Here is a 115,343-nt window from a genome sequence, read left to right as displayed (position 1 = left end):
GGTTAATTTAAATCCCGTCCCTCGCAACGTGAATTCAGTTGAGTTACGTCATTGGTTGCTTGACGAAGGTTCGCTCACTAAGCGTCTCAAAAGCTTGGGGCGCTTTAGCGTTGAGATTATCAATACTGGCTATGGCCGCCCTTTTTTGAGCGAGGCTCGAGTTTTAGGCATTTCGACTCGACAACAGGTTTATATCCGAGAAGTGCGCTTGTGCGTGAACGGAGAGGCCTTAGTGAAGGCTAGAAGCATTATCCCAAGAAGTACCTTAACTGGCCCCGAGCGGCAATTACTAAAACTTAATAGTAAACCTCTGGGCGAATATCTATTCAACCACAGGTGCATGCATTTAGGCCCGATAGAAGTAAAACAAGGCCAAGTCGATAGCAGCTCTCTGTGGGGCCGTCGACGGGTTTTTTCTATTAATCGGAAGCCTGTTTTGGTGAGTGAGTTCTTTTTGCCTGCAATTCAAAACCATTGCGAATAGTCTTTGATGCTAGAGCAAACCAAATGGACAGGTTACACTTATGCTTCATTTCTGATGCACTGAATTAGAGCATGTCTTGGTTAATTGATCGATTCCCCAAATTACCTCTGTATTGGCAACTTACTCGCCTTAATCGCCCTATCGGTATTTATCTGCTCCTATGGCCAACTATGTGGGCATTATGGATTGCCGGTGAAGGTCAGCCCAGTGTTGCCAATGTCACCATTTTTATCCTTGGTGTTGTGCTCATGCGCAGCGCTGGCTGTGTAATCAACGATTATGCTGATCGACATGTTGATGGCCATGTTAAACGAACCAAGGAGCGTCCACTGGCACAGAAACTGATTAGTGAAAAAGAAGCATTGGGGCTATTTGCCGTCCTATGCTTAGCGGCTTTCATTTTGGTGCTGTTTACCAATGCATTTACTATTTATTTGTCGATAGGAGGTGTCGTTCTTGCAAGCCTCTATCCATTCATGAAACGTCACACTCATTTACCGCAAGTAGTACTCGGCGCCGCCTTCTCTTGGGCCATCCCCATGGCGTTTGCCGCGCAAACAGAATCCTTGCCCGACATTGTATGGCTGCTTTATTGTGCCAATGTTATTTGGACCATCGTGTACGATACCCAATACGCCATGGTAGATCGTGATGACGATTTGAAGGTTGGCATCAAAAGCACAGCTGTTCTCTTTGGCGACGGAGATAAAGTGATCATTGGCGTATTGCAAGCCATGACCATAGTCACTTGGATATTGATCGCAAACCAAATGCTCGCCACGTGGCCAATTTATCTTGCCATTGCCCTATCTGCTGGCTTGTTCGTCTATCATCAGTATCTCATTCGTGAACGCGACCGCGAGAGTTGCTTTAAAGCGTTTTTACACAATCATTGGGTTGGAGCCGTATTATTTGTTGGCCTAGTGGGTCACTATTTGTTGGCTTAGCAGGAAATATTGCCTGATATGGCGCCGTGTCACATATCTGTAATACTAAGCATGTGTAATGGCTCTGTAATGTAAGTAACCAGAATAGAGCACATCTATGAAACAGCAGGGAAAAAAGATCTTAATCGTAGATGATGAAGCATCCATCCGCGAGATGATCGCCGTTGCCTTAGAAATGGCCGGGTATGAGTGCATAGAAGCCAGTAATACCCAAGATGCATATAGCCTCATCATCGATGAACATCCGGAAATGATCCTTCTTGATTGGATGCTTCCTGGCACCAGCGGATTGGAATTCGCTCGCCGCTTAAAACGTGATGATCGTACTAACGAAGTCCCCATTATCATGCTGACCGCGAAAGGCGAAGAAGATAACAAGGTTTTGGGGTTAGAGGCCGGAGCAGACGATTACATCACCAAGCCATTTTCACCACGAGAGCTTGTCGCGCGATTAAAAGCCGTATTGCGTCGCACTACTCCTCAAGGAATTGAAGATCCCATTGAGGTGAACGGTCTAATATTGGATCCAGTTTGTCATCGCGTCAGTGCAAATGATGAAGCGCTAGATATTGGCCCTACAGAATATCGTTTATTGCAGTTTTTCATGACACACCAAGAGCGTGCTTATAGTCGAACTCAATTGTTAGATCAGGTCTGGGGTGGTAATGTTTACGTGGAAGAACGAACGGTTGATGTACACATCCGTCGTTTACGTAAAGCCCTTGGGTCAAATTATGAACATCTTATTCAAACCGTTCGTGGCACAGGGTATCGCTTCTCAACTAAAGCGTCTTAAGTAGTAGCCTATGACACATGATTGGCGCAGCGCCATCCGACAACTAATTTTTATATTGGGATGTGCTTATTTGTTCGGATGGCTCATCGGTCACACTGCATGGGTTATTAGCGCCTGTTTATTTGTTTATTTAGTTTGGCATTTAAAACAACTTCACAAACTCCATCTGTGGTTACAAGACCAAGAAGAAGAGCCACCTACAAGTCATGGGTTATGGGGTAGTACTTTTGATGATGTATATCGGCTACAACGCCGTAATCGAAAAGCTCGAGCACGCCTGAAAGCTGTTTTAAAGCGAGTACAAGACAGTACAGCTGCCTTAAAAGACGGCGTATTGATGGTCGACAGCAATGGTAACCTAGAGTGGTGGAATAAAGCCGCCTCACGCCTATTGGGTTTGCGCGAAGGCAGCGACATCAATCATCCCATAACAAACCTTGTACGTGACCCTAGCTTCAAAAGCTACTTCGATCGTATCGAATATGATACCCCCTTAGAGATTAACTCTCCTATTAATCACGACGTTCGTTTAGAATTTCACATCACATTATTCGGCCGACAAGACCGACTTATCTTATGTCGGGACGTAACACAGCTGCGTCACCTTGAAGCTATGCGCGAAGACTTTGTCGCGAATGCGAGCCATGAATTACGCACACCTCTAACAGTCATTTCGGGCTACTTAGAAACCTTTCTAGACTATCAAGATACTTTACCATCTCGATGGGGCCGCGCGATTAAGCAAATGCACGAACAAAGCCAGCGTATGCAGAACTTGATAAACGACTTACTACTGCTTAGCCGCCTAGAAACCACTCACAGTCCAGACCATAGCCCTGTCGCTGTCGTTTCAATGTTGAAGCGACTACAAGGGGACGCTATCACGATCAGCCAAAACAAAAAGCATAGCATTGAGCTCGAAGCTGAGGATGTGGATATTTTAGGTATGGATACAGAACTGAGTAGCGCCTTTGGTAACTTGGTCTTCAATGCAGTGAAATACACACCAGAGAATGGGAAGATCAAAATTCACTGGTACCGTGATGAGCAAGGGGTGCATTTAAGTGTCAAGGATAACGGTTTAGGTATAGATGAACGCCACATTCCTAGACTGACTGAGCGTTTTTATCGCGCCGATGCAAGCCGGCATAGCAACACCGGGGGAACTGGGTTAGGTCTAGCTATTGTGAAGCATGTTTTGCTGCGCCACGGTGGGCGATTAGAAATTAAAAGCAAGCTTGGGGCGGGCAGCGAATTTCTTTGTCACTTCCCCAGCTCACGCATAGTGAATAACCTGAAGCGAACAGGATAGTTATCCGCGCACCTTAGCAACAAACTTCGATAAAGCCGCAAGTTTTTCAGGGTCTTCATCTTCGTATTTCACCTGCATATTGAACAGCTCGCCGGAAATGCGTTTGTCAGGACTAATCACGGCACAAACAAAACAATTTACCCGTGCCACAATATCCTCCTCTTTAGAAACGATATCCACAACCACTTGATCAAACAATGTAGGAATTCCTTGCTCGCGTTTTACCACCAACACCATTTCACTGAGATTCAAGTCCTTCACAATACAGCGTAATTCGTTACCATCCGCTAAGCGCACATGAGCTAACGCAACGTTGCGAGCCGCTGCTTTGCTGACTTTTTTGGCTGGGGCGGGTGACGCAGAGCCACCCGTTAATAAGCTTGCACTGTTAGAGGCTTGAGATTTGGCTTTCGCCGCCGGTGCAGCAGTAGCTGCACCTCCCGTTAAAAGGCTTGCAGTATCACTGGATTGCTGAGCTTGACGCGCGGTTTTTTGAGGACTTGTTTTATAGAACTTGTAAATTAAACGTGCCAGCTTAGTTCCTAACTGCTCGTTGTTAAACGGTTTGCCAATATAGTCGCTAACACCCGCCTCTACTGCTTTTACAATGTGACTTTTCTCACTCCGGCTAGTGATCATCATGAAAGGAACGGTTTTGTAGTGATCGTCTTGGCGCATCCACTCGAGCAACTCTAGACCGCTCACATTAGGCATTTCCCAATCACATAACACGACATGAAAGTGCTTTCCGCGCATTAATTGCTGAGCTTGGGCGCCGTCTGCTGCTTCCTCTACTTTTGAATCTGGGTACTGGGCTTTTACCGCTCGCTTTACCAAGTCACGGATAAAGCTAGCATCATCTACTACTAATATTTTTAATGCCGCCATCGCTGTTTGTGCCTCACCCTAAACTCGTACCCATCTCCTTTGAGGTTAGCACAGGAATTGGACGACATTTGGCCCGTTGTTTAAAATGCTCGCCTCAAAGGAGGAGCGGTCCATGACCCCAGAACGCGTGCAACGCATGCACGATATTTTGCGCAAACGTCAGCCAGACCTAACCCTGATTACTGACGCAGTATTCAAACCCCACAATTTAAGTGCCATCATCCGCTCTTGCGATGCGTTTGCAGTTAATGAACTAAATGTTGTTTGGCCCTATGACGATTATCAGACTTTTCGTGGTCGTGCTATGGGCTCACAGCAGTACGTCAACGTGAAAACGCACAAGGATGTGAGTCAAGCTATTCAAGGCTTCAAACAACAAGGCTACCAGATCGTTGCCGCGCACTTTTGCGACCAAGCCGTACCCCACTATGATATTGATTACACTAAGCCCACGGCTATCGTCATGGGTGCAGAGAAAAATGGCGTCAGTGCCAAAGCGATGGACCTAGTGGATCACAGCATCATTGTTCCGATGGAAGGCATGGTGCAATCTTTGAACGTGAGCGTCGCAGCAGCTCTAATCCTCAGTGAAGCCATGCATCAGCGCAAAAACAAGGGCATGTTAGGTGAGAATCAATTGGACTCTGAAACATACCAGATTCAATTTTTCGAATGGTGCTATCCTGATTTAGCCAAGCGCTGTAAAAAGCTAGGTATGGCTTATCCTAAACTCAAAGAAAACGGGGATTTTGTGGAACCCGCAGCGTTTAGCAAAGAATACAATCGTCGCGCGAATAGGTGAGTGTCTAATAGTCCGATGAAATGGATAAAGGAACAGCAACCAGCCGCAAATATCGATCACTGGGCTGCATACGGAAAAGCTTTAGATGTCGAAATTGCAAATCATATTGCAATAATTTAAGCATGCTCTCTTCTACCGATTTAGCGGCTTGTAGACCTAAATAAACAGCCATGACGGCATCTTTGGGCACTTTATAATAATGCTTATGGTGATCTTTTTTGGGCGCCGTTCGTTTTGGGCGAATGAGACGAGCTTCTTGTTGCCAAGCCCAATGCTCTGGGCGACGCAGTAAAGCCGGGAATGGGTTTTCTTTACTTGGAAACTCAGGTCGGGCATCCTCATATTCAACATTCGCAAAGAGCTGAGGACCACCTTCAGCTTTCGCACTTTGAAAAAAAGCGTGCTGCACATCCCACTGAATCGCAATACCCTTATGTGCATAGCCTTGATATTGCCAAAGTGCATCCCAGTAAATTGATCCAAATACTCTCAACATGCAAGCCTGACGGTAATACTCATTATGCTTTGCCGCCGGGGTTTGTTGCTTAGCCTGCTGCTGACGCAACTGCTTTTCAATATTGCCACGATTTTTTTGTGCTTGCTGTAAATAATACTCTTCGCTAACGATGGCTTTCATATGGTCATCCAATGCCATGTACATCGCGCGCACAGCAGCTTCAAATTGTTGCTGCGACATAGGCTCTTGCTTAGCTTCCACTACATGCTCATGGAACAAATACGGATCTTGCAAATCAGACGTATCCGGAAAGTAAATCCAACGACTTTTAAAGAGCGGCAAGTCCTTTTCCAATAAAAAACTGTACATAAAGCATCCTAGTCATCTTACTTTTAGCCTAGATGAATTTTCCCTGTTTGGATGTGCCTAGGAAATTGCCCTATGGCCATGTAAGCATTTTCCTACACGCGCTGTCAGAGATAAAACCTAATCATATTAAGGATTTATCTATTAGTACAAAGTTACCAGCGCTAACCCCCATGAAACCTCAACAACTCCAAAATATGACCAAACAGTTAAAGTAAATAACTTAAAACAGGGGGTTTGCCATTATCAATTATTGGGTAAAGTAGACCGTGTTCAAGGATGAACGCAAGGACAGCTGATTAGGATGATCGGCAACACGGATGTGTTCGATGGATTGTTAGACCGCTATTGGATGGTGGAACCTAGGGTGCTTTGACAGGTTTTTGCAGGATGCTGAAACCTGTCACTTTAGTTCCACCCTTTTTCATTTCTGAACTCTACATATCTTCTACTGATTCTCACCAAAGCTGATTCAACCACATTGCAAGTCGCCATGACGCTAACTGCAATTGACGATGCGTTACATCATCAGCCATTTCTAAATACGCTTCAGACACTAGCCTGTTCTCTTGTGTTTCGTACACCGAACGCTCAACTAACGCATGACTGATTTCTGCCCATTTCTCGGGACTATATAACGTCGCTTTAGGCATATCCTTTAAAAGCTCGGTACTGCCTTGCTGCCAGTTTTCATGGAAGCGTTCTACCAGTTGATGATCCCATAGTTTGTGTAAGCTCAAAGTATAATCTTGGTATTTCACTTCAAACCAATTCCCTCCACGATCTTCTTTGTACCCTGCATGCAAAGGTTGATGAATATCAGCGATAAGATGGATTAGCATACGTACTGCCATCGCTTGCTCTCGTTCTGAACCTGAACGAGCATATTCACTAAAGTCATAAATTGCTTGCACAATGCATTGGCCTTCTGGACAGTCGCGCTGTTGTTTATACTGCGTAGAACCCTTCGGCAAATTCACATAATGCAGAGGTTTAAGATGATTAAAGCGCTGATCACTTTTAATGTGATCCGCCCAAACTGAAGCATTTACAAACTTTTCTCGGCCAAAACCAAGGATGCTTTCGATTTGGTGTTTGGCATAAGGCGTTAGTTGCGGCCAGGCTGCGGCTGCCACCATTTTGTGGCCCAAATCGCCGTAGCTCCAAACTGTAGACGAAATAGAAAGTAGCCACAGCAGGCTACAAAGTTTGATTCTTCTTATCATTATGTCCAACTTTGTTTTTATTATTTTTGATAACGCTCCGCCAAGATTCCCAAAATAATGAACGATAACACAACGACGAGAGCAAAATAAACATCAGGTATTTTATACATAAGCTGCGCTACCTGCCCAGAGCCCCACACTGTAATGGCACCATAGCCAAGCGTACACAATAAAATGAATGCGCCAACTCTTAACGCCATGGGGTAAGGCTTAACAATGACACGAAGTGTACGATTAATGGTATCGCCGTATATCACCAAAAGTGTTGCAACAAAGGCTACGGCCATATTTGAACTATAAGGCCGCAACCATTGGCTGGCATCGATTAGTAAACTGTCCATATTCATTCTCAAGTCTATTTAAGGTTAGAAAGGTTAAGCGTCGGCTCTGGTAACATGTTTCAACGCATGATGTTTATGTTAGAACATTCGCAATGTGAGCCCGTTCTCGGCTGTAATGTGAAGTAGGCTTTTTGTAAAAGGAACTATTGACGCTGCACCCAAGCAAAAATTTTAGCGCTCGTAACTTAATGTTTTTTATAGACTTTTAATCAGCTCGCCTAATGTTACAAAACATTAAGAATAACCTTAGGGCATATAGCAATCACCACAAAGTCTGTTTTGATCTAGCCAGCATCTGCCAATTTGCATTTCCTGTGTCACACTTCACATTACCTGATTTTAGAACGGATTGTCTCACATGCAGCAGCCAGTACGTCTCGGACATATATTAATAAAACGCCGCGTGATTTCTGAGCAACAGCTTGATGCGGCTTTAACTTATCAACTTCGCCATGGTATGGCTTTAGGGGAAGCCCTAGTCGAGCTTGGTATGGCCAGCAATTATCAAGTTGCACGTGCCCTAAGGAAGCAAAGCCGCTTACGCTTCGTAGCGGCACTGACAGCCCTTTTCGTTGGACCTTTCACTATGTGCCAAGCCCAACAAAAGGTCGAGCACTTGCCTGAATACGAGCTGACAAAAGTAGCTGATACATTTTATCCAAACCCTACAGATTTTGATGGCTACAGTAACAGCGGAGATAGCGTGGATTTGCTTAAAGTCGCCAGCGCCACAACGTCTTTTCTAGCTCAAGGCGGCATTAATCAAGATTTTGAAATAAAAGAAGTCCCCATGTCGATGAACTTATCGACCGATAGCAATAATAGCTACAAGGTCAACGTCAGTATTAAATTCTAGCTTTCACTTTGTTCGCCTGTAAAAAAGCCAGCGTCACGCTGGCTTTTTTATGCGGTTGACGTTTTTGTAAGGGCATAAAAAAAACCCGTTTATGTTTCCATAAGCGGGTTTTTCAAATAAGTGGTGCCGACACCAAGAGTCGAACTCGGGACCTACTGATTACAAGTCAGTTGCTCTACCAACTGAGCTATGTCGGCACGAAGTGGGGCGCATTTTATGGACTTCCGCCCCTTCGGTCAAGGGTTTTTTCAAAGTTTTCTTAGAAATTTTAGCAAGTGAATCAATAGCTTAGCTTTACCTTGCTTCATTTGCCGATTTTTCTGCTTCAGTCATACTGGAGTTAGTCGTCTTGAACCTGGCGCTGCATCTCATCAATACTGATATGGCGAACATCTGTACCCTTCACTAGGTAAATCACATTTTCCGCGATATTGCGGGCATGGTCGCCAATACGCTCTAGTGAACGCAAAGACCAAATGATGTTCATTACGCGCTTAATTGAGCGCGGGTCTTCCATCATGTAGGTCACCAGCTCTCGCATGGCGCTCTCATACTCTCGGTCCACGTCTTTATCTTCGCGGGCAACGTTCAGTGCGGTATCCACATCAAGACGCGCAAACGCGGTTAATGCCTCTTGTGTCATACGACGTACACGATCACCAATGTGACGAATTTCCACATAGCCTCGCGGAGCTTCACCTTCTTCACATAGTTTCATAGCCAAGCGGCCGATTTTAGCGCTCTCGTCGCCAATGCGTTCTAAGTCACTCACCGCTTTGCTGGTAGCAATTACAAGACGAAGATCCGACGCAGCCGGCTGACGACGCGCAATGATGCGAGTACATTCTTCGTCAATTTCAATTTCCATGCGGTTAACTTGATCGTCTTTTTTCTGTACACGATCACCGAGTTCACTGTCCGCATCAATTAGGGCTTTGATCGCATCACCTACTTGGCGCTCCACCAATCCACCCATTTCTAATAAATGGTTCTTTGCTTGCTCTAATTCATCATTAAATTGCTGACTGATATGATGCGTATAAGCATCCTGGTCTAAGTCCATTTGTTTCCCCCTGCCGAATTCTTTTTAATCACTGTTATTGGTCAGTACATGACCACCGACGTTTCTTTCAAGCCTTCAGACTAGCCGTAACGACCCGTAATATAGTCTTCCGTTTGTTTCTCGGTCGGGTTAGTGAACAACTGATCGGTATCGCCAAATTCGATCATGTCGCCCATGTACATAAATGCAGTATAGTCGCTCACACGAGCAGCCTGTTGCATATTGTGGGTTACGATAGCGATGGTGAAATCGTTTTTCAGTTCGTGAATCAATTCTTCGATCTTAAGTGTCGAAATTGGGTCAAGAGCAGAAGCCGGTTCATCCAATAGCAATACTTCTGGTTTCACGGCGATAGTACGGGCGATAACCAAACGCTGCTGCTGACCACCGGACATACCCAAGGCACTTTCGTGTAGGCGATCTTTTACTTCATCCCAAAGTGCCGCACTGCGCAGTGCCCACTCGACGGTCTCATCGATTTGACGCTTTTTCTTAATACCTTGAATACGTAAGCCATATGCTACGTTTTCATAAATGCTTTTTGGGAAAGGGTTCGGCTTTTGGAATACCATACCCACTCGACGACGGAGTTCAGCAACATCCACCCCTTTTTCGTAGATGTTTTGATCGTCCAAAAGAATTTCACCCGTGATTGAACAGGTGTCGACCAAATCGTTCATACGGTTGAAGCAACGCAATAGCGTCGATTTACCACAACCCGATGGACCGATGAAGGCGGTAACGCGCTTCTTCGGGATAATCATGTCGATACCGTGAAGCGCTTCTTTCTCGCCATAGCTCAGACGCAAGTTATTCACTTTTAGCGCTGGCTCCTCTTTGCTGAGGTCAAGATGGCGGCTCTCACGCCCCATGGAAGACATGTCGATGCTATGGCCTTTTTGTTCAGTTGCGTCTGTCATAACTCTAATCTTCTATAAAAATAAATTCTGTTTTGAAGTCCAGTTCAATCTGAACTCCGATATGCCTTATGGTCCTGTACATTCACCGCTCCTGTGCATCCATGCACCCGCAGTGTTAGTACGTCCTGTACGTTACATCTCTAAGGCTTTATATTTTTCACGTAAATGGTTTCGGATGGCGATGGCTGATAAGTTCAGCAAGGCAATCACTAATACCAACAGCAATGCTGTGGCGTATACCAACGGACGCGCCGCTTCTACGTTTGGACTTTGGAAACCAACGTCATATATATGGAAGCCCAAGTGCATGAACTTCTGATCCAAATGCAGATACGGGTAATTAGTATTTAACGGTAATGTCGGTGCAAGTTTAACCACACCTACCAACATCAATGGCGCTACTTCACCGGCAGCACGTGCAACCGCCAAGATCACGCCTGTCATCATGGCTGGGCTCGACATTGGCAAAATAATTTTCACCAGTGTTTCCCACTTGGTTGCGCCTAACGCCAACGAACCTTCACGAATAGTGCGCGGAATACGTGCTAGACCTTCTTCAGTTGCCACAATAACAACTGGAAGCGTTAACAAAGCTAAGGTAATGGAAGCCCAGAGCAAACCTGAAGTACCAAACGTCGGTGAGGGCAAAGCTTCAGGGAAGAACAGCTCATCAATGGTGCCACCCAAGAAGTAAACAAAGAAACCTAAACCAAATACACCGTAAACAATGGAAGGCACACCGGCTAAGTTATTTACCGCGATACGAATGACGCGGGTTAGCGCGCCTTGCTTGGCGTATTCACGCAAATAGACCGCAGCGATCACACCAAGTGGTGTCACCATAATGGCCATCAGAATAACCATAAGCACGGTACCAAAGATGGCAGGGAAAACACCGCCCTCGGTGTTTGCTTCGCGAGGATCGTCGCCTAAGAATTCACCCATCTTTGCAAAGTAATGTCCAACTTTGGCAACGATTCCAATTTGATTGGGTTTGAAAGCACGTACGACTTCGGATACATGCAGTTCAACTACTTGCCCGTTCACTTCAGTTACAATGAAGTGGTCACGTTTTAGTGCTTTATTTAAATCCATGAGTTTTTTCTGCAGTACATCATACTCTGCATTTAACTCATCACGACGAGCGTTGAGTTCGTCCAAACGCTCTTGAGTCAACTCACCTTCTAATTCATAGCCTCGTTCTTTCAAACGTAAGCGATCGATTTCATAGTTGATGGCACCAATGTCGCCTTTTTGGATATCCATGATTTCATCATGCAAATCCAACGCACGCTGAATTAAAGCTTGAAACTCATCCCAAGCTTTTTGCGGGTCTTGCTGGGTATCCCCAACGAGTTCATCACCCTTATAAACTTTTTGCAAAAATCCATAAAAGTTGCCCCATTCGCGACGCTCAATCACCATTGCATCATCAGGGAAACGTTCTTCAGATAAATGGTGCGCTAGCACCCAACGAAAGTCGCCACCATAGACATCGCGGTTACCAACTTTCAACAGAATTCGCTCTGCCTCGTCGGCACCATCTACGGTATTCAAACCAATGGCTTGTAGTTGGTTTTGCCCGACCATTTCCCGATCAGAAATCTGACCCATAATTTGTGTCGGCGCATTTCCAGGCAGGGTGTAAGTTGCCTGCATTACTTGGCCTGGCCAAAAGTGCGCCAAACCCTTAACTGCAATAAAACCAATGAGGCCCAGTACCATGATCATGCTGATGGCAACGGCACCTGCATTTAACCAGATAAAAGGGGAGCCAGACTGTACCCATTCTTTAAACGAAACTCGCATCTTGGCCTCCCTTACAGCTGACCGTATTTAGAACGCAAACGATGACGAACCGTTTCCGCAATGGTATTGAAAATAAATGTGAATAAGAACAACACAAAACCTGTTAGGAATAGAATACGATAGTGAGTACTGCCCACCGCCGACTCTGGAATTTCAACGGCAATGTTGGCTGCCAAAGTACGCATACCTTCGAAAATATTTATATCCGTGATCGGAGTATTACCAGTGGCCATGAGTACGATCATGGTTTCACCTACTGCGCGTCCTAGGCCAATCATTAACGCAGAAAAAATACCTGGGCTTGCTGTGGGTAATACAACTTTCACCATGGTTTGCCAAGGTGTTGCACCCAACGCCAACGAGCCATAACTCAGTGACTTTGGCACACTGAATATGGCGTCTTCTGCAATCGAGAAAATGGTTGGAATAACGGCAAAACCCATGGCTAAACCAACAATCAATGCGTTACGTTGACTGAAGTCCACACCCAAATCATTGTTTAACCATTGCGTCATGGAACCACCAAAGAACCACATTTCAAACGTGGGGCTTACTTCAATGGCAAACCAAACGCTAAGAATGATGACAGGAATGAGCGGTAAGGCATCCCAGCCATCAGGTAAGCTGTGGCGAATCTTTGCTGGTAGATTCACCCACATAAAACCAAACGCCAGCATGGCCATGGGCATAATTACCAACATAGCAAATATGCCGAGCAAGTTATTTTCGATAAACGGTGCTAACGCTAAACCCGCTAAGAAACCCAAGATTACCGTAGGCAATGCTTCCATTAGTTCGATGATAGGCTTAACTTTTCTACGCATGGCTGGGGCCATGAAGTAAGCGGTATAGACTGCACCGGCAATGGCGAGCGGCGCGGCCAAAAGCATGGCATAAAAAGCACCTTTTAATGTACCAAACGCAAGCGGTACTAAAGAATATTTTGGTTCAAAGTCACTGGATGAAGAAGAGCTCTGCCAAGTGTATTCTGGCTCTTCGTAACCTTCATACCAGACTTCATCCCACATGGATTTCCAAGAAATTTCTGGATGCGGGTTGTCTACTTTGAAATGAACGATTCGACCGTCTTTGGTTTCTACCAATAAGTCTTTCGCTCGTGGACTAATGGTCAGTGTATTCACCTCGCCATCAACTAGATCTTCATCTAATAAATTGCGATGGGCTGTGCTGTGGAAAATAGCAATGCGGCCATCATTACCTGCAACAAAAAATCCTTTGCGGCGTTGTTCTGTAGACATGGCTACAACAGTTTGTGCTTCGGTATCGAATGTACGAATACGCTGTAGACGTTTTTGGTTATCTTCACCACGCACCATAAACCATTGGCTAACATCACCTTTATTCGTGCCTACCAATAGAGAGTTCTCACCCAGTAACATAGACAACTGTGTAATCTCACCGTGATCACTTAAGTTAACGGTTTGCTCGAGCGTTTCGCTACGCAAATTAATCACGTGCAATAAGCGATTGTCAGCCAATACAAACATCCAGTTCATGGCTTGATCCACTTCGATCTGATTAATGGTGCCAGACATCATGGGTAAATTAACGGACTCGCGCTCTAAAACAATGTCGCCACTCAAAAAGTCTTCTTCTTTTGTATAGCGAACGACTTTCGGCGCACCACTTTCATCTAACGCGCTAATAAGAATGGCGCTATCACTATCGCGAATGGAAATATATTTAATAGCACGGCCATCATCAAAAACCGTTAACGGTTCCTGGCCATAAGGATAATCAATGCGAGGGATGATAGTACGATTGGTATTTTCATCATACTTTAATCGGTAATTGTGTTTGGCCAACAATACTTGGCCTTGATCATTGGCAAACGCCATTTTGCGCGACGCTGGCGTATTCAAATCGAAACTAGTAACGTTGCCAGAAAGCGGGACATGTTCGCTTTTGATCAACCTGCCATCTTCTACTCGGAAGAAGGTCAAATCACCGCCTTTTTGGACACGCAGTGCTACTTCTGCCTGCTCTTCCATTGCAAGCATCACAGTTTCTTGTGCTTGAGATCCTGGCAAACTGTATTCATTAAGCTTTTTCACATCCGCAGGTACGAACATGGGAGCCACTTCATAAAGCAAATAAAAGAAAATCAGCAGGACTGCACCAATGATGCTGACGCCACCTAAGCCGATACTCCAGCTGGCGAGCTTATCTTTGACTGCTCGTCTAAGCCGGTAACGCTTAAGCGCCGGCGTATCAAAATTCAATTCAGGTGTAGAAGGTCTACTCATGGCTCCATCACACTTTTTTGGTTCGCGTTAATAAATGCAAACGCATTGTACCTATTTGATTGAGACAAACACGGACTAAACTCTTGTTGGCACATTAAGAGTTTGTGACTGCGGTCTATCTCATATTGTTTGCACACAAACGGGGAGCCAAGGCTCCCCGCTCTGCTTCATCCTGTTGATTACAGGTCAAGCTGCTTCATTGTGCGCTCTACTACTTTCGCTGGTAGTGGAATGTAGCCATCTTTAGCAACAATTTTCTGACCTTGTTGAGAAAGAACAAGCTTCAAGAACTCACGTTCTAGCGGCTGTAATTTTTCGTTTGGTTTCTTGTTTACATAAGTGTAAAGGAAACGAGACAATGGATAAGCACCTGTCACTGCATTCTCAGGCGTTGCTTCGATGAACTGACCACCTTTCTTAGAAAGCGGCACAGCACGTACACTTGAAGTGGTGTAACCCATACCAGAATAACCTACACCGTTCAGTGAAGAAGAAACCGCTTGTACAACAGATGCAGAACCCGGCTGCTCTTTCACAGTGTTTTTGAAGTCACCTTTACATAGCGCTTTCTTCTTGAAGTAGCCATAAGTACCGGAAACCGAGTTACGACCGTAAAGTTCGATTTTCTTACTGCTCCATACACCAGTCAGGCCAGCATCACCCCAAGTATCGAAGCCTTTGGCTAGGCCACACTTGCGGGTAGAAGAGAAGATGGCATCGACTTCTGCCATGGTTAGACCCTTAACTGGGTTGTCTTTGTTTACGAAAACCGCGAGGGCATCAATGGCAACAGGAACTGCTGTTGGCTTGTAACCAAATTTGTTTTCGAAAGCTTCAATTTCTTTGTCTTTCATCTTACGGCTCATAGGACCAACGTGTGCCGTACCTTCGGTTAGCGCTGGTGGCGCAGTAGAAGAACCCGCTGCTTGAATCTGGATGTTAACGTTCGGGTACTGACGCTTAAATTCTTCAGCCCATAGCGTCATCATGTTAGCTAGGGTATCGGAACCCACACTTGAGAAGTTACCGCTAACACCGCTTGATTTGGTGTATTCAGGGATGTCTTTATCCACTTCGATAGCGGCTGCGTTGAGGCTTAGTGCGCTAGCAACTAGGCCCATTGCTGCGAACAATTTGTTCAATTTCATAGTCTCTCTCCTAAGGGAGTAAAATGTATTTATCAACGCTAGCCAATATATTTCACTAATGTGACATTAATGTTACAGCCTGTCATATAATTCAAATTTATCCAGTTTTTCGCGCAAAGCCTTATGATTGTTGGGCTTGCGTCCTTTTGCTCAGCACCAATAGCTGGGTATAATCGCGCCAAAATTACAAAAAGATGAAATAATTCATGTCTTCCCTACTGACGCTATGTCGTGAAATAACCGAGCGCACCGGTCTCATCACCCGCTACTTAGGTGGTATTTTGGTGTTAATTACTTTTTTAGTCGTTCTTTTGCGCTATGGCTTCAACTACGCACCTATTGCTTTACAAGAAACCATGACTTATCTTCACGCTGCGCTATTTATGCTGGGTGCAGCCTATACGCTTAAGCACAATGGTCATGTACGCGTTGACGTCTTCTACCAAAACATGTCGGTTCGCAAACAAGCTTGGGTGAATATATTCGGGACCCTGTTTTTATTATTCCCTACCTGTTTATTTGTGCTCATCATTTGTTGGCCATATGTTGCCGATAGCTGGTCCATACAAGAACGCAGTATCGAAGGCAGCGGCCTGCCGTTTCTTTATCTGTTGAAAACACTGCTAATCCTGCAACCCCTACTACTCATGATTCAAGGCGTGGCCATCATCATTGAAAATGGGGTCAAACTTACGCAAACAAAACCAGTTCAGAATGAGGGAGGCCAATAATGGAATTCATGCCTCTGATTATGTTCGCTGTGGTTTGCCTAGTATTGATGCTGGGCTATCCGGTGGCATTTACTCTCTCAGGTGTTGCTTTAATCTTCGCTTTCATCGGGACTAGCACTGGGCAATTTGACTCTGCGTTTTTAGAAGCTGTGCCGAATCGCCTCTTCGGCATTATGAGTAATCAGATACTCATTGCAGTACCTTTATTTGTATTTATGGGCGTCATGCTAGAAAAAAGCCGTATTGCAGAAAACTTATTGCGCACCATGGGCGGTTTATTTGGCAATGTCCGCGGTGGCTTGGCAATTTCAGTCATCATAGTGGGCATGTTGTTGGCTGCCAGTACCGGCATCATAGGTGCCACTGTCGTGACCATGGGACTCATCACTTTGCCTACCATGTTGCAAAGCCGCTATAACCCAGCTCTCGCCACGGGTACTATTTGCGCCACTGGCACACTAGGTCAAATTATTCCGCCTTCAATGGCATTAATTCTTTTAGCTGACGTACTTTCTAGCAGCTACCAAGAAGCGCAATTGCAAATGGGAATATTCAACCCTGAATCCATTAGTGTGGCTGACCTGTTTATGGGTGCTTTAATACCCGGGTTAGTGCTGGTCGGGTGCTACATGGCTTATGTATTAGTGGTCGCTTGGTGGAAACCCGAAATGGCTCCCGCCATGGAGCAATCGGATCAAAAAATTCGTGCATTCGACGTCATCAAACAAATCGCGCCTCCTATTATTCTGATCATTACTGTTTTAGGCAGTATTCTGACTGGAATAGCAACGCCGACAGAAGCGGCCGGCGTTGGTGCAATGGGCTCTTTGATACTCGCTTGGCTGAATCAGTCTCTTAATTGGCAACAAATTAAAGAAACACTAGATAGCACATTAAACGTGACCAGTATGGTGTTCTTAATTTTCTTTGGTGCCGCCATATTCTCATTGGTATTCCGCGGCTATGGCGGCGACGATTTGATCGAAGAGATGTTCACCAATATGCCTGGTGGTGTCTTTGGAGCAACGTTAGTTGTCATGCTGGTGATCTTCTTATTGGGCTTCATTCTAGACTTTATAGAAATCACCTTTGTTGTGGTGCCCATTATTGCTCCCGTATTGTTGGCCATGGGAGTAGATCCTATTTGGTTAGGTATCATGATCGCGGTTAATTTACAGACCAGTTTCTTAACTCCGCCATTCGGCTTCGCTCTGTTTTATTTAAGAGGTGTGGCCGGTGATAGCGTCAGAAGCCAAGACATCTATAAAGGCATATTGCCCTTTATTGCATTACAGCTTCTATTACTGGTCCTGCTCGCGATTTGGCCTGAGTTAGCCACTTGGTTACCTGATCAAGTTTATGGCTAGTTTTTGCGTTGGTTCATGGGTCAATGCAGAGCTATGTCGTAAAACAGAGTTTTTGACTGACAGATGCTTGTATTCATTGACCATTGCGGGTACAAAGCCCGCACATGATCACCTATAAAAACAAAACACATGACTGATTTTACAGAAGATACACCCTTGCCAAACGGGCGCTTAACCTTGCGACTAGTGCCCACGCCTGCCGATACCAATGCCAGTGGCGACGTAAGCGGTGGCTGGGTTCTAAATAAAATGGATATGGCCGCGGAAGATACCGCACGTATGATCGCGAAAGGTCGTGTCACCATGGTAGCGACAGAAAGTACAACTTTTTTATCACCAGTTAAAGCAGGCCATGCCATTTGCTGTTACACCAAAGTCACTGAAATTGGTCGCAGCTCCATTCGAATTCAAGTAGAAGTGTGGAGTCAAAATACGTTTTATGACGAGCTGACAAAAGTCAGTGAATCCACGTTTGTTTATGTCGCCATGGACGAGAATGGGCGCATTCGCCCTGTACCGGATGCCTAAACAATAAAACTGACAACATCAGCATTGATTGGGTGATACTAGTCCCAACTGCAATCTTTGCTGATGAAAATCCTGCTTAGCGAGCGTAATCTGCGCTTGCAGATGCTGTTCCGAATCTTTCAGTAATTCAAGCATTGAATGATTTTCTAACGCTTGTCCTGCTTGCTCATGCCATAATTGCGTATACGTGAAATAATTAACCAGCCACTGAGCTTTGGGTTTATCACTTTGCATTAGTTTTGAAAGATATACCCGGGCTAATAAGTTAAGGCCATAAATTTTGCCATGGAATGCCGCTTGCTCGGCCCAATGAACACCAAGCGCAAATACTTGCTGCTGATCATATGAATGGAAATAGCGATCAACGCTTTTTTCGATACGAGTAAAGTACGTCGCATCCTGTTCTTGATAAGTCTTATCTCGCACAAACCCTTGATTTGGTAATACACGATCAAACGCCAACTGTGCCACTCGAAGCATGGCAATAGCGTCACCATGTTCTGCTAGGCTTAGCAATTCAGACAAATTCAGTGTATTTTTTTCTCGCCAACTATTTGCAAGGCCACTTTGATACTGCTCATCGTATGGTGCACCCCATTGGGATGAATCCATTTCGTTAGCGACAAGACTGCAGCTAGCAATGATATTGGATTCCGTTTGTGGATTATGTTCTTTGGAATGCGCATTGAGTGACGAGAATACTTTCTCATGACGTATTTCATCGGACGAGTTTTCGATCAACTGTGGCTTTTGCATGGCAAACCATGCAAAAGCCGAGCTGATCAGCAATATTAAAGCAACGAGCTTCATATTAGTTTGAACTTAGTCGACAAGCCTGACCAAAAGTAAAATCGTCTGCAGCCTGACGCCATTCATCACCACAGTCACGATCGAATGCACCGCCAAACTCAACATCGTAAAACGCGCACATGTCATGATCTAAACAGTCTTTAGTATAAAAGCCAGCTCCATTATCACTGCCGCAACCTTCACCGCAGCGACCTAAACAGCCAGTATCAAAGCTCGGATTTGCCGGAGTCCCAGGAATACTTTTTGTCGCTTGTACCCACTGAGATTGATTTGCATTGGATCGATCGCCCCATTCAGCCTTCACCCATTGATCGTCACTCAAGCAAGTTATTCCTTCGTTTCGACCATCTGCTATAGATAGACTGGAAAACACAAGTGTCATTGCTAGTAAAATAATCGATTTCATATTTTGAGCCTCTTATTCTTATTGTATCCGTATGGCGCTATTCATAATGAATCACGCCATAACATTCAGAGACTAGGCCTCGAAGGCTTTAAAGTAGAGGTCAAAATAGGGAAAAGAAGGTTAAAACAACCGTCAAATTAACTGAAGGTGAATCTTTTCTGCCAGAGCGCATTGAACCCTAAAGGTGGATTAGAATGACTGTGCTCCAAATCAGCACAATAATTGCCAACGTTGTACGGTAGCTCCTTAAAGTGAGCCAATTGTAAATTTGCAGAGATAGCACAAGAAAATAAGTCACTTAAAGTGTATTGAAACCAATAATTAGGTCTGGCTTGGTATTTCTTGTTTGTAAAGTAATCCAATCCATTTTCGTCCTTAACCGGCTCTTTATCGAAATACGAATACGCAAGATAAGAGGGTTCTGCCTGCTCAAACATGTTTAACACAGGATGAATTTCTTCCATGACCACATGACCATTATCTACTAGAAGACGCTGACAAATATCGAAAAATATAGATAAATCCGGCATCCAATTTATGACCCCTACGGTTACGAGCACGATATCAAACCGACCAAAGAGATCTTCTGGTAATTCATAAATGTCAGATTGAATAAACTCAATTTGAGCGTGCTCGGTACTGCAGCACAATTCTCGAGCTTGCTTTATAAACTCAAAGCTGCCATCTACACCCAAGCAATAACCAGAACCTTTATTTTTAAGCGACAAAAGATCAATACCATTATTACAACAAATCTGAATGATAGATTTACCCGCAACATCTAGAGTATCTAATAGTTTATTGAAATCAGAATTGAGGTTATTGAAATCTGGCCGGCAGACTCTATCGGCTAAGTCTTTATTAATTGAATGATGGATTGATGCAGCCTCATCCCAAGAGGCCAAATTTTGCCGCGTATAAAATTGAATAGACTTACGATTCAAGGCACATTCCTTTGTACGTAGAGACTTGTTCTTAAACAAAAATTGAATAACTATGGCAAAGTAATCCATGAAACTTTGCCGTAGTTATAGCGTCATCAAATTAATTGCGCGCGTTTAAGTAAGCTTGCTCAGTTATCGTATGATATTCCTGAACATTGTCTTTAAACGTTTTAAACGACTCATAAGCCTTTTTCGCTAATGGATCTTTAGCCGCTACTTCTTTCAGTACTTCGTCGGAAATCACTTTGAGTTTATTAAGAACCTCATCGGGATAGGCACGTAGTTGTACGCCATGGGTTTCGACCAGTTCTTTAAGTGCTTGATTATTGCGAGCGGTATACTCATCTAGCATGTCTTGGTTGGTCGCACGACTGGCGACACGCACAATGGCTTGTAAATCTTTTGGAAGTGCTTCAAATGCATCTTTATTGACCATGAATTCCAACATAGAACCGGGCTCATGCCAGCCAGGATAGTAATAATATTTAGCCGCTTTATGTAAACCAAATGCTAAATCATTGTATGGACCCACCCACTCGGTGGCATCAATGGCGCCGGTCTGTAATGCGGTAAATAATTCTGCGCCAGGCAAGGTGACAGGCGTACCGCCAGCCCGTTCTAAAACTTCACCTCCAAGGCCAGGCATACGCATTTTCAAACCGTCTAAGTCTTCAATGCTGTTGATCTCTTTATTAAACCAGCCACCCATTTGTACGCCAGTATTGCCGCCAGCCAGGGGAATCAAATTAAATGGCTCGTAAACCTCTTTCCAAATCTCCATGCCGCCACCATAGTGAATCCAAGCATGCATTTCTTGCGCATTTAAGCCAAACGGAACACTTGTAAAAAACTGAGCAGCCGGGCTTTTACCTTTCCAATAATAAGCACCACTATGACCCATCTCAGCCGTACCACGACTGACCGCATCAAACACTTCAAGAGCAGGCACCAGTTGACCCGCACCATAGACTTTGATTTTTAATCGACCGGCGGAAAGCTCTTCCACACGATCAGCAAAGCGCTCAGGACCCGTTCCTAAACCGGGAAAATTTTTTGGCCAACTGGTCACCAGCTTCCATTCAAAGGTTTGCTGTGGTGCACTGGCTTGACCTTGCTGCGTCGCTTGCTCGGCATTATTACCGCAAGCGCTAAGCAAGCTCGTTAGTAACAACGATGCAAATATTTTTATTTTCATGGCCACCTCTATTTTAAGTTAATTCATCTAATTTTTTCATTGCATCCATCGCACCTAAGGGATGTTCAGCAGTTGAATCTGCAGCAGATTCTGAATTATTTCGTGTTTTTACTGGTAAAGAAACGATACGAGCCATGGCTTGATAAGGAAAGCCTGCATTGAAACCCACGCCACCAACCGGCTTCCAACCTTTATTGAGATACTCTGTAACTCTTTTTTCCAACTGAGGTAAACCTTCTGGACCACTAACTACCTTGTATTCAGCTTTTTTCATCGTACTACCTTAAATCTACATCCACTGTTTTAAAATCTATCGTCCCGTATTCTGTATACTAAACAGATCCAAAGGGTTAAAGAAGCGTTATTGAGGAAGCCTAGGCGCGGCAAAAACCAAACTGAGCGAGGCGCGTAGCAGCGCTACGTAACGAGTTCAGTTTGGTTTTTAACAAAGCATAGGCGACGCAAATAGCTTCTTAAAGATCCATGGGGCGAAGGTTTGCGTAAGCCGCCACCAACCACTTAGTCCCATCAAAGTCGAAGGATACTTGCACTCGAGCCTGCGCACCTTGGCCTTCCATATCTAACACAGTGCCTTCACCAAACTTCGCATGCCACACTTGCTGACCTATTTTCAGTCCAGTGGCTTCTTGTGCGCTCTCCACACTAAATTGTTGGCTGACTGGCTTACTCACTGTGGCTTTTAGACGCACTTCTTCGATGGTGTCGTGAGGTATCTCTCGAATGAATCGTGACGGTGAGGCGAAGTTTTCCTGACCATACATGCGGCGACTTTCGGCATAGCAAATGTAGAGTTTTTCCATGGCGCGGGTGATACCCACATAGCATAGTCGTCGCTCTTCTTCTAATCGATTGGGATCGTCCGCCGACATTTTATGGGGAAATAATCCCTCTTCTAAACCGGCCATAAACACCACAGGAAATTCCAAACCTTTGGCGCTGTGCAGCGTCATCATTTGAACACTGTCTTCAAATTCATCCGCTTGTGCATCGCCTGCATCTAGCGCCGCTTGATCTAAAAATGCGGCAAGCGGCGACGCGTATTCCACATCCACTGGCTCGCCGTTTTCATCCACCGCTTCTATATCATCGGGATCGAAGGTTTTAGCCGCATTAACTAGTTCTTCTAAGTTTTCAATACGAGCTTGAGCTTTTTCACCCTTTTCTTTCATATGATGTTCAATCAAACCGGATGTTTGAATCACATGATCCACTTGTTCATGGAGTTCGATGCTTTGACAAGTGACTTCCATTTCATCAATCAAGCTTTCAAACTTTTGCAATGCCGTGGTCGCTCGCGCTGCCAATAGGTCTTTTCGGATGGCTTGTTCCAGTGCCTGCCATAAAGAGGTGCCGTGTTCACGGGCATATTGACGTAACGTCTCTACTGTTTTCTCACCAATGGCACGGGCGGGAACGTTGATCACTCGCTCTAAAGACGCATCGTCGTGTCGGTTTTGCAGTAAGCGCAAATACGCCATGGCATTCTTAATTTCTAAACGTTCATAGAATCGCTGCCCACCATAAATACGATAGGGTAAACCGGCACGAATAAACGCTTCTTCCAAAACCCGAGATTGCGCGTTGGAACGATAAAGCACGGCCATATCTTGGTATGTGCGATCATTATTTTTAAAGTGGCTTTCCACCTGGTCAACAATAAAGCGGGCTTCATCTTGTTCATTGAACGCGGCATACAAGGCGATTGGCTCACCCTGATCCCCTTCGGTCCAAAGGTTTTTGCCTAGGCGCGTTGGGTTGTTATCAATCACGGAATTGGCGGCTTTCAGAATGTTGCCTGTGGAGCGATAGTTTTGCTCTAGCTTAATCTCTTGTGCGCCGGCAAAGTCTTTGCTGAATTGCTGAATATTTTCAATGCGAGCGCCGCGCCATCCATAAATACTTTGGTCATCATCACCCACGGCCATAACCGGAATTGCATTGCCTGCCAATACTCGTAACCAAGCATATTGAATGGTATTGGTATCCTGAAACTCGTCCACCAAAATATAGCGGAAGCGTTGTTGATATTGAGTGAGTAAGCTTGGGTTGTTGAGCCACAATTCATGAGCCCGAAATAACAACTCAGCAAAATCTACCAGACCAGCACGTTGGCAAGCTTCTTCGTAGGCACTATAAATGGTGACCATAGTTTGTGCCCATTGATCCCCGAAAGGCTGAATATGTTGTGGTCTCAGGCCTTCATCTTTTTGTGCGTTGATATACCATTGAGCCTGCTTGGGTTGGTACACCTCTTCATCAATATTTAAACCACGCACGATACGCTTGATCAAACGCAATTGATCGTCGCTATCCATGACTTGGAAATTCTCAGATAGATTTGCTTGCTTCCAATGAGTTCTCAATAAGCGGTGAGCCAAGGAGTGAAAAGTCCCAATCCATAAATGCTTTGGACTAATTCCCGTGAGTTCTTCTACTCGACTGCGCATTTCTTTGGCGGCTTTATTGGTAAAGGTCACCGCCATAATCGAACTAGGGCTTATGTGTTCAATCTGCATCAGCCAAGCAATGCGATGGACTAGCACTCGAGTTTTACCCGAGCCAGCACCAGCCAGAACCAATTGGTGATTTAAAGGAGAAGCAACGGCTTCGCGCTGTGGCGGGTTTAACCCGTCTAACAATTCAGTAACATCCATGGCGCGCATTTTAGCAAAGCCGAGTTCACAATACCGCCTATTTTTACCTTAAGGCGTACGGTGCTTTGGGCTATACTGCCTGTAAATAAGTAATAACAGACTAATTCTTGTGCCCCACCGCAATTCGCTAATCGATCGCATTCAAAAAGCCATGTCGCAGATGCGTAAATCTGAGGTCAAAGTAGCTCAATACGTGTTGCAAAATATGGATGCCGTTTTGGACATGCGCATTGTGGATTTAGCCCAAGAAGCGCAAGTGAGCGAACCAACGATTGTGCGTTTCTGTCGAGCATTAGACTTGAACGGGTTCCAAGCGTTTAAGCTGCGTTTGGCACAAAGCCTGACCCAGCATCATAGTCTTGGCCAATTTGCTATTGCCCCTGACGATACCAGCGCGGAAATCATCAATAAGGTATTTGATACCAGTATGAATCAAATGATTCGTGCCAAACAGCAATTGGATGCAGATCAGATGACCCATGCTGTTTCTGCATTAATGCGGTCTCGCCGAGTCGAGTTTTATGGGTTTGGTGCCTCTGGTGCAGTGGCGATGGATGCGATGCATAAGTTTTTTCGTTTGGAATTTAGCGCAGTGGCCTACAGTGATCCGCACATGCAAAGCATGTCTGCTGTTACCTTAGAAGAAGACGATGTTGTCGTTGCGATTAGTCAAAGCGGCCGCACCAAGGATCTATTGCACGCTATGGAATTAGCTAAACAACAAGGGGCACACGTGATAAGCCTAAGCCCACCTAACTCTCCGGTAGCCCAGTTAGCCGATCTGCCTATCGACGTGCATATCAATGAGGATACCGATGTGTTTACTCCGATGACGTCAAGAATTGTCCACTTAATGGTGATTGACTGCCTAGCAGTAGGTGTTGCTCAGCGCAAAGGGCCTGAGTTTGAAGAACACCTTAGCCGGATAAAAGGCAGCATTGCTGATCTCAGACTAAATGAGCAAGACAGCTAAACCCTCCCGTTATTCGGTTGTTTCAATCGAATAAAATTTGCCCTCGGCTAACAAAACCTAATGCAATGCACCCGTTTTAATTGTTGCCAATTTGTAGGTTTCTTGTCATTCTAATGTCACCTTTGACAATAACAATAAAAGCTGAGAGCAAACTCAGTGGATCAAAAGGGGATGACCATGGAAACAGCAGAAGCTTTAGACGCAGGTACGCAGAATGATGAGCTAGTCAACTTCGACAGTGAAGGAAATCTAGTGGTATCAAAACATAACGAAGCCTCAGCAAAACTCGTAGCACGACGCGCCATCGAAGCCCATCTAGAACGCAAAAAACTGCATCTCGACGACTATTGGGACGATTTAGAAGACTAATCGACCAATAAAAAGGCCACTGAAACGAGTGGCCTTTTGTATTTTTGAACCTGCTAAATCACTTAGCTGGCTTGTAGCTGTCGCCTCAGACTTGCCAATACCGTTTTGCTATCGGGAGCAACGCCGCGCCACAATTCAAAGCTAACCGCAGCCTGCTCTACCAACATACCCAATCCATCAATGAGTGTTTTAGCCCCTTGCTCGCTGGCCCACACTAAAAAGGCGGTAGGCTCTTTACCATACATCATGTCGTAAACTACTGTTTCTTCACTAATGATACTGCCTGGCACCGGTGGTAAATCACCATTTAAGCTGGCACTGGTTCCGTTAACAATGACATCAAAAGGCGCTTCATCTGCAAGCTGAGTAAACTCTTTCGCTGCGATCGGACCCAAGTCTTTAAACTCATCCGCTAACTGCTGAGCCTTACCGAAAGTTCGATTAACAATCACCAATTCTGACGGTTGTTCCTGTAAAAAAGGCTGAAGAATACCGCGGACTGCGCCGCCTGCTCCAATCACTAATACTCTTTTATTAGTCAGGGGCGTTGATTGGTTTCGGGTTAAATCCTTTACTAAACCGGCACCATCAGTGTTGTCACCCAAAATGCTGCCTTCAGATGTGAGTATCAAAGTATTTACCGCTTGCGCCTTTTGCGCGCGCGCGGTCAGTTCATCGGCTAACTGAAATGCTTCCTCCTTGAACGGCACTGTGACATTTAAACCTTTACCACTGCCTTTACCTTTAAAGAAATCTTTCACCGCCGCAGGAAATCCATCTGTGGGTACAAGTATGGCGCTGTAGACCAGTGGCTGATCTGTTTGCTCTGCGAAAGCACTATGTATCTGAGGGCTTTTACTGTGGTTAATGGGGTTTCCCATCACCGCATAGAGATCTGTCATGGTTTATAGCCAGTCCTTTTTTATCAAAAAGTCAGTGTATAGTTTTGATTCTGGGCTACCGTCTTTTGGCTGCCAGTTGTAATCCCAATGCACCACTGGTGGCAATGACATCAATATCGATTCTGTGCGACCGCCCGTTTGCAAGCCGAATATGGTGCCGCGGTCCTGTACCAGATTGAATTCAACGTAGCGACCTCTACGGTAGCATTGGAACTTGCGCTCTTGCTCGTCAAAGTCAGTATTTTTCCGTTTAGCTATAATGGGGCGATAAGCCTTAATATAGTGATCCCCCACGCTGCGCATAAAGGCAAAGCTATTCTCGAAGTCTCCGTCATTTAAATCATCAAAGAACAAGCCACCCACACCACGAGGCTCTTGGCGGTGCTTAATATAAAAATAGTCATCGCACCAATTTTTGTACTTCTCATACAAATCATTTCCAAAAGGATCACACGCTTGCTTGGCGGTTTGGTGCCAATACCGAACATCCTCTTCAAATCCGTAATAAGGTGTCAGATCGAAACCACCACCAAACCACCATACCGGTTCTTCGCCTTCTTTCTCGGCAATAAAAAAGCGTACGTTGGCATGACTAGTTGGAACATAAGGGTTATGCGGATGGATTACCAAACTGACACCCATGGCCTGAAAACTGCGACCGGCTAACTCAGGGCGATTGGCCGTGGCACTGGCAGGCAAGGTTTTGCCATGAACATGACTAAAGTTAACCCCGCCTTTTTCAATGACATTGCCATTTTCAATAACACGACTTCGGCCACCGCCGCCCTCTTCCCGTGTCCAACTTTCTTCGCGAAACTCAGTTCCGCCGTCTTCTTCGGATAACTGCCGGCAAATGTCATCCTGAAGAGCTAATAAGTATTGCTTAACTGCTTCTATATTCACGAATATTCCTATTAACGTAGTTGCCTGCCTGAGGCCAAATCAATGATATGACTCGGCCCGGGAAACAAGCCCACCGGACCATCAAGAATAAAATCTAGCTCATGACCTAAAACACGGCGCGCTTGAACCGCTGAGCGCACCGTTGGCTGACCTGAATAATTTGCTGAAGTAGACACAATAGGCCCACCAAAATATTTACACAAGGCTTGCACCCTAGGGTGTGGACTAACTCGAATGGCCACCGTAGAGAATCGCCCATGCACTAATGGCTGAACTCTGTTCTTATGCGGCACCAAGAAAGTATAAGGGCCGGGCCAAAGTGATTCTAACTTGGCCCGTTGCTGTTCATTTATTTCATTTAAAAGAAAATCAAACTGCCCAATATTCCCAGCCACTAATATCAATCCTTTGTGTTGATCTCTTTTTTTAATGCTGACAATGCGCTGCAAGGCTGCGGGGTCCCAAGGATCACACCCCAATCCCCAAACGGTCTCGGTTGGATAGGCGATGACACCAGAGTGCTGCAGTACTTTGCTTGCTTGATAGGTAGGCCAGTGCATGAATATTCTTTAGCAATTGGAAGCGCGCAAGGTACAACTTGCCGCGCTGGGTTTCAAGCCCAGCTTAAAGAGAGTCATATTCCGGTTGACGGAAAAACAAGCCCTGCTCATTGGTTACCCACATGTTCAATTCCATGTCCAATAATAGTTCGTTGAGTTTAGACACAGATAAGCCTGTATGCTGTATCAATTGCTCCATACCCACGCCACCCTGATCTAAGAATCGATACACTTGGTAATGCTCTGGCTGCATACCCTCTGGAATTTCTCTACTGACTTTCGGCTTAGAATTATGGCTATCATTTGCTAGCATCAAGGTAATATTTTGCGTTTGACGTATTTGCCCTTGTAGATCCAACAGTATTTGATCTGGACTTTCAACCAAGGTTGCACCCTGCCGGATCAAATAGTGACAGCCTGATTTTTGTACATTGCTTAGATTACCAGGTATGGCAAATACTTCCCGATTTTGTTCTAAGGCTTGGCGAGCAGTGATAAGTGAACCGCTCATCAAGTGGGCTTCAATCACAAGCACACCCAAACTTAACCCGCTCACAATACGATTGCGCTTTGGAAAATGGCCTGCTGATGGTCGCGTGTGCAAAGCAAATTCACTAACCAATGCCCCTTTCTGACATATCTGCTCTGCCAGCTCAGCATTCTCCTTTGGGTAAATGTGATTAAGCCCAGATCCAAGCACAGCAATTGTCGCAGCGTCCGCGTCCAGTGCACCTTGATGAGCTTGAGTATCAATGCCTCTTGCCAGCCCACTGGTAACCACCACACCTGAGTTAGCAAGACCGACTGCAAACTCATAGGCCTCATGACGCCCTTGGAAGCTTGGGTGTCGACTCCCCACTATCGCTACTTGAGCAGCAAGCAAGCTATCCAATTGTCCTTTAACCATCAACATAGTCGGTGGTGTTGCAATGTGGCCTAAACGATCTGGATAGGCTTCACTCACTGGCGTAACAATGTGATGATTATCCGCGCTCTGTTGCCAATCCAAAGTCTGTTCTAACGTTTTACTGAAAGGATTCCTCAGACCGTCCATTAAAAGCTGTGTACGTTTTAAGCTAATACCCAATTGTCGGAACGCTTGCTCATCCCATTGATGGACATAATCTAATCCGTCGGCACAATGAATCAAACTTAACGTTTGAATACCGATGCCTTTGATACAGCTTAGGGCTAAATAGTTTTGCTCACTTCGCTTCAAGTTGGAAAAATAATCAGACATAAAAAAACCGCCTCGTAGGGCGGTTTAGTTTAAACAGACCAATAGCAGATGTTATCAGTCAAAGGTTGGAATTGTTGATTATGGCGTACGGACGCTATCACCGATTTCTAGCGGGCGCTTAGCTCGCAAGATCAAACCGTAACTCACTTTATCGAATACACGGAATAGCATCATTAAACCAGCACGCTCAGACGGCAACTGTACTTTTTGACGTGTTACTCGATCTACGATCTGCTCGCCTTCTTTGTAAACTGCTAAAACATTACCTTCTTTTAAACCGTCGCGATCACCTTGATTTACAACAACCACATTGTACTGACCGATCTGTGTTACCCCGCCCAATACCGCAATCATACGGCCAAAAATGCCATCAGGCGGAGAGCTCGGAATAAAGTTGGCAACGACTTGTCGGTCGTCTGTGGACAATAATCGGTCTCCGATCATGACTTCTTCTCGAGTAGACGCCAAATCAACCGTCGCAACATCACCGTTAAAACTTTGCACAGATCCAGCACCAATTTCTCTAGCTTCACGACCTAAAACCTCAGACGTATCAGGATCAACAAATACTTGTCCTTTGCGGTAAATACCATATCCCACTTCCGGTTCTTCACCCTCAAAACCGCGTGCATACACTTTACCGCCGCCGCCAGCGATAATTCGGTTATCATCTCCAGCAACTACATAGGGAGCCTCTTCCAATTGCTTACTGGTGACAATACGACTATTGGTCATAAAGCTTGAGATCGCTGTCATTGGAATCGGAGGAATAGCCGATGCCAGTTCGGTGACCCGAGTGGTAGGAGATAAACGTACTACCTCTCGTGCAGCCGGAGAACGCTCTTTCACTGTTACTTTGATATCTTGTACTTCGCCGTTTGCACCCTGACCAAGGTAAACAAGACCAATCACATCACCAGGATAAATTAGATGAGGATTTTCAATTTGCTCATTCACTTGCCAAATTTCTGGCCATAGCCATGGATCATCCAAGAATTTGTTGGATATGCCCCAGAGGGTGTCCCCTTCTTGCACAACGTATTCTTCAGGGTGTCCGTTCTTTAATTGCACGGCATGAGCCACTCCAGCCAATGCCAATAACAGCATTAGCAAAGAAAGTGGTCTAAAAAAGGGTTTGAGCATGGGTTAATCCCTTATTTTTATTAAACTGAGGGCGGTAACTCGCCGCATCATTCGATATAATAGATTTATACAATATTAGCAGGGCCAATGCCCTGATGACTACTAAGGCATCACAAGTTTATGGCGATATTAGAAATTTTAGAATTCCCAGATACACGCTTGCGGACCATTGCCAAGCCAGTGGAAGAGGTCACGGATGCCCATCGCAAGCTTATCGATGATATGTTTGAAACCATGTACGACTGCCCAGGAATCGGTCTGGCGGCAACGCAAGTGAACGTTCATGAACAAATCATTGTTATGGATATTTCTGAAGATCGGAGTGAACCACATGTCTTCATCAATCCGAAGGTCACTGTTCTTGATGGAGAACCGGAAAAAATGCAAGAGGGTTGCCTAAGCGTTCCTGGTTTTTACGAAGACGTAGAGCGTATCGAGCATTGTAAAATCGAAGCGCTAGACCGCAACGGTCAACCATACGAGCTCGAAGCCCGCGGTTTACTGGCGGTGTGCATTCAGCACGAAATGGATCACCTTAACGGTAAGCTGTTCGTGGATTATTTATCCACCACAAAACGTGATCGAATCCGCAAGAAACTTGAAAAGCAGCATCGCTTAGCAGCTAAGCACGCTTAATCAGACCCAAAGCCCGGACGTCCGGGCTTATTTCATTTACAAGGATCTACCTTTGAAAGTCGTTTTTGCAGGCACCCCTGACTTTGCAGCGAGTCACCTTCAGGCGTTGCTCAATAACCACGTGGATGTCGTTGCGGTTTACACCCAGCCAGACCGCCCAGCTGGTCGTGGTAAGAAACTGACCCCAAGTCCGGTGAAACGTTTGGCTCTAGAGAACCAAATCCCTGTTTACCAACCTGAAAATTTCAAGCAGCAAGAAGACCGTGATGCGCTTTCGGCATTGCAACCAGATTTAATGGTTGTAGTAGCCTACGGCTTGCTGCTCCCACAGGCAGTATTGGACATCCCAAAACACGGATGCATCAATAGTCACGCATCCCTTCTTCCGCGCTGGCGTGGCGCAGCACCCATTCAACGAGCCATAGAAGCTGGCGATTCAGTTAGTGGCGTAACAGTTATGCAAATGGAGGCTGGTTTAGATACAGGTCCCATGATCAAGAAGGTAGAAACCCCGATTATGCCAAGCGACACAGGCGGTAGTTTGCATGATCGTTTAATGGAAATGGGAAGCCAAGCAGTCGTCGATGTGGTCGCGCAATTTGCCAACGGGCAAGTGGTAGCTGAAGTTCAAGATGACAGTCTAAGCTGCTATGCAAAAAAACTTACGAAGGATGAAGCACTCGTTGATTGGCGATCTTCTGCAGAAGAAGTTGCACGAAAAATACGGGCGTTCAATCCGTTCCCGTGCTGCTATACCTTACTAGGGGATCATCGAATTCGTTTGTTGCAGGCCCAAATTTTCCCACAAAATCACAACGCCTTGCCGGGTACCATCATGAGCATTAATAAGCAGGGCATCATGGTGGCTTGTGGGGAATTCGCCGTCGTGCTCGAAAAAATTCAGTTACCCAGTAAAAAACCCATGAATGTCGCAGATGTATTGAATGGTAAACACCCTTTCGAAGAACAATATGTCCTTGCGAGCGAGCAATAAATGAAGCCCTTGCACAACGTTCGTAGCATCGCTGCGGTTATCTTGTTAGGCGTCATTGACGAAAAGAAGAGTTTGAATACTCTACTGCCTTATCACTCTCGCGACTTATTGCCTGAGGATAAAGCCCAGTTGCAGAGCATCTGTTTTGGTGCCTGCCGACATTTTTTTAGCATTAATGCGCTAAGCAAAATGCTGTTGGATAAACCTCTTCCAGAAAAAGCTCGATTGACTCAGAGCTTACTGTGGATAGGTTTATACCAACTCGCTCACAGCCATATGCCAGAGCATGCAGCCATTCACCAGACAGTAGCCGCATGTGACAACTTAAAACAGACTCCCTTTAAAAAATTAATAAACGCTATTTTACGTCGCTTTCAGCGCGAAAAAGATCAGCTTCTTAACGATCTCAAAAGCAGTGACGTTCCCCATTACGAACACCCTAAATGGTTACTCAAGAAGCTAAAAAAAGATTGGCCTGAGCATTGGCAAAGTATTGCGCTAAATGCCAACCAGCAAGCCCCTATGACATTGAGAGTAAACACTCACAAACACAAATCAAGTGAGTACTTGCAAACTTTAGAGAATACAAAAATAGAAGCCCATAAAGGTAAGTTAGCAACCACTAGCCTATATTTAAAGCAACCTATTAACGTCTCTGAACTTCCAGGATTCTCACTTGGAAGTTGTAGTGTTCAGGATGAAGCGGCTCAGTTGGCAGCTCAGATAATGAAACCAAAAGAAGGTGAATTGATTCTGGACGCATGCTGTGCTCCCGGTGGAAAAACAGGCCACTTATTGGAAGCCAGCCAAGGACTAGCCAAGATCACTGCTTTAGACAGCGATGCCAAAAGGTTACAACGCGTACACGAAAATTTAGAGCGCTTGGGTTATACGGCAAAAGTATTGCAAGGAGAAGCTCAAGCGCCTGAAAATTGGTGGGATGGACAAGCATTCGACGGCATATTGCTTGACGTACCCTGTAGCGCAACAGGCGTCATTAGGCGACACCCTGACATCAAATTACTGCGTCAACGGGAAGATATTGATAACCTTGCGCAATTACAACAAGCGATACTAAGCAAAGCTTGGACTTTACTGAAACCCGGTGGTCGACTTCTTTATGCCACCTGCTCGGTCACCCAAGCCGAAAATCAAAACAATATAGAAGCATTTTTGCAAACCCATCCTGATAGCGAGCTAGTCCAGTTACACTTCAACACTGGTCTAGACACAAAATACGGATGGCAATTCTTTCCAGATAAAAATGCACAAGATGGTTTTTTCTATGCGCTCTTGCGCAAAGAAGCATAATTGCAGACAACGCTAAGTGAGAGATTAGGATGAAAATCATAATCCTGGGGGCTGGCCAAGTGGGGGGAACCTTGGCCGAGCATCTTGCCACAGAGGGCAATGACATTACTGTGGTGGATACTGATGCTGCGCGATTAAAAGAGCTGCAAAATCGTCTGGACATCCGCACTGTACGAGGAAAAGCCTCGTTCCCACATGTCTTGGAACAAGCCGGTGGTGACGATGCTGATATGTTAGTAGCGGTAACCAATAGCGACGAAGTCAATATGGTCGCTTGCCAAGTAGCCCACAGTGTTTTTCAAACCCCAACAAAAATCAGTCGTATCCGCGCCCAAGAATATACCCACTACGATCAGCTGTTTGGCAACCACGCCGTACCAATCGATGTATTCATCAGTCCAGAGTTAGTGGTAACCAACTACATCAAACGCCTGATAGAATTCCCTGGCACACTGCAAGTACTTGATTTTGCCAACAACAAAGCAAAACTCGTAGGTGTTAGAGCGTATTACGGCGGCCCACTAGTGGGTCAAGAATTACGTTATTTACGCGAGCATTTGAAAAGCGATGTGGATACTCGAGTCGCTGCGATTTATCGTCGCGGTCGTGCGATTTTGCCGCAGGCGGACACCATCATCGAAGTGGATGACGAAGTATTCTTTATCGCAGACAAACGCAATATTCGAACAGTAATGGCTGAGCTACGCCGAAGTGAAAAACCATATAAGAAAATCATCATTGCTGGCGGCGGGAACATTGGTGCGCGCTTAGCCCAGACATTAGAGCCGTTTTACAACGTTAAACTCATTGACCATAACCGAAATCGTTGTGAGCGTTTAAGTGAGAAGGTCAAAAGCAAAACGATTATCATAAATGGCAGCGCCACCGATAAAGAGCTTTTACTTGAAACCAACATAGAAAATGCTGATGTTTTCTGTGCATTAACCAATGACGATGAAGTAAATGTGATGTCTTCCATGCTGGCCAAACAATTAGGCGCGCGTAAAGTCATGACACTTATCAATAAAGCCCAGTACGTTGATCTGGTCCAAGGTCAAGGTATCGATATCGCAATCAGCCCAAGCCAAACCACAATTGGTAGCTTACTAACTCATGTTCGCCGTGGTGATGTAGCAAATGTACACAGCCTACGTCGCGGTGCAGCAGAGGCCATTGAAGCCATCGCCCATGGTGATCGCAATACCAGTAAAGTAGTCGGCCGTCGTTTAGATGAAATTGACTTGCCCGAAGGTACGACCATTGGTGCTATTGTGCGCCAAGACGAAGTATTGATCGCTCATGGTTACGTGGTCATCGAAAGCGACGATCATGTGATTCTTTTTGTGCTTGATAAAAAACGTATCCCAGAGGTGGAACGCTTATTCCAAGTGGAGTTAGGGTTCTTCTAATGCATCCAGCTATCATCTTTCGTGTTTTAGGTATTTTATTAATGGTATTTAGCATCGCGCTATTACCACCGATCATTACCAGTATCATCTATCAGGATGGCGCACTGGTTGCCTTTTTAGATGCCTTTGCCATTACCTTCGCTGCGGGCGCGCTTTGCTGGTATCCAGTGAGAAAACGCCAACAAGACCTGCGTACACGCGACGGCTTTATCGTTACTGTTATGTTCTGGTTAGTACTGGCCTTATCAGGCTCATTACCGCTCATGCTAGCGGAGCAACCAGGGCTAAACTTTACAGATGCCTTTTTTGAATCCATGTCTGGATGGACGACCACAGGTGCGACGTTAATCACTGGTATAGACCATCTGCCAGAATCCATTTTGCTTTACCGGCAGTTATTACAATGGCTTGGTGGTATGGGGATTATCGTCTTAGCTGTGGCTATTCTGCCTATGCTTGGTATTGGTGGCATGCAGCTATACCGAACCGAAACACCTGGCCCAATGAAAGACAGTAAGCTTACGCCACGTATTACCGAAACCGCTAAAACCCTATGGTACATCTATGCGTTCTTAACCGTATGTTGTGCCATCGGTTTTTGGTTTGGCGGAATGAGTTTATTCGATGCCATATGCCATGCATTCAGCACGGTCGCCATCGGTGGCTTTAGTACCCATGACGCAAGCATTGGTTACTTCGATAGTATTGCCATAGAAACCATTGCAGTCATCTTCATGTTAATCAGTTCGGTAAACTTTGCCCTTCACTTTTATGCGTGGCGTTTTCGATCTTTCAAACAATATTTAGCCGATGCGGAAGTACGAACTATTTTAACAGTGCTAACCATCGCGGGTGTCGTTACTTTCGCGGTGCTGACTGCTAGCAACACGTATGAAGCCAACGATGCACTTAGGTATGGTTTGTTTGAACTAGTGAGTATTGCCACTACCACAGGGTATGCCACGGCCGATTTCACCGCTTGGCCCATATTTTTGCCGTTTATGTTATTTTTCTTAGCATTTATGGGTGGATGTGCAGGCTCCACCGGCGGCGGTTTGAAGGTCATTCGGGTTCTTCTGATATACAAACAAGGCAGCCGCGAGGTCAAGCGATTAATACACCCTAACGCCATTATCCCAATTCGAATTGGCGGTCGTCCCGTCGACGACCGCGTTGTCGAGGCCGTTTGGGGCTTCTTTAGCGTTTATCTCATGTTGTATTTGATAATGACGCTCATTCTATTGGCCACAGGTTTAGATTTTGTCACCGCATTTTCAGCTGTGGGTGCCTGTATTAATAACCTTGGACCCGGCCTGGGAGGTGTAGCAGCCCACTATGGCGATATCAGCGATGTTGCGAAATGGACTCTGAGCTTTGCTATGATTTTGGGTCGTCTTGAGATCTTCACGTTATTAGTGTTGTTTACCTCGACCTTTTGGCGACAATAAAAAGGCTCCACAAGGAGCCTTTTCACTAGACTATAGGCCTTTATAAAACCCTTCTTTATTGCGCTTAAAACGCTTGTATTCCCATTGATACTGACTTGGTTCGTCTGCAATACACTCCTCAATCCCCTTATTCATAGCGGTCGCACTGACGCTTGCATCTTCGCTGTAAATATCTTCACTAGCTTTCCTAAAAACCAACCGAAAGTTGTTGTTTGTACGCAGTACGTAGGCAAAAATGACCACCCCACTTGGATTCCTTTGAATAACTGAGTGAATAAGTTTCGGCGTCAATACTTCAATACCATAAAAACGAGCTTTAACACCTGAGCGTTCTGAAGGTTCTTGATCTGGTAAAATCAACGCAGCTTCTTTATTTTCGAAGTGAGTGATTAGTCGTTTAATACCGGCTTGTGTTCCAGCCACCATTTTTACACCACTTGATTCTCGCGCTTCTAGCATGGCTCTTTCTAGGCCAGGCATTTTAGCCATCTTGTAAAGCGCCATTAAATTACATCGTTGGGGAAGCCAAGACGACAGAATCTCCCAGTTCCCAATATGAGGAGTCAAAATGAGTACGCCACGCTTAGCTGATACTGCATCCTCAAATATCTCTATCCCTTCAATGTCCTCTATCATCGCAGCATTACGGGCGAACTTTTGTTCAGTCCCACCCCAGGCAATGCCTGTTTCCGCTATGGTTTGACCCGTTTGCATTAAACTTTCAAAAGCTAACCGCTCACGCTCTTGTGACGTCATCTCGGGAAAACAAATCTGTAGGTTTTTACGCGTTACTTTAAGCGCACGGCTATTGGTCTTGATCAATAGCCATCCGATGAATCGCCCAAACCGTCGCGCTCCAGACAGGCTTAAAAGCCCTAAGCTTCGAATGATAAAGAGTGCAATAAATGATTTAACGTCCATAGCGACCACTGCTGACATATGAAAATGGGAAACTTTGCCCTATTTACGATTTTTTCTCTACTTTCCCTGCGATTTCAACCAGCCTTGCTATGCTTTTTATAGTAAAGAAAGGACTTCTGCCTGTATGACCGCAACAACTCTCGAAGGCATGCTTGCCCCTATGCGTATTTTGGCCATTGATGATTTGGTTGAATCACGCAGTGCCATGAAAAAAATGCTACGCATCCTTGGCGCCAACCATGTCGATATTGCCATGGATGGTGATGAAGCTACCGCATTCATTAATCACAATAGCTATGATTTGGTGATTAGTGATTACAACCTAGGCCGTGGCCGCGATGGGCAGCAGATACTAGAAGAAGCTCGCTTTACCCACAAACTGAAGGCGACCGCTACTTTCGTCATGCTAACGGGTGAAAATGCCATGGATATGGTGATGGGCGCCATCGAATACGAGCCCGACGATTATATAACCAAACCTTTCACTATTGATGTCATGCGTAAACGCTTGAACCGCATTCTTAAAGTAAAACAAGAACTGCACATTATTAATCAAGCGGTAGACACAGATTCCAAAGATGCCGTACTTAAACTGTGTGACGAGCAACTGGTGCAAAAGCCTCGTTTGGCATTAAGAATCAAGCGGATTAAAGGGCGTACTCTGATCAGTATGAATCGCTACCAAGATGCTCTGGATTTGTTTCAAGAAGTGGCAGACGAACGCCCGGTGAACTGGGCCATGTTAGGCATTGCTACCTGTCAATTTCATCTCAATCAATTAGATGAGTCCGAGACAACATTACATAAAACCATTCACGAACATCCCAAATATGTGCAGTGTTTTGACTTGCTTTCTAAAATACATCTGAAACGCAAGCAAACCAAAAAGGCCCAATTTGACTTGATGCAAGCAGCACAAATCTCCCCTAAACAAGTCTTGCGTCAGATGGAGTTAGGACGTCTGGCCTATGCTAATCAAGATCATGAAGTCGCCGAGAAAGCTTTTCGACAAAGCGTCAAACTGGCGCGCTATAGTTGTTATCGTTCAGTGAAAAACTATCTTTTTTACGCTAAAAGCTTGCAACATAAGCTGAGTGAATCCAATGGACGTGACAGCCGCAAAGCCAGTACCGAAATATTCAAAACACTAGACGAAGCAAGAGCACTATACCGCGAAAGCGATGATAGTCATTTTGAGACCTATGTAATCGAAAGCACCACATACAATTTGATGGGCAGAGATGCTGATGCAGCCGCTGCCGCTAACAAAGCAGCTGGGCTCTTAGAGCATATGCCAACACCTACTAGCGGACAGCAAATTTCGATGGCACAAGCCTATTTAGCGACTAAACAGCATGCCAAAGCACAAGACTTACTCGGTGTAGTTGACGCTCGTCGTGACTTATCTTTACATGACCGACGAGAATTAGAACGCACCAAAGAAGGTATTAGCGAACACGTAGTCCGACAATACACCACTGAAATCAATGACAAAGCGATCGAGTATTTTGAACGAGGCCAGCTTAGTCAGGCGATCGATTTACTAAATCAAGCGACAAGTTACAAGGAAGCCGGCATTGCCGTATTACTCAATGCCATGCAAGCTAAAGTAACCTACATGGACCAAAAAGGCGCCACCAAAACCTTGTTAAACGATGTGAAAGACTTGGTAAAACGCATTGGTGATATCCCCCCAAGCGATGAACGCTATAGTCGCTGGCAAAAACTCAACAAGAGCTATCAGCGTCTTAAACGTACCGCACGCTAGCTTCTGGAGCTTTCTATGGCATTTGATGACAGCATTCTCATTAGCGGACAATTACACGATATTAAAAACCAAATACAGGCGCTTCTCAGTGATCAGCACGATCTCAATGAGGCTATTGATCATGCACACCCTGCAAGACCAATCGTAGAGAAACTTAATCTACACGGCCAAGGCCTTAAGCAACGGGTTGTTGAGTTGCTCTCCATTTTAAAACTACAACATTCCGGCTTTAAACCCTGTATGGAGGAACATTGGCTCAGCGATACTCTTGAACCTATCATTAACGACTACACCCAGATACACGACGTCTCGGTGGATCTAGAAATCGATGAAGACTTCAATAGTTTCTACGACGATCAGCTACTTTCGCTTGCGGTTCGCAATGCACTTAGTAATGCCGACCAAGCAGGTGCAACCAACGTAAAAATCTTTGTAGAAGAATATGATGATGGTCATTGGCGGTTATTTTTCATCGACAATGGCCCTGGTTTTAATGACAGCGTTCTAAACCAAACCCAATTCATTCCACAAGGTACCGACCATGGGCTAGGTCTGTATTTAATCCAGCAAGTCATGAAACTCCACAAACGCAAAGATAATATCGGCTTCATCGAGTTAGGTAACCATGAACAAGGCGGAGCCCAGCTATCCTTAGTGTTTCCTTAAAGGCGCCTCTAATGACTATGGCAACGAGGGGCTATGGGCCGTATAATCAGCCCCTTTCAGAAATCAACCCGGTTGCCAAAACGTGTCCGAAAGCAAATACGACGTCAAAACATTTCAGGGGCTGATTGCCACCCTGCAAGATTACTGGTCACAGCAAGGCTGTGTCATTAACCAACCTATCGATTTAGAAGTCGGCGCTGGTACATTCCATACCTCTACCTTCTTACGCGCCATAGGTCCTGAGACTTGGAATGCGGCCTACGTACAACCATGTCGCCGCCCTACGGACGGTCGTTATGGGGAAAACCCTAACCGTCTGCAGCACTATTACCAATTCCAAGTCGTGATGAAGCCATCGCCACTGGATATCCAGCAGAAGTACCTGGATAGCTTAAAGATGATTGGTATCGATAGTGATATTCATGACATTCGCTTTGTGGAAGATAACTGGGAATCCCCTACTTTGGGCGCTTGGGGTCTTGGATGGGAAGTATGGTTAAACGGTATGGAAGTCACTCAGTTCACTTACTTCCAGCAAGTGGGTGGTCTCGAATGCTATCCAGTAACAGGCGAAATAACTTATGGCCTTGAGCGCATTGCCATGTACTTGCAAGGTGTTGATAGCATTTATGATCTCGTTTGGTGTTATGGCCCAGATGGCAGCAAAGTTACCTATGGTGATGTATTCCACCAAAACGAAGTGGAAATGAGTGCCTATAACTTTGAACACGCCGACGTAGACTTCTTGTTCCAAGCGTTTAATCAGCACGAAAAAGATTGCAGCCGTTTGATTGAGTCTGGTCTTGCGCTACCGGCCTACGAACAAGTGTTGAAAGCATCTCACGCATTTAACATGCTTGATGCGCGTCATGCCATTTCTGTTACCGAACGCCAAGGTTATATCTTGCGCGTTCGTACTTTAGCTCGACAAGTAGCCGAAGCATATTTCGCTAGCCGTCGCCAATTGAATTTCCCATTGGCTGCGGACTCCCTTCGCCAAGAAGTATTGGCACAAGTAGAAGCAGAAGAAAAAGCTGCAGCCGACAAAGCAGCGAAAAAAGCCGCAAAGGCTGCTAAAAAGGGAGAAAAATAATGAGTCAGCATGATTTTCTGGTAGAAATCGGAACTGAAGAATTACCACCAACGGCACTAAAATCCCTGCGTGATGCTTTCCAAAAAGGTATTGAAACGTTCCTTCAAGCCAAAGGCTTGAGCTTTGCCAATAGTGAAGCCTTTGCTGCACCACGTCGCCTTGCTGTTCGTCTTACTGGTTTAAGCGCTCAAGGTGAATCCAGTAAAAGTGAAAAGTTTGGACCTTACGTTAATGTCGCCATCGGCGATGATGGTAAGCCAACAAAGGCCGCTGAAGGTTTTGCTCGTTCCAATGGCGTGAACTTTGAAGAACTAGATCGCATTACGGATGAAAAAGGTGAACGTCTTTATTTCGCTACCGAAGTACCAGGTGCGAAAGCTGTAGATGAGTTACCCAATGCGATCCGTGATTCGCTAAACAAATTACCTATACCAAAGCGTATGCGTTGGGGTGCTAGTCGTACTGAATTTGTACGCCCAGTCCACTGGGTGCTAACCCTGCTCGACAACAAGTCCATTGAAGCCGATATTTTGGGAGTGAAAACCAATTACTTCACCCGTGGTCATCGCTTCCATGCTAACAAAGAAATCACAATCACAAGCCCAAGTGCTTATGAAGCCACACTAAAAGAGCAAGGTAAGGTGCTTGCCAATTACGACGAGCGTAAAGAGATGATTCGTCAACAAGTCCTAGCTGAAGCCGAAAAACTAGGTGGCCAAGCCGTCATTGATGAAGACTTATTAGACGAAGTAGCATCTTTAAACGAATGGCCTACTGCGCTATCAGGCAACTTTGACAAAGAGTTTTTGCAGGTTCCTGCAGAAGCCTTGGTTAGCTCCATGAAAGAGCACCAAAAGTATTTCCACGTGCTGGATAAAGATGGCAAATTGATGCCTAACTTCATCACCATCTGCAACATTGAATCAAAAGATCCTCAGCAAGTCATCGAAGGTAACGAGCGTGTTATTCGTCCACGTTTAGCCGATGCCAAGTTCTTTTGGGATACGGATTTAAAAACCCCACTTGATAGTCGCTTTGAAAAGTTGGATAGCGTGCGCTGGGTTCAGCAATTGGGTTCTTTAAAAGATAAGTCAGAACGCCTGATGGTTTTGGCAAGTAAAATTGCTACTGCCATTGGTGGTGATGCAGAGAAAGCAGAACGCGCTGCCAAACTATGTAAAACCGACCTGCTTAGCGAAATGGTTTTAGAGTTTAGCGATCTTCAAGGTTTAGCAGGTCGCTATTACGCTCAGCACGATGGTGAGGATCCAGATGTCTGCGCAGCCATGGAAGAACAATACATGCCTGCATTCGCAGGTGATGCACTACCACAAACACAAACTGGTTTAGCATTGGCATTGGCTGATCGTTTAGATAGCTTGGTTGGTTTGTTCGGTATCGGTCAAATTCCAACAGGTGGTAAAGACCCATTTGCATTGCGTCGCGCGTCTTTAGGTGTATTGCGACTCATTGTTGAGAACAATTTGAAACTGGACCTAAACGAATTAATCGATTGGGCAATGGATAACAACTGGCCGTGCGATCTAGACGCGGACAACAAATCTAAACTGATCGATTACATGCTTGATCGCTTTAGTGCTTGGTACCAAGACGAAAATATTCCTAGTGTTGTTTTCCAAGCTGTTCGCGCAAAAGGTATCACCCAGCCATACGATATTAATCAGCGCGTCATGGCCGTTCATGCATTCTCTCAACTAGAAAGTGCAGAAGCATTAGCGGCTGCCAATAAACGTGTGAGTAATATTCTAAGCAAGAATGACGCGTTTATGGACAACGCTAAAGTGGATAACAACCTACTAAGTGACGCTGCAGAGAAGGCCTTGGCTGAGTCACTAGATAAGCAAATGCAATCAGCGACGCCTCTATTTGAAAAAGGTGAATATGCTCAGTACTTAACTCAGTTAACTGAATTGCGTCAGAGTATTGATACCTTCTTTGATGAAGTGATGGTGATGGCCGATGATGAAGCAGTGAAGCAGAATCGTTTATCGCTATTGAATCAATTGCGTAACTTATTCTTGAATGTAGCGGACATTTCTCTACTTTAGAATTTGAATGCGCAGAGACGTTATTGCCAAAAAGCCGGGTGTGTTGCACCTGGCTTTTTTGTAGCTGAATATTAGAGATCCACCTTAGAGAACACCAATATGAGCAAAGCCATCATCGTACTAGATCGCGACGGAGTCATAAATTACGACAGCGATGACTATGTGAAAAGCGTTGAAGAATGGATCCCTCTGCCGCGCTCTATGGAAGCCATAGGTAAACTCACTAACGCCGGTTACGAAATTGCCATAGCGACTAACCAATCTGGTATTGCTAGAGGTTATTTCGATCTCAACACATTGAACGCCATGCACAAAAAAATGGTGGATCTTGCCAGTGAACATGGCGGCACGATCCAATATATTCATTTTTGTCCCCATGGACCTGATGACCATTGTGACTGTCGCAAACCCAAAGCAGGTCTGATTGATCAAATTGAGCGGAAAGCCAATCAAAGCATTGCCGGCAGCTACATGGTAGGCGACTCACTTCGAGACCTAGAAGCGGGCGTATCTAAAGGTTTAAAACCGGTACTGGTATTAACTGGCAAAGGACAAAGAACATTAGATAAAGGTGTCGACTTAGAGCATCTCCAAGTATTTGATGATCTCATGGCCTTTAGTGAATGGCTTATTTCGTCTAAACACGAAACCACAAGTTAAACCCATGATTGCCTGAGTCAAGCGAACCTCAATCTTTCGGCTTAAACTAAGAGTTTTAAGGTTTCTCAAGATAATGGATATTTCTCTTCGAGCTTTTTTAGGTTTTATGCGCGATCTCATCCGCATACTACCTCTTTATCTACTGATGCCGCTGTTAGCATTCAATAGTTATGTATTAGGCATGACGATTGGCCCCTTCCTTTCGTACCCAAAGCGTTTCAAATTAATTATCGGAACGTTCTGTCATGGCACCATGTGGATTTGCAAACACCTTTTGAAAATTGAAGTAGAGCTACAAGGACATGAAAACTTGCCTAACGATGGCAAGGGCTATGTGATTATGAGCAAGCATCAAAGTCCTTGGGAGACGCTTTATCTACAAACAGTGTTCGACCCGAATACCGTGGTGATTAAGCAAGAGGCGTTTTATATTCCGTTTTTTGGTTGGGGCATCGCCTTGCTGAATCCCATCTTTGTTAATCGCAGCAAAGGCAAGCAGGCCACAGAAGAGCTACTAATAAAAGGTAGTGAACGGCTACAAAAAGGCGAGGACATTTTAATCTTTCCAGAGGGCACACGGGTGCCTGTGGGAGAGCATAAATCCTTCAAGAAAGGCGGAGCATTGCTGGCCTGTGAAGCCGGCGCCAGTATCATCCCTGTAGCACACAATAGTGGCGAGCATTGGATCAACAAACGTTGGTTCAAGCGTCCAGGCACGATTAAAGTCGCCATTGGGCCCGCTATTAGTACAAAAGGTAAGACATGGCAGCAAGTGAATGCCGAAGCAGAAGCTTGGATATTCAGCAAGACAGACGAGCTAAGCCAAATTGATCAAGCAACGGATTTAACGCTAGCAACACCAAACACGGGCATCGATGCGCAAGATTTAATGGCTCATGCGGTACGTACAGGCAAAGAATGGTTGCAGCAGTTTTGGCGCTAAACTAAAGTGAAAAGATATAAAATAAAACCCGCTTTGATTGCTCGAAGCGGGTTTTTTAATTCTTGGAAACTAAACCCAAGAAGAACTTGCAGCTTAGTAATCTAGGTTGTCGACTAGCAGCGCATTGCTTTCGATAAAGTCACGGCGAGGCTCAACTTCATCACCCATAAGCGTGGTAAAGATCTGATCTGCAGCCACTGCATCTTCGATGGTCACTCGAAGCATGCGACGCGCTTCTGGGTCCATTGTAGTTTCCCATAATTGCTCAGGGTTCATCTCTCCCAAACCTTTATAGCGCTGTATACTGTAGCCTTTACGAGCTTCGCCCATTAACCAAGCCAATGCCCCTTCAAAACTATCAGCAGGTTGCTTACGCTCACCTCGCTGTACATAAGCACCGTCATCCAACATGCCATGAATACGCTCACCAAAGGCACTGATTGCTTTATAAACCGGAGAATCGAAGAAGTCATGAGTTAGGATGTAGTCTTTCGGGATACTGTGATTAATCACTTTCACATCCGGCAGATAGATGTGGCGTTCGCTATCTTCTTTAATCTCCAATACCACATGAGTATCGTTACCACGAGGGTTACCAAAGCGTGATTGCAGCTCTTCACACCAAGCTTCTACTTTGCTGCGATCTTTCAAATCGTCCTGCGTCAAAGTAGAAATGTAAATCATGGCTTTTAATACTTCTTGCGGGTAAACGCGAGATAAGCGATCGATATCGTGCATCACTTGACGGAAGTTATTCACAATGTCTTCCAAACGATCTCCGCTAATCGCCGGAGCCTGTGGGTTCACATAAAGGGCTGCACCATCCAAAGCGTTAGACGTCAGGTACTCTTCCAGCGCCATATCATCTTTGATGTACTGCTCGTTTTTACCGCGCTTAATCTTATATAGCGGCGGCTGGGCAATGAAAACATGGCCGCGCTCAATGATTTCCGGCATTTGACGGAAGAAGAACGTCAATAACAAGGTGCGGATGTGAGAACCATCCACGTCCGCATCCGTCATGATAATAATGCTGTGATAACGTAGCTTATCGGGATCAAACTCTTCTCGACCGATACCGCAACCCAATGCAGTAATCAAGGTGCCTACTTCGGCACTCGATAGCATTTTATCGAAGCGTGCTTTTTCTACGTTTAGAATTTTACCTTTTAGCGGCAATATAGCTTGTGTACGACGATCTCGGCCCTGCTTGGCGGAACCGCCGGCCGAGTCACCCTCCACTAGGTAGATTTCCGATTGTGATGGATCTTTCTCTTGGCAGTCGGCCAACTTACCGGGCAGACCAGCCACATCCAACGCGCCTTTACGACGAGTCATCTCCCGGGCTTTTCGTGCCGCTTCACGGGCACGGGCCGCATCCATCATTTTGCTAACGATTTCTTTTGCTTGTTGAGGCTGTTCAAGCAAAAAATCATTGAAGCTACGAGACATTTCTTGCTCTACCGCTGATTTCACTTCAGACGAGACCAATTTATCTTTTGTCTGAGAACTAAATTTAGGGTCTGGGACTTTTACTGAAATAATCGCCGTTAAGCCTTCACGGGCATCATCGCCTGTTGTGCTGACCTTGGCTTTCTTTGCCAGACCTTCACGCTCGATATAGGAGTTCAAAGAGCGTGTTAAAGCACCACGGAAGCCCGCTAAGTGGGTACCGCCATCGCGCTGTGGAATATTATTAGTAAAGCAGTAGATGTTCTCACTAAAGCTGTCATTCCACTGCATCGCCACTTCTACGCCGATGCCGTCTTCGCGGTTATCGCCTTCCAATTGAAAATGGAAAATATCATTAAGAGCTGTTTTATTCGTATTTAAATATTCAACAAAGCTTTTCAAGCCACCTTCAAACTCGAATACCTCTTCACGATCACTACGCTCATCTTTCAAGACGATTCGCACACCAGAGTTCAAGAAGCTCAATTCGCGCAAGCGCTTTGCTAGATGATCATAATTGAAGTGGATATTGGTAAAGGTTTCAGGACTTGGGTGAAAGTGGATTGTCGTACCACTGGTTTCAGTATTCCCTACTTCTGCCAGAGGCGCATCAGGCACGCCCATGGTATAGCTTTGTTCCCATACTTTCCCGGCACGGCGAATGGTCATTTTTAGCTTATTAGACAGCGCGTTTACAACAGAAACACCCACGCCATGCAAACCACCGGATACTTTATAGCTGTTATCATCAAACTTACCGCCAGCGTGCAGTACGGTCATGATCACTTCCGCTGCAGATACACCTTCTTCTGGGTGGATATCAGTAGGAATGCCTCGACCATTATCACTCACACTGATGGATTCATCTGGGTGAATCACAACTCGGATTTCTGAACAATGCCCTGCCAACGCTTCATCTATGGAGTTATCCACCACCTCAAACACCATATGGTGCAGACCAGTTCCGTCATCGGTATCACCGATGTACATGCCTGGACGTTTACGAACAGCATCTAGGCCTTTTAAGACCTTAATACTGGACGAATCATAGTTGTTTTCAGTGCTCATTTAGGCAACTCCTGGCAGAACAGATTATTCTTGATTTATTGTTCCATGTTCCACGTGGAACGTTTTTAGCTGACTGGATGGAGACCAGCACCCTTGGATTTGGGTAGATTCAACAGCGGTAACAAAGACCTGACATTTTAATTCTTCTAGCAGCCTACATAAAGCTTTTCTATGGTTAATATCCAATTCTGCTGCTAAATCATCAACAAGGAAGATACAGGGGGATCCAGAGACTTGTTTGTACAGGTCAGCCTGAGCCAACTTAAGCGCACATACAACCATTTTCTGCTGTCCACGAGATAAAACATCCATTGCAGGGACGTTTTCCGCCTTTATCCGCAAGTCTGCGCGCTGGGGACCAGACTTTGTGTATCCGCTTTCAATGTCGCTTTTCCAGCTGGATTCTAATAATTCGTAATAGTCCTGATCTTTCTTCCAACCTTGATAAAACGACATGGTGACGCCCAAGCCATCGTTTAAGCGAGCCATATAGTGATCAAATAAGGGCTTTAATCTCTCTAAATATGCGATCCTCATGGAGGTTATCTGATTAGCCAAATCTGAAAGACTGCTATGCCATATTTTGCGCTCAGATTCGCTCGCACCTCCGGCACGCAATAACGCATTTCGTGTTTGATGCGCTCGTTTGAACTGTTTCCAGATGCCGAAAAATTGAGGTTCCACGTGGAACACTCCCCAATCAATGTATTCACGACGTAATTGTGGAGACCCTTCAAGCAAACGAAACATAGTAGGGTCCAATAACTGGATAGGCAAAACGCTGGCGAGCTCAGCAGCTGAGTTTAAGCACACACCATTGAGCTTGATGCGTCTCTGCCCTTCTTGATTACGCTCGACCCCCAGCTGTTTGTGGGGTAATTGGCAAAAGCCCGTCATGGTATTCTGACCATGTTGTATCAAGTTCTTCTGCTTATGAGTCCGGAAACTCTTACAGTAAGCGAGATAATAGATAGCCTCTAAGAAGCTGGTTTTGCCACTGCCATTCTCACCATATATTAAATTAACCAAGGGAGATGGCGAGACATTGGTAGGAGACAGGTTTCTCACACCTTGCAACATAAGAAGTTCAATAGCCATAAGTGCTTATGCAAGGTTTCCGATCAAAGAAGAAATAAAGAATCATCATGGATGGACTAAAATACAAAAGGACTGAGTCGTTCCGATTATAAACATAAAGGAAAGACATCAGCCCTCTTAAAACGAGCAATGAATACAAGCGATTAAAGTCGCATTGGCATTACAACGTAAAGTGAGTCACCACCCTCAACCTCTTCCATTACCGCACTGGAATTCGCATCAGCTAGGGTCATTTTCATATCATCGCCATCCAATACGCTTAGTACGTCTTGTAGATAACTCACATTAAAGCCAATTTCCAACATCTCACCCTGGAACTCAACACCAATGCTTTCCTCTGCTTGCTCTTGCTCAGGGTTATTAGCGACTACCTGTAGGTTATCGTTTTCAAGTAGTAGACGCACTCCACGGTACTTTTCATTGGATAAGATAGCTGTACGCTGGAACACTTGGCGTAAAGCCTGGCGATCGGCAATCAGAGTCTTATTGCCATTACGTGGAATGACTCGCTCGTAGTCTGGGAACTTGCCATCGACGAGTTTAGAGGTAAATGTGTAATCGCCCACTTTAGCCCGCACATGATTGTTGCTTAGCGAAAGCTCGACGCTGGATTCAGGATCCATCAGCAACTTGGCAAGCTCTAATACCGCTTTGCGTGGCACGATCACTTGCATGCGATCGGCTATGTCCAATTCCACCGGTACTCCGCAGGTAGCAAGACGGTGACCGTCTGTAGCCACTGCACGTAGCTCATCAGGCTTCACTTCTATCAACATACCGTTCAAGTAGTAGCGAACATCCTGCTGTGCCATAGCAAACGCTGTACGATCAATAATTCGACGTAACTGGGTTTGCGGTACCATCACTTGTGCCTGCGCTTCAATATCGTCAATATTGGGAAATTCATTGGCAGGTAGGCTGGACAATACAAACTTACTGCGCCCCGTCTGAAGCTGTACTTTATGATCATCTTGACTGATCTCAATGGTGCTTTGATCAGGCAAAGACTTACAAATATCCATCAATTTCTTCGCCGGTACGGTAATAGCACCATCTACACCTGGCTCTAATAATGTTGCGGAACCAATCAGCTCAAGCTCAAGGTCTGTACCTGTCAAAGACAATTGATCGCCTTTAACCTCTAATAGCACATTCGACAGGACAGGAAGAGTTTGACGACGCTCGACAACGCCGGCAACCAATTGTAGTGGCTTAAGTAGGGCTTCCCTAGTAATCGTTAGTTTCATGCCTTATCCGCTCTTAACTGGTCAATGACCGCAATAGGTTTTTATAATCTTCACCAATATCGGCGCTGTTTTCCCGTAATTCTTTGATTTTACGGCAACCATGCAAGACCGTGGTATGGTCTCGCCCGCCAAACGCATCGCCTATTTCAGGCAAACTGTGATTGGTTAATTCTTTACTTAGCGCCATGGCCACTTGTCGTGGTCTCGCTACTGAGCGCGAGCGACGCTTGGATAATAAATCCGATACTTTTATTTTGTAGTATTCCGCAACGATGCGTTGGATATTATCAATACTGACCTGCTTATCCTGCAAAGCCAACAAATCTTTTAAACTTTCTTTAATAAAAGGAAGTGTAATTTTAGATCCGGTAAATGCTGAGTTTGCAATCACGCGCTTCAGCGCCCCTTCCAACTCCCTTACGTTACTACGAATTTTCTGAGCAACAAAGAAAGCCGCTTCATGAGGCAGATCGATACCCTCTTGTTCAGCCTTTTTCATTAGAATGGCAACACGGGTTTCTAATTCCGGAGGCTCAACCGCAACCGTTAAACCCCAACCAAAACGACTTTTCAGTCGGTCCTCGAGACCATCTATCTCTTTCGGGTAGCGATCACAGGTCAATATCATTTGTTGACCACCCTCTAATAAGGCATTAAAGGTATGGAAAAATTCTTCTTGGCTACGTTCTTTACGAGCAAAGAACTGGATATCATCGATTAATAATGCATCCACACTGCGGTAATAACGCTTAAATTCGTTAATCGCGTTTAATTGCAACGCCTTAACCATATCTGCAACAAAGCGCTCACTATGCAAATATACAACTTTGGCATTCGGATTCTGCGCTTGAATGTGGTTACCCACAGCATGCATTAAGTGGGTCTTACCTAAACCAACACCACCATATATAAAGAGCGGGTTATAAGACCCGCCCGCATTTTGCGATACTTGCTGCGCCGCCGCATGAGCCAACTGGTTAGACTTACCTTCAACAAAAGTATCAAACGTAAAGCGTTTATTAAGACTGCTTTGATGTTGAATACTGCCTTCCACCTGAACTTTTCGCTCGGTTTCTTTTTTCACCACCTTGGAACTAGAGGCCACAGCGATGTCAGTATCGCTACTCCTTTTAATAGCAGAAGGAGTGGCTTTTACAGAGGAGGAGGCGGCTTTAACTGACTCATCAGGCTTGACCGGTTGCGCAGACGGCGCCACAAAACTCGGTTGACTGCCCTTCGCATGTATATCTAATTGAAATGGTAAAACCTGACCACCATTGAGCTCTTCTAACAAAGATTGGATACGATTTAAAAATTTATCTTTGACCCAATCTTTAACAAAACGGTTAGGCGCAGTGATGACTAAACCACTATCTGTTTCATCTACGGTTAGCGGTCGAATCCATGTATTGAATTGCTGTGGTGGCAGCTCATCTTGCAAGCAGCGAACACATTCTTCCCACAATGCCAGCACGGCAGGTAACTCCATTCTTAAACGGTTAAATATTGTAACAACATATATTGAGTTATCCACAGATAACTTGGTGACTAAGCTGTGGATTTTCTTTGTGTATAAGCGGGACGCTTTTGTGAATAAATCAAGAATCTAACGGGCATGTGCATAACCCAAGATTCTGTCCTCAAGTTATACGGTGCTTTTTAGCAGCTTCTACCGTCTTTATTCATAAGTTGTCATTTCTGTATAGCATTGATTTTAAAGGGTTTGCGTCAGTTATCAACAGAAAAAGTGCTACTAAGTATTAATAACTAATCATAAACATACATATTCATACATAAAACATTATTTATATATTTCTTAAGAATGTTTTCATAAAAAAGCGCTTCGAATTAAATAACAATAAATTCGCTTTTCTGATTGAATATATTGGCTGTTTTCAATACAATCCGCTGCCTTATTTTTTATTGAACTCAATAGTGAGAGCCGGTTTATGAAACGTACTTTCCAACCTAGCGTATTAAAGCGCAAACGCACCCACGGTTTCCGTGCTCGTATGGCAACTAAAAACGGACGTCAGGTTCTAAATCGTCGTCGTGCGAAAGGTCGTAAGCAACTTTCTGCTTAACTTATGACCAACACGGTATTCCCACGCCAAGTAAGGCTTCTGACGGCTGGGGACTATCGTCGGGTATTCGATGGCGCTGACGCCAAGGCCCAAACTAAGCAAATCCTAATCCTTGCTCGACGTAATGATTTAGGATTTGCTCGACTCGGGCTTATCGTTGCGAAAAAGCATGCCAAGCGTGCAGTGGATCGCAACCAAATCAAACGCATTGTGCGTGAGAGTTTTCGACATCACCAAACTGAACTCGAAAACTTTGATTGTGTTGTGCTATCCCGGGCAGGGGCAAAAGATCTTGATAAAGATCAGCTACGACACATGGTAGATCAGCTGTGGACGCGGTTAAGGACATCTCATGGTCACCGTCCCAGATCCAAAAAAAGTCGATAAAAAACCGTCTTTTGCGGTGAATGTTCTATCGCTACCAATACGTTTTTATCGTATTGCAATCTCCCCTATGCTACCTAATCGTTGCCGACACATCCCAACTTGTTCAGAATACGCCCTCGAAGCTTTGCAAAAACATGGTCCAATAACCGGTCTGTGGCTGAGTATTAAACGAATTGGACGTTGTCATCCTTGGGGCACCCATGGATACGACCCTGTTCCTGACAATCACGATATTAAGAAGAGCTAAATTCACAATGGATGCAAGAAGAGCAATCATTCTGATCGGCATAGCGGTAATTTCATACATGCTGGTGCTACAGTGGAATGAGGATTATGGTAAACGTCCTACTCAAGTCGCCGAACCTATTACGAGATTGACGTCTCCAGTACAAGAAGTCGATATCCCTACCGATACCAGTGATGCGGATTCAGATGCGCCTGTTGTGCAAGACAACATGGATGCACCGCAAACACAAACTCAAGCCACCACAGAGTGGATTAAAGTGGAAACCGACGTTTTAGATATCCGTATTGATCCTGTTGGTGGTGACATCGTTTACGCGGCGTTAAAACAATATCCATTGTCAGTAGATCAGCAAGATGTACCGTTTGTTTTACTTGAGCAAAGCAATATCCGCACTTACATCGCACAGAGCGGTCTTGTGGGCAAAAATGGCATAGATAAGAAAGGCCGCGCTCAATACAGCGTCGAGAAAACCGAGTACAACTTAGCTGATGGTCAGGATCAGATTCAAGTCGTGTTAGCGACCACACAAAATAACGTGAAAATCGAAAAAGTATTCACCATAAACCGTGGCGAATACTTAATCGATGTAGGTTTCCGCATCGACAACCAAAGCCAAGAACCTTGGCAAGCAAACTTTTATGCTCAGTTTAAGCGCGATCGCAGTGTTGATCCGTCAAGTATGGAATCTATGGGCATGGCGTCGTTTTTGGGTGCTGCGGTAACGCGTCCTTCTGAGCGCTATTTCAAAATGGATTTTGACGATATAGAAGAAGATCCATTTAAAGAAAAAATCGAAGGTGGGTGGATCGCGTTTTTACAGCACTATTTCCTTGGTGCTTGGGTACCGTCTAAAGATGAAGCCCATGTTTATAATACCCGTAAAGCGTCTGGTCATTACTTAGTTGGTTATTATGATAGTGCTCTTCAAGTTGAGCCAGGCACCCAAGGCGGTACTTCGACTCAATTATATTTGGGGCCTAAAGACCAAGATCGTTTAGCTGAAATTGCTGAGCATTTAGATCTGACCATCGACTATGGTTGGCTATGGTGGGTTGCGCAACCGTTATTCTGGTTGCTACAGCTAATGCATGACATTGCCGGTAACTGGGGTTGGGCCATTATCATGCTAACCATCCTAGTAAAGTTAGCGTTTTTCCCGCTTTCAGCAGCGAGCTATCGTTCTATGGCAAATATGCGTCGCGTAGCTCCCAAGCTAACTGCCATTAAAGAACAATACGCTGACAACCGTGAGCAGCTCAGTAAAGAAATGATGAATCTCTATAAGAAAGAGAAGATCAATCCACTGGGTGGTTGTTTACCAATCTTAGTGCAAATGCCAGTCTTCATTGCCTTGTATTGGGTATTAATGGAATCCGTGGAGCTGCGTCAGGCACCGTTCATGTTGTGGATTGAAGACTTGTCTTTGAAAGATCCATATTTCATTCTGCCGTTAATCATGGGCGCATCCATGTTTGTACAGATGCAATTGAACCCAACACCGCCAGATCCAATGCAAGCAAAAGTCATGAAGCTAATGCCTGTTGTATTCACGGTGTTCTTCTTGTTCTTCCCTGCCGGTCTTGTACTTTATTGGGTAGTGAACAACCTATTGTCTATCGCACAGCAATACTACATTACTCGTAAGATCGAAGCGGAAGCGGCGAATAAGTCGTAACCTCCATTCGATGAGAATAACGGGAGAATTAAGCGCTCATGTATAATGGCGTTTGATCTCCCGTTTTTTTATTGGCCTGTTTAATTTTTGTCGAGGCAAAGCATGCAATTAAATACCGATACCATCGCTGCCATTGCAACGCCACCTGGACGAGGTGGTGTGGGAATTGTTCGTGTATCGGGCAAAAAAGCCAAAGCCATCGCTCAGCAGATTTTAGGGTTTGAACCCAAAGTGCGCTTTGCACACTACTGCCCGTTCAAAGATGAAAATGATGAAGTATTGGATGAAGGCTTAGCCTTATTTTTCGAAGGTCCAAATTCTTTTACGGGTGAAGACGTTTTAGAGCTACAAGGCCATGGCGGCCCTGTGATTTTAGATTTCTTATTGCAGCGTGTTTTAGCCTTGGGCGCTCGTGCCGCTCGACCAGGTGAGTTTTCTGAGCGCGCCTTTTTAAACGATAAAATGGATTTAACCCAAGCGGAAGCCATTGCCGATTTGATTGATTCCGCTTCAGAGCAAGCGGCGCGCTGCGCTGTACGATCCTTGCAAGGTGCTTTCAGTCAAAGAGTCAAAGAACTTGTCGATGCGCTCATCAATTTACGCATCTACGTAGAAGCGGCCATTGATTTCCCCGAAGAAGAAATCGATTTCTTAAGTGATGGCAAAGTCGAAGCGGATTTACATCAAGTCATGGATGCACTCAAGCAGGTACAGCAAGAGGCCAATCAAGGTTCCATTTTGCGTGAGGGCATGACTGTGGTGATTGCGGGTCGCCCCAATGCGGGTAAATCCAGCTTATTAAATGCTTTGGCTGGACGTGATACCGCCATTGTTACCCACATTGCAGGAACCACTCGTGATGTATTGCGAGAACATATCCACATTGATGGCATGCCGCTGCATATTATCGATACTGCAGGTCTGCGTGATGCCCCTGACGAAGTGGAACGCATTGGTATCGAACGCGCTTGGCAAGAAATAGAGCAAGCGGATCGTGTGTTATTAATGGTCGATAGCACCGAAACCGATGCAACCGACCCTAAATCCATATGGCCCGAATTTGTGGATAAATTACCGCATCCTGAACGCATCACTGTGATTCGCAACAAGGTCGACCTGACTAATGAAAAAGCGGGCATGGATGAAGCGACTCAGAACTCCCCTATCGTTCGCTTAGCGGCTAAGCAAGGTGATGGCGTAACAGAACTGCGCGAACACCTGAAAACCATCATGGGTTATAGCGCCACCAGTGAAGGCGGATTCATTGCCCGTCGTCGCCACATTGAAGCGTTGAATCAAGCAGATACGTTCTTGCAAAGCGGGCGAGATCAATTATTAGGAGCCGCAGCCGGAGAGCTTTTAGCGGAAGATTTGCGGATGGCGCAAAATGCATTGAATGAAATCACTGGTGAGTTCAGCAGTGATGATCTTCTGGGCAAAATCTTTGGTAGTTTCTGTATTGGTAAGTAATACAGAAAAATGTGGATAACTTGCTTATAACTTCTGACTAAGTTGTGGCTAATGCGCTACAGCCTAGTCAGAATAGGTCTATTAGCGGGGTTATAAGCTATATCGCCCTGTGGGTATCTTTTCTCCACTGATTGCATTGGGCGCTCTTTCAGGTACCTGAATGCGTCCGTTAATGGTGGTGTAATCAATGCCAATGATGCGGTTCAGAATACCTAAAAAGCTGGTGGTATCGTCCGGTGTACTGATGAAGCTATCGATCGTCGCATTTTCTGGTACCAACGCCATGGCCCTTTCTTGACTATCCCCGCCGGGAATCTGCAAAAATAGAAAATTGAAGTTTTCCGCATGAGCCATATAAGTCTGGTCTGTGGTGCGTAAACCCGAGCACGCACTTGTAAGTAATATGGCGGCAATAATGAGCGATAAGTTCAGTGATTTCATGTTATCCACACAGTCGAAACGGTTGTTGATTCAAGCCTTAAGCATACCTAATTTTACTGGGGCTTCTCTATTGATTATTTATCATTTTCGCTAGCGCATTTTTAGTCAGATCTATATAATGCCCGCCCTGATCGAATTTTGAACAGTATTTGAGCAGCCCCTAGTATTTGTGGGGCTTTGAAGCCGATGTTGAAGACTAAAAAACACACTGCTCTGTTTACTGTGTATAACTAAACGAGGTTGTTAAGTGGATTACGCAAAGCGCTATGACGTCATTGTTGTGGGTGGTGGACATGCTGGTACAGAGGCATGTTTGGCGGCCGCGCGTATGGGATGTAAAACCTTGCTTCTCACCCACTCCATCGAAACCGTTGGTGTCATGTCGTGTAACCCAGCCATTGGTGGTATTGGCAAATCTCATTTAGTGAAAGAGATTGATGCGTTTGATGGTGCCATGGCGCGCGCTACCGATCGCGGTGGTATCCAATTCCGCACGCTAAATAGCCGTAAAGGACCTGCCGTGCGTGCGACACGAGCACAAGCAGATCGAGCCTTATACAAAGCTGCTATTCGCGAAATTGTGGAAAACCAACCTAACTTAGAGTTTTTCCAGCAGGCCTGTGACGATCTGATCGTTGAAGGCGATACGGTTAAAGGTGTGGTGACGCAAGCGGGTATTAAGATTTATGCCGATAGCGTCGTGTTAACCACAGGTACTTTCTTAGGCGGAGTTATCCACATTGGTATGGATAACTATCAAGGTGGTCGCGCTGGCGATCCCCCTTCCAACAATCTTGCTAAACGTTTACGCGAGTTGCCATTTAATGTGGGTCGTTTAAAAACCGGTACCCCAGCTCGCATTGACGCGCGCTCTGTGGACTTTTCTGTGATGCAGCGCCAGCCTGGTGATGACGTTACACCTATTATGTCGTTTATGGGGAATCGTGAAGAACATCCACAGCAAATCGATTGTTTTATTACCCATACCAATGAGCAAACCCATGACATTATTCGTGCGGGTTTAGATCGCAGCCCTATGTACAGCGGTGTGATCGAAGGTATTGGTCCGCGCTATTGTCCTTCCATTGAAGACAAAGTCATGCGCTTCGCTGATAAAAACAGCCACCAAATTTTTGTTGAGCCGGAAGGTTTATCGACCCACGAACTCTATCCAAATGGCATCAGCACTAGCTTGCCGTTTGATGTGCAAGTGGAAATGATCCACAGCATGAAGGGGTTTGAAAACGCCCACATTACGCGCCCTGGTTACGCAATCGAGTATGATTTCTTTAATCCACAGGATTTAAAGCACTCTTTGGAAACCAAGTTTATGCAAGGTCTATTCTTCGCGGGCCAAATTAACGGTACCACGGGTTATGAAGAAGCCGGTGCTCAAGGTTTATTGGCTGGTACCAATGCGGCGCTGCGTAGTATGGAAAAAGATGCTTGGTACCCCCGTCGAGATGAAGCTTATATCGGTGTACTTGTGGATGATTTGATCACCATGGGTACCAATGAGCCGTATCGTATGTTCACTAGTCGTGCCGAGTATCGTTTGATTTTGCGTGAAGACAATGCGGATTTACGTCTGACAGAAAAAGGTCGCGAATTGGGTTTAGTTGGTGATGAGCGCTGGGCAGCGTTTTGTGAAAAGAAAGAAGCCATTGAACAAGAAGAGCAGCGACTAAAAAGCACTTGGATTTTACCCAATACCGAAGAAGGCGATGTGGTAAATGGTTTCAGTAAAACCCCAATCACTCGTGAATACAGTTTAATGGATTTACTTAAGCGTCCGGAGATCACTTACTCAGATATCGCTAACCTGAAGGGTGAACCTGTTGCGGACCCGCAAGTGAGCGAGCAAGTGCAAATCATGGCCAAATACGAAGGCTATATTAATCGTCAATTGGAAGAAATTGAGCAAATGCGTCGCTACGAAGATACACTGCTACCGGCGGATTTAGATTTTTCCAAGGTTGGTGGGCTGAGCAACGAAATTGTACAGAAGCTCAGTGAAATACAACCAGAAACACTGGGCACGGCCAGCCGGATTCAAGGTGTTACCCCTGCGGCGATTAGTCAGTTGCTGATCTATCTCAAGAAGCACCATAGCGTGCAAAAGAGAAGCGCTTAATTAACCCTTTCTAACGCGTCTATTTTATTCACAGAATTCACAGTATTTTGTCGAATCGTGGATAATAGGCGCGACTTATTTCTACATACTCCTTAAGGTTACCCATGTATCAAGCATTGCTGAAAACCGGTTTGAAGAAACTTCAAATTGAATTAAGTGACGACAAGATAGAGCTGTTGCTTGCCTATCATGGTTTGCTTGCTAAATGGAATAAGGCCTACAACCTAACCGCCGTGCGTGACCCTCAGGATATGATTGGTCGTCATCTGTTGGATAGCTTGAGTATTTTGCCGCATGTGGAAGGCGAACGTATTTTAGATGTGGGCACAGGGCCAGGTTTACCTGGCATTCCATTAGCCATTTGTCATCCAGAGAAAGACATTACCTTGCTTGATAGTAACGGCAAGAAAACACGATTTTTAACGCAAAGCAAAATAGAATTAAAACTTTCTAATATTACACCTGTACAAAGCCGCATTGAGAAATACGAAGCGCCCTTGTTTGATGCTATCACCAGTCGTGCATTTGCCACGTTAGAGGATATGGTGAATGGCAGTATCCATCTGTTGAAATCCGGTGGTTACTTCTTTGCCATGAAGGGGGTTTACCCAGAAGATGAAATCCAGCAATTGGATGATCGAGTAAGTGTGGTAGACTGCTTTGTTCTGCACGTTCCTGGAGAAGAAGGGGAGCGGCATTTGGTTAAAATTAAGAAGAACTAGGCCAAAGCGCTTTTGACGCTGTTGAATTTTGTCGCGTCTGTCAGAACTATAGGTATCTCTTGTGGGTCGAATCATAGCAATAGCAAACCAAAAAGGCGGTGTGGGTAAAACCACAACGACGGTTAATCTGTCTGCATCTTTAGTTGCCACTAAGCGCAAAGTTTTGGTGATCGATTTAGACCCTCAAGGCAACGCGACCATGGGAAGTGGCGTCAATAAACATGAGCTAGAGTCGTCAATCTATGATGTGCTTGTAGATGATATGCCTGCTCGTGACGCAATCGTAAAAACTGATCCTGCTGGTTACGATATATTGCCAGCAAATGGTGATCTTACCGCTGCAGAGGTTCAGTTAATTGATATGGACGGTAAAGAAAGCCGCTTGCGTAACGCCCTTGATCCGCTCGTGGATGATTACGATTACATTGTGATTGATTGCCCACCCTCTTTGAACATGCTTACCGTCAATGCCTTCGTTGCCGCCCATGGTATTATTATTCCGATGCAGTGCGAATATTATGCATTGGAAGGTTTAACCGCATTAATGAATACCATTGAGCGTATTCAGCAAATTAATCCTGAACTACGTATCGATGGTTTGTTGCGCACCATGTATGATCCGCGCACCAGTTTGACCACAGACGTCTCTGCACAATTGATTAATCACTTTGGTGATCAGGTCTATGGCACAGTGATTCCACGTAATATTCGTCTGGCTGAGGCCCCTAGTTATGGAATGCCGGTACTGTGTTATGATAAGAGCTCTCGCGGCGCCGTGGCCTATCTGGCGTTGGCGGGAGAAGTAAATCGCAAGTGTCAAAGCATCTCAGCATAAAAACATCATAACGGCAAAAATACATGGCAAAGAAACGCGGACTGGGTACTGGCTTGGACGCCCTATTAGCTGGCGCAGCAAGCTCTAAATCTCAACAAACAGATGCTCCTCAAGAAAGTGATACGCCCCAAGTCCGGGAAACCCTTAAGCAGCTTCCTATTGAGTACCTTCAGCCTGGTCGCTATCAGCCGCGCAAAGATATGCACCCAGAGGCGCTGGAAGAATTGGCGGCATCTATCCGTGCTCAAGGTATTATGCAGCCCATTGTGGTGCGCCCTATTTCTTCTACATCTGCTGATACTCGATATGAAATTATTGCTGGTGAACGTCGTTGGCGAGCAGCTCAAATCGCAGAGTTACACGAAGTACCGGTAATCATTAAAGATGTGCCGGATGAAGCGGCCATCGCCATGGCATTGATTGAGAATATCCAGCGTGAAAACCTCAATCCCATGGAAGAAGCTCGTGCCTTGCATCGCCTGCAAGAAGAATTCGCATTAACTCAGCAGCAAGTAGCAGACGCAGTTGGTAAAAGTCGTGTAACCGTTACTAACTTATTGCGCTTAATGAATCTCAATGAAGATGTGCGCACGTTGCTTGAGCATGGCGACATCGATATGGGTCATGCCCGTGCCTTGTTAGGTTTGCAAGGGGAGAATCAATCAGAGGCAGCACGCCAAGTGGTTTCAAAAGCGTTAACGGTGCGTCAAACCGAAGCGTTAGTGAGTAAATGGCATGAGCCTAAAAAGACCAAAAAAGAAGAGCCCAAAAATCCAGATATTGATCGTCTCGAAAGTAAACTGGGTGAACGCCTTGGCGCCAAGGTCGAGTTAAAACACAACCAAAAAGGCAAAGGCCAGTTGGTCATCAGTTATTCTAGTTTGGATGAACTAGATGGAATTTTAAATCACATCAAATAGCCAGTGAAATTGGCGTTTCTCGTACCTTGTTCATTAAACAGTGTCCCTCTACACTGCCTGCTGGTTTAAATTTGACCAGCAGCGTCCCCCTATGGCGAACAATGCCAAAATAAATGGAACAGGCTGTTGATGCGGCGCGGTATAGCCAATATAATTCCGCGCGCTTATTTATGCCTAGAGTGAGTGTTTAATCACACACAAATCAAAGGGTTACACGCAATCGGTGGGAGTCAAATGTCGAGCAGTATTCAACGACCACCTGTGCATCGCATTCCTTTGTTGCAATTGGCTTTGACATTCGTCTTTGCGTTTTTGTGTCTATTGCATAGTAAAGAAGCCGGGATATCGGCTTTAGCAGGCGGCCTGATAAGCCTTGTTCCCAATGCCTATTTTATCTTTTTGGCATTTCGTTATTCGGGGGCTCAACAGATATCGCAAGTACTGAATAACCTATACAAAGGTGGTGCTTGGAAAATGGTGTTAACAGCACTGGGTTTTGCATTGGTTTTTAAGCTGTTACATCCACTGAATATTACGGCGTTGTTCGCAGGTTTTTTGTTGATACAAGCAAGCAATCTTTTCAACGCCAAAATTGCAAATTTATGAACCTTTTGGACTGAGAGTGATATATGGCTGGTACGACCTCTACCGATTATATAAAACACCACCTCACCAACCTAACCTACGGCGAACTGCCACAGGGTTACGAGCGTGATGATGGTACAATTTTAACGGACTCCACATGGACCCTCGCGCAAAGCGCACGTGAAGCAACCGATATGGGTTTCTGGGCGGTTCACGTAGACTCTATGATTTGGTCAATCGGTCTAGGTGCATTGCTAATGTTCCTATTCTACCGTGCGGCTCGCAAAGCCCACGCAGGTGTTCCAACAGGTTTCCAAAACTTTGTTGAGTCTTTGGTTGAATTTGTTGATACCACTGTTAAAGAGACTTTCCACGGACGCAACTCTATGATTGCGCCACTTTCCTTAACGATCTTTACTTGGGTGTTCATGATGAACTTGATGGACTTAATCCCAGTTGATGTCGTGCCTAAACTGTTCGAGCTTGGTTGGGCCGCGGCTGGTCATGATCCTCATCATGCATTCATGAAAATCGTTCCATCTACCGACCCTAACATTACTGCCGGTCTAGCCTTATTTGTATTTGGCCTAATGATCTTCTTTGGCATAAAAGTAAAAGGCTTCGGTGGCTTTATGGCAGAGCTGACTTTGCACCCATTCAACGCTAAAAACATGTTTGTTCAAGCATTGTTTATTCCTGTGAACTTCATTCTTGAAGTGCTTGCCCTAATCGCTAAGCCAATCTCTTTGGCACTGCGTTTGTTCGGTAACATGTATGCTGGTGAGATGATCTTCATCTTGATCGCCATCATGTTCTCCGCAGGCTGGGCCATGGGTCTATTTGGTGGTGTATTGCAATGGGGTTGGGCGGTGTTCCATATTTTGGTTATCACCCTGCAGGCCTTCATCTTTATGATGTTGACCATTGTATATATGAGCATGGCTCACGAGGATCACTAATTATAGCGGTTGTATTTGCGATAACTGCGTTAAAAAATTGCTCGAGATCCTCATTTGGGTCTACCAAACTCTGGTCTCTCGCAAGTTTTTGCTTTGTTCTCGCTTCATACAACAAGCTCTAATTATTTGATAGATTTTTTAAAAGTTTAACTTAACCGTTAATTCATCAACTTAACTTACTTTAAAAAAACTGGAGAAAACTATGGAAATGGTATATATCGCAGCCTCTCTTATGATTGGTTTAGGTGCCCTAGGTACTGGTATCGGTTTCGCCCTTCTAGGTGGCAAGCTACTAGAATCTACAGCTCGTCAACCTGAGCTAGGTCCACAGCTTCAAACTAAAACTTTCCTAATGGCTGGTCTATTGGATGCGGTTCCAATGATCGGTGTAGGTATCGCTATGTACCTTATCTTCGTTGTTGCTGCTTAATCGATCTTTTGATCTTTAGACGCAAATCAACTAACGAAATAGAGGACTAAGGCGTGAATATTAATTTGACATTGATCGGCCAGATCATCGCCTTCGCTTTCTTCGTTGCCTTTTGCTGGAAGTTCGTTTGGCCACCGCTAATGAACGCCATGCAAGAGCGTGCGAAGAAGATTGCGGACGGTCTGGACGCAGCAAATCGCGCTGATCGTGACCTAAAACTGGCTCAAGAAAAAGCTGGTAGTCAGTTGCGTGAAGCGAAAGAGCAAGCTGCGCAGATCATTGAGCAAGCCAATAAGCGCGCTAACCAAATCATTGATGAAGCCAAAGATGCGGCACATCAAGAAGGTGAGCGCCTTAAAGCTGCTGCTCAAGCAGAAATTGATCAAGAAGTTAACCGCGCGAAAGAAACACTACGCTCTCAGGTATCTGAGTTAGCTGTAGCCGGTGCTTCTAAAATCCTGGAAACCTCAATTGATGTCGAGAAGCACAATGCGCTTCTAGACAAATTGGCAGAAGAGCTATAAGCGAGGTTTACCATGGCTGAACTTTCAACATTGGCACGTCCATACGCGAAAGCAGCCTTCCAAGCAGCTGTTGAAGCTGGTGACTTGCAAGCATGGTCAGACATGCTTGCAGTAGCCAGCGAAGTAGCCAACAACCAAGACATGGAAGCAGTATTAAGCCATCCAGGGTTGTCTGGCGAACAGCAGGCTCAAACATTGATCGATGTTTGTGGGGAAAAGCTAAACGAGGCGGGTCAAAACCTTGTCAACGTTTTAGCCGAGAATAAGCGCCTAGCGCTATTACCACACATCCTTGAGCAATTTGAGCACTTGAAGGCGGAACAAGAAAGAGTAGTAGATGTAGAAATTACATCCGCTTTCGACGTAACCGACGCAACCAAGCAAAAATTGACTCAAGCTCTCAAGGCCAAACTTGATAAAGACGTACGCGTAACCACTACTGTAGATAGTTCTTTGGTAGGTGGTGCCATCATCCGAGCGGGTGACATGGTGATTGACGGTACTGTACGTGGCAAGTTGGCTAAGTTAGCCGAAGCGATGAACTCCTGAGTTTGAGGGATAAACATGCAGCAACTAAATCCTAGCGAGATAAGCGAAGTGATTAAGAAGCGCATCGAGAAACTTGATGTAGCTTCTGAAGCACGTACCGAAGGTACAATCGTATCTGTATCAGACGGTATCGTGCGCATTCACGGTCTTGCCGACGTAATGTACGGTGAGATGATTGAATTTGATGGCAGCGTATACGGTATGGCTCTTAACCTAGAGCAAGATTCCGTAGGCGCAATCGTATTGGGCGACTATTTGGGCTTGGCTGAAGGCCAAAAAGCTCGTTGTACAGGTCGTATCCTTGAAGTACCAACAGGTCCTGAACTACTTGGCCGTGTTGTTGATGCTCTTGGTAACCCAATCGATGGTAAAGGCCCAATCGAAGCGAAACAAACTACTCCTATCGAGCGAATCGCTCCTGGGGTAATCGCTCGTCAAGGCGTAGACCAGCCAGTACAAACCGGTTACAAAGCGGTTGACGCAATGGTACCTATCGGTCGTGGTCAGCGTGAGTTGATCATCGGTGACCGTCAGACTGGTAAAACAGCTCTAGCGGTAGACGCCATCATCAACCAAAAAAATTCTGGCATTAAGTGTGTATACGTTGCCATCGGTCAGAAGCAATCTTCTATTGCAAACGTAGTACGTAAGCTAGAAGAGCACGGTGCAATGGATAACACCATCATCGTAGCCGCTTCTGCTTCTGATCCTGCTTCTATGCAGTATCTATCTGCTTATGCAGGTTGTGCAATGGGTGAATACTTCCGCGACCGCGGTGAAGATGCCCTAATCATTTATGATGATTTGACTAAGCAAGCTTGGGCATATCGTCAGATTTCATTGCTATTGAAGCGTCCTCCTGGTCGTGAAGCATACCCAGGTGATGTTTTCTACTTGCACTCACGTCTTCTAGAGCGTGCAGCGCGAGTAAACGCCGAATACGTTGAACAGTTCACTAACGGTGAAGTAAAAGGTAAGACTGGTTCTTTGACTGCTCTACCGATTATCGAAACCCAAGGTGGTGACGTATCTGCGTTTGTACCAACTAACGTAATCTCCATTACCGATGGTCAGATCTTCTTAGAAACTAACCTATTTAACTCTGGTATCCGTCCTGCAATGAACGCAGGTATCTCGGTATCACGTGTTGGTGGTGCTGCACAAACTAAGATCATCTCTAAACTAGGTGGTGGTATCCGTCTGGCATTGGCTCAGTATCGTGAATTGGCGGCTTTCGCTCAGTTCGCTTCTGATCTTGATGATGCAACTCGTGAACAGCTTGAGCACGGTAAAACTGTTACTGAACTAATGAAGCAGAAACAGTACGCGCCTATGTCTGTGGCTGAAATGGCGATCATGCTATTCGCAGCAAACGAAGGCTATCTGAAAGACGTTGCAGTAGAAAAGATTGCAGACTTCGAAGCTGCTCTACTTTCTTACGCGAAGGCTGAGTTCAAAGACCTTGTTGATCTAATCAACGGCGCTGGCAAGTTTGGCGACGATGAGAAGAACGGTCTTAAGGACTTGCTAGAGAAATTTAAAGCGACTCAAACCTGGTAAGCGACGAAAGTCGCTCAGGTTGACTGAGATAAAGGGCAGTCATTATGGCAGTCGGAAAAGAGATAAAGCAGAAAATCGGCAGTATTAACAATACGCAAAAGATCACTTCTGCGATGGAAATGGTAGCAGCATCGAAAATGCGTAAAGCGCAAGATCGTATGCAAACCAGTCGTCCATACGCAGACAAGATCCGCGCGGTTGTTGGCCACATGGCCCACGCAAACAGTGAATACCGCCACGCCTATCTGCAAGAGCGTGAAGTAAAACGCGTTGGTTATATCGTGGTTACTTCAGATCGTGGTCTTTGTGGTGGTTTGAACACTAACTTGCTACGTAGCTTAGTTAAAGACATGCAAGAGCTTCACAATAAAAATGTGGAGATCGATATTTGTGCCATTGGCCAAAAAGGCGTGTCTTTCTTTAAGAGCTTCGGTGGCAATGTAATAGCGGCAAAAACTCACTTAGGCGATGCACCTGAAGCGCACGAGTTAATCGGTAGCGTTAAAGTCATGCTGGATTCGTTCAACAATGGTGATATCGATCGCTTGTACCTTGCTGGTAACGAGTTTGTGAACACCATGACGCAGAAGCCAGTAGTTAGACAACTTCTACCGCTTGCAGCTGATGATGATCAAGGCATGAAAGGTCAGTGGGACTATATTTACGAGCCAGACGCTGAGGCACTCCTCAACGAAATGTTGGATCGTTATATTGAATCACAGGTGTATCAAGCAGTTGTTGAAAACACCGCTTGTGAAATGGCAGCGCGTATGTTGGCCATGAAAAACGCCACTGATAATGCTGGTGACATCATTAAAGAGCTTAACTTGTTATACAACAAAGCTCGTCAGGCAGCTATCACCCAAGAGATCTCTGAGATCGTGGGCGGCGCAGCAGCGGTATAGGCTTGCGGATATAGGTTTTTAAGAGGATTTAACAATGAGTAGCGGAAAGATCGTTCAGATCATCGGTGCTGTAATCGACGTGGAATTCCCACGTGATTCTGTACCAAAAGTATATGACGCGCTTAAAGTTGAAGGCGGAAAGATTACGCTAGAAGTTCAACAACAATTAGGCGACGGTATGGTTCGTACCATCGCTATGGGTTCTACTGAAGGTCTTAAGCGCGGCCTAGTAGCAGAAAACACCAATCAACCGATCCAAGTACCAGTGGGTAAAGAAACCCTAGGTCGTATCATGGACGTGTTGGGTGACCCAATCGACGAAAAAGGCCCAATCGGCGAACAAGAGCGTGCCTCTATTCACCGTAAAGCCCCATCTTACGACGAACAAGCTGGTGGCCAAGAGCTACTAGAAACCGGCGTAAAAGTAATCGACCTTGTTTGCCCATTCGCTAAGGGTGGTAAAGTTGGTCTATTCGGTGGTGCGGGTGTTGGTAAAACCGTAAACATGATGGAGCTTATCCGTAACATCGCAATCGAGCACAGTGGTTACTCTGTATTCGCCGGTGTTGGTGAGCGTACTCGTGAAGGTAACGACTTCTACCACGAGATGTCTGAGTCTAACGTATTGGACAAAGTATCTCTGGTTTACGGTCAGATGAATGAGCCACCAGGTAACCGTCTACGTGTTGCACTAACTGGCTTGACCATGGCTGAAAAATTCCGTGACGAAGGTCGTGACGTACTATTGTTCGTCGACAACATCTATCGTTACACACTAGCGGGTACTGAGGTATCAGCACTGCTAGGTCGTATGCCATCTGCGGTAGGTTATCAGCCTACTCTAGCAGAAGAGATGGGTGTACTTCAGGAGCGTATCACGTCAACTAAGAAAGGTTCGATCACATCTGTACAAGCGGTATACGTACCTGCGGATGACTTGACTGACCCGTCTCCTGCTACAACGTTCGCCCACTTGGACGCAACCGTTGTATTGAGCCGTGACATCGCTTCTAAAGGTATCTACCCAGCGATCGATCCATTGGATTCAACGTCTCGTCAGCTTGACCCACTAGTAATTGGTCAAGAGCACTACGACATCGCTCGTGGCGTACAGACTGTACTTCAGCGCTTCAAAGAGCTGAAAGACATCATCGCCATCTTAGGTATGGACGAACTATCTGAAGAAGACAAGCTAACTGTAGCTCGTGCTCGTAAGATCGAGCGTTTCTTGTCTCAGCCGTTCTTCGTTGCAGAAGTATTCACAGGCGCACCTGGTAAGTACGTATCTTTGAAAGAAACCATTCGTGGCTTCAAAGGTATCTTAGAAGGTGAGTTCGATGATCTTCCTGAGCAAGCTTTCTACATGGTTGGTACCATGGACGAAGCCATCGAGAAGGCGAAAAACCTTTAATAGGAGAGAGCTATGGCTATGACGGTTCATTGTGACATCGTTAGCGCTGAAGAGGCTATCTTCTCCGGCCGTGTTGAAATGCTCATCGCGGCAGGTGTACAGGGTGATCTTGGTATCATGCATGGCCACACGCCATTGCTGACCAAACTTCGCCCTGGCCCCGTTCGTGTGATCAAGCAGAACGGTGAAGAAGAAATCTTCTATGTATCGAGTGGCTTTTTAGAAGTTCAGCCAGATGGCGTAACGGTACTTGCCGATACTGCTGCCCGTGCTAGCAACCTAGATGAAGCTGCTGCGCTTGAAGCGAAAAAACATGCTGAGCAAGCACTTGAGAATCAGTCTGGTGACTTTGATTACTCTCGCGCTGCTTCGCAATTGGCTGAAGCTGCTGCACAGATCCGTACGATCCAGCAAATTCGCCAAAAAATGGGTAAGCGTTAATTTTTTAATTAGCTCTTATCAATTAAAAAAGCCGCCTTGGTTCCTAACCAAGGCGGCTTTTTTGTTTCAATTCTGAATGTCATAACTCGCTATCGCTTATCATAGTGAGATTACAATAATGTGAAAAAGATCAGAAAACATATACAATTTGCGCTCGAGAAATAAGGTCAAATCATGCGCAAATTAAAACCTACATTGCTATTAATTCTTTCTTTGTCTGCTTTCGCTATTGGTCCTGATCTTTTATTTGGGTTTTTAAATGAGAACTATCAAGCTGGTTATGACTTGAAGAGTAATGCGATTACTCTTTTATTGATGGTTTTAATTGCTCTGAGTCCAGCGAAAAAGCTAAGTTTGATTGTGCTAACCATTTTAGCTCTTATGCAGGCCACCCAACTGATGTATTTCCAGTACTTTGGTGGTTTTTATAGCGCATTTGATATGGTGCTAATGACCAGCGAAATCCAAGATACAATCGTTGGATTTGCAGATATATTCACGCACATTTTGCCGTTATTTATTCTGAGTTTGGTTTTCTACGCCATAGCGGTATTGTCATACATTCAGTATGAAGCCCGATCAATCAAAGTGCCTTTCTTACATTTCTTTCTAATACTTCTTTTGACGCTTCCGTTTTTTCAGTCGCTGCGTTCAGAGGCATCGCAAAAGTATCAGCCGAACATCGCCCATACCGGCATCAAAAACGGGTTGTACAGTGTTTCGTTTTTTGTGGCGCGTCAAATAAAAGTAGCGCTTGGAATGAGAAAAGAAATGCCTGATTACGCGCCTTATGAGTTAATAGAGAATGAACCCGTTGACGCAAATATTGTAGTTTTAATGGGTGAGAGCTTAAGCTATTACAACATGGGGTTGTTTGGCTACGAGAGGAATACGACGCCTAACCTAGAACCCTATAAGAGCAACCCTAATTTTTTCTTTATACCTGCAATTTCTAGCGCGGTGTCGACTCGAGTATCGCTAACCTTATTCTTTAATGGAATTTATGAGCCAAATAACACTGCACAAATTAGCTCAATGGAAGGCTCATTGTTTAGACTAGCGAAGAAGAAAGGGTTCAACACTCATTACATTACGACGCAAAAGAATGCTGGAGGACTGACCTACTCATTTTCCTTGTCTGACATAGATACTTGGAAAGAAAACAAGCATTTATCAGGATATGAAGGCGAGTATGATAATCGCCTACTGCTTGAGCTGAAGTCCATGAATCTGAACTATGAGCAACCACAATTCATAACTTTGCATATGCGCAGCACTCATGTTCCTTATGTTGATAACTATCCAAAGTCGGAAGAGGTATATCCTACAGATGGCAAAAGCTTCGCTGACTATCAGTTGAATAGCTACGATAATTCAGTGATTTATACTCAAAAAGTAATTGCTAACATATATAAATATTTTGAGACTACACATAGGCCCACATACATATTTTTTATACCGGATCATGGCGAGTTACTTGGACAAGGTGGTCGATATGGCCATAACTCAGTTGACATCGATATGGCTCGTGTACCCTTCCTTTTTTATGGGATAAACATTCCAACGAAAGAAACAGAGCGGCTAAAAAGTGAATTGGGTTGCTTGTCAAACCATTATCAAATTAGTCATCAAATTGCTCAATTGTTGGGATATCAAATTAATAACCCAAATGAAAAGGAGACCGTCTACTATTTGAATGGAACAGACGTTTTTGGGGAAGCCGGATATATGTCGTACGACTTAGAGGCTATGCGTAAAGAAACATGTGGCGCATTATCAAATGGAATTTTGTATCCTGAATGACGTGTTTGTGAACAACTAGAATTGAAGAGAGTTGTAAGGATATGTGCCGCCTTGGTTCCTAACCAAGGCGGCTTTTTTGTATTCGCGTTCTTGGCTTTTGAATATGTAGCCTAATCAGAATGCAATTAGTCTTAGAACCTTTAGTGGTAATTTAGTACTATTCGCGCCGAAATAAATTGCAGTAATAAAATCAAGGAAAAAGGATGTTTAAATTTACAGCTGTAGCCGCTTTGATCTTATCGTTAGTGGCGTGTGGTGGAGGAGCGAATAGTGAGGGTCCAAATAGTGAAGGTAGATCACTTCCAACTTTAGACATTAATACTACCGAAATAAAAGCCACTATCAATGATTCGTCTTTACAATTAGAGGCTACGACAAATTCTGATGCAATAATTTCGTATAGTTCGCTGGATGAAAATATTGTTGAGGTTGATAAAGCGGGATTGATCGAGTTCACCGGTGTAGGTTCAACGAGCGTAATTGTTGAAGTAGAAGCAACAGAAACGTATTCAAAGGTTACAAAAGAAGTACCGGTAATTGTCATGGGTAACACGGTTCTTACTAAAACAGCTGTTCTTACTAATGTGAAGTTTGAACCGGGTTTGTCATTATCAGGAGTAATTGAGAGTAATTCTGAGGGTGCATTATCATTTACTTCGTTAAGTCCTTCTTTGCTAGAGATAGAGGGAGGCGTCTTCAAAATACTGGGTGCGGGCAAAATATCTTTTGAAGTACAAATATCTGAAACGTTATTTTACCCGTCAATATTTAAAGAGTTTACATTTGAAGTCGAAAAAGGAGACGGCTTCTTGAAAGTCGATGAATTGAAGCCGATGATCGTTGGTGACATACAAATTGTTTCTGCTAATACACACAACAATGTTGGGGTGGATATCTCTGTACTTACTACTGATTTGTTGTCCATATCAGAAGGAGACCGAGTTCTTGCCAAGGACTCTGGCGTAGCTCGCTTATTGGTTGAAACTAAAGAATCGGAGGACTTTAAGTCAGCTCAAGAAGAAGTATCTGTACTGGTAATTCCAAACGACTTGATAGGGGTAGATTTATATGCATCATCCGCAAGGTTAAGAGTTAATGATTTAACGACGGGACTTGAACTGCTTTATTCATCATCTGATGCCTGTGATCCTCTTTCTATCGAAAGCTGTGCCGATTATAAAATCATTTCTTTGGATTCGACTCCAATAACTATTTCTACAATGAGCCAGAGTGATCGAGGGTATGTATGGCTAAGAACTTCATCGGGTGATTTAACCAAACGGACAGTAATAGATTCAGAAGCCAATTATGGACACTTTTCGGCTAGGAATGGTCACCAAGTAGTTTCGTTTAATAATGCGTACTGGTTAATTGGCGGGGACGACGGCAGCAGTGGTGTATATTCAAGTGAGATTTGGAAATCAGTTGATGGTTACTTCTGGGAGTTGGTAACCGATAGTGCTCCTTTTGGAGGAAGAGCCTTTCATCAGGTGGTTGAGTTTGAAGGAGACTTATATTTGATTGGTGGTAGTGCGGGCTCTTCAGGAAGCCTTGCAGATGTTTGGAAATCCTCAAATGGGGAAGAATGGATTTTAGTGACAGAAGATGGCGGATATGGTGCAAGGTATTATCATCAGGTGACTGTGCATGATGGATCGCTAATACTTGTGGGCGGAAGAAATGCTTCAAATCATAGTACTCGTGACGTTTGGTCCTCTTCCGATGGCGAAACTTGGCAGCTTCTCAATAACGCTGGAGGTTTTAATTCACTGTACGGGCATCAGGTGGTGAGTTTTGATTCTCACCTTTGGTTAATTGGTGGTTATGGTGGTAGCTATACTCACGAGATCTGGAAATCTTACGACGGAACTTCATGGAGCAGTGTTACTAATCCGACTTACCCCGATTTTCCTTCACTTGCTTTATTTCAGGCTGTGGCTACAGATTCAAACATATGGGTTTTTCCTGATCAATATGTGTCCGAAGTTTGGACGTGTTGTAGTTGGAAGAGGGAGCAAACGACGGTAGCTTTTCCATTGAGACCTGATTATCAAGCGGTTGAGAGATTCGATTCAGGTTTCTTATTTATCGGTGGCGGGTCTTTCTCAAAACGCTATCAAGATGTTTGGACAAGGCAATATCAATTGATACCAGTCAGATTCAGTTTTCAATAATAGGATTATGATCCACCTCAAATGAGGTGGGTTATTAGATGCCTGAAGCAATCACAAAGCCCCCCACAAGGTATCAAACATCATTTGCTGAGTATTGGCGATAGCGTCGCTATCAATCACAACGACCACTGGATAGTTATTGTCCGCAAGGCTGATCATGGCTACCTTTGGCGGGTAGATGGCGATGTAGGATGCATCGCCCTTACCTTTTAACCATTTACGTTCGGCTAGCTCCACTTCATCACCGCCCTCGCCTATGGCAATTACGCGCACGTTAATTCCCCTTTGGATGCGCTGCTTAGTAAAGTTGGGAAATGGGCGGTACAGGTGCTTACGTAAAGCTTGTGTTGAAATAACGGAATAGGTTTTGTCCGTCTTGCGACCAACGCTATTTAAGATGTCTCTCAGCACATGCTCAACGCCATCATCCCCTTCATAAAAGCGCACGTTGCCACCAATAAGGCCGGGATTGAGTTGTTTTAACTCTGGAATGATTTCGCTTTTCAGATCGAGCAAGGTGCTTTCTAAGGCGTGGCGCTTATCTTCTGCCATATCCAGCAGATGTTCCGGGTCGCTCGCTTGAAATACTTTTCGTTTGCCCTTGGGTAGGTAGTTCACTAAGCCTTTGCTGACCAGGACTTTGAGAGTTTCATACGTCGTGCCACGGTTAATCTCAGTTTTGGCAGCGATATCACGAATAGAGCTCGGCCCCATTGTCAAAAGTGCATGGTATATGGCGATTTCTCGATCACTGAGGTCAAGCTGACGCAGGGCTTCTAGGTTCATTGGTTGTCAATTTTTTTGTGACATATTAGATTGTAAATCCTAACAGGACTAATAGACTACGCAACTTTTCCACAAAATCGTTCCCCAACTTTTGACAATGTCAGTGATTGCGAACGAGCTTGAAATACCATGGAACAGCGTGCCTTTAACAAAGATAAAATCGCTGGCGATAAAAACGGGATGTAATAAGACATGAGCATTGAAGTTGTTGTACTAGCCGCGGGACAAGGGTCGCGCATGAAATCTCAATTACCCAAGGTTTTGCACCCTATTGCGGGCAAACCCATGCTCGCTCATGTTTTAGATAGTGCCCGTGAAGTCAACGCTGAAGCCCTTCACGTTGTGGTTGGCCATGGGGCTGAGCAAGTGCAATCGTATTTTGGCGACGAAGCGGATCTCACTTGGGCTTTGCAGAAAGAGCAAAATGGTACTGGTCACGCCGTGATGATGGCGCTAGAACATCTTGCTGAATCCGGCGTCACGTTAATCTTATATGGCGATGTGCCGCTTATTCAAAGTAATACATTACAAGCCTTAATTGATATTGCGGCGAAGGAACAATTGGGTTTACTTACCGTCAATATGGATGATCCAACAGGCTATGGCCGCATTGTTCGCAATGAGGAAGGCTCGGTACAAGCCATTGTTGAGCACAAAGATGCATCTGAGCAGCAAAAGGCTATTCAAGAATGCAATACCGGTATATTGGCCGTGCCTACGGCGAAGCTGCACGAATGGTTGCCAAAGCTAAGTAATGACAATGCTCAAGGTGAATATTACCTAACCGACATCATCGAAATGTCAGTAAACGATGGCATGCCAGTAGAAACGTTACAGCCTGAATTTGCTGAAGAAACCTTTGGTGTAAATAATCGTCTACAGCAAGCAGAATTAGAGCGCTGGTATCAAGGTCGTCTAGTGGACGGCTTAATGACAGATGGCGTCACTGTGTTAGATCCTCAACGTTTAGACATTCGACCTGGGCATACTAAGGGCGTGACGGTGGGACGTGATGTGGTGATTGATGTGAACGTCGTGCTCGAAGGTGAAGTAGTTTTGGGTGATGGCGTCTATATTGAATCTCATTGTGTTATTCGCAATGCCGTTATTGCACCCGGTACGCATGTGAAAGCCTTTAGTCATATCGAAGATGCGCTCGTTAAAGAAGGTTGTGAAATTGGCCCTTATGCTCGTTTGCGTCCAGGGGCTCAGTTAGAAAATGGCGCCAAAGTGGGCAACTTTTGTGAAGTGAAAAAATCGATCATTGGTGAGGGTTCCAAAGTGAATCACCTAACTTACATTGGCGATGCTGAGATTGGTCAAGGTGCGAATATCGGTGCCGGAACCATCACCTGTAACTACGACGGCGTGAATAAGTTTAAAACTGTGATTGGCGATGGCGCATTTATTGGCTCTAACTCGTCTCTAGTCGCCCCAGTAACAATCGGCAAAGGCGCAACCATAGGTGCAGGGTCTACCATCACCAAAGATGTGGAAGACGATAAGTTAGCAGTAGGTCGTGGCCGACAAAAGAATCTCGATTGGCAGCGCCCTACTAAGAAATAAGTAAGAAATAACGAACAGCAAAAAAGATTTGTAAAGCGTGGAATAGAATCGGCGCCAGAAAAAGATTAAAGGAAAAACTATGTGTGGAATTGTTGGTGGTATTGCGCAGCGCAATGTCAGCGAGATCTTATTAGAAGGCCTGCGTCGCTTAGAGTACCGTGGCTATGACAGTGCGGGTCTTGCGGCCATGACAGATGCCGGTGTGATCGAGCGCTGTCGTCGTATGGGTAAAGTAAAAGAACTGGAGCAAGGCCTAGCTGATCATCCATTTGATGGCAAAGCGGGTATTGCCCACACTCGATGGGCTACTCATGGCAAACCTTCAGAGGTGAATGCTCATCCTCATATGTCGGGTGAACGTTTAGCCATTGTTCACAATGGTATCATTGAGAACCATGATGAATTGCGTGAACAACTTAAAGCGGACGGCTATAGCTTCACCAGCCAAACGGATACAGAAGTCATTGTTCACCTGTTACATAAATACCTGCAAAAAACATCCAACTTATCTGATGCGGTGAAAGAAACGGTACAGGTCTTAGACGGCGCCTATGCTCTTGGAGTCATCAGTGCCGATCATCCTGGCAAATTAGTCGCGGCCCGTCATGGTTCGCCACTGGTTATAGGTGTGGGCAGTGGTGAGCATTTCATTGCTTCCGACCAACTGGCACTTTTGCAAGTGACTGACCGTTTCATATTTTTGAACGAAGGTGATGTAGCCGAATTAACAGCGGACCATATTCACGTATGGGATAAGCACAATGAAGAAGTGGTGCATGATGTCACGCGTTTTGATCATCAACTAGGTACAGCCGATAAGGGTGAGTTCCGTCACTACATGATGAAAGAAATCTATGAGCAACCAGACGTGATTCGTCAGTGCTTAGAAGGTCGTGTGAGTGAAACTCGCTTACTTGAACAAGCCTTTGGCGTTAAAGCCAAAGAGGTTTTAGATCAAACTCAAGCTATTCAAATCATTGCCTGTGGTACCTCTTACCATGCAGGTATGGTGGCAAAATATTGGATTGAAAGCTTGGCCGGTATTCCTTGCCAAGTTGAAGTCGCCAGTGAGTATCGTTACCGCAAAACCGTGGCCTTGCCTAATAGCTTGTTCATTACTATTTCACAAAGTGGTGAAACTGCGGATACGCTCGCAGCACTGCGCAAAGCCAAAGACTTAGGTTTTACCGCTAGCTTAACCGTGTGCAATGTGCCCGGTTCATCATTGGTGCGTGAATCGGATCTGGCGATTATGACCAATGCAGGACCAGAAATCGGCGTAGCTTCCACCAAAGCTTTTACTTCTCAACTAACCGCACTAATGCTTTTGACTATAGCCCTTGGACGTCGTCATGGCATGGTGGATCAGGTTGAAGAGGAAATTATAAAAGACTTGGTGAAATTGCCTGAACTTGTAGAGAAAGCCATCGCTCTTGATGACAAGATTGAAAAAATGTCGCAAGCATTTGCGGAAAAGCATAATAGTTTATTCCTTGGTCGTGGCGCCATGTTCCCAATTGCCTTGGAAGGTTCGCTCAAGCTGAAAGAGATTTCTTACATTCATGCCGAGGCTTATCCCGCTGGCGAATTGAAACATGGCCCATTGGCACTGGTCGATAAAGATATGCCTATCGTCACTGTGGCGCCGCACAATGATCTTTTGGATAAGCTTAAATCCAACTTAGAAGAAGTCCGTGCCCGTGGCGGCGAGTTATTTGTCTTTGCCGATGAAAAATCCAAAGTGAAAGATGCGGATGGCTTAACCGTGCTAAATATGCCGTCGTGCAGTGATTTGATGGAACCGATTTTATACATCATTCCGCTTCAGCTGCTTAGTTATCATGTTGCAGTGTTAAAAGGGACGGACGTTGACCAGCCGCGGAACTTAGCTAAATCGGTTACGGTGGAGTAGAGAGGCTATTGCGCTAGGCCATACGGCGTTAAAAATCTTTCGCCGAGCTATTTGACCTCCCCTTATTAATGATTCGTGCGTTTCTCCAACCACTGGGAAAACGCTCAGATTCTATTTGTGATGGTGTCTAAGTTTCTTCATGAATCGCATATATTTCTGTGACGGGATTCGGCTTTGTGAATTGAAGTCATAAACTCTTATGCAGGTTGACTTATACTGCGCCCTTTTGACTTCTCGGAGCTTACCCATGTCCACTCATTCCTCTTCATCTCAAGCTGCGGATAATAAGCAGGCGAGCTTGAACAAGACGGCTTTGGTGGTTGATGACTCTAAGCTTGCTCGATACGTTCTCAGAGAAATGCTGCTGGAGCACCAGATTAAGGTTGAGACCGCTGAGAGTGCTGAAGAAGCCTTGGGAATCTTGAGTGCTTTAAAGCCTGATGTGATCTTTATGGATCATATGATGCCTGGAATGGATGGTTTTCAAGCAGTTCAAGTCATAAAAAGCGATCCGAGTACCGCAAAGATTCCCATTATGATGTACACCTCTAAAGATGAGGGTGTCTACATTAATCAAGCGCGAGCGTTAGGTGCTGTTGGCGTCTTGCCCAAAAAGCTAAAGCCAGTTCAGCTAGAAAAAGTCCTTCGCCAGTTAAGCTTGATACCGCAAAAAGTAAGTCAAACTGAGTCTGATTCAGCATCCGCAGCACTTGCAAAACAAGAGGCCTCTCGTGCTGCCGAGCAGCAAGCTCATATCATTGCTAATACGCAGCACAGTTTGGATGAGCTTGCCCGTAGTGCCAGTGAAGACTTAGAAAAAGACTCCATGCGAAAACTGTTTCGGCAGTTATTCATAGAGCAGCGAGATACGATCAAGCAGGATCTGCATTCACTATTACGAGAAATGGTTTCTCAGTTAGAGCCTACTGTAAGAGATCTTTCGAGTCGCAATGTATTTTGGCACAAGATTGTATTAGCTACGCTTTTATTCGTGGCCGCAGCATTTGTATTTTTTGACTCCGGTGAGCAACCACAAGACAATTTCGAGCCTCTAAAAGCGGTCATAGATAAGCAGTCCAAAGCAATTAGTGACTTAAAAGACGCCGTTGCTAGTACGTCAGTTCAGAACCTTGAACCTAATAATTCAGAATCATTAGTTGATATTCGAACGTTGGAATGGGCGTTAAACCAAAACAACCAAGTTGGTTATCAACAGACTTTGAATTCACCGGCCTATCAAAATTATTTGTCGGAAATGGTAGCGCAATTAAGTGATCAGGGATTTCAGGGATCGCTAGTGATTAAATTTCATGATGGCAATTTCTGTGAACGAAGCAATGCAGGAACACCCTCTTTATTAGACAGTACAGAGTCTGTACTGCAATGTGATACAAGCCCAGAGTATGCCATTGGCCAGTCGGTGGAATTCAAACAGCTAGATGATTTTGTAAGAAGGTTAGATGATCAATATGTGGCAATCTATCTCTCCGCCATTGAGATGGGAACTCAATATACGCTAGAAGATTATCCTGTTCCCTCAGCAAATGTGACCAGTAAAGAGTGGAATCGTATCGCTGCCAAGAATCGTCGCTTGGAATATGAGTTGATCCCCTAGTTATAAACATCCATGCGTCGCTACTTCCTCTCGGTTATACTGCCCGGTAAATAATGATCGATAGCCAGCCATGACTTCTAACACATCGCCAAAACATATCGCATTCTTTCGCCTTTCCGCCCTTGGGGATGTGGTGCTAGCCATTCCTATGATTCGTGCTATGCAGTCCGCATGGCCTGATTGCAAAATTACTTGGATTACCAGTTCCGCGGTTTATCCAATGCTTGAGGGTTTGCCAGGGGTGGAGTTTTTGGTCATTCCTAAGCCGCAAAAAATCAAAGACTATATGAGTCTGCGCAAGCTGTTTAAGCAGTATGAATTTGATGTGCTGATTGCCGCTCAGGCCAGTTTTCGCACGAACCTGATTTATCCCCATATCAATGCGAAACGTAAAATTGGTTTTGATAACGGTCGAGCCAAAGACTTGCATTCGTGGTTTGTGAAGGAACAGATTCCTTCTCGAGATGAGCATCTGGCAGAGGGCTTCATGGGGTTTGCGGATTATTTAGGTATTAACGTCCCTGCCAAAGCGGACTATGACTTTTTTCTCTATACCAATGAGGAAACTCAAACTTGGGCAAAAGCACAGCGTAAAAAGCCCAAGATGTTGGCTATTAACGCTGCAGCCAGCAAGGCCGAGCGCACTTGGAAAGCAGAACATTATGCGCAAGTCATTGATCAAGCCATTGAACGTTGGGATTGCCAAGTGGTATTAACCGGTGGGCCGGCGAAAAATGAATTGGATTTAGCCGCGGATATAGAATCGCTTTGTCAGCATCCAGTTGACAATATGGTGGGGAAAACCAAACACAAAGAAATCGTCGCATTATTAGGCGAGGCGGATGCCTTGATCGCTCCCGATACCGGGCCTACTCACATTGCGGTTGCCATGGGCACGCCAGTCATTGGGCTCTATGCCGTTGCCCGTTCCGGTTTATCCGGCCCCTATCAAGAACCTTCTTATACCATTGATAAATACCCAGAGGCGGTTGGAAAATATCTAGGCAAGCCATTCTCCGAGGCGAAATGGCATGAGCGAGTACACCATCAAGATGCTATGGACCTAATTACTGAGCAAGATGTAGTTGATCGGTTATCGAACATTTTTTAACAGAAGCTGCATAGCTTTTATGATAGTTTTCACAACCCTTAAAACTGTAGAAAATTGGAGAAATATTCTATGAATTACAAAGGACTTATCGTAACCATTACTTCGTTAATGTTGATTGCCTGTGGCTCTGAATCTGAAGATGCTACCTTTTTGGAGGGTACATGGAAGCCCGATTATTGTTACGACTCCAGTGCAGACGGGCAGTACTATGCAAACACCACATTTACGTTTTCGGGATCAAGGTTATATACGTTGAGTACCACTTATAGCTCTTCGGGATGCGAAGATCAGTTCAAGATATCTGAGTTCAGAACCACGAATACTTTTAAAATCTTGGAAAATGTCGCGTTGGGCACAGGTGAAAACGTAACCAAGTTAGAAATATCTATTAGTTCAGCGGACTTTGTGGCCTTAAATGCGGATGGCGTTGCTAGAGCCAATACTAGGGAAACTTGTGATAGATCGGATTGGGTCGCTGGTGAGAGTCAGAGCGTGCTCGATTGTTTTTTTCCAACGGCTGACGATCGTATAACAAAGCAAATCGCCTATATAGACGATAACAATGAGCTATTTTTGGGGCTAGTTCCGGAAGGTGAAGATTACCCAACAGAGCTGGATTATGACGAGCCTCATATCAAGAAATAACAGTGCTACTCGATTTTAGGCCTCAAGACGAGGCCTAAAAAATGGATCAATGCTTCTGCGGCGGCGCCTCAAAAATACGAATGGGCTGTTCTCCCTCATCACGAACAGCCTTGCCTTCAGGGGTGACTCGTGTCTTCAGTTCTTCAGGTGTTTCCACCTCATCTTTCATTACATCCACGTAACCGCAGGCCACGCATTCACGGGTTTGCTTACCGTCTTCATTGATGAACATTACTAGCTTGTCCATTTCAGAGCATTTTGGGCAAACGGCACCGGCGATAAAACGTTTTTGAGCCTTAAACATGGCGGCCTCTCTTAATGGTCATTAGCCGCCATTATAGCGGTTTGCGTACTCGGATAAAAATCCAGTGACAATAATGCTTTATGAATAGAAGCGTTTCCGAAGCAGCTTCAGGTGCAATAGCACATTAGGCTGCCTTAATGCCAGAGTGGCGCAGTAGTGGCTCCACACTCGGCTCCCGTCCGCGGAAGTTTTCAAACAACACAGACGCTTCGTCTTCACCACCACGGCTTAGGATTTCATTGAAGAAGCTCTTACCGGTTTCCTGGTTAAAGATGCCTTCATCTTCAAAGCGGCTGTAGGCATCGGCACTGAGTACTTCAGCCCATTTGTAGCTGTAATAACCCGCTGCGTAGCCACCGGCAAAGATATGTCCAAAGCCATGCTGGAAGCGATTAAATTCAGGGGGTTGCATCACGGCCACCTGTTGGCGCACTTCATTCAAAGTATCTTGAATGGCCGTTGGCGCGTCTGGGTTAAATTCCATATGGATACGGAAATCAAATAGACTGAACTCAAGCTGACGTACCATCATCATAGCGCTTTGGAAGTGCTTAGCAGCCAGCATTTTATCGAGCATGTCCTGTGGTAAAGGCTCACCAGTGTCCACATGACCACTGATGAACGCCAAGGCTTCGGGTTCCCAGCACCAGTTTTCCATAAACTGACTTGGGAGTTCTACGGCATCCCATGCCACACCATTGATACCGCTCACCGCTGCGGTGTCTACTTGTGTCAGCATGTGATGGATACCGTGGCCAAATTCATGGAACAAGGTTTCCACTTCATCATGGGTTAAGAGCGCTGGCTTATCTCCAACGGGAGGTGTGAAGTTACAGACCAAATAGGCCACTGGAATTTGCAATTCTCCATCAGCTTTTACGCGCCGTACACGGCACTCATCCATCCAAGCGCCACCGCGTTTTTTCGCGCGAGCATATAAATCCAAATAGAACTGAGCAATGGTCTTGCCGTCTTTCTTAATGCTGTAAAGGGTCACGTCTGGGTGATACACCTCTGCATCTTCAACCGCTTCCACATCCACATTAAACAGTCGACGAACCACCTCAAATAGACCGTTAAGTACTTTTGGCGCAGGGAAGTATGGGCGTATATCTTCTTGGCTAATGTTGTAGCGAGCTTGTTTCAGCTTCTCACCGTAATAAGGCACATCCCAAGGATTGAGTTCGGTTGCACCGCATTCGTCTTTGGCGAAGGCTTCTAATTCAGCAAATTCTTGCTTGGCTTGGTTATGTGATTTGCTGGCCAAATCGTTCAAGAAACCCATGACCTGTTGTGGGCTTTCTGCCATTTTATCGGCCAGTGATAGGTGCGCGTAGCTTTCGTAGCCCAGTAGCTGCGCCAGCTCATGACGCAAGGCAAGAATCTCATCCATGATGGCGCTATTGTCGTATTCACCTGCGTTGGGGCCTTGATCCGATGCACGGGTATTGAAGGCTGTGTACAGCTCTTTGCGTAAGTCTTGATTATCGCAGTACGTCATCACAGGCAAATAACATGGAATATCTAGGGTCAGTAAGTAGCCCTCTTTGTCTGCTTGCTTGGCCGCTTCGGCGAAACCTTCAAGTGCTGACTCGGGCACGCCAGTCAGCTTTTTCACGTCGGTAATCACTTTCTGCCATGTGTTGGTGGCATCTAACAGGTTCTCACCAAACTTACTGGATAATTCGCTCAAGCGTGATTGGATTTCACCAAAGCGTTGCTTTTTATCATCCGCTAAATCCACACCACCCAAGTGAAAATCCCGTAGAGCGTTATCAATGGTTTTCTTCTGGGCTTTGTTAAGCTTGGAATATTCAGCGCTATCTTTGATGGCTTGGTAAGCTTGCTGCAGACCTTTATTCTGACCGACCTTGGTTTGATATTCAGATAGTTTGGGCAGACATGCATTGTAGGCTTCACGCAACTCGTCGTTATTCATGACACTATTTAGGTGACCCACTGGACTCCATGCTTTGCCTAGCACATCGTCAAGTTCTTCCATGCGAGCAACAACGTTGCCATAGTTGAATTCTGATTGTGCGCAGATTTCATCAATGGCTTTTAGGTTGTGTTCTAGATGGGCAGTGATTGCGGGCTCAATGTCACTTACAGTAATTTCAGAGAAATTTGGTAAGGCGGCAGGTTTGCGTAACGTATTAGTCATAAGCAACTCGTTGTTCAAATGCGCAAAGACAAACGCATAAGCTAATAGAATAGTAAGGATGTTAGCTTGTAAGCTTGGGGTGAAACCAGTAATTTCAAGCTATAGCGATGATATAAAAAGGTAATGATATGGGTGTTCGTTCTTTCAAGGGTCATACGCCAAAACTCGGTGAAACGGTTTTTGTGGATCCCACATCAACAATAATAGGCGATGTTGAGATAGGAGATGATTGCTCTGTCTGGCCCAATGCGGTGATTCGTGGTGATATGCATAAAATTAGGATTGGTCATCGTACCTCAATACAGGATGGTTCGGTATTGCATATAACTCATGCCAGTGATTACAACCCAGGTGGTTATCCGCTGATTATCGGCAACGAAGTGACCATAGGTCATATGGCTATGTTGCATGGTTGCACTATCGGCTCGCAGGTTTTAATTGGTATGCAATCTATGGTTATGGATGGGGCAGTGATTGAGGATCAAGTGGTTCTTGGGGCAGGCGCTTTGGTACCGCCAAATAAAACTCTCGAGTCAGGTTATCTATACGTGGGCAGACCAGCCAAAAAAGCCCGTGCTTTGACAGACAAAGAGCTGGCGTATTTCTCTTATACAGCGGGTAATTACGTCAAACTAAAAAATGAGCATATAGCCGAAGGCTATAAATAATCGATTCAGAAACATGTGTAGAACGGACATCGTTCACAATTTAAACAATTGATTAACGACTAAGACTTTCAAAGGATGTTACTCAAGCAGCAAGTAGCATAACATGAAAGAAAAACGTTCAAGGAAGAACCGTGACTAACGCAGCACCCGCCCTCATTCTTTTTTTTTTATTGTTGATTGTTCCAACCTGGTTGTTGGCACAAACAGCTATTCCCCCTTTGTCTCTAGCGAAATCATTCAAGGCTGAATCCTTTTCAGGTACCTACTGGCTTAGTGAAAAGCTGGATGGTATGCGCTGCTTTTGGGATGGTTCTCAATTATTGAGTCGATCCGGTCAGATCATTCATGCTCCCGAGTATTTTACGATGGGATTACCGGACGAGCCATTGGATGGCGAGCTTTGGATCGGTCGTGGTCAATATCAGGCGTTGATGAGAGTCGTTCTAGATGAAGAACCGAATGATGCGCAGTGGCGCCAAGTTAGTTTTCAAGTATTTGATTTACCACTACAACAAGACGAGCCATTTGAATCACGTCAGTCGATATTGCAAAACCTGATTAAAAATTTGGACATAGATCATGTTCAGTGGGTGCAGCAAGAAAAAGTAACTGATTTAGCGGCGATCGAATCACGCCTTGATGCCCTTACAGAGCAAGGCGCTGAAGGTGTGATGTTGCGCCCCGCAGGCAGCTCTTATTTGGTCGGTCGCAGTAATATGTTGCTCAAGTATAAGCGTCGTCAAGATGCAGAAGCTAAAGTCATCGCGTATCAAGCAGGACAGGGAAAATATGACGGCAGTGTGGGGGCCATCTGGGTTGAAAAGCCGGACGGAACACTGTTTAAAATTGGGACGGGTTTTAGTGATGAAGAGCGTGACAATCCGCCACCCATCGGCAGCACCATCACTTATACCTATCAGGGCTATACCGAACGAGGTTTACCAAGGTTTGCCAGCTTCGAACGAATTCGCCAAGACGATAAATAAAAAAGCATGAACGTTGAATCGCTCATGCTTTGTGTTTCTACTTCATTATTTTATTGATTAATAGGAAAGCGCCCAATCAATACCCGCTGCCTTACCTAAGCAAGGCCACTCCTGCCAGATCGAAGTGGTATTGCCTTGTTCCTCTTCCACATATTGTTTGAATTGCTGACTATCGTAATTTTGCTCAGCGGGCATCATTTGATTAACGGTTTGGTGTACTTTTTCATCTAACTCGTTAGCAAGCTCTTCACCTACGAGTTGATGTGCAACCACATTGGCTAATGTCATGTCCCACGGAATGAGCGGCATTCCCACTCTTGCAATATAGCGATCGTTCACCTCTTCAAATAATCGATGAGCTAAATAGGCTTCATCCATTAATGCCATCAACCCAATGTGATCATTAGGCAATTTAGGTGGCTTGATGAAATACTCTTCCGCAATTCTTAAAAAAGGAAAAACGTGCTCTTCGATACCTGCTTTGATGGAAGCCTGTTTGAGAGAATCCAAAAAGTCAGGCACATGGTGAATGTATTCCATGGCAAACTTTTTTAAAGACTCTAACTCATTTTCCTTAGTGATTTTTAAGCGATTTGGAAAATTGCTTATGTGAGATTTCAAATGTCGTTCTAGGCAGTGAGTTTTCTCTTCATGAAAAAACGCCTGACTAATACATTGACGTAATGTACTGACCCGCATGTTTACTCCTTGTTCATTCATGCTCTGTTGAGCTTAAACAGACATCACCATGGGGCATGTGCTAATCGGCGTTTTTTCATTGTGCCCGCCTCAATTATCAATAGAGTGGGGTCAGTGCTTGTGATTAGCAACAGCGTTGTAGTTTTCCGTTTGCAAATGAATGGATATTTTATTCGTTATTTTGCACACATATATATCGGACTTTAGATATGTATGTTCCCTTCGCGCTCGTCTAAGTTACGAGAATCTTGAGCGGTAAACAATCACTTACCTAACATTTTTTTAGACAAAAAAAGGATAAAAAGTTCGGGGCAGTGGCATTTTTATTTTTAGAATTATTTGACCCTTAAAGCTTAGTTCAAATATCGAATATCACAACATTACTGACTTATTGTTCAAATTTTTGAGACTCTACTTGTTTCATCCTGCCTGGTAGCTTCAATACTAGCCACATTGCACGACCTATCAAGAACGAATACATCGCAAGCCATAGTCCAGTAATGCCAGGTACAAAGTACTGAATTGGAAGAAATAAAGTGAATAGACTAATAATGACACTGTCGCGCATAGAGCGGGCATCAGCAAGACCAACGTATATACCATCAAGCCAATAACTGGCGAATCCTGCAAGAGGCAGGAAGATGAGCCACCACTTCAATTCGATAAGCAGCGCGAGTACGGGTTCTTGACTGGTGAGCAATGATAAAATGAAGGTATGAAAAATTATCAGTAATAACGTGAATACAATAGCTGTGATAAAGGACCAAAAACCACTAACTTGAGTAATTACTTTAATTTCTTTACTTGCTTTTCGAGCATAAGCTTTACCTACTAATGACTCCGAAGCCAAGGCAAAGCCATCAAGCGCGTTGCTCATAAACAGAAGCAAATTAATTATGATGGCATTTGCGCTCAGTGTTACGGCACTCATTTGTGCGCCCTGTGCCATAAAAAAAGCAAAGGTAAAGAGTAAGAAAAAAGTGCGCAAAAAGAGTTGAAAGTTGAGACGAAAAAACGTTTTGAAATGAAACTTCAAAGCGCCGATATTAATACCTTTGAACAAATTTAATTTCAGTAAAATAATGGCTAATAAACACTGTATGCTTTCTGCTATGTTTGTTGCCCATGCAATTCCATTACTATTCATCTCTAAATGGTAAACAAAATAGTAATTCAACAAGCCATTAATAACGTTCGCCGAAAATAACAATAATAAAAGAACGTGGTTGCGTCCCTGGCCAATGAAGTAGCCTAGTAGCGCGTAATTTAATAGCGTCACGGGTGCAAAATAAAAACGAATTTGCAAATAGTCGTGAGCAAGAGGTGTCACCTCAGGGACACCATCTACTAACCAAAGCATAAAAGGTATTAGCCAGTGGCCGATAAGGATAATCGAGAAGCCTACTGCTAAAGCAATCAAATACGCATTGTGCATGATAGCCACTAACGTATTCTGCTTATCATGATTTTGCGCTACTAAAGCGGTTGTGCCCATGCGTAGGAAAGAAAAGCTCCAGAATACAAACGTGAATAAACTAGAGCCCATGGCCACCGCTGCTAAATATCGACTATCGTCAAGGTGACCTAAAATGGCGGTATCCACTAACCCCAAAAGTGGTACCGATATGTTGCTGAGCATGATGGGGATGGCGAGCTGCCAAATTCGTCGATGTGTTGACTGAGAAGTAGTGGATTCGATGGTTGCCACAATGAGTCCAGAGTGCTTTGATATAGGGATTACGCAAAGGAGCTCATTATGCGGTACTTAACTTATCTTGTCTTGTTCACTTTAGTGGCGTGCTCGCAGCCGATGCCCGAGAGTTACCAGCCGTTGCCTAAAGCGGTTGAGATTCTCGATTTCTCTTTGACCAATCAAGATAGTGAAACGGTAACGAAAGAGGATTTTATAGGGCAATGGAGTCTTGTCTTTTTTGGCTTTACCTATTGTCCGGATGTCTGCCCTACTACTTTGGCCGAAATGAACCGGATTGCCAAAAATGTGGAGAAAGATAATTTCCAAGTAGTGATGATCAGCGTAGACCCTGAACGGGATACACCTAAGCAGTTAAAATCTTATTTAGAATACTTCAATCCAAAATTCCAAGGTTGGACTGGGGCGCTTAATGAAATTGAACAACTTAGCCGACAGCTACATGTGTTTTTTCAAAAACAGCCCCATGGCGATAGCTATTTAATGGACCATAGTTCGCAGATTATTCTGGTTAATCCGCAAGGTGAGTATCAAGGCTTCATTACAGAACCCTTTGATACTCAGAAGGTAAGTGATTTTATAAATCAGCTCTAAGGGCACCTCTAATAAGTCACTTTAAGCTCTGGCCTTGATCGTGTTCAAGATCACGGCGTGGTATTGAAGGTCTAACGGGTTAAATCGAAATAGCACCCTTAAGCATTTCGTTTGCTGAGTTGAAAAGCGCTTTGGCTGATTAAAAAGATGATGGCGCTGGCGAGCACCACACTCGGCCCTGCTGGCGTATCCCATTGATAAGAAAGGCCAAGGCCTAATGCCACTGAAATCATACTCAATATCGTCGCAATAAAGGCCATTTGCTGCGGGTGTCGACTAAAGGGGCGTGCCGCTGCTGCGGGAATAATCAGTAGGGCTGTGATCAAGAGTACACCAACCAGCTTCATGGCTCCGGCGATGACAATGGCCAATAGCACCATAAACATTAAACGCAGACGGGCTACGTTGTAGCCTTCTACCTCTGCCAGTTCTTCCGACACACTGGCAGCTAATAAACCGCGCCACATTTTGATGATGGCAGCTAACACCAAAGCGCTGCCAATCGCCAGACTGTATAAATCTTGGCGACTGACGGCTAACAAATCACCAAACAAATACGAGTTTAGATCGATGCGCACATTATCCACCATGCTTAACGTCACCAGACCGGCCGCCAATGTGGTGTGAGCCATTAGCCCCAACAAAGTATCGCTGGGGATTAATTGTTGTCTTTGCAGGTTAGCGAGTAATACAGCAATAAAGATGGCACATAGAATGATGGCAATGTTGAGCTGCACATCCATGAGAAAACCAAGGGTGACCCCTAATAGCGCACTATGAGCTAGGGTATCGCCAAAATAGGCCATGCGTCGCCAAACAATAAAGGAACCCAGGGGACCACTCATTAGGCTTAATAACCAGCCAGCGAGAAGTGCATCTAATAACCACAGCATTAGTGTTTCTCCTCGGTATTGCCATTGAGGCCATGGCTGCAATGGGCATCATGGGTGTGATCATGATGGTGAGTATAAGGGGCCAGGTGAGCGGGCATCGCGCGACCAAATAATTCTAAGTAGCTTGGATCTTGCTGTATGGTTTGCGGGTGTCCTTCGCAACAGACATGGCCATTAAGGCAAATCACTTTGTCGGTATTGGCCATCACTAGGTGTAAATCATGGCTGACCATAAGCACACCACAATCTAATTCCTCGCGTAAATTGTGAATTAAATGGTAAAGCTCAGACTGACCGCTTACATCCAAGCCTTGAACAGGCTCATCGAGAACCAGAAGTTCTGGTTTGCACAATAGCGCTCTGGCGAGCAGAGTGCGTTGCAGCTCACCACCAGACAAACGCTGCATTGGTGTCTTTAGTAAGTGGTCGATTTTGAGGCGGTGAACTACGTGTTGCAGCTGACTTTTTTCATAGCTCTTTGCTAACTTTAAAAAGTCTTTCACCGTCAATGGTAGTGTTTCCGGCAAACTGAGTTTTTGCGGCATATAGCCGATGCGAATGTTGGCTATCGCCTGACGCGAGCCTGAGCTTGGCGCCAATAGACCCAAGGCAATTTTGAGCAATGTGCTTTTACCTGCACCATTGGGGCCGATGAGGGTAACGATTTCTCCTCGCTTAATCGTGAGATCGATATTTTCAAGGATGGTGCGCCCTTGGCGAACGAATGCCAGATTGCGCATTTGAATGAGCATGCAATACTTCCAGATAAAAGCGTCGAGATTGGAAATAGGATACCATATGGCGCCGGAAAATTTGATGTGAGCTGTTATGTATAGAGTGTTTTTTGTTGTATTGCTTTTAATTGTATCGCAGACGGCCTCGCTGGCGGTCAATGCTGAAGAAAAATCAAACAAAACGATTATGGTGAGTTTGCATCCACTGGCCCTATTGGTGAAATCGGCGTGGCCAGAGGTCAATGTGGTTGCCTTAATGTCGCCGAATCAGTCTCCCCATGACTTTAGTTTGAAGCCTAGTGACATACAGCGTATTTCCGATGCGGATGGTATTGTTTGGAGTGGTAAGGACTTTGAGCCCTACTTAAGCGATATTGTGCAAGGCAAATCGCATCTCGATTTATCCACAACCTTGGACTTCCACCACCACGATGAGCACTTCCACGACCATCATGATGAAGAGTCAGCCACAGTGCACGATCCTCACTTTTGGTTAAATCCTTTGGCCATTGAGCCCATTCTCAATGCTATTGCAGATCGCTTTCAATTGTCCCATGGCGCTCAGTTTCGCAATCAATATCAGCAGTGGTTGGCGAAAGCGCGAAACACCTTGGCGGATAAAGCGGATGTCGGGTTCGTAAGTTTTCATGATGCCTTTGTTGATTGGAATGAATATTTCGAACTTAAGCAGTTAGAAAAAGTAACAATTAACCCAGAACAACCTGTTGGAACTCGCCACATATTAGAAGTACGTAAAATCCTTGCTTCGGGTGAAGCGGCCTGTTTATTTGTGGAGCCACAGTTCAAAGTACGCTTGGTGGAGCGTTTAACCCAAGGATTGGAGGTTAAACAGGTTAATATTGATCCGATAGCTTCAGAATTTCAGGTCAAAAATGCCAATTTTTTGCAATATTATGATCAATTGTTAGACCGATTTATTACTTGCTTTAACCATAACTGATTGATTTATTTAGTCTTTTTATAAATATGGCGCGCTAGTTGATTGTCACCTAGTCGTCATACTCACTTGCCAGACTGGCATGCACTGTTTAGTCTGAAACGCAATGGAATAGAAAGGCTTGCCATGAATAGCAGCATACAGCCGCCCAGTACTTCTGCCGGACAGACGCAAGTACTGTTGAACCGCTATCAATGGGTTCGCGGACAAAGCGAAGCGCTCATTTCTCCTTTAAGCATTGAAGATTGTAATCTTCAAGCGGCTGCCTTCGTCAGTCCTGCAAAATGGCATTTGGCCCATACAACATGGTTCTTTGAAACCTTTATATTGCTCCAGCATCGTCATGATTACCAAGTGTATGACGAGCATTTTCAATACTTATTCAATAGTTATTACAATGGTATTGGTGAGCAGTTCTCTCGGCCTAATCGACATTTACTGTCCCGTCCGACATTAGATCAAATCCAGCATTATCGAGCCGATATAGATGATCAAATGTGTTCCCTGATCACTGAAGGGATCAGCAATGAGGTTGCCCAATTAATCGAGTTAGGCTTGAACCACGAACAGCAGCATCAGGAGTTGTTGCTCATGGATATCAAATACTGTCTTTTTCAAAACCCTCTTTACCCTGCTTATGATGCAGAATTAAAAACCGATAGCATTGCTCCCCTGCGCCCATTAGAAATGCTCGAGTATGATGAGCAGGTGGTGAGTATCGGTCGTGAAGGGACTTTTGATTTTTGCTTTGATAATGAAACTCCAAAGCACAAAACCTTGCTGACACCGTTTGCGCTTGCCAACCGTTTAGTTAGTAATGCCGAATATTTGCAGTTTATTTCGGATGGTGGCTATGACAATCCATTGCTGTGGTTGAGTGATGGTTGGTCATGGCGGCAACAACAAAAATGCAGTGCTCCGTATTATTGGTTAAAGCGCGATGGTCGATGGTTTGAATATACGCTGGCGGGTTTGCAGCCTTTGAATCCAAACCAACCCCTGTGCCACATCAATTATTACGAGGCGCAAGCGTTTGCTACTTGGAGTGGCAAACGCCTACCCACAGAGTTTGAATGGGAGTGGGTGGCTAATAAAGAAATTGAAATGCCTAAAAATGAACGCTTACATCCCCATTACTCTGTAGATAATGATTTTTTCCATCAAGTGTGGCAATGGACACAGAGTGCGTATCAAGCCTATCCCGGTTACAAACCTGCTGCCGGTGCCGTGGGTGAATACAACGGTAAGTTCATGACCAACCAATATGTATTAAAAGGCGGCTGTGCATTAACTCCGGAAGGTCATGTGCGCACCACGTATCGGAACTTTTTCTATCCCCAAGATTTTTGGCCAATGACAGGAATTCGTTTGGCAGAAGATCGCTAATCGCAAGGCGAATGCAGCAAAGGAGCGTTCAATGGCAACAGCGGAAGGTGTGTTCTTTTACGATTACAATATTGAAGAACAAGATCAGCAGGCAGAAATCTTATCGGGTTTACAAGCTAGTCCGAAGCGGATTTCACCAAAGTACTTTTACGATCAAACTGGCTCAGTTCTATTTGAAACGATCACCACTTTGCCAGAATACTATCCAACTCGCTGCGAAATAGAGATCCTTAGAGAGAATCAAACCAGTATCCTTGAAGCCACGGGTGACGACTGCGTATTAATTGAATACGGCTCCGGTGCTAGTACGAAAATTCGGTTATTGTTAGATGCAATAAAGCCGAAGGCTTACGTGCCTTTGGATATCAGTCGAGACTTTTTATACGACAGCGCCATCGCTTTACGTCGAGATTTCCCTTGGCTAGAAATTCACGCTACTTGTTTAGATTATCGTAAACCAGCCACTTTACCGGATAGTTTGAAGCATTATAAAAATAAAGTGGCTTATTTTCCGGGGTCCAGTTTGGGAAATTTTGCTCCCAAAGAGCAAGCAGATTTTTTAAGTAGTGTTCGACAAACCATAGGCGACCATGGCTCACTTCTAATTGGCTTAGACATGGTTAAAGCTGAGCCCGTGCTGCATCAAGCGTACAACGATCACCAAGGCGTCACCGCTAAGTTCAATAGTAATATATTGAACCATATCAATGACATTACTGGCGCCCGCCTCAATCCTGATCATTTTTCCCACTTAGCGTTTTTTAATAGTGAACAAAGTCGCATTGAAATGCACTTAGTGAGTCAGTTGGATCAAGTTGCCTCGTTGGGCGGTGAGCGGATTCACTTTAAACAAGGCGAGCATATTGTCACTGAATACAGTTACAAATTTGAGCTAGATAAATTTATTGCCTTTGCAAAACAGCACGATTTTGAATGCCAGCAGGTATGGCAAGATGCAAACAGTTATTTTTCATTGTTTTACTTAAAGGCTTGTTAATAGAGATTAAAGCCATGCTTGATGCTCTATCAGCGAGACAGAGTATCAAGCATGTGTTGCAGTCGAGTGCCAATTTCTTTTGGATCTTTCACTACCTCCATACCGGCTTGTTGCTGTATTTGTCTCGATTCGATGCGCGATAAGTAGAAGCGCAAGCATGCGAGTAACAGAAAATGATCTAAGTAACCTCTCTCATTATCTTGCAATGGGCGCACTTGTTCATATCCCTTTTGCAGTGCGATTCGTTTTGCATGGTCAAATCCGTCCTCATCATCACGACACCAGGCTAACTGTGTGATTGCTAGATCATAAACCCAGTAGTCGTCCCCCCCTGCGTAAAAGTCGATGACACCAATCACTTCATCTTGATCATTGAATAAGCAGTTATCGTTAAACAAATCACCATGAATAAAACCATGGGGTAAGTCCGATTGATGCCACCGCGAGAAAAAGCCTTGCAGTTGTGACATGGCTTTTTCTGCTAAAGCACGTTCTTCTGACTTAAAAAGCAAGTGGTCATCATTGAGTCTTGCTTGAATCCAATCAGAGCCTCTTGGGTTGGCATGCTGTTTTGGAAAAGATCGAGCCGCTAAATGAATCCGCGCCAGTTCCTCGCCAATGCGCTCACAATGAATTGCTTGAAGAACCTCGACGTGATGACCATTAAGGCATTCGAATAACGCGCCAGGTTTTCCTTGCCATGAGAAAAGATATTCGCCATCGCTTTGAGCAATGGGATCAGGCAAGTGACATCCATTGATTTTTAAATGGTGTAATAGTGGCAGAAAATATTGCAGCTCTATCGTACTGAGGTTTTCAAAAATGGTGAGAAAAAAGTATCGACCATCTTTTAACAGTACCTTGTAATTGGTGTTTTCAATGCCTGCACTGACACCCTCAAAGCTCTTTAAGTTACCAAGATCATAGGTCGACAGCAGCATAGCGATATCTTGCTGCGAAAGCTGAGTATAAACCGCCATAATTAAATCAAAATTACCAAGTAAAAATTAACCAACTTGGCGGAACCACGTTTGATTTATTCTGGCGTTTGTATTCATCGGTTTCAACGCCATCAGGGATCAGGTAGTAAGGCTGGCCTACTTTAGGAACCACTTTGATTTCTTGTAGCTCGCCATTAACGCGATACTCATAAAAGGTTTTATCTTCGCTATGACGAATCACAACGCTTGGCTCGGATGGGTCATTGGCCATAACAGAGTGACTGAATAAACTGGCTAGTAATAAACAACAAGTGAAGAGGGTTTTCATGATAAGCTTCGCCTTAAATTCCAAAGTCTCATTGTAAGGCCTAAGGCCGATAAAAGAATAGACCTATGACCCAGAAGTCCAGTCCTGTAGACAACGATCCAGCCCATAAAGTCATTTTAGTGGATGGTTCATCCTATTTGTTCCGCGCGTTTCACGCCCTACCACCGCTTACCAATAGTAAGGGGAATCCTACTGGAGCGGTGAAAGGTGTGATCAATATGATTCGCAGTCTTAAAAAAGGCTACCCAGATAGCAAAATCATTGTCGTATTTGATGCCAAGGGTAAAACGTTCCGTAACGATATATACCCTGAGTACAAAGCTCATCGCCCTCCTATGCCAGACGATCTGCGCGTCCAAATTCAGCCGATTCACGACATCATCAAAGCCATGGGTCTTCCATTGCTGGTGATTGATAACGTCGAAGCGGATGATGTCATAGGCACGCTTGCCCACGAAGCCACTGATCAAGGCATCGAAACTCTGGTAAGTACAGGTGATAAGGACATGGCGCAGCTGGTGAGCGAGCATGTTCAGCTCATCAATACCATGAATAACGAGCAGTTAGATGTGGACGGCGTACAAGCCAAGTTTGGTGTACCACCTGAGCACATAGTGGATTACTTGGCACTCATGGGTGACAAGGTGGATAACATTCCTGGAGTGCCTAAGGTGGGTGAAAAAACCGCTAAGGCACTGATTGCAGGGTTAGGCTCTTTAGAAGATGTCTATAGTCGCTTAGATGACGTGGCGACGTTGGATTTCCGTGGCGCTAAATCCATGAAAGCCAAATTAGAAGAGCACAAAGAGCAAGCGTTTTTGTCGAAAGAGCTGGCTACGATCAAAACTGATGTGGAACTTGAGTGGGGCTTGGGCGATATCAAAATTGATGAGCCCGACAATAAAAAACTGTTAGAGCTTTACCAAGAGTGCGAGTTTAAGACTTGGATTAAAGAGTTATCCACAGGTGAGGTGGAGGAGCCAAAGCAACAGCAACTGCCTGTGGATAGAAGTTTATACACCAACTTATCCACAGAAGAAGCTTTACAAGAATGGTTGGATAAACTGGATAAGGCTGAGCTCTATGCCATCGATACTGAGACGACCTCTTTAAAATATATGGAAGCAGAAATCGTCGGTATCAGTTTGGCCGTGGCACCGAACGAAGCCTGCTATATACCATTGGCTCATGATTATGCTGGGGCTCCTGAGCAACTTGATCGGGATTGGGTTCTACAGAAAATGAAGCCCTTGTTAGAAGATGAGACACCGAAAAAAGTCGGTCAAAATCTTAAGTACGATGCTCATGTTTTGAAAAATTATGACATCGAATTAAACGGCATCGCCCACGATACCATGCTGGAAAGCTACGTGCTTAACAGTACAGCGAGTAAGCACAATATGGACGATCTAGCCAAGCACTATCTTGGTCATGAATGCATTGATTTTGAGAGCATTGCTGGCAAGGGCGCGAAGCAACTAACCTTTAATCAAATTCCAGTCGAGCAAGCGGGAGAATATGCAGCAGAAGATGCCGATATCACTTTGCGCTTACACCAAGTGCTTTGGCCGCAATTAGAAGCGGATGAGTCATTGCTCACATTGTACAAGAAGGTTGAATTGCCTCTAGTGCAAGTGCTTACTAACATGGAGTATGTTGGAGCGTCAGTGAATGCTGACAAACTGCATCAGCAAAGCTCCGAGATCGAACAGCGCCTACAAGAACTGGAACGCAAAGCCCATGACATTGCTGGCGAGGTTTTCAATCTTGGCTCTACCAAGCAATTGCAGGCTATTTTCTTCGAGAAATTAGAGCTGCCTGTGATCAAGAAAACACCCAAAGGTCAGCCTTCTACGGCAGAAGAAGTCCTAGTCGAATTGAGCCATGATTACGAGTTACCCAAAGTGATTTTGGAGCATCGTGGCTTAGCCAAACTGAAGAATACGTACACCGATAAATTGCCATTGATGATCAACTCAAAAAGCCAGCGAGTGCATACCTCGTATCATCAAGCCGTGACGGCAACGGGACGCTTATCGTCCAGTGACCCTAACCTACAAAACATCCCCATTCGCAATGAAGAAGGCCGAAAAATCCGCCAAGCTTTTGAAGCACCAGAGGGCTATACCTTGGTTGCAGCGGACTACAGTCAGATCGAATTACGCATTATGGCCCACTTGTCAGGGGATAAAGGATTGCTGGATGCGTTCAAAAATGGAAAAGATATCCACAGGGCCACTGCCGCAGAAATCATGGAGGTAGACGAGGCGGATGTGGATAACGAGCAGCGTCGTCGAGCCAAAGCAGTTAACTTTGGTTTGATTTATGGCATGAGTGCCTTTGGCTTAGCTCGACAGCTAGGAATAGGTCGCTCAGAAGCACAGGAATACATTGATAAATACTTTGATCGCTATCCAGGTGTGAAAAAATACATGGAAAGCACCCGCGAGTTGGCAGCAAAACAGGGTTATGTAGAAACCCTATTTGGTCGGCGTTTGTATTTGCCAGAGATTAATAGTCGAAATGGGATGCGTCGCCAAGCAGCCGAACGCACAGCGATTAACGCGCCAATGCAAGGCACAGCTGCGGATATTATTAAGCGCGCCATGATTAAGATGCATCAGTGGATACAAGAAAGCGCTCATGATGTACATATGATCATGCAAGTTCACGATGAACTTATCTTCGAAGTACCAGATGGACAGCTGGATGCTGTTAGTGCCGAGATAAAATCCATCATGGAGGCTGCCGCTGATCTCGACGTGCCCCTGCTGGTGGATGTGGGTCACGGCGACAACTGGCAGCAAGCCCACTAGGCACTTCATAAACGCCATACATTCCTTTCTGTTTTTAGAAAAGACTATCGCTTTGCCTAAACGGGCAGAGCGGAGTATCCTTGCGCGCTTTTTTCCAAGGTCACAGAGGGGAGTCGCCATGGGTAACGCAGATCTAGTTTTTCAGAGCTTTGGTCGCAGTTGCAATAACCCAGCGTTTTTCGAAGATTTCTACGACAACTTCATGTCTAAATCCGATCAAATCCGCGCCATGTTTAAACAGACTAACATGGAAGCCCAACGTGGTTTGTTGCGCGGGGGTATTATGTGGCTCGTGATGCACGCGCGGGGTATGCCAGACAATAAGATTCGAGCGCTGGGTGAAAGCCATAGTCGCAAGCACATGAACATTCACCCAAGCCACTATAACGATTGGGTGGATGCACTAATGGCTACCTTGCACAAGCACGATCCCGAGTTCAATGACCATATGGAAAGCGTTTGGCGAGAGACTATTCGCCCAAGTATTGACCTTATTAAGAGCATGTACGATCAATAAATAGCAGGCACAAAAAAAGCCTGGTCGCCATTGGGGGAGAACGACCAGGCTAGAAAGACCTTCAGGTTCTTGGGGAAAACCTGAAGGATGCGGTAACATATCTCATGTCGTACCAGAGCGAGTACTAGGGCCACAACAAACCCCAGCACTCTCTTGCAGAATAGAACGGCATTCCACAAAATCCAGTAAACTGGTCAAAAATACATCAAATATTGCCATTTTATAAGGCTTATCGAGTTAGCGCTCACTGATTTCAACCTAAATGCTTAGACTCCGTTACGATCATGAAACGCCCGTGCACGGCTCGTTTATTGACAAAGGAGACCTTTGATAGCACCCTTCATGCCACAAAAATAATGATAATCTCGGTTCTCCCATGCGCTTTTATTTGATTTCTCTCTCTTTCCTATTTGCAGGTACGGTCAGTGCCAACTCCCTTGATCATCCTGGCGATATGTTATCCACAGGCCAGCAAACTGTTATTAACGAAGTCTCCGTGAGTGATTGGTACGCTTCGGGCGAATACATTGATAACGCAGAGAAAGATTTTTCTGAGGTATTTGACCGTGGTATTGCCGATGCCCGTAAGAAAGGCTATGGCTTTACAACTTTGGTTAATTACTGGTTGGGTGTGAGTCGAGATTTAAATTTAGGCGTCCGCTACGGCTACGCTTACGACAAGTATGATGTTGAAGTATCTGGCAATGATGCTGTTGCCTATAACGGTGAATGGAAGAACGAGGGTGGAACGGATATCGATCTGATGGCTAAGTATCGTTATAACGATATCAGTGTTTTTGAAGCTGAAGTTCGCATTCCCGGCTGCCAAGGCACAAGTCGAGGGGTTTTGTGCTCAAGTAAGTTGGGTCGCCCCGGTAATAGTGAGCAATCAAGTGTCAGTGGTGGACAAGGGCAAGGCCATTTCTCCATGAAGCTGGGTATGGCAGCTAATTGGATTACCCCAATGGAAACGCACTGGGCAGCTAGAGCATATGTTGAAGGAGGTATTTCCGACGAAGTTGGAAATGCAAAGGTACAAACGCCGATTCGTATAGGTGGTAGCTTTGCCGCTATTTTCAATGAAAATACTGAACATCATTGGATGTTGAGCCTAAACCTTATGCGCCAGCACAATTACGACGTTTATTCAGAGCAAGTACAGCAAGAAGTAGATTTTGGCAGTGCCTCACGCTTGTCGATCAGAGGCGATTATTTCTGGGATGTAATGCCAATCTTGCAGGTTCGTCCATTTGCCGAGTTTGCTATTGAGCAACATCCAAATGCGAGTTTTGACAAGGATGGCGTGGCTAGACGTTTTGAATATTCGGGAGGTTCACACGTGAAGTTAGGTGCTCAATTAGTGGCGCATTTTTAGCGCCACTTAGAATCAATTGAAGCTACTGAGCGTTAGTCTTCACCTGTGAGCAGGACATTTAGGCGGCTACGCAATTGGTCCACACCATCGCGCTTAAGTGCGCTGAAGGTTTGAACAGTAAGCAAATCGCCCATCTCTTTCAGCTCTTTCTTAACCTTCAATTTGGTGCTGTTGGCAGGCCCCTTTTTTAATTTGTCCGCTTTGGTCAATAGGATGTGGGTTGGCATATTACAGTCCAGCGCCCACTGGCACATCATCAAATCGAACTCGCTAAGTGGATGACGAATATCCATGACCAATACCATTGCTTTCAGGCTTTTACGCTGCTCTAGATATTCAGACATGTTTTTCTGCCACTCGCGCTTCATGCGTTCAGGCACCTTCGCAAAGCCGTAACCTGGCAAATCTACAAGACGCAGGCCCTCTTCAATTTCGAAAAAATTGATTAACTGAGTGCGACCAGGTGTCTTACTGGTGCGTGCTAATTTATTCTGTTGAGCTAGGGTATTAAGAGCGCTTGATTTACCCGCGTTGGAGCGGCCAGCAAAGGCGACTTCCGCGCCATTGTCCTCTGGACACTGGCGAATACTGGGAGCACTGATTAGAAATTGTGCTTTTTGATAGTTAATTTGCATGGATTCAGTTGTCTTTACTGCGTTGTATCAAGTTGTATGTGGGTTCACTTCGGTTATAATGCCACAAATTTAATAAGGGCCTTGTAAAAAATTGCCCCCAAATCAAGGACTACATAGATAGTTCCTAAGGAGAGAGTAATGAAAACTAAGTTATCTCTTAAGCTTTTGCTAGGTGCCGCAGCATTGTCAGCTAGTTTAGCAGTCAGCGCCTTTGATGTTGAGGGTAAATATAATCAAGCCTGTAAAGCTTGCCATTTGGCAGGTGTTGCTGGTGCGCCAAAAGCGTTTGATGCCGCAGCCTGGAAGCCTCGCCTAGCGTTAGGTATGGATGCATTGGTTGCAAGCGTTAAAAATGGTAAAGGCGCCATGCCACCTAAGGGTCTATGTATGGATTGCACAGATGAGCAATACAAAGCCCTGATTGAATACATGAGCAAAGCAAAATAAGCGGATTCGCATTAGTAAAATTTAAGGTAAAACTTCATGAAAAAATTGGCAATTAGCTTGATGTTGTCTTTGGGCTTGGTCGCCGGCGCTGACGCAGGTGACGCGGCGGCAGGTAAAAAAATCGCAGGTGCATGTGCAGCTTGTCACGGACAGGATGGTAATAGCCCAGCGCCAAGCTTTCCTAAAATTGCCGGTTTGGGTGAAGCCTATATCTATAAGCAGCTTATGGACTTTAAATCTGGCGAACGTCAAAACGCTATCATGATGGGTCAGGTTGCTGCTCTTAGCGAAAAGCAAATGCAAGATCTTGCGGCATACTACAATAGCCAGACACGCACAGTGGGCTATGCTGCCGAAGACAAAGTCGAGCTTGGCCAGAAGGTTTATCGTGCGGGCAACACAGCCACAGGCGTACCTGCATGTATGGCATGTCACTCAATGGACGGCAGTGGTATGGACGCAGCGGGCTTCCCAGCCCTTGGTGGCCAACATGCTGACTACATCAAATCTCAGCTAGTTATGTTCCAAGAAGACAAGCGCGCTAACGATAATGCACAGGTTATGCGTGATATCGCTAAGCGTATGAGCAATAAAGAAATCGATGCAGTCTCATCTTATATTCAAGGTTTGCATCGTTAAGAACGTTGTTCTCCATCGCTAGCAGCGTTGGTCTCTAATACTTACAAAAGGCAGCCATTGGCTGCCTTTTTTATTCGTTATTCAAAAGCGGAACCTTTTACTTGAGCATCAGCCTAACCACCATTAGGCTATTCACTATCAAAGAACTAGAACACCAAGGACTTATCATGAAATTTATGAATGCTGCCATTCTAGTGGTTGCAACCCTATTAGCCACAGTAGCTCACGCGGAAACTTACCAACTGGGGAAACACTACAAAGAAGTTCAGGCTAAGACATTGCCCCGTAACCCAGGAAAGGTAGAAGTTGTGGAAGCGTTCTGGTACGGATGCGGTCACTGTAATCATTTCGAGCCACTAGTTCAGGCGTGGAAAAAAGACCTACCAAACGATGTAAACTTTTATCAAGTTCCAGCACAGTTTAGCCGTCAGTGGAAAATCCACGCAGAACTGTTTTACTTAACCAAGGTACTAAAGGTAAACGACAAGGTACATGAGGCTATTTTTGATAGTATCCATAAACAGCGCGAGCCTCTATTTTCAGAATCTGATCAGCAAGAGTTCTTGGCTCAATATGGCGTGAGCGAAGAGGATTTTGACAAGTACAATGATAGTTTCATGGTACGTCGCCACTTGAAAATGGGTGACGAGCAAATTCGTACTTGGGGTATCTCTGGTGTACCAGCCATGATTGTGCAAGGTAAGTATATTGTGGATGCGACCTCCGCAGGAGGTCAGCATAAGATCCTTGATGTAGTGGATTACCTTGTTGAGAAAGAGCGCAAGTTAATGATGCAATAATGCTTAGGATACAACCTAACTTTTTAAATAAGCATCCGCGGGTACACACTGTGCCCGCTCATGAGTTTGCACAGTCTTCGGAAAACTCCCTCAAGTTATTGAGCTTCAATATACAAGTGGGTATCGAAACCCAAGCTTATCACCAATATCTCACCAAGAGTTGGCAACATTTACTGCCACAAATGCATCGTAATTTAGCGTTAAGGCGCATTGCCCAAGTTATGACACATTTCGATGTGGTGGGAATACAAGAAGCGGACGGCGGCAGCTTTCGCTCGGGGCATGTCAATCAAGTTGAATACTTAGCGCGACAGGCCAACTTTCCACATTGGTACTCACAATTGAATCGTAATTTTGGCCCCATGGCAAAACACAGCAATGGTGCCCTTTGCCGTCGCCAGCCGGATGAAGTGAAATATCACAGCTTACCTGGGCTCTTACCCGGTCGCGGTGCAATGGTGTTGGATTTTGCCGATGAATTGGCTGTGGTTGTCATGCATTTGGCTTTAAGTCGCCGTACCCAACAACGCCAATTGGCATTTGTGCAAACACTCATAGAGACTTATCCACAGGTGGTTTTAATGGGTGATATGAATACTCATGCGGATTATTTGTTAGGTCAGTCTCCCCTATCGGAACTGGGATTACAGCCCATCACGAAAGAGTTAGCCACTTTCCCAAGCTGGAAACCTAAACGCGCTCTGGACCACATACTAGTCAGTGAGGGCGTGCAGGTGAAACGTCTTGCCGTGCTTGATGTTGCTGTGAGTGATCACCTGCCCATCGCGATGGAAATCGCACTCCCCGACGCGCTGCAAAACGCCTAGAAAATCTCCCTACCAAATTGAAAACCTGCCCTATACTTATTTGAGTGAATAGGGGGATCTATGAGCACGGACAATCGCACTGATAGCGATCGCTGGAAGCACAAGTATCTAAATCTCATTGATGATCATGAAAAGCTAGAGAAGCGTTTTGCTGATCAAACGGCACACCTGCGTCGCGCATTAATTCGTTTATCCGTGGCGGCGGAAGGTCGTGATCAGGATATGGATATCCAACTAGAAGAATTACGTCTTTTACTGCGTAAAGAACAACTTAATGGCCTTAACCGAATTATGGATAATTTGGACAAGGGCTATGAGCGTTGGCAAAGCCATCAAGAAAAGTTCCAGAACCAGTTAGCGCAAACCCTCATCGATATTGAAACTCAATACGATGAGTTACCCCCGTCAATGTCCAAAGCACTAAAGTCTGTGCGTAAAAAAGTACGGAGTGAGGATAAGGCTCAGTTGCTAATGGCATTGTGCGAGGTGCTCGCGATTTGGGCTAATGCGGTAGCGGAACAACTGGAAGGCGGCTCCGCAAATGGCAATGGATCCGGTGGCGGTTGGTTTAGTCGATTATTCAACAAAGAAGGTGGCGATCAGCAAACTTCGTCAGCCAATGACGAACAGGGCATCGTTTCTTCCACAGAAGAGTCTTATGAACTTAATGACACTTACGAAGCGAGCGTCACGGGGGCGGAAAACCTCACGACAGAAGCGAGCAAAGTACTTAGCGCGCTTATTTCAAAATTAGCGCTACCTAGCTCTGAGCAACCTCGGGCCTTACGTCTATTAAACAAAGTGAAGTCTGGTCTCACATGGTATGAATTGGTCCCAGCTTTAGAAATTTTGAGTGACCTAGTGGTCTCCGCACTGGGTAGTGAGCAAGAAGAATTCGAAGCCTTCCTTAAAAACCTCAATGAACGTTTATTAGCGCTCAAGGCCTGGCTCAAGCAAGGAGAAGACCTTGAGCAAAAGTTCAGCGATTCCAGTACAGAATTCGATCTCAAAATGCGTGGGCATTTAGACGAACTGAAGCAAATACTAGAAAGCGGCGATACCAACGCCATGAAGGGAGCGGTCACTCAACAACTGGATGATGTGTTTGCCACATTGGACGGATTTAAACTTGAACAGAAATCCCGCGAAATTGTATTTAAAGAACATATTGGTGAATTGAATAATCGCCTCACAACCATGGAAAAAGAGCTCGAAGAAGCGAAGGAACAGCTCAATCAAAGCCAACTCAAAGCCATGACCGATAGCCTAACAGGATTGCCTAATCGAGGGGCCTATGATGTCTACGCTCAACAGGAATATGAACGCTATAAACGCTATGGCGGCGAGTTAAGTCTCATTGTCTGCGATGTGGATAAGTTCAAGAGCATCAATGATACCTATGGTCACCAAGCTGGGGATAAGGTCCTGCAGCTCATCAGTCGTCAGGTGAAAAAAGGCACCCGTGAAACTGATCTGCTAGCTCGTTACGGTGGTGAGGAATTTGTGGTACTGCTGCCGGAAACCAAGCAAGAGGATGCGGTTAGTGTTGCGGAGAAAATCATCGAGGCGGTCGCGACCAGCCCATTTCATTTTCGCGGCAAGCGAGTGCAAATTACCATAAGCTGTGGTGTAGCCAGTTTTAAAAAAGGTTATCGACCCGAGCAAGTGTTTGACGCAGCCGATGCAGCCCTGTATCGAGCGAAAGAAAATGGGCGCAACCAGTATCAGCTGGGTGTACTGAAAGGCCTGCCCGGCGATCAAGCCGGACAGGATGACGTAGTAACTGAAGGTTAGAGAGCCTGTACTTTAGCGGCCATAGCGCGCTTGCAATGCTGCGATGCGCTTCTCCAGAGGCGGGTGGCTCATGAATAAACCACCCAGCGCATTTTTTAATTCACCGCTAATACCAAACGCTACCATCTCATCTGGCATGTCACTAGGTTGGCCATATTCTGCGCGCAAACGGGCTAATGCACTCACCATAGCCGCTGGACTGACTAACTCGGCACCGGCAATGTCCGCGCGATATTCCCGGCGACGACTGAACCAGAAAACAATAGTGCTGGCCAAAATACCCAAAATAACTTCGGCAAAGAAAGTAGCGATATAAAAACCTATGCCGTGGCCGTTCTCATTTTTAAATACAGCTCGGTCAATGAATGAGCCGATGATACGGGCAAAAAACATAACAAAGGCGTTCACCACACCCTGAATCAGCGTCAGGGTAACCATATCACCATTGGCAACGTGGCCAATTTCGTGACCTAAAACCGCTTCTACTTCTTCGCGCGTCATTTTGTTCAAAAGACCTGTACTCACTGCCACGAGCGAGTCATTGCGGTTCCAACCGGTGGCGAAGGCGTTGGCCTGCGGACTGGCAAACACCCCTACTTCTGGCATGCCGATACCGGCTTTTTCTGCCAGCTTGGCGACGGTACCCACTAGCCACTGCTCATCCGCATTGCTTGGTTGGTCAATGATGCGCACACCCATGCTGCGCTTGGCCATCCATTTCGATAGGAAAAGCGAAACAAATGAGCCCACCATGCCGAACACAAGGCAGAAAATCATCAAGTTGGTGTAATCCAAGCCTTGGGCCGTCATATAGCTGCCCACGCCAAGCAAGCTAAGGGTAATGCTAGCCACTGCCACGATGGCAATATTGGTGGCTAAGAAAAGCAAAATCCGCATGAGTGCAATCCTCAATGGTTAATAAACTTCCCCAATAATGGGGTAACAACCAAAAACTTCAATTGGTAAGAGCCTGCCAGGCAATAAAAAGTTTCCGGTTTCGTACTGATCAAAGCAGAACTGATATGCGTCATCAAAAGCAAACAAAAATGAGAATCTGTATCATTACTATTGTGTGCAACAGTCTGTTTCGATATTATCGGCAGCATCAGACTTTTTAACTATTCAGACCTCAATTTGAGTGGAGTAATTAATGAATAAAATCAAATTAGCAGTAGCGCTTTCAGCTGCAAGCCTATTGGCTGCATGTGGTAGCGATAGCGATGATAAAAACAATGGTGTGGATACCCCAACCACTTATGAATTCTTAAGCAAGGTTACCGAGGGTGAGTCTTCTGTTGTCTTTACTGGACAAGCGGCTCGTCAGTTGTTGATCAGCGAGCTTAAGAAATATTCAGGCTCTGATGAGTTTCAAGCATTGACTAACAAGCAGACTGCATTAGATAACCTCAATACTATCTATGCCAAGGGTGTTGACTCTGATGAAGTAAATAGCTTAATTGATTTTAACTTGTACGATGGAACGGGTGCGACCAGTGTGCCGGTGAGCGTTGAGGCTCCTCTTACACTAGAGCAAACAGACTACAGCGATGTCTTCTCTGTATCTGGCGCGAAAAACCTACAAGGCAAGCTAGCTGGCTGCGACAATGATTTGTCCATGAGTGAGTTTATTGGTTGGGAAATCGCACAGGGTGATATTCAGGACTGTGGTCAAGATGATGTAGCCGTAGAAGATGAAAACGACAAACCACATACTCTATTGCAAACGTGGTTTGACGAACTAGCCACTTTAGCTACGGACGGTAATGCAAATACCACAATTGTTAACGACCAAGGTCACGATCTACAACAATTAATTCAGAAATTCCTTTTTGGTGCGGTGACATATTCTCAAGCAGCACGCGACTATCTGAAAGCGGACAAAGGATTGCTTAAGCAAAACTCTGAAGGTGATAAAGCAGGTGCGAAAGACTATACGGCGCTAGAGCATCAATGGGATGAAGGTTTTGGCTACTTCGGCGCATCTCTTGATTACTTAAATAAAACTGATGCGGAAATTAAGGCATCTGCTGAAAGCGATGTAGATGGCAATGAATCTATCGATCTTTTGCGTGGTGAATATAACTATGGCCTTTCAGTTTACTCTGCCAAAGTGGATACCTACTCTGATGCGGATGACTTAAATCTAAGTGCTGATGCTATGGAAGCGTTTTTAGAAGGTCGCCAAATCATCCAAGACAACTTTGGTACAGATCCGGTTGAAGGCGAAGGCTATCATGTGCAACTTGTTGAGACTTCTGAGCGCGCGTTAGCGGCTATGGAAAAAACCATTGCCGGTGCAGCTATCCATTACATCAATTCTACTATCGATGATGTAACAAATTACGATGGAAGCGATATCGCAAGTCTTGCAAAACATTGGTCAGAATTAAAAGGCTTTGCATTAAGCTTGCAGTTTAGCCCAGTGGCGATTATTTCAGAAGCTGATCTAAAAGAGGTTCATGAGAAAATTGGTACTACGCCTAAAGCGAGCGCATCAGCAGCTAACGCAGAACAATTCATTGCAGATCTAGAAGCAGCTCGGACTATTTTAGTGGAAGCTTACGGATTTGATGCCGCAGTAGCTGCTACTTGGTAATGCAAATAAGAGTTATATAATACTCCTTTTCTTAAGGCCGTCTTTGACGGCCTTTTGTCGGTTAAGAGGTTATAAAATGCGTAATAAAATTGTGGGAATCAGTTTAGCGGTATTGGGTTTAACCGCCTGTGGAGGTTCCGACTCAGGTGGAACCGTATCCGATGCTTGTAACGAATTGAACAGTGAGTCATTTAGCTGCGATACCATGCTGAATGACTTGGTGGCAGAAGGTGTTCAGCCGCTAGCCACGGAATTTAAAACAGAACTGTTGGAACTGGATACAGCCGTGGATGCATACTGTGATGCTTCCGGTACCAAAGAATTAGCACAAACGGCCTGGTCCAATGCCATGGTACCTTTGCAAAAAATGCAGGCCATGAATTTTGGCCCTAATGCGGATGCAGATAATGGATTACTGAGTTTTTACGATTGGCAATTTGCAAATGCTGTTAATATTGACGCAGCTATTGCCAATAATGCCGAGAATGCTTCGGGTCTTTCTGGTATCAATAATCGTAAAGACTTAATTGCCGTTGAATATGTCTTGTTTACTGATGACGGCACTTACACCTATGAGCTCGCTACTGGAGACGAGAATAAAACAGTGGTCGATACATGGGTTGAAGGTGAAAGCACAGCGAAGCTGCAGGCAGACCGCTGCGATTACGCACAGCTCATAACAGAAGATTTAAAAACACGCGCTGTTACACTAGAAAGCGCTTGGAACTCATATGATCTGGCTTCTGTTGCTAACTCTAAGCAGGCGGCAGCTAATGAAGTAACACAGGGTTTCTTCTATGCGGACAAGCAAATTAAGGATGCTAAGGTTGGAGGCGCATTGCCTATTAAGGACGACAATGTGTTTGATGCGACTAAACTTGAGTCGCAGTTCGCTAAGACATCCAAAGAGCATTTAATTAATAACCTGCATGGTTTAAAGCATATATTTACTGCAGGAAACGGTGTTGGAATTGATGACTATTTAGTGGAAGTTGGTGAAGAGAGTTTGTCGAATGAAATGATCAATAATATAGACAATGCTATCGCTAATTTAGAATATATCGATACCTCTTCGACGAGCCTTTTCGAAATCATTGATAGTGCTAGTCCTGAACAGGAAGAATTATGTAAAAATGCAGTTTCCTATGATGGAGTCTCCAATATAGAAGCTTTGTGTGCGTTTGTGAATAAAACAATAAAGGGTTTGACGGATAACTTAAAAGAAGATTTCACAATGGCTACCGAGTTTACCATTCCGGCATCGGCCAGCGGTGATAATGACTAATCAAATGGTCATGTTTCCGAGAAAATAAAAAAGCGGCTTCGGCCGCTTTTTTATTATTTGTATTCTTTGCTCATTGTTTACTTCGAATATTAAGGTTTCCAAGTCAGACGCCGCATTCCTAATTGTTTTACTAAAGAATGCTGCTCACTTGGGTATCTTGTGTGAGGCTCCCCTTTTCGCCAGCTTCCCCACAAGCGATCCCAAATCGCCAAGAACGAACCAAAGTTGGTATTCATGGTACCAATACCATGATGTTGTTGATGTTGAGCCGGACTAATCAACCATTTCTCGAAACGGCCATAGCGCAAAGGAATATTGCTATGTCGTAAATTCGCACCCAAGGCATTGAAAACAATGACCCAAGCACTGGCGCCCCACAACTCCCAACTACTGGCTTGGTAGCCAAGGATAAAGAACGCGGCTCCAGCACAAGTACCATGAACCAAGCTCGCTCTCAATTGATACAGTAGCGATTCTAACGGGTGCAAGCGATAGGTGGTAAACGGATTTAGACTGTTGGCACTATGATGGACCTGATGTAAGCGCCACAGCCATTCGTATTTGTGCATGATTCTGTGCAACCAAAAGCGCGTGAAGTCATCTGTGATAAAAAGCACTAATGTGTAAACAGAAAGGATCCATAAGGAACTAGATGGTGCTGCCAATTCAGCCGGTTCACCAAACCATTTCAACGCCGCAAACATCCATTGAGCGATATCTATAGTAAAAGCAAACCAAGCGATGCCCAATGTTAAAAACAACAAACGGTTAAAAATCATCAGGTTGTAGTCTTGCTTAGCGGATGGGTTCCACCAATAGCTACGAGAAAACCATGAATTAAATAGGGCTTTACGTTGCTGCCACTGCAGGCTAGCCCATAGTAGGACAATAAGAAATGTGGGTATCCAGTAGCCGTAGAAAGTCCTTTTCGACGGGTCGATCAGCCAATCAAATAGGTCCGCCATAAAAAGTGTTGCCCGTAATCAAGAATGAATGAATTTTAAACGAAAAGAAATTTAGATTCATTCTCATTTGTGTTTAAATTGCGCACTATATTCAGTGTTAATCATTAGTTTGTGAGACTATGCGTAAATCAGTATTACTAGCTTTGTTGCCCGTAACTCTGCCGTTGTCAGCTTGGGGCAATCAAGATGATGTTCAATTGGAGCAGGTTTATATTACGGGCGGCGCAGACTCCATCAAAACCCAACCGGGCAGTGCCACACTAGTCGATGAATCAGATTTAGAAACTTATGAATACACGGATATTCACCGTGTCTTAAACCAAGTTCCTGGCGTTAATATTCAAGAAGAAGACGGTTATGGTCTGCGCCCAAACATAGGTATGCGCGGTTCAAGCCCTGAGCGAAGTAAAAAAGTAACCGTAATGGAAGACGGTGTACTGTCAGGACCAGCACCCTATTCAGCTCCTGCTGCCTATTACTTTCCTAATGTTTCCCGTATGAGCGCGGTCGAAGTATTCAAAGGTCCGTCTGCCATTCAATATGGCCCAGCGACTGTGGCGGGTGCCATCAATTTAGTGAGTCGTGCTGTACCGTACACTGAACAGGGTGAAGTGGATTTGCAATTGGGTTCCTATGAGTTTCACCGAGTGAATGCATACTATGGTGGTCGTGAAGGCAAATTCGGATACTTGCTAGAAGGCTTAAGTATGGGCACTACTGGCTTTAAAGATCTTGATGGCGGTGGCGACACCGGTTTCACTCGAAATGATTTCACGTTTAAAACCACATACGATGTGAATGGTCCGTTGAACCAAAAACTAACATTGAAATTGGGCTACGCCACGGAAGACAGTGACGAAACCTATGTGGGTTTAACTCGTGATGATTTCGAAGCGGACCCTTATCGCAGATATACCGCAAGCGAATTGGATAATATGCAATGGGATCATCAAACCATACATTTAAAGCATAGCTTTGAGCCCACTGCCACGTCTGAAGTGGTCACCGATGTTTATCGTCTCACTTACAGCCGCGATTGGTTTAAGTTAAATAGTTTTGGTGGCGGAAATACGGCGACCATTGAAGACGTACTCAAGAATCCAACGCAAGGAAGTAATGGTGCGCTTTACAATATTTTAACGGGGTTAGAGCAAAGTGTTTCAGATACAGACCAATTGCTCATCGGTAATAACGGCCGTGACTATGTTTCTCAAGGCATTCAGACGCGCTTAAACCTATTCACGAATTTATTTGGTTTGGCCCATGAATGGGAATTTGGTTTGCGTGTACATCAAGATGAAATCGAGCGTAACCATACCCAGCGTGCGTATGATATGACCGCCACCGGTCTACAAGTGGATGAATCATCTCAACTTGAAACCAGTAAACTGAATACAGGTAAAGCCACAGCGATCGCCCTATACGCACAAGATAGTATTACCATTGGCCAATCCACAGTGACCTTGGGTTTACGTAGCGAAACCATTGATACAAGCTTGGAAGACCATCTAACGAACACGAAAAACGAAGCCACTGAACAAGTTTTATTACCGGGTGCAGGTATCTTTACACGCATTAATGATGATTTTGGTGTGCTAGCAGGTGTGTATAAAGGGTATGTTGCAACGTCTCCTGGTCAGGATGGTGATATTGACCCTGAAGAAAGCATTAACTATGAATTCGGTTTCCGCACTCTGGGCGATCAACAAATTGAAGCCATCGGTTTCATCAACGACTACAGCAACCTAAAAGGCACATGTAGTTTCAACAATGGTTGCACGACTTCAAACCTAGATAATGAGTTTAATGGCGGTGAAGTATTGGTATACGGCCTTGAAGCCAGTTGGAAAGAGCAATGGCAAGTGGCTGCCTTGTCAGTACCTGTGAGTGCGGTCTATACCTTCACACAAACCGAATTCCAAAATAGTTTTGTGGATAGCGCCGGTATTTTCACGGATGTTGGTGCCAATGTGGTTGAAGGTGACGAGTTACCTTATGTGCCTGAACACCGCCTAAACCTGCAAGCGGGTATAGACGCAGGTAAATGGGGAGTTAATCTTTCGTTGCTATACCAAAGCGATATGCGTGCCGCGGCTGGTCAAAATGAAATCGAAGAAGCGGATCTCATCGATGCCTATACCGTGGTTGATTTGGCAACCTACTATCGTTTAGCGGCTGATTGGCAAATCTATGGCAACATCGATAACTTATTAGATAAAGACTATGTGGTCGCTGCACAGCCTATGGGCTACCGTCCTGGTAAACCGCAAGCGATTCATGTGGGTGCCAAATTTAGCTTTTAATTTAGCTTTTTATTAAATTCGGTACTCATTCCATTCTTAAGGGGTCTATAGGGCCCCTTGATTTTATCTGCACCACCCCAATCCTCTCTATAGGCGTCTCTAAATAAGTCCCTACCATTTCATTGACGTAGTACAGTGTTTTTTAAATTAGCTATTGCTAATATTTAAGGCATGTACTACTTTAAAAACGCTACATTCAAAACATCAGAGGAGTTGAACATGTCTATACGCTTAGGCGATACCGCACCGAATTTTAAAGTGGCCACCACTAAAGGTGACATTGATTTCCATGAATGGATTGGTGATTCATGGGCGTTTTTCTTTAGCCATCCTGCTGACTTCACCCCAGTGTGCACCACAGAAATGGGTCGCACATCGCAATTAAATAAAGAATTTGATGCTCGCAATGTGAAGCCCATTGGTTTGTCTACTGACACCGTGGAAGAGCACTTAAAGTGGATTGAAGATGTAAACGATACTCAAGGGACCGATCTGCAATTTCCAATCATTGCGGACCCAGATCTAGAAGTTTCTAAGTTATATGAAATGATCCACCCTGGCGAAAGCGAAACCGCCGCTGTGCGTAGTGTGTTCATCATCGACCCGAACAAAAAGATTCGTCTAACACTGACCTATCCAATGTCAGTCGGTCGTAACTTTGACGAGATTTTGCGTGTGATTGACGCGCTGCAATTAGGCGATGCTAAAAAAGTTGCAACGCCAGCCGACTGGAAAAAAGGCGATGATGTAATCATCCCGCCTTCTATTAGCAATGAGCAAGCGAAAGATATCTTCCCTCAAGGTTGGGATGAAATTCGTCCGTACTTGCGTAAAACCAAAGTTTAATCACTTGTCGATTAACACCCAAGCGGCTCATAGAGCCGCTTGCTTTGATTTATGTAGCGTTAAGGAGAGACCATGATCTTTCGCCAATTGTTTGATACTACGTCATCAACCTTCACTTATTTACTTGCCGATGAAGTAAGTAAAGAAGCCATGTTGATTGACCCTGTGTTTGAAAAAACACAACGTGATTTAGCATTGGTCAAAGAATTAGGTTTAACTCTCACCTTAGTCGCTGATACTCATGCACATGCGGATCACATTACTGCTGCTTGGGTATTGAAGCAGAAAACCGGTTGTAAAATCGCGTCAGCTAAAGTGATTGAAGCAGAGCATGTTGATATCCATTTAGAACACGAACAGGCATTCGGTATTCGAGGGATTACCTTGACTGCATTGTCTACACCTGGGCACACCGATGGCTGTATGAGTTTTGTGTTAAGTGATCACAGCATGGTCTTCACTGGCGATGCATTATTGATTCGTGGATGCGGTCGTAGTGATTTTCAGCAAGGCAGTGCGCAAAAACTTTACGAATCAATTACGCAAACTTTATTTTCATTGCCCAATGACTGCATTGTGTATCCAGCGCACGACTATAATGGTCGAGAGCAAAGCACTATATGGGAAGAGAAACAATTCAATGCTCGTGTGGGTGGAGGCGCCAACGAGACGGATTTTGTGGAATACATGCACGCCATGAAACTACCACATCCGAAAAAAATCGCGGAAGCCTTGCCTGCTAATTTGCGTAGTGGCTGCCCTGAAGATGGCCAGTTACCGCCCGAACCAGACTGGGCCAATCTTGAATACACCTACGCTGGGGTACCAGAAATCGACAGTGAATGGCTTGAGCAGAATTTATCGAAAGTCACTTTGTTAGACGTTAGACAAGAAGATGAGTTGGATACAAGCAATCCGCTGGATGCGGATGTAGCGATCCCTCTGGGTGAGTTGCGTGATCGCGTAGGGGAAGTACCCAAGGATAAGCCTGTGGTGGCCTTTTGCCGATCGGGGCGTCGCTCGTCCTTGGCGATTAATATTTTAAAAGACGCCGGTCATGAGCAGGTAGCCAATTTAAAAGGCGGGCTAATTGCGATTTAAATAGGGCACTCAGCCTTTTCGGTACAGCGTCCTGTTGCGAAATCAATGGCGGAACTGCCGTCGCGGACGGCGTTAATACGTCCATGTAGCCTCTCACTTCCCGTCCATGGGAAGTGACGCCGCTCGAGGCAGCACGCGCCATTCATTTCTGCGAATATTGCGCGTTCTTAAGCTTTCTCCTCGTACTGAATTTGAATGACTAATGGGCAAGGATATTTGATTTTTCTGTGTGACGAGGCAGGACGCCGAGTCAAGGCCTCCATGGATGGATTCACGTGCCGTCAGAAAAATTAAATGCCATGCCCGTGGTACATTCTTTAGAGATCATTCCCAGTTGTCACAACCACTCCAAAAAGTTCTAAGCAATTTCCCTGTCAATGCTGATCTTTCAAACAATTTTTTGGTAGTCTAAGCGACCATTGTTGTTAATCATGAATGCCTGTGAATCACCTAAACCCCAGACAGAAAGAATCGGTTCTACACATAGATGGCCCGCTTTTGGTATTGGCCGGGGCTGGGTCCGGTAAAACCAGTGTAATTACCACTAAAATCGCCTATCTTATTGAAGAATGCGGTGTACCTGCTCGCAATATCATGGCGGTGACCTTCACCAATAAAGCCGCAAAAGAAATGAAAGAGCGTGTGGGCAAGCTGGTACAGGGCAAGGCCACCAATGGCTTAACCGTTTCCACCTTCCATAACCTGGGTTTGAATATCATTCGCAAAGAATGCAAACACCTAGGTTTACGTCCGGGCTTTTCTATTTTTGACGATGGCGATACCAAGTCCCTATTGAAAGACATCATGCATCGCGAGCATGGCGGCGATGGCGATATGGTGGACATGGTGCAACAGGCAATAGGGTCATTGAAAAACGATTTGATTGAGCCAGAGCAAGCCATCGCCATGGCGAACAGTGCGCAAGAAGTTTTGGTAGCACAAACCTATGCCGCTTATGATCGCTCATTAAAGGCGTATAACGCGGTGGACTTTGATGATCTCATTCGAATTCCTACGGTGCTTTTCCAAACCAACCAGGCGGTACGTGAAAAGTGGCAAAAGAATACGCGCTATTTGCTGGTGGATGAGTATCAAGATACCAATACAAGCCAATACGAATTGGTGAAAATTCTTGTAGGTATGCATGGTAAGTTCACCGTGGTAGGTGACGATGACCAAAGTATTTATGCATGGCGCGGTGCTCGCCCGGAAAACCTAAGCTTGTTGAAGCAAGACTTCCCCAGTTTAAAAGTGGTGATGTTGGAGCAAAACTATCGCTCGACAGGGCTAATTCTGAATGCGGCCAACAAAGTCATTAGTAATAACGAGCACGAATTCGTTAAAACCTTGTGGTCCGATAAAGGCTACGGCGATGCCATTCGCATTGTGAAATGTAAAAGTGAAGATAATGAAGCGGAACGCATTGCGACGGAAATCATTGAGCATCGCTTACGTCATAACGGTAAGTATCGAGACTATGCTGTGTTATTCCGCGGCAACCATCAATCACGATTGATGGAAATGAAAATGCAGCAGTATCAAATTCCGTACAAGTTAAGCGGTAGCCAGTCATTTTTTGCGAAAAGCGAGATCAAAGACATCATGAGTTATCTCAAACTCATTGTGAATCCAACGGATGATGCCGCCTTCTTGCGCATCATTAATGTGCCGCGCCGACAAATTGGTCCCAGCACATTAGAAAAGCTCACAGAGTACGCAGGCAAACGCCATATTAGTTTGCTCACCGCTATTACCGAAATGGGTTTAGAGCAAACCATGAGCCCCTTGGCATTGGATAAACTGCAGCGTTTTGGTAATTGGATCAATAATACGACCAAGCGCTGCTTTACTGAAGATGCCGTACAAAGCCTTAAAGAGATGATCCATGATTTGGATTACGAAGCCTGGCTCCATCAAACCAGTAATACGCCCAATCAAGCAGAAGCTCGCATGAAAAATGTGTGGTTCTTAATTGATAACATCGAACGCATGATGGATAAAGCGGAAGAAAACGGCGATGAAATTGATATCGAAGATGCCGTCTCGAAACTGGTCTTGCGCGACATGTTAGAACAGCAAGAGCAAGAAGATGAGCTAGACCAAGTGCAGCTTATGACTTTGCATGCTAGTAAAGGTCTGGAGTTTCCTTATGTTTGGATCATGGGTTTAGAAGAAGAAATCCTACCCCACCGCAATAGTATCGAAGCGGATACCATCGAAGAAGAACGCCGCTTAATGTACGTGGGCATCACCCGCGCGAAGCAAAACCTGACGCTCACATTAACCGCAAAACGCAAGCAATACGGCGAGCAGTTTGAACCGACCCCTAGTCGCTTTTTAGAAGAACTACCAAAAGACGATGTGGAATGGGAGGGCTTTGGTGAAACTAGCCAAGAGCAGAAAAAAGCCCGCGGCGAAAATGCATTAGCGAGTCTTAAGAATTTGATGAATACCTGATTGCTAATTCATGCATAAATAAAAAAGCCGCTTGTGAACTGAACCCCATAAGTTGGACAGTTTGTTTTACGGGTTTAAGGTCTGATTTCGGTAGTCTACCGGACTCAGGCCTTTTAGTTTTAGCTTAATTCTATAGCGATTGTAATAGCGAATATAACTTTTAATATCTCGTTCGAGTTCTTCTAGTGATTCAAACCGCTTTAAGTGATACATCTCGCTTTTTAGCGTACCGAAAAAGCTCTCCATCGCTGCATTGTCTAAACAATTCCCTTTTCTGGACATGCTTTGAGTAAGCCCACGCTCCGCTAGCTTTTCACGATAAGATACATGCTGATACTGCCAGCCTTGATCTGAATGCAAGAGAGGTGCTTGTTGGCCTGAGAGGCGTTTATATGCCTTTTGAAGCATATTCATCACTAACGGTAGGGTTGGTCTTTTCGCGACCTGATAAGACACTATTTCACCGTTATAAAGATCTATCACTGGTGATAGATAGAGCTTTTCCCCTTTAACGTTGAACTCTGTGACATCTGTTGCCCATTTTTCGTTTGGCTTGCTCGCCTTAAAATCTCGCTGGAGATGGTTCTGAGCTATACGCCCGATTTCTCCTTTATAAGATCGGTATTTCTTAACTCGTATTTTGGATTTCAAGCCCATGTCACGCATTAGTCGTAATACCTTTTTATGGTTTACTCGATACCCTTTTCCATTCAAAGCCAAAGTAATCCTGCGATAGCCATAGCGTCCCTTATGTCTGTGATAGATACGCTTTATTTGACCTTCTAGCTTAGCTTTATCTATGTTTACCGCTTTGGGTTTATTGTGATAGTAAAACGTACTACGAGACAGTTTTGCTGCTTTTAATAACGCCGCTAACGGATACTTATGCCTTAATCCTTGGATGGTGAGGGCTTTTTCTTGGCCACCCTTTCCTTTTTCTGGAGTAAGGCATCGTACTTTTTTAGAAAGGCATTCTCCGCGCGCAGGTACTCTAACTCTTTCATCAGCTCCTCACGAGTTAGACTACTATCGGGGTTATTAGCGGGTTTCTTGGGTGTCATGGGTAGTCTACCTTTAGGCTTGGATGCTAATGCGTTAAAGCCTCCAGTTTGATACTGATGTCGCCACTTCGCAATAATACCGTGATTTCGTATATCGAAAATGGCTGCAGCTTGTTGGTGGGACACGTTATGAGAATAAACGTACTTCAAGACATCTAATTTGAAAGCAGCATTATAAACGGTGTACTTCTTTTCAAATGCAGCTAGCCCGTGCTGCTGGTAATGTCTTACCCATTTCTTAAGCGACGAAAGGTCAATCTCTAGTTTGTCTGCAACACTCTTTAGTGATTCATTACTCTTAAGAAACTGCTGAATTGCTTTGATCTTCTGCTCTTTACTGTATTTACTCATAAAAACACCCCAAAGGCTGGATTGGTGTCCAACTTTTGGGGTGCAGTTCATTGGTGAATAACA

General features: G+C 45.0%; 106 protein-coding genes and 1 tRNA gene (1 of these 107 running past the window's edge). 67 read left to right on the top strand and 40 right to left on the bottom strand.

Features of this window, described 5'->3' with window-relative positions:
* The 4 genes from HF888_RS00535 to phoR form a co-directional block, all read left to right on the top strand.
* A protein-coding gene (locus tag HF888_RS00535; protein WP_007018141.1) for a chorismate--pyruvate lyase family protein crosses the window boundary here: on the top strand, positions 1-484 show its 3' portion. 41 nt of this gene lie to the left of the window's left edge; 484 of the gene's 525 nt are visible here — the last part of the coding sequence; its start codon lies off the left edge, out of view; its stop codon occupies positions 482-484.
* Positions 485-555: 71 nt separating this feature from the next.
* A complete protein-coding gene (ubiA, locus tag HF888_RS00530) occupies positions 556-1,431 on the top strand; it encodes a 4-hydroxybenzoate octaprenyltransferase (protein ID WP_007018142.1) in 876 nt (291 codons plus the stop codon).
* A gap of 97 nt (positions 1,432-1,528) precedes the next feature.
* Positions 1,529-2,227, top strand: coding sequence for a phosphate regulon transcriptional regulator PhoB (gene phoB / locus HF888_RS00525; RefSeq protein WP_007018143.1), 699 nt, complete (start codon positions 1,529-1,531; stop codon positions 2,225-2,227).
* A 10-nt stretch (positions 2,228-2,237) separates the two neighbouring features.
* Positions 2,238-3,539 carry a phosphate regulon sensor histidine kinase PhoR gene (gene phoR, locus HF888_RS00520; RefSeq protein WP_007018144.1) on the top strand — a complete coding sequence of 434 codons (1,302 nt, stop codon included), beginning with the start codon at positions 2,238-2,240 and terminating at the stop codon, positions 3,537-3,539.
* Here the strand turns inward: phoR and HF888_RS00515 are convergent, their stop codons facing one another.
* Positions 3,540-4,427: a response regulator gene (locus HF888_RS00515; RefSeq protein ID WP_007018145.1), complete on the bottom strand. Its 888-nt coding sequence runs from the start codon at positions 4,425-4,427 to the stop codon at positions 3,540-3,542.
* A gap of 112 nt (positions 4,428-4,539) precedes the next feature.
* On the opposite strand from HF888_RS00515, the gene trmH reads away from it, so the two are divergent.
* A complete protein-coding gene (trmH, locus tag HF888_RS00510; protein WP_007018146.1) occupies positions 4,540-5,229 on the top strand; it encodes a tRNA (guanosine(18)-2'-O)-methyltransferase TrmH in 690 nt (229 codons plus the stop codon).
* Between the two features lie 4 nt (positions 5,230-5,233).
* Here trmH and HF888_RS00505 read toward each other — a convergent pair whose 3' ends face one another.
* The 3 genes from HF888_RS00505 to HF888_RS00495 form a co-directional block, all read right to left on the bottom strand.
* Positions 5,234-6,055: a hypothetical protein gene (locus HF888_RS00505; RefSeq protein ID WP_007018147.1), complete on the bottom strand. Its 822-nt coding sequence runs from the start codon at positions 6,053-6,055 to the stop codon at positions 5,234-5,236.
* Between the two features lie 455 nt (positions 6,056-6,510).
* Positions 6,511-7,278 carry a S1/P1 nuclease gene (locus HF888_RS00500; RefSeq protein ID WP_083771920.1) on the bottom strand — a complete coding sequence of 256 codons (768 nt, stop codon included), beginning with the start codon at positions 7,276-7,278 and terminating at the stop codon, positions 6,511-6,513.
* A 20-nt stretch (positions 7,279-7,298) separates the two neighbouring features.
* On the bottom strand, positions 7,299-7,619 hold the full coding sequence (locus tag HF888_RS00495) for a DUF3392 family protein (RefSeq protein ID WP_165837038.1): 321 nt from the start codon (positions 7,617-7,619) through the stop codon (positions 7,299-7,301).
* A gap of 358 nt (positions 7,620-7,977) precedes the next feature.
* Here HF888_RS00495 and HF888_RS00490 point away from each other — a divergent pair, with 358 nt between their 5' ends.
* Positions 7,978-8,475: a cyclic di-GMP-binding domain-containing protein, MshE-related gene (locus HF888_RS00490; RefSeq protein WP_007018150.1), complete on the top strand. Its 498-nt coding sequence runs from the start codon at positions 7,978-7,980 to the stop codon at positions 8,473-8,475.
* A 121-nt stretch (positions 8,476-8,596) separates the two neighbouring features.
* Here the strand turns inward: HF888_RS00490 and HF888_RS00485 are convergent.
* The 6 genes from HF888_RS00485 to HF888_RS00460 all read right to left on the bottom strand — a co-directional run bounded on the left by HF888_RS00485 (position 8,597) and on the right by HF888_RS00460 (position 15,682).
* Positions 8,597-8,672 (bottom strand) — tRNA-Thr (locus tag HF888_RS00485).
* 143 nt (positions 8,673-8,815) lie between these two features.
* Positions 8,816-9,538 carry a phosphate signaling complex protein PhoU gene (phoU, locus tag HF888_RS00480; RefSeq protein WP_007018151.1) on the bottom strand — a complete coding sequence of 241 codons (723 nt, stop codon included), beginning with the start codon at positions 9,536-9,538 and terminating at the stop codon, positions 8,816-8,818.
* An 80-nt stretch (positions 9,539-9,618) separates the two neighbouring features.
* Positions 9,619-10,458 (bottom strand): phosphate ABC transporter ATP-binding protein PstB, encoded by an 840-nt coding sequence (gene pstB / locus HF888_RS00475; RefSeq protein WP_007018152.1) that lies wholly within the window; start codon positions 10,456-10,458, stop codon positions 9,619-9,621.
* Between the two features lie 132 nt (positions 10,459-10,590).
* A complete protein-coding gene (gene pstA / locus HF888_RS00470) occupies positions 10,591-12,267 on the bottom strand; it encodes a phosphate ABC transporter permease PstA (protein WP_007018153.1) in 1,677 nt (558 codons plus the stop codon).
* 11 nt (positions 12,268-12,278) lie between these two features.
* Positions 12,279-14,534: an ABC transporter permease subunit gene (locus HF888_RS00465; protein ID WP_007018154.1), complete on the bottom strand. Its 2,256-nt coding sequence runs from the start codon at positions 14,532-14,534 to the stop codon at positions 12,279-12,281.
* A 179-nt stretch (positions 14,535-14,713) separates the two neighbouring features.
* Positions 14,714-15,682: a PstS family phosphate ABC transporter substrate-binding protein gene (locus HF888_RS00460; RefSeq protein ID WP_007018155.1), complete on the bottom strand. Its 969-nt coding sequence runs from the start codon at positions 15,680-15,682 to the stop codon at positions 14,714-14,716.
* Between the two features lie 206 nt (positions 15,683-15,888).
* Here HF888_RS00460 and HF888_RS00455 point away from each other — a divergent pair, with 206 nt between their 5' ends.
* From HF888_RS00455 to HF888_RS00445, 3 genes are all read left to right on the top strand, one after another.
* Entirely contained in the window at positions 15,889-16,413 is a 525-nt protein-coding gene (locus HF888_RS00455; protein ID WP_007018156.1) for a TRAP transporter small permease subunit, read from the top strand.
* Entirely contained in the window at positions 16,410-17,780 is a 1,371-nt protein-coding gene (locus HF888_RS00450; RefSeq protein WP_040297818.1) for a TRAP transporter large permease, read from the top strand. Before HF888_RS00455 ends, HF888_RS00450 begins: the two co-directional genes overlap by 4 nt.
* Before the next feature lie 129 nt (positions 17,781-17,909).
* Entirely contained in the window at positions 17,910-18,308 is a 399-nt protein-coding gene (locus HF888_RS00445) for an acyl-CoA thioesterase (RefSeq protein WP_007018158.1), read from the top strand.
* Between the two features lie 18 nt (positions 18,309-18,326).
* On the opposite strand, the gene HF888_RS00440 is transcribed toward HF888_RS00445, so the two are convergent.
* The 6 genes from HF888_RS00440 to uvrD all read right to left on the bottom strand — a co-directional run bounded on the left by HF888_RS00440 (position 18,327) and on the right by uvrD (position 24,338).
* Complete coding sequence (locus HF888_RS00440; protein WP_007018159.1) at positions 18,327-19,118, bottom strand: hypothetical protein; 792 nt, start codon at positions 19,116-19,118, stop codon at positions 18,327-18,329.
* A 1-nt stretch (position 19,119) separates the two neighbouring features.
* Entirely contained in the window at positions 19,120-19,524 is a 405-nt protein-coding gene (locus HF888_RS00435; RefSeq protein ID WP_007018160.1) for a DUF8213 domain-containing protein, read from the bottom strand.
* 137 nt (positions 19,525-19,661) lie between these two features.
* On the bottom strand, positions 19,662-20,468 hold the full coding sequence (locus HF888_RS00430; RefSeq protein WP_207798125.1) for a class I SAM-dependent methyltransferase: 807 nt from the start codon (positions 20,466-20,468) through the stop codon (positions 19,662-19,664).
* A gap of 100 nt (positions 20,469-20,568) precedes the next feature.
* Positions 20,569-21,663 (bottom strand): TRAP transporter substrate-binding protein, encoded by a 1,095-nt coding sequence (locus tag HF888_RS00425; protein WP_007018162.1) that lies wholly within the window; start codon positions 21,661-21,663, stop codon positions 20,569-20,571.
* A 13-nt stretch (positions 21,664-21,676) separates the two neighbouring features.
* The gene (locus HF888_RS00420; RefSeq protein WP_007018163.1) at positions 21,677-21,937 is read right to left on the bottom strand and encodes a DUF1737 domain-containing protein; all 261 of its coding nucleotides are present in this window, start codon (positions 21,935-21,937) and stop codon (positions 21,677-21,679) included.
* A 199-nt stretch (positions 21,938-22,136) separates the two neighbouring features.
* Positions 22,137-24,338, bottom strand: coding sequence for a DNA helicase II (uvrD, locus tag HF888_RS00415; protein WP_040297878.1), 2,202 nt, complete (start codon positions 24,336-24,338; stop codon positions 22,137-22,139).
* 109 nt (positions 24,339-24,447) lie between these two features.
* Here uvrD and hexR point away from each other — a divergent pair, with 109 nt between their 5' ends.
* Together hexR and HF888_RS00405 are read left to right on the top strand one after the other, a co-directional pair.
* Positions 24,448-25,311, top strand: coding sequence for a transcriptional regulator HexR (gene hexR, locus HF888_RS00410; RefSeq protein ID WP_040297821.1), 864 nt, complete (start codon positions 24,448-24,450; stop codon positions 25,309-25,311).
* Between the two features lie 177 nt (positions 25,312-25,488).
* Positions 25,489-25,680 carry a PA3496 family putative envelope integrity protein gene (locus HF888_RS00405; protein WP_007018166.1) on the top strand — a complete coding sequence of 64 codons (192 nt, stop codon included), beginning with the start codon at positions 25,489-25,491 and terminating at the stop codon, positions 25,678-25,680.
* Between the two features lie 62 nt (positions 25,681-25,742).
* On the opposite strand, the gene aroE is transcribed toward HF888_RS00405, so the two are convergent.
* The 5 genes from aroE to HF888_RS00380 all read right to left on the bottom strand — a co-directional run bounded on the left by aroE (position 25,743) and on the right by HF888_RS00380 (position 30,428).
* Positions 25,743-26,582, bottom strand: a complete 840-nt coding sequence (aroE, locus tag HF888_RS00400; RefSeq protein WP_007018167.1) for a shikimate dehydrogenase — start codon at positions 26,580-26,582, stop codon at positions 25,743-25,745.
* A 3-nt stretch (positions 26,583-26,585) separates the two neighbouring features.
* Positions 26,586-27,485: an oxygen-dependent coproporphyrinogen oxidase gene (gene hemF, locus HF888_RS00395; protein WP_007018168.1), complete on the bottom strand. Its 900-nt coding sequence runs from the start codon at positions 27,483-27,485 to the stop codon at positions 26,586-26,588.
* 11 nt (positions 27,486-27,496) lie between these two features.
* Positions 27,497-28,045 carry an L-threonylcarbamoyladenylate synthase type 1 TsaC gene (tsaC, locus tag HF888_RS00390; protein WP_007018169.1) on the bottom strand — a complete coding sequence of 183 codons (549 nt, stop codon included), beginning with the start codon at positions 28,043-28,045 and terminating at the stop codon, positions 27,497-27,499.
* A gap of 64 nt (positions 28,046-28,109) precedes the next feature.
* Entirely contained in the window at positions 28,110-29,285 is a 1,176-nt protein-coding gene (gene dprA, locus HF888_RS00385) for a DNA-processing protein DprA (RefSeq protein WP_007018170.1), read from the bottom strand.
* A 78-nt stretch (positions 29,286-29,363) separates the two neighbouring features.
* On the bottom strand, positions 29,364-30,428 hold the full coding sequence (locus HF888_RS00380; protein WP_007018171.1) for a LysM peptidoglycan-binding domain-containing protein: 1,065 nt from the start codon (positions 30,426-30,428) through the stop codon (positions 29,364-29,366).
* A 120-nt stretch (positions 30,429-30,548) separates the two neighbouring features.
* Between HF888_RS00380 and def the strand changes: the two genes are divergently transcribed.
* The 5 genes from def to HF888_RS00355 are packed head-to-tail and all read left to right on the top strand — an operon-like array spanning position 30,549 to position 36,226.
* The gene (gene def / locus HF888_RS00375; RefSeq protein ID WP_007018172.1) at positions 30,549-31,064 is read left to right on the top strand and encodes a peptide deformylase; all 516 of its coding nucleotides are present in this window, start codon (positions 30,549-30,551) and stop codon (positions 31,062-31,064) included.
* A 52-nt stretch (positions 31,065-31,116) separates the two neighbouring features.
* Positions 31,117-32,058 (top strand): methionyl-tRNA formyltransferase, encoded by a 942-nt coding sequence (gene fmt / locus HF888_RS00370; protein ID WP_007018173.1) that lies wholly within the window; start codon positions 31,117-31,119, stop codon positions 32,056-32,058.
* A complete protein-coding gene (rsmB, locus tag HF888_RS00365; RefSeq protein ID WP_168367023.1) occupies positions 32,059-33,369 on the top strand; it encodes a 16S rRNA (cytosine(967)-C(5))-methyltransferase RsmB in 1,311 nt (436 codons plus the stop codon).
* A gap of 29 nt (positions 33,370-33,398) precedes the next feature.
* On the top strand, positions 33,399-34,778 hold the full coding sequence (gene trkA, locus HF888_RS00360; RefSeq protein WP_007019269.1) for a Trk system potassium transporter TrkA: 1,380 nt from the start codon (positions 33,399-33,401) through the stop codon (positions 34,776-34,778).
* Entirely contained in the window at positions 34,778-36,226 is a 1,449-nt protein-coding gene (locus tag HF888_RS00355) for a TrkH family potassium uptake protein (RefSeq protein WP_007019268.1), read from the top strand. The genes trkA and HF888_RS00355 overlap by 1 nt, the downstream gene beginning before the upstream one ends.
* Before the next feature lie 30 nt (positions 36,227-36,256).
* Here the strand turns inward: HF888_RS00355 and HF888_RS00350 are convergent, their stop codons facing one another.
* Positions 36,257-37,147: a lysophospholipid acyltransferase family protein gene (locus HF888_RS00350; RefSeq protein ID WP_165837048.1), complete on the bottom strand. Its 891-nt coding sequence runs from the start codon at positions 37,145-37,147 to the stop codon at positions 36,257-36,259.
* Between the two features lie 124 nt (positions 37,148-37,271).
* Here HF888_RS00350 and HF888_RS00345 point away from each other — a divergent pair, with 124 nt between their 5' ends.
* The 6 genes from HF888_RS00345 to HF888_RS00320 all read left to right on the top strand — a co-directional run bounded on the left by HF888_RS00345 (position 37,272) and on the right by HF888_RS00320 (position 44,346).
* On the top strand, positions 37,272-38,915 hold the full coding sequence (locus tag HF888_RS00345; protein ID WP_007019266.1) for a response regulator: 1,644 nt from the start codon (positions 37,272-37,274) through the stop codon (positions 38,913-38,915).
* A gap of 15 nt (positions 38,916-38,930) precedes the next feature.
* Positions 38,931-39,581: a sensor histidine kinase gene (locus HF888_RS00340; RefSeq protein WP_007019265.1), complete on the top strand. Its 651-nt coding sequence runs from the start codon at positions 38,931-38,933 to the stop codon at positions 39,579-39,581.
* 82 nt (positions 39,582-39,663) lie between these two features.
* The gene (glyQ, locus tag HF888_RS00335) at positions 39,664-40,674 is read left to right on the top strand and encodes a glycine--tRNA ligase subunit alpha (RefSeq protein WP_007019264.1); all 1,011 of its coding nucleotides are present in this window, start codon (positions 39,664-39,666) and stop codon (positions 40,672-40,674) included.
* Positions 40,674-42,743 carry a glycine--tRNA ligase subunit beta gene (gene glyS / locus HF888_RS00330; protein WP_007019263.1) on the top strand — a complete coding sequence of 690 codons (2,070 nt, stop codon included), beginning with the start codon at positions 40,674-40,676 and terminating at the stop codon, positions 42,741-42,743. The genes glyQ and glyS overlap by 1 nt, the downstream gene beginning before the upstream one ends.
* A gap of 99 nt (positions 42,744-42,842) precedes the next feature.
* Positions 42,843-43,403: a D-glycero-beta-D-manno-heptose 1,7-bisphosphate 7-phosphatase gene (gene gmhB / locus HF888_RS00325; protein ID WP_168367022.1), complete on the top strand. Its 561-nt coding sequence runs from the start codon at positions 42,843-42,845 to the stop codon at positions 43,401-43,403.
* A 73-nt stretch (positions 43,404-43,476) separates the two neighbouring features.
* On the top strand, positions 43,477-44,346 hold the full coding sequence (locus tag HF888_RS00320; RefSeq protein WP_007019275.1) for a lysophospholipid acyltransferase family protein: 870 nt from the start codon (positions 43,477-43,479) through the stop codon (positions 44,344-44,346).
* Between the two features lie 93 nt (positions 44,347-44,439).
* Here the strand turns inward: HF888_RS00320 and gyrB are convergent, their stop codons facing one another.
* The 4 genes from gyrB to dnaA all read right to left on the bottom strand — a co-directional run bounded on the left by gyrB (position 44,440) and on the right by dnaA (position 50,700).
* Positions 44,440-46,866: a DNA topoisomerase (ATP-hydrolyzing) subunit B gene (gyrB, locus tag HF888_RS00315; RefSeq protein WP_007019274.1), complete on the bottom strand. Its 2,427-nt coding sequence runs from the start codon at positions 46,864-46,866 to the stop codon at positions 44,440-44,442.
* Positions 46,867-46,890: 24 nt separating this feature from the next.
* Positions 46,891-47,964: a DNA replication/repair protein RecF gene (gene recF, locus HF888_RS00310; protein WP_007019273.1), complete on the bottom strand. Its 1,074-nt coding sequence runs from the start codon at positions 47,962-47,964 to the stop codon at positions 46,891-46,893.
* Between the two features lie 143 nt (positions 47,965-48,107).
* A complete protein-coding gene (dnaN, locus tag HF888_RS00305) occupies positions 48,108-49,211 on the bottom strand; it encodes a DNA polymerase III subunit beta (protein WP_007019272.1) in 1,104 nt (367 codons plus the stop codon).
* Between the two features lie 13 nt (positions 49,212-49,224).
* On the bottom strand, positions 49,225-50,700 hold the full coding sequence (gene dnaA / locus HF888_RS00300) for a chromosomal replication initiator protein DnaA (RefSeq protein ID WP_168367083.1): 1,476 nt from the start codon (positions 50,698-50,700) through the stop codon (positions 49,225-49,227).
* Positions 50,701-51,160: 460 nt separating this feature from the next.
* Here dnaA and rpmH point away from each other — a divergent pair, with 460 nt between their 5' ends.
* The 5 genes from rpmH to mnmE all read left to right on the top strand — a co-directional run bounded on the left by rpmH (position 51,161) and on the right by mnmE (position 55,074).
* Positions 51,161-51,295 (top strand): 50S ribosomal protein L34, encoded by a 135-nt coding sequence (gene rpmH / locus HF888_RS00295; protein ID WP_007019260.1) that lies wholly within the window; start codon positions 51,161-51,163, stop codon positions 51,293-51,295.
* Positions 51,296-51,298: 3 nt separating this feature from the next.
* Complete coding sequence (gene rnpA / locus HF888_RS00290) at positions 51,299-51,682, top strand: ribonuclease P protein component (RefSeq protein ID WP_007019259.1); 384 nt, start codon at positions 51,299-51,301, stop codon at positions 51,680-51,682.
* Complete coding sequence (gene yidD, locus HF888_RS16760) at positions 51,648-51,929, top strand: membrane protein insertion efficiency factor YidD (protein WP_083771953.1); 282 nt, start codon at positions 51,648-51,650, stop codon at positions 51,927-51,929. The genes rnpA and yidD overlap by 35 nt, the downstream gene beginning before the upstream one ends.
* Positions 51,883-53,604 carry a membrane protein insertase YidC gene (yidC, locus tag HF888_RS00280; RefSeq protein WP_342354111.1) on the top strand — a complete coding sequence of 574 codons (1,722 nt, stop codon included), beginning with the start codon at positions 51,883-51,885 and terminating at the stop codon, positions 53,602-53,604. Before yidD ends, yidC begins: the two co-directional genes overlap by 47 nt.
* A 102-nt stretch (positions 53,605-53,706) precedes the next feature.
* On the top strand, positions 53,707-55,074 hold the full coding sequence (mnmE, locus tag HF888_RS00275; protein ID WP_007019256.1) for a tRNA uridine-5-carboxymethylaminomethyl(34) synthesis GTPase MnmE: 1,368 nt from the start codon (positions 53,707-53,709) through the stop codon (positions 55,072-55,074).
* Positions 55,075-55,164: 90 nt separating this feature from the next.
* Here the strand turns inward: mnmE and HF888_RS00270 are convergent, their stop codons facing one another.
* Positions 55,165-55,515, bottom strand: a complete 351-nt coding sequence (locus tag HF888_RS00270) for a hypothetical protein (protein WP_007019255.1) — start codon at positions 55,513-55,515, stop codon at positions 55,165-55,167.
* Positions 55,516-55,762: 247 nt separating this feature from the next.
* On the opposite strand from HF888_RS00270, the gene mnmG reads away from it, so the two are divergent.
* From mnmG to HF888_RS00195, 15 genes are all read left to right on the top strand, one after another.
* On the top strand, positions 55,763-57,649 hold the full coding sequence (mnmG, locus tag HF888_RS00265; RefSeq protein WP_007019254.1) for a tRNA uridine-5-carboxymethylaminomethyl(34) synthesis enzyme MnmG: 1,887 nt from the start codon (positions 55,763-55,765) through the stop codon (positions 57,647-57,649).
* Between the two features lie 104 nt (positions 57,650-57,753).
* A complete protein-coding gene (rsmG, locus tag HF888_RS00260; protein ID WP_007019253.1) occupies positions 57,754-58,371 on the top strand; it encodes a 16S rRNA (guanine(527)-N(7))-methyltransferase RsmG in 618 nt (205 codons plus the stop codon).
* A 61-nt stretch (positions 58,372-58,432) separates the two neighbouring features.
* The gene (locus HF888_RS00255; RefSeq protein WP_007019252.1) at positions 58,433-59,206 is read left to right on the top strand and encodes a ParA family protein; all 774 of its coding nucleotides are present in this window, start codon (positions 58,433-58,435) and stop codon (positions 59,204-59,206) included.
* Positions 59,207-59,229: 23 nt separating this feature from the next.
* Positions 59,230-60,126, top strand: a complete 897-nt coding sequence (locus HF888_RS00250) for a ParB/RepB/Spo0J family partition protein (RefSeq protein WP_007019251.1) — start codon at positions 59,230-59,232, stop codon at positions 60,124-60,126.
* Positions 60,127-60,360: 234 nt separating this feature from the next.
* Positions 60,361-60,732 carry an ATP synthase subunit I gene (locus HF888_RS00245; RefSeq protein ID WP_007019250.1) on the top strand — a complete coding sequence of 124 codons (372 nt, stop codon included), beginning with the start codon at positions 60,361-60,363 and terminating at the stop codon, positions 60,730-60,732.
* Between the two features lie 23 nt (positions 60,733-60,755).
* Positions 60,756-61,670 (top strand): F0F1 ATP synthase subunit A, encoded by a 915-nt coding sequence (atpB, locus tag HF888_RS00240; protein ID WP_007019249.1) that lies wholly within the window; start codon positions 60,756-60,758, stop codon positions 61,668-61,670.
* Positions 61,671-61,872: 202 nt separating this feature from the next.
* On the top strand, positions 61,873-62,100 hold the full coding sequence (gene atpE, locus HF888_RS00235) for a F0F1 ATP synthase subunit C (protein WP_007019248.1): 228 nt from the start codon (positions 61,873-61,875) through the stop codon (positions 62,098-62,100).
* A 53-nt stretch (positions 62,101-62,153) separates the two neighbouring features.
* Complete coding sequence (locus HF888_RS00230) at positions 62,154-62,624, top strand: F0F1 ATP synthase subunit B (protein ID WP_007019247.1); 471 nt, start codon at positions 62,154-62,156, stop codon at positions 62,622-62,624.
* A 12-nt stretch (positions 62,625-62,636) separates the two neighbouring features.
* The gene (locus HF888_RS00225; protein WP_007019246.1) at positions 62,637-63,173 is read left to right on the top strand and encodes a F0F1 ATP synthase subunit delta; all 537 of its coding nucleotides are present in this window, start codon (positions 62,637-62,639) and stop codon (positions 63,171-63,173) included.
* 15 nt (positions 63,174-63,188) lie between these two features.
* Positions 63,189-64,733, top strand: coding sequence for a F0F1 ATP synthase subunit alpha (atpA, locus tag HF888_RS00220; protein ID WP_007019245.1), 1,545 nt, complete (start codon positions 63,189-63,191; stop codon positions 64,731-64,733).
* A 44-nt stretch (positions 64,734-64,777) separates the two neighbouring features.
* Entirely contained in the window at positions 64,778-65,638 is an 861-nt protein-coding gene (atpG, locus tag HF888_RS00215; protein WP_007019244.1) for a F0F1 ATP synthase subunit gamma, read from the top strand.
* A 34-nt stretch (positions 65,639-65,672) separates the two neighbouring features.
* Entirely contained in the window at positions 65,673-67,049 is a 1,377-nt protein-coding gene (gene atpD / locus HF888_RS00210; protein WP_007019243.1) for a F0F1 ATP synthase subunit beta, read from the top strand.
* Positions 67,050-67,061: 12 nt separating this feature from the next.
* Complete coding sequence (locus HF888_RS00205) at positions 67,062-67,490, top strand: F0F1 ATP synthase subunit epsilon (RefSeq protein WP_007019242.1); 429 nt, start codon at positions 67,062-67,064, stop codon at positions 67,488-67,490.
* Positions 67,491-67,664: 174 nt separating this feature from the next.
* Positions 67,665-69,293, top strand: coding sequence for a phosphoethanolamine transferase (locus tag HF888_RS00200; RefSeq protein WP_007019241.1), 1,629 nt, complete (start codon positions 67,665-67,667; stop codon positions 69,291-69,293).
* Between the two features lie 203 nt (positions 69,294-69,496).
* The gene (locus HF888_RS00195) at positions 69,497-71,467 is read left to right on the top strand and encodes a DUF6242 domain-containing protein (protein WP_007019240.1); all 1,971 of its coding nucleotides are present in this window, start codon (positions 69,497-69,499) and stop codon (positions 71,465-71,467) included.
* Between the two features lie 51 nt (positions 71,468-71,518).
* On the opposite strand, the gene HF888_RS00190 is transcribed toward HF888_RS00195, so the two are convergent.
* Positions 71,519-72,253 (bottom strand): TrmB family transcriptional regulator, encoded by a 735-nt coding sequence (locus tag HF888_RS00190; RefSeq protein ID WP_007019239.1) that lies wholly within the window; start codon positions 72,251-72,253, stop codon positions 71,519-71,521.
* A gap of 192 nt (positions 72,254-72,445) precedes the next feature.
* On the opposite strand from HF888_RS00190, the gene glmU reads away from it, so the two are divergent.
* From glmU to HF888_RS00165, 5 genes are all read left to right on the top strand, one after another.
* Positions 72,446-73,819, top strand: a complete 1,374-nt coding sequence (gene glmU / locus HF888_RS00185; RefSeq protein ID WP_007019238.1) for a bifunctional UDP-N-acetylglucosamine diphosphorylase/glucosamine-1-phosphate N-acetyltransferase GlmU — start codon at positions 72,446-72,448, stop codon at positions 73,817-73,819.
* Positions 73,820-73,898: 79 nt separating this feature from the next.
* The gene (glmS, locus tag HF888_RS00180; RefSeq protein WP_007019237.1) at positions 73,899-75,731 is read left to right on the top strand and encodes a glutamine--fructose-6-phosphate transaminase (isomerizing); all 1,833 of its coding nucleotides are present in this window, start codon (positions 73,899-73,901) and stop codon (positions 75,729-75,731) included.
* Between the two features lie 247 nt (positions 75,732-75,978).
* Positions 75,979-77,346 (top strand): response regulator, encoded by a 1,368-nt coding sequence (locus tag HF888_RS00175; protein ID WP_007019236.1) that lies wholly within the window; start codon positions 75,979-75,981, stop codon positions 77,344-77,346.
* A 70-nt stretch (positions 77,347-77,416) separates the two neighbouring features.
* Positions 77,417-78,457, top strand: coding sequence for a glycosyltransferase family 9 protein (locus tag HF888_RS00170; protein ID WP_007019235.1), 1,041 nt, complete (start codon positions 77,417-77,419; stop codon positions 78,455-78,457).
* A gap of 69 nt (positions 78,458-78,526) precedes the next feature.
* The gene (locus HF888_RS00165; RefSeq protein WP_007019234.1) at positions 78,527-79,102 is read left to right on the top strand and encodes a hypothetical protein; all 576 of its coding nucleotides are present in this window, start codon (positions 78,527-78,529) and stop codon (positions 79,100-79,102) included.
* A gap of 46 nt (positions 79,103-79,148) precedes the next feature.
* Here the strand turns inward: HF888_RS00165 and HF888_RS00160 are convergent, their stop codons facing one another.
* Positions 79,149-79,406: a YheV family putative zinc ribbon protein gene (locus HF888_RS00160; protein ID WP_007019233.1), complete on the bottom strand. Its 258-nt coding sequence runs from the start codon at positions 79,404-79,406 to the stop codon at positions 79,149-79,151.
* Between the two features lie 124 nt (positions 79,407-79,530).
* Entirely contained in the window at positions 79,531-81,570 is a 2,040-nt protein-coding gene (gene prlC / locus HF888_RS00155) for an oligopeptidase A (RefSeq protein ID WP_007019232.1), read from the bottom strand.
* A gap of 128 nt (positions 81,571-81,698) precedes the next feature.
* Between prlC and HF888_RS00150 the strand changes: the two genes are divergently transcribed.
* Both HF888_RS00150 and HF888_RS00145 read left to right on the top strand, forming a co-directional pair.
* The gene (locus HF888_RS00150) at positions 81,699-82,238 is read left to right on the top strand and encodes a gamma carbonic anhydrase family protein (RefSeq protein WP_007019231.1); all 540 of its coding nucleotides are present in this window, start codon (positions 81,699-81,701) and stop codon (positions 82,236-82,238) included.
* Between the two features lie 131 nt (positions 82,239-82,369).
* Positions 82,370-83,224, top strand: coding sequence for a DNA ligase (locus HF888_RS00145; protein ID WP_007019230.1), 855 nt, complete (start codon positions 82,370-82,372; stop codon positions 83,222-83,224).
* 57 nt (positions 83,225-83,281) lie between these two features.
* Here the strand turns inward: HF888_RS00145 and HF888_RS00140 are convergent, their stop codons facing one another.
* Positions 83,282-83,923, bottom strand: coding sequence for a hypothetical protein (locus HF888_RS00140; protein WP_007019229.1), 642 nt, complete (start codon positions 83,921-83,923; stop codon positions 83,282-83,284).
* A 388-nt stretch (positions 83,924-84,311) separates the two neighbouring features.
* Entirely contained in the window at positions 84,312-85,631 is a 1,320-nt protein-coding gene (locus HF888_RS00135) for an MATE family efflux transporter (RefSeq protein WP_007019228.1), read from the bottom strand.
* A 48-nt stretch (positions 85,632-85,679) separates the two neighbouring features.
* Here HF888_RS00135 and HF888_RS00130 point away from each other — a divergent pair, with 48 nt between their 5' ends.
* Entirely contained in the window at positions 85,680-86,228 is a 549-nt protein-coding gene (locus HF888_RS00130; protein ID WP_007019227.1) for an SCO family protein, read from the top strand.
* Positions 86,229-86,326: 98 nt separating this feature from the next.
* Here HF888_RS00130 and znuB read toward each other — a convergent pair whose 3' ends face one another.
* Positions 86,327-87,121 (bottom strand): zinc ABC transporter permease subunit ZnuB, encoded by a 795-nt coding sequence (znuB, locus tag HF888_RS00125; RefSeq protein WP_007019226.1) that lies wholly within the window; start codon positions 87,119-87,121, stop codon positions 86,327-86,329.
* Complete coding sequence (znuC, locus tag HF888_RS00120; RefSeq protein ID WP_007019225.1) at positions 87,121-87,873, bottom strand: zinc ABC transporter ATP-binding protein ZnuC; 753 nt, start codon at positions 87,871-87,873, stop codon at positions 87,121-87,123. The genes znuB and znuC overlap by 1 nt, the downstream gene beginning before the upstream one ends.
* Positions 87,874-87,949: 76 nt before the next feature.
* Between znuC and HF888_RS00115 the strand changes: the two genes are divergently transcribed.
* The 3 genes from HF888_RS00115 (at position 87,950) to egtD (ending at position 91,196) form a co-directional block, all read left to right on the top strand.
* Positions 87,950-88,816 (top strand): metal ABC transporter solute-binding protein, Zn/Mn family, encoded by an 867-nt coding sequence (locus HF888_RS00115; protein ID WP_007019224.1) that lies wholly within the window; start codon positions 87,950-87,952, stop codon positions 88,814-88,816.
* Positions 88,817-88,939: 123 nt separating this feature from the next.
* The gene (gene egtB, locus HF888_RS00110) at positions 88,940-90,199 is read left to right on the top strand and encodes an ergothioneine biosynthesis protein EgtB (protein WP_007019223.1); all 1,260 of its coding nucleotides are present in this window, start codon (positions 88,940-88,942) and stop codon (positions 90,197-90,199) included.
* Positions 90,200-90,230: 31 nt separating this feature from the next.
* On the top strand, positions 90,231-91,196 hold the full coding sequence (gene egtD, locus HF888_RS00105) for an L-histidine N(alpha)-methyltransferase (RefSeq protein WP_007019222.1): 966 nt from the start codon (positions 90,231-90,233) through the stop codon (positions 91,194-91,196).
* 29 nt (positions 91,197-91,225) lie between these two features.
* Here the strand turns inward: egtD and HF888_RS00100 are convergent, their stop codons facing one another.
* Both HF888_RS00100 and HF888_RS00095 read right to left on the bottom strand, forming a co-directional pair.
* Positions 91,226-92,176: a homoserine kinase gene (locus HF888_RS00100; RefSeq protein WP_007019221.1), complete on the bottom strand. Its 951-nt coding sequence runs from the start codon at positions 92,174-92,176 to the stop codon at positions 91,226-91,228.
* A 13-nt stretch (positions 92,177-92,189) separates the two neighbouring features.
* Positions 92,190-92,465, bottom strand: a complete 276-nt coding sequence (locus tag HF888_RS00095; RefSeq protein WP_007019220.1) for a DUF2782 domain-containing protein — start codon at positions 92,463-92,465, stop codon at positions 92,190-92,192.
* 65 nt (positions 92,466-92,530) lie between these two features.
* On the opposite strand from HF888_RS00095, the gene polA reads away from it, so the two are divergent.
* From polA to HF888_RS00080, 3 genes are all read left to right on the top strand, one after another.
* A complete protein-coding gene (gene polA, locus HF888_RS00090; RefSeq protein WP_007019219.1) occupies positions 92,531-95,281 on the top strand; it encodes a DNA polymerase I in 2,751 nt (916 codons plus the stop codon).
* 118 nt (positions 95,282-95,399) lie between these two features.
* Entirely contained in the window at positions 95,400-95,798 is a 399-nt protein-coding gene (locus HF888_RS00085) for a globin (protein ID WP_007019218.1), read from the top strand.
* Positions 95,799-96,174: 376 nt separating this feature from the next.
* Positions 96,175-97,173, top strand: coding sequence for a hypothetical protein (locus HF888_RS00080; protein ID WP_007019217.1), 999 nt, complete (start codon positions 96,175-96,177; stop codon positions 97,171-97,173).
* Positions 97,174-97,205: 32 nt separating this feature from the next.
* Here the strand turns inward: HF888_RS00080 and yihA are convergent, their stop codons facing one another.
* Entirely contained in the window at positions 97,206-97,808 is a 603-nt protein-coding gene (yihA, locus tag HF888_RS00075) for a ribosome biogenesis GTP-binding protein YihA/YsxC (RefSeq protein ID WP_007019216.1), read from the bottom strand.
* A 138-nt stretch (positions 97,809-97,946) separates the two neighbouring features.
* On the opposite strand from yihA, the gene HF888_RS00070 reads away from it, so the two are divergent.
* The 5 genes from HF888_RS00070 (at position 97,947) to HF888_RS00050 (ending at position 102,315) form a co-directional block, all read left to right on the top strand.
* A complete protein-coding gene (locus HF888_RS00070; protein ID WP_007019215.1) occupies positions 97,947-98,255 on the top strand; it encodes a c-type cytochrome in 309 nt (102 codons plus the stop codon).
* A gap of 36 nt (positions 98,256-98,291) precedes the next feature.
* The gene (locus HF888_RS00065; protein WP_007019214.1) at positions 98,292-98,894 is read left to right on the top strand and encodes a c-type cytochrome; all 603 of its coding nucleotides are present in this window, start codon (positions 98,292-98,294) and stop codon (positions 98,892-98,894) included.
* A gap of 167 nt (positions 98,895-99,061) precedes the next feature.
* Complete coding sequence (locus tag HF888_RS00060) at positions 99,062-99,694, top strand: thiol:disulfide interchange protein DsbA/DsbL (protein WP_007019213.1); 633 nt, start codon at positions 99,062-99,064, stop codon at positions 99,692-99,694.
* Positions 99,694-100,521: an endonuclease/exonuclease/phosphatase family protein gene (locus HF888_RS00055; protein WP_007019212.1), complete on the top strand. Its 828-nt coding sequence runs from the start codon at positions 99,694-99,696 to the stop codon at positions 100,519-100,521. Before HF888_RS00060 ends, HF888_RS00055 begins: the two co-directional genes overlap by 1 nt.
* Before the next feature lie 60 nt (positions 100,522-100,581).
* Positions 100,582-102,315 carry a GGDEF domain-containing protein gene (locus tag HF888_RS00050; RefSeq protein ID WP_007019211.1) on the top strand — a complete coding sequence of 578 codons (1,734 nt, stop codon included), beginning with the start codon at positions 100,582-100,584 and terminating at the stop codon, positions 102,313-102,315.
* A gap of 12 nt (positions 102,316-102,327) precedes the next feature.
* Here HF888_RS00050 and htpX read toward each other — a convergent pair whose 3' ends face one another.
* Positions 102,328-103,212: a protease HtpX gene (gene htpX, locus HF888_RS00045; protein ID WP_007019210.1), complete on the bottom strand. Its 885-nt coding sequence runs from the start codon at positions 103,210-103,212 to the stop codon at positions 102,328-102,330.
* A 253-nt stretch (positions 103,213-103,465) separates the two neighbouring features.
* Here htpX and HF888_RS00040 point away from each other — a divergent pair, with 253 nt between their 5' ends.
* Positions 103,466-104,911: a DUF4856 domain-containing protein gene (locus HF888_RS00040; RefSeq protein ID WP_007019209.1), complete on the top strand. Its 1,446-nt coding sequence runs from the start codon at positions 103,466-103,468 to the stop codon at positions 104,909-104,911.
* A gap of 76 nt (positions 104,912-104,987) precedes the next feature.
* Positions 104,988-106,196 carry an imelysin family protein gene (locus HF888_RS00035; RefSeq protein WP_007019208.1) on the top strand — a complete coding sequence of 403 codons (1,209 nt, stop codon included), beginning with the start codon at positions 104,988-104,990 and terminating at the stop codon, positions 106,194-106,196.
* A gap of 89 nt (positions 106,197-106,285) precedes the next feature.
* Here the strand turns inward: HF888_RS00035 and HF888_RS00030 are convergent, their stop codons facing one another.
* Positions 106,286-107,161, bottom strand: a complete 876-nt coding sequence (locus tag HF888_RS00030) for a sterol desaturase family protein (protein WP_007019207.1) — start codon at positions 107,159-107,161, stop codon at positions 106,286-106,288.
* A gap of 119 nt (positions 107,162-107,280) precedes the next feature.
* Here HF888_RS00030 and HF888_RS00025 point away from each other — a divergent pair, with 119 nt between their 5' ends.
* From HF888_RS00025 to rep, 4 genes are all read left to right on the top strand, one after another.
* Positions 107,281-109,464: a TonB-dependent receptor family protein gene (locus HF888_RS00025; protein ID WP_007019206.1), complete on the top strand. Its 2,184-nt coding sequence runs from the start codon at positions 107,281-107,283 to the stop codon at positions 109,462-109,464.
* Positions 109,465-109,683: 219 nt separating this feature from the next.
* Positions 109,684-110,310: a peroxiredoxin gene (locus HF888_RS00020; protein WP_168367021.1), complete on the top strand. Its 627-nt coding sequence runs from the start codon at positions 109,684-109,686 to the stop codon at positions 110,308-110,310.
* Between the two features lie 72 nt (positions 110,311-110,382).
* Entirely contained in the window at positions 110,383-111,411 is a 1,029-nt protein-coding gene (locus tag HF888_RS00015) for an MBL fold metallo-hydrolase (protein WP_007016816.1), read from the top strand.
* A gap of 435 nt (positions 111,412-111,846) precedes the next feature.
* Positions 111,847-113,868 carry a DNA helicase Rep gene (gene rep, locus HF888_RS00010; protein ID WP_007016817.1) on the top strand — a complete coding sequence of 674 codons (2,022 nt, stop codon included), beginning with the start codon at positions 111,847-111,849 and terminating at the stop codon, positions 113,866-113,868.
* 66 nt (positions 113,869-113,934) lie between these two features.
* On the opposite strand, the gene HF888_RS00005 is transcribed toward rep, so the two are convergent.
* Positions 113,935-115,280, bottom strand: a protein-coding gene (locus tag HF888_RS00005; protein ID WP_133308514.1) for an IS3 family transposase whose coding sequence is annotated in 2 segments (ribosomal slippage) — positions 113,935-114,824 and positions 114,824-115,280 — 1,347 coding nt in all. Because the reading frame shifts where the segments join, the coding sequence is not laid out codon by codon here.
* Between the last annotated feature and the right edge of the window lie 63 nt (positions 115,281-115,343).

The sequence above is a fragment of the Bermanella marisrubri genome (genome assembly GCF_012295615.1).
Lineage (GTDB): Bacteria > Pseudomonadota > Gammaproteobacteria > Pseudomonadales > Oceanobacteraceae > Bermanella > Bermanella marisrubri.
Note: the sequence above shows the minus strand (reverse complement) of the source record. Positions and strands in the feature narration are given on the sequence as shown.

Coding starts and splice junctions, on each gene's coding strand:
- HF888_RS00355 (WP_007019268.1), top strand. CDS start 34,778: ATGCATCCAGCTATCATCTTTCGTGTTTTAGGTATTTTATTAATGGTA.
- HF888_RS00055 (WP_007019212.1), top strand. CDS start 99,694: ATGCTTAGGATACAACCTAACTTTTTAAATAAGCATCCGCGGGTACAC.
- HF888_RS00015 (WP_007016816.1), top strand. CDS start 110,383: ATGATCTTTCGCCAATTGTTTGATACTACGTCATCAACCTTCACTTAT.
- znuB (WP_007019226.1), bottom strand. CDS start 87,121: ATGCTGTGGTTATTAGATGCACTTCTCGCTGGCTGGTTATTAAGCCTA.
- def (WP_007018172.1), top strand. CDS start 30,549: ATGGCGATATTAGAAATTTTAGAATTCCCAGATACACGCTTGCGGACC.
- HF888_RS00495 (WP_165837038.1), bottom strand. CDS start 7,619: ATGGACAGTTTACTAATCGATGCCAGCCAATGGTTGCGGCCTTATAGT.
- HF888_RS00350 (WP_165837048.1), bottom strand. CDS start 37,147: ATGGACGTTAAATCATTTATTGCACTCTTTATCATTCGAAGCTTAGGG.
- trmH (WP_007018146.1), top strand. CDS start 4,540: ATGACCCCAGAACGCGTGCAACGCATGCACGATATTTTGCGCAAACGT.
- HF888_RS00455 (WP_007018156.1), top strand. CDS start 15,889: ATGTCTTCCCTACTGACGCTATGTCGTGAAATAACCGAGCGCACCGGT.
- HF888_RS00445 (WP_007018158.1), top strand. CDS start 17,910: ATGACTGATTTTACAGAAGATACACCCTTGCCAAACGGGCGCTTAACC.
- atpA (WP_007019245.1), top strand. CDS start 63,189: ATGCAGCAACTAAATCCTAGCGAGATAAGCGAAGTGATTAAGAAGCGC.
- HF888_RS00175 (WP_007019236.1), top strand. CDS start 75,979: ATGTCCACTCATTCCTCTTCATCTCAAGCTGCGGATAATAAGCAGGCG.
- trkA (WP_007019269.1), top strand. CDS start 33,399: ATGAAAATCATAATCCTGGGGGCTGGCCAAGTGGGGGGAACCTTGGCC.
- HF888_RS00150 (WP_007019231.1), top strand. CDS start 81,699: ATGGGTGTTCGTTCTTTCAAGGGTCATACGCCAAAACTCGGTGAAACG.
- pstA (WP_007018153.1), bottom strand. CDS start 12,267: ATGCGAGTTTCGTTTAAAGAATGGGTACAGTCTGGCTCCCCTTTTATC.
- HF888_RS00245 (WP_007019250.1), top strand. CDS start 60,361: ATGTCGAGCAGTATTCAACGACCACCTGTGCATCGCATTCCTTTGTTG.
- HF888_RS00435 (WP_007018160.1), bottom strand. CDS start 19,524: ATGAAATCGATTATTTTACTAGCAATGACACTTGTGTTTTCCAGTCTA.
- HF888_RS00320 (WP_007019275.1), top strand. CDS start 43,477: ATGGATATTTCTCTTCGAGCTTTTTTAGGTTTTATGCGCGATCTCATC.
- HF888_RS00040 (WP_007019209.1), top strand. CDS start 103,466: ATGAATAAAATCAAATTAGCAGTAGCGCTTTCAGCTGCAAGCCTATTG.
- HF888_RS00225 (WP_007019246.1), top strand. CDS start 62,637: ATGGCTGAACTTTCAACATTGGCACGTCCATACGCGAAAGCAGCCTTC.
- HF888_RS00020 (WP_168367021.1), top strand. CDS start 109,684: ATGTCTATACGCTTAGGCGATACCGCACCGAATTTTAAAGTGGCCACC.
- uvrD (WP_040297878.1), bottom strand. CDS start 24,338: ATGGATGTTACTGAATTGTTAGACGGGTTAAACCCGCCACAGCGCGAA.
- dnaA (WP_168367083.1), bottom strand. CDS start 50,700: ATGGAGTTACCTGCCGTGCTGGCATTGTGGGAAGAATGTGTTCGCTGC.
- HF888_RS00080 (WP_007019217.1), top strand. CDS start 96,175: ATGCGCTTTTATTTGATTTCTCTCTCTTTCCTATTTGCAGGTACGGTC.
- rpmH (WP_007019260.1), top strand. CDS start 51,161: ATGAAACGTACTTTCCAACCTAGCGTATTAAAGCGCAAACGCACCCAC.
- HF888_RS00095 (WP_007019220.1), bottom strand. CDS start 92,465: ATGAAAACCCTCTTCACTTGTTGTTTATTACTAGCCAGTTTATTCAGT.
- rnpA (WP_007019259.1), top strand. CDS start 51,299: ATGACCAACACGGTATTCCCACGCCAAGTAAGGCTTCTGACGGCTGGG.
- yidD (WP_083771953.1), top strand. CDS start 51,648: ATGGTCACCGTCCCAGATCCAAAAAAAGTCGATAAAAAACCGTCTTTT.
- mnmE (WP_007019256.1), top strand. CDS start 53,707: ATGCAATTAAATACCGATACCATCGCTGCCATTGCAACGCCACCTGGA.
- HF888_RS00115 (WP_007019224.1), top strand. CDS start 87,950: ATGTATAGAGTGTTTTTTGTTGTATTGCTTTTAATTGTATCGCAGACG.
- HF888_RS00060 (WP_007019213.1), top strand. CDS start 99,062: ATGAAATTTATGAATGCTGCCATTCTAGTGGTTGCAACCCTATTAGCC.
- egtB (WP_007019223.1), top strand. CDS start 88,940: ATGAATAGCAGCATACAGCCGCCCAGTACTTCTGCCGGACAGACGCAA.
- gmhB (WP_168367022.1), top strand. CDS start 42,843: ATGAGCAAAGCCATCATCGTACTAGATCGCGACGGAGTCATAAATTAC.
- atpE (WP_007019248.1), top strand. CDS start 61,873: ATGGAAATGGTATATATCGCAGCCTCTCTTATGATTGGTTTAGGTGCC.
- glmS (WP_007019237.1), top strand. CDS start 73,899: ATGTGTGGAATTGTTGGTGGTATTGCGCAGCGCAATGTCAGCGAGATC.
- HF888_RS00190 (WP_007019239.1), bottom strand. CDS start 72,253: ATGAACCTAGAAGCCCTGCGTCAGCTTGACCTCAGTGATCGAGAAATC.
- yidC (WP_342354111.1), top strand. CDS start 51,883: ATGGATACGACCCTGTTCCTGACAATCACGATATTAAGAAGAGCTAAA.
- prlC (WP_007019232.1), bottom strand. CDS start 81,570: ATGACTAATACGTTACGCAAACCTGCCGCCTTACCAAATTTCTCTGAA.
- HF888_RS00130 (WP_007019227.1), top strand. CDS start 85,680: ATGCGGTACTTAACTTATCTTGTCTTGTTCACTTTAGTGGCGTGCTCG.
- HF888_RS00195 (WP_007019240.1), top strand. CDS start 69,497: ATGTTTAAATTTACAGCTGTAGCCGCTTTGATCTTATCGTTAGTGGCG.
- HF888_RS00200 (WP_007019241.1), top strand. CDS start 67,665: ATGCGCAAATTAAAACCTACATTGCTATTAATTCTTTCTTTGTCTGCT.
- HF888_RS00420 (WP_007018163.1), bottom strand. CDS start 21,937: ATGAAAAAAGCTGAATACAAGGTAGTTAGTGGTCCAGAAGGTTTACCT.
- htpX (WP_007019210.1), bottom strand. CDS start 103,212: ATGCGGATTTTGCTTTTCTTAGCCACCAATATTGCCATCGTGGCAGTG.
- HF888_RS00050 (WP_007019211.1), top strand. CDS start 100,582: ATGAGCACGGACAATCGCACTGATAGCGATCGCTGGAAGCACAAGTAT.
- HF888_RS00515 (WP_007018145.1), bottom strand. CDS start 4,427: ATGGCGGCATTAAAAATATTAGTAGTAGATGATGCTAGCTTTATCCGT.
- HF888_RS00085 (WP_007019218.1), top strand. CDS start 95,400: ATGGGTAACGCAGATCTAGTTTTTCAGAGCTTTGGTCGCAGTTGCAAT.
- gyrB (WP_007019274.1), bottom strand. CDS start 46,866: ATGAGCACTGAAAACAACTATGATTCGTCCAGTATTAAGGTCTTAAAA.
- atpD (WP_007019243.1), top strand. CDS start 65,673: ATGAGTAGCGGAAAGATCGTTCAGATCATCGGTGCTGTAATCGACGTG.
- HF888_RS00460 (WP_007018155.1), bottom strand. CDS start 15,682: ATGAAATTGAACAAATTGTTCGCAGCAATGGGCCTAGTTGCTAGCGCA.
- dprA (WP_007018170.1), bottom strand. CDS start 29,285: ATGTCTGATTATTTTTCCAACTTGAAGCGAAGTGAGCAAAACTATTTA.
- HF888_RS00250 (WP_007019251.1), top strand. CDS start 59,230: ATGGCAAAGAAACGCGGACTGGGTACTGGCTTGGACGCCCTATTAGCT.
- HF888_RS00035 (WP_007019208.1), top strand. CDS start 104,988: ATGCGTAATAAAATTGTGGGAATCAGTTTAGCGGTATTGGGTTTAACC.
- rsmG (WP_007019253.1), top strand. CDS start 57,754: ATGTATCAAGCATTGCTGAAAACCGGTTTGAAGAAACTTCAAATTGAA.
- glyS (WP_007019263.1), top strand. CDS start 40,674: ATGAGTCAGCATGATTTTCTGGTAGAAATCGGAACTGAAGAATTACCA.
- glmU (WP_007019238.1), top strand. CDS start 72,446: ATGAGCATTGAAGTTGTTGTACTAGCCGCGGGACAAGGGTCGCGCATG.
- dnaN (WP_007019272.1), bottom strand. CDS start 49,211: ATGAAACTAACGATTACTAGGGAAGCCCTACTTAAGCCACTACAATTG.
- recF (WP_007019273.1), bottom strand. CDS start 47,964: ATGGCTATTGAACTTCTTATGTTGCAAGGTGTGAGAAACCTGTCTCCT.
- phoR (WP_007018144.1), top strand. CDS start 2,238: ATGACACATGATTGGCGCAGCGCCATCCGACAACTAATTTTTATATTG.
- HF888_RS00490 (WP_007018150.1), top strand. CDS start 7,978: ATGCAGCAGCCAGTACGTCTCGGACATATATTAATAAAACGCCGCGTG.
- HF888_RS00030 (WP_007019207.1), bottom strand. CDS start 107,161: ATGGCGGACCTATTTGATTGGCTGATCGACCCGTCGAAAAGGACTTTC.
- HF888_RS00270 (WP_007019255.1), bottom strand. CDS start 55,515: ATGAAATCACTGAACTTATCGCTCATTATTGCCGCCATATTACTTACA.
- HF888_RS00140 (WP_007019229.1), bottom strand. CDS start 83,923: ATGCGGGTCAGTACATTACGTCAATGTATTAGTCAGGCGTTTTTTCAT.
- HF888_RS00205 (WP_007019242.1), top strand. CDS start 67,062: ATGGCTATGACGGTTCATTGTGACATCGTTAGCGCTGAAGAGGCTATC.
- HF888_RS00070 (WP_007019215.1), top strand. CDS start 97,947: ATGAAAACTAAGTTATCTCTTAAGCTTTTGCTAGGTGCCGCAGCATTG.
- egtD (WP_007019222.1), top strand. CDS start 90,231: ATGGCAACAGCGGAAGGTGTGTTCTTTTACGATTACAATATTGAAGAA.
- HF888_RS00025 (WP_007019206.1), top strand. CDS start 107,281: ATGCGTAAATCAGTATTACTAGCTTTGTTGCCCGTAACTCTGCCGTTG.
- HF888_RS00380 (WP_007018171.1), bottom strand. CDS start 30,428: ATGCTCAAACCCTTTTTTAGACCACTTTCTTTGCTAATGCTGTTATTG.
- HF888_RS00345 (WP_007019266.1), top strand. CDS start 37,272: ATGACCGCAACAACTCTCGAAGGCATGCTTGCCCCTATGCGTATTTTG.
- HF888_RS00500 (WP_083771920.1), bottom strand. CDS start 7,278: ATGATAAGAAGAATCAAACTTTGTAGCCTGCTGTGGCTACTTTCTATT.
- HF888_RS00440 (WP_007018159.1), bottom strand. CDS start 19,118: ATGAAGCTCGTTGCTTTAATATTGCTGATCAGCTCGGCTTTTGCATGG.
- znuC (WP_007019225.1), bottom strand. CDS start 87,873: ATGCTCATTCAAATGCGCAATCTGGCATTCGTTCGCCAAGGGCGCACC.
- HF888_RS00170 (WP_007019235.1), top strand. CDS start 77,417: ATGACTTCTAACACATCGCCAAAACATATCGCATTCTTTCGCCTTTCC.
- yihA (WP_007019216.1), bottom strand. CDS start 97,808: ATGCAAATTAACTATCAAAAAGCACAATTTCTAATCAGTGCTCCCAGT.
- HF888_RS00065 (WP_007019214.1), top strand. CDS start 98,292: ATGAAAAAATTGGCAATTAGCTTGATGTTGTCTTTGGGCTTGGTCGCC.
- HF888_RS00165 (WP_007019234.1), top strand. CDS start 78,527: ATGAATTACAAAGGACTTATCGTAACCATTACTTCGTTAATGTTGATT.
- phoU (WP_007018151.1), bottom strand. CDS start 9,538: ATGGACTTAGACCAGGATGCTTATACGCATCATATCAGTCAGCAATTT.
- HF888_RS00505 (WP_007018147.1), bottom strand. CDS start 6,055: ATGTACAGTTTTTTATTGGAAAAGGACTTGCCGCTCTTTAAAAGTCGT.
- polA (WP_007019219.1), top strand. CDS start 92,531: ATGACCCAGAAGTCCAGTCCTGTAGACAACGATCCAGCCCATAAAGTC.
- HF888_RS00340 (WP_007019265.1), top strand. CDS start 38,931: ATGGCATTTGATGACAGCATTCTCATTAGCGGACAATTACACGATATT.
- aroE (WP_007018167.1), bottom strand. CDS start 26,582: ATGACAGATCTCTATGCGGTGATGGGAAACCCCATTAACCACAGTAAA.
- atpG (WP_007019244.1), top strand. CDS start 64,778: ATGGCAGTCGGAAAAGAGATAAAGCAGAAAATCGGCAGTATTAACAAT.
- atpB (WP_007019249.1), top strand. CDS start 60,756: ATGGCTGGTACGACCTCTACCGATTATATAAAACACCACCTCACCAAC.
- rsmB (WP_168367023.1), top strand. CDS start 32,059: ATGAAGCCCTTGCACAACGTTCGTAGCATCGCTGCGGTTATCTTGTTA.
- ubiA (WP_007018142.1), top strand. CDS start 556: ATGTCTTGGTTAATTGATCGATTCCCCAAATTACCTCTGTATTGGCAA.
- rep (WP_007016817.1), top strand. CDS start 111,847: ATGCCTGTGAATCACCTAAACCCCAGACAGAAAGAATCGGTTCTACAC.
- HF888_RS00405 (WP_007018166.1), top strand. CDS start 25,489: ATGGAAACAGCAGAAGCTTTAGACGCAGGTACGCAGAATGATGAGCTA.
- HF888_RS00100 (WP_007019221.1), bottom strand. CDS start 92,176: ATGGCGGTTTATACTCAGCTTTCGCAGCAAGATATCGCTATGCTGCTG.
- HF888_RS00160 (WP_007019233.1), bottom strand. CDS start 79,406: ATGTTTAAGGCTCAAAAACGTTTTATCGCCGGTGCCGTTTGCCCAAAA.
- HF888_RS00425 (WP_007018162.1), bottom strand. CDS start 21,663: ATGAAAATAAAAATATTTGCATCGTTGTTACTAACGAGCTTGCTTAGC.
- pstB (WP_007018152.1), bottom strand. CDS start 10,458: ATGACAGACGCAACTGAACAAAAAGGCCATAGCATCGACATGTCTTCC.
- HF888_RS00465 (WP_007018154.1), bottom strand. CDS start 14,534: ATGAGTAGACCTTCTACACCTGAATTGAATTTTGATACGCCGGCGCTT.
- phoB (WP_007018143.1), top strand. CDS start 1,529: ATGAAACAGCAGGGAAAAAAGATCTTAATCGTAGATGATGAAGCATCC.
- tsaC (WP_007018169.1), bottom strand. CDS start 28,045: ATGCACTGGCCTACCTATCAAGCAAGCAAAGTACTGCAGCACTCTGGT.